This is a genomic window from Streptomyces sp. CB01201 (assembly GCF_002803085.1).
In the GTDB taxonomy this organism is placed as follows: domain Bacteria; phylum Actinomycetota; class Actinomycetes; order Streptomycetales; family Streptomycetaceae; genus Streptomyces; species Streptomyces hundungensis.
The window spans coordinates 1-113,678 of the sequence record NZ_NNBJ01000011.1; the positions used below are offsets into that span (position 1 = coordinate 1).

Here is a 113,678-nt window from a genome sequence, read left to right on the forward strand (position 1 = left end):
GGTACTAATAGGCCGAGGGCTTGTCCTCAGTTGCTCGCGTCCACTGTGTTTGTTCTGAAGCAACGAACAGTTGCTGGTTGAGCAGAACCCACTTAATTAAAAAGTGTGCTTGTTCGCTCGAAACCGATAGGGTTTCGGTGGTCATAGCGTTAGGGAAACGCCCGGTTACATTCCGAACCCGGAAGCTAAGCCTTTCAGCGCCGATGGTACTGCAGGGGGGACCCTGTGGGAGAGTAGGACGCCGCCGAACAATATTTCAGGACCCTTGGTCCCAGCGTTCACGCTGGGACCAAGGGTCCTTTTGTTTTTCCGCTTTGTTTTGCCGAAGCGCGTCGGGCAGCCGACTGCGCGAGAATGACTGTAGTACCCGAAGACTAGGAGTCACGATGCCCACCAACTCTCCCGACGACCGTCCGGAGCGCGAGCCGCGCCGTCAGGACGGTGGCGACCGGGGCGGCTACCGCGGTGGTCGAGACGACCGTGGTCCGCGCCGCGACAACGACCGGGGCGGTTACGGCGGGCGTCGTGACGACAGTCGTGGTGGCTCCACCGGTGGCGGCTACCCCCGCCGCGACGACCGCGGCGGCCGTCCCGCCGGCGGTTCCGGCGGCGGCAGCTCGTTCGGCCGCCGTGACGACCGTCCTGCCCCGCGTCGTGATGACGACCGTGGTGGTTTCCGCCGTGATGACAACCGCGGTGGCGGCGGCTTCCGTCGTGACGACAACCGTGGCGGCTCCTCTTCTGGTGGTGGCTACGGCCGTCGCGATGACAGCCGTCCGGCTCCGCGTCGTGATGACGACCGTGGTGGTTTCCGTCGCGATGACAACCGTGGTGGCGGTGGCTCCTACGGGCGTCGTGACGACAACCGTGGTGGGGGCAGTTCCTATGGCCGTCGTGACGACAGTCGCCCGGCCCCGCGTCGCGATGACGACCGTGGTGGTTTCCGTCGCGATGACAACCGTGGTGGCGGTGGCTCCTACGGGCGTCGTGACGACAACCGTGGTGGCGGTGGCTCGTACGGCCGTCGTGACGACAGTCGCCCGGCTCCGCGTCGTGATGACGACCGCGGCGGTTTCCGTCGTGACGACAGTCGTCCGGCTCCGCGTCGCGATGACGACCGTGGTGGGTTCCGTCGTGACGACAACCGCGGTGGCGGCAGTTCTTATGGCCGTCGTGACGACAGTCGCCCGGCTCCGCGTCGTGATGACGACCGTGGTGGTTTCCGCCGCGATGACAACCGTGGTGGCGGCGGTGGTTTCCGTCGTGACGACAACCGTGGCGGTGGCAGCTCTTACGGGCGTCGTGACGACAGCCGTCCGGCTCCGCGTCGTGATGACGACCGTGGTGGTTTCCGCCGTGACGACAACCGTGGTGGCGGTGGCTCCTACGGGCGTCGTGACGACAACCGTGGCGGCGGCTCTTATGGCCGTCGTGACGACAGCCGTCCGGCTCCGCGTCGTGATGACGACCGTGGTGGGTTCCGTCGTGACGACAGTCGCCCGGCTCCCCGTCGCGATGACGACCGTGGTGGCTCCTACGGGCGTCGTGACGACAACCGTGGCGGCGGTGGCTCGTACGGCCGTCGCGATGACAGCCGTCCGGCTCCGCGGCGTGATGACGACCGTGGTGGGTTCCGTCGTGACGACAGCCGTCCGGCTCCCCGTCGCGATGACGACCGCGGTGGGTACCGGGGTCGTGACGACCGGGGTGACCGCGGTGGCTACCGGGGTCGTGACGACCGGGGTGAGCGTGGACGGGACGATCGTGGCGGCTACGGGCGTCGGGACGACCGGGACCGGGATCGTGACCGCGAGCCCATCAAGCGGCTCCCGATCGACGAGGACATCACCGGCGACGAGATCGACGCCGATGTGCGCCAGGAACTGATGAGCCTGCCCAAGGGTCTCGCCGAGGACGTCGCGAGCAACCTGGTCATGGTGGCGCGACTCATCGACGAGGACCCCGAGCAGGCCTACGCCTACTCCCGCATCGCGCTGCGGCTCGCCTCGCGTGTGGCCGCCGTTCGTGAGGCCGCCGGCTTCGCCGCGTACGCCACGCAGAAGTACTCGGAGGCGCTCGCGGAGTTCCGTGCCGCGCGTCGCATGACCGGCACCGTCGAACTGTGGCCCGTCATGGCGGACTGCGAGCGTGGACTCGGCCGTCCCGAGCGGGCGCTGGCCATGGCCGGCGAGCCCGAGGTGCAGAAGCTCGACAAGCCCGGGCAGGTGGAGATGCGGTTGGTCGCGGCCGGTGCGCGCCGGGACATGGGGCAGCTGGACGCCGCCATCGTGACCCTCCAGAGCCCCGAGCTCGCGTCGAACTCCGTACAGCCGTGGACCGCGCGACTGCGCTACGCCTACGCCGACGCGCTGCTGGCCGCCACGCGGGAGGCCGAGGCCCGCGAGTGGTTCGCCAAGGCTCTTGAGGCGGACAAGGACGGTTTGACCGACGCCTCCGACCGGCTCGCCGAGCTGGACGGGGTCGACTTCGTCGACGCCATGGTCGAGGACGACGAGGACGGCGACGTCGACGCGCCGCGCGCCGACGTCGAGGACGAGCCCGACTTCGACGACGAGGGTGAGGAAGAGGACGACTTCGAGGGCGACGACGCCGATGTGGTCCGCGCCGCGGAGATCGTCGACGCCGACCTCGTCGAGCCCGCGCCGGGTGAGACCGGGGACGCTCCGGCGACCGAGGCCGTTGCTCCGACGGCCGAGTCGGCCGAGTCGGCTCCGTCGGTCGAGTCCGCTCCGGCGGGCGACGGCGAGAAGAAGGCCTGACAGCTGTCGGTGTTTGTCAGCTGACCGCTGACCGCTGACCGCTGATGGTTGGCGGTCGGCCGGTGGCCGGGTAAGAAGAAAAGAGGCGGTGCCCCACCCGGGGCGCCGCCTCTTTTTCGTTCCGCTCCCGTGTTCAGTTCACCGTCAGGCTGCGCAGGACCAGGCCCGTCGCCGGCTTCGGGCCGAAGGACGTCGACTTGCGGGGCATCGTCACGCCCTGGCGGGCCAGGTCCCGTACGACTTCCTCGCGTACCGGATGCATCAGGACCGCCGTCTTGTGGTGACGCTCCGCCTGCTCGACCGCGGCCGCCGTGTCGTGGATGTACGCGATGTCGTCGGGGGTGTCGGGCGTGTGCCAGATCTCGTCGAGCAGGGTCGAGTGCAGGACCGTCGCGTCGAGGGAGCGCCAGGCCTCGGGCCGGTCGGCGCGGATCGTGCGGGAGAGCAGGGCCTGGTCCGGGTGGTCCAGGAGGTGGAAGCGGCCGTCCCCCGCCAGGAGGAACGCGTTGCCGTGCGAGGCCGCCTCGGCGAGTGCCTCCAGGGCCTGGGCGAGCGGCACGTCGAGGGTGCGGACGCGGAACGCACCGGACTCGGTGACCGCCGCGAGAGCCTTGGCCACCGGAAGCCGGTGCAGGAGCCGGTGGATCGCGCGGACCCGCAGCGGATAGCGGGCCGTGTCCACCAGGAGGACGAGGCCGAAGTCCCAGGGGCCCGGCGAGGTCTGTTCGTCGCGCAGGCGCAGGTAGGTGGCCCAGCGGTGGTGGCCGTCGGCGATCACCGCCTGGTGGGCCGCGAGGTCGGCCTGCACCTCCGCGAGATCGGCCGGATCCGTGAGCGCCCACAGCCGGTGGCGGAAACCGTCCTCCGTGGTGGTGCGCAGCAGCGGCTCGCGCAGGACGGCACGGTCGATGACCGCGGTGGCGCCGACCGGAGTGCCGCTGCCGCGGTAGGTCAGCAGCAGCGGTTCGAGGTGGGCGGCGGTGGTTCGCATGAGGGCCGCGCGGTCCTCGACGACGTGGGGCATCACGTCCTCGTGCGGCAGGACGATGCCCTCGGCGGGTTCGGAGAGGGCGAGCGCGCCGATCAGCCCGCGCTGGAGGATGCCGTCGCCCTCCTGCTCGTACACATAGAGGGCGGGCACGGGGTCGGGCGCGAGGACGCCCTCGTCGAGCCAGTCGTCCAGGGTCAGGGCGGCCTTCTGGTTGCGGGCGGCCGGTGAGGACGCCTGCGGAAGGATCAGCCGGACGATGTTGTACGGGTCGGCCGACTCCAGGTGCAGCAGCCCGTCCGGGCGTACGACGACGTCGTACGGCGGCGAGGTCACCGCGGCGAGGCTGCCCACCCGCTCGGGAACGTAGCGCAGTCCGCGGAACGGGATCAGGCGCAGCCCGAGGTCCGCACGCCCAGTTGTGCTCATCTGCGCATCGTATGTGGGAGTCGGGTATGCGCGATGATCGGGGGCAGAGCACCGAAAGAGGAGTGGATGAGGATGAGCCAGACCGGCCGGATCATGACGAGCGGCAGCGAGCGGGCGCTGAGCGAGGCGTACGACACGGCGCTGCTGGATCTGGACGGGGTCGTCTACGCGGGTGGTGAGGCAATCGACCATGCCGTGGACGCGCTGGCCGAGGCCCGGGACGGCGGGATGCACCTCGCGTATGTGACGAACAACGCGCTGCGCACGCCGGACGCGGTGGCCGAGCACCTGACCGAGCTCGGGGTGCCTGCCGAGGCGGGCGATGTGATCACCTCGGCGCAGGCGGTGGCGCGGCTCATGTCGGAGCAACTGCCGCAGGGTGCACGGGTGTTGCTCATCGGTGGCGAGGGGCTGCGGGTCGCTCTCGTCGAGCGCGGGCTCGTTCCGGTGGAGTCGGCGGACGACGATCCGGCCGCCGTGGTGCAGGGGTACGGGGGTCCGGACCTCACGTGGTCGCGGTTCGCGGAGGCCTCCTACGCGGTGGCCCGCGGGGTGCCGTGGTTCGCGTCCAACACCGATCTGACCATTCCGAGCGGCCGGGGCATCGCGCCCGGCAACGGCGCGGCGGTCGAGGTCGTGCGCATCGCGACGGGCGCCGAGCCCCAGGTGGCGGGCAAGCCGCTGCCCCCGATGCACCGCGAGACGGTGCTGCGGACCGGCGCCAAGAAGCCGCTGGTGGTGGGGGACCGGCTCGACACGGACATCGAGGGTGCGTTCAACGGCAAGGTGGACTCGCTCCTCGTGCTGACCGGTGTGACGGACGGCGCACAGCTGCTGGCCGCGCGGCCCGAGCACCGGCCCACGTATGTCGACGCCGATCTGCGCGGGCTGCTGACGGGGCAGCCGGAGGTGAAGGGCGCGGACGGCCGGTTCGGGTGCGGTGGCTGGACCGCGTCCGTGCGGGACGGGGCGTTTGCGCTCGACGGGGACGGGGAGGCGCTGGACGGGCTGCGGGCGCTGTGCGCGGCCGCCTGGAGCCACGCCGGGGACGGGGCCTGCGAGCTGGACGCGGCGAAGGTGCTTGAGCGCCTGGGCCTTTGAGCCCGGGCCGGGGGCGCCGCAAGTGAAGTGCAGGGTAGGCTAACCTAACCTGCGTGTTGGTAGACAGCCCCCCTCAGCCGCGTGACGGGACCACGTCCGCGCCCCCGGCCCCGACCGCGAAGCGCCGCACCCTGCGCGCCGCGGGTCTGTTCGCGTCCGTGGGCGTGCTCGCGCTCGTCGCCGTCGCGAGCATCGCGGTCGGCGCGAAACCCATGCCGCTCGGTGACGTGTGGCACGGGCTCTTCCACTCCTCGGGCACCGCCAACGACGTCCTCATTCATGACGTACGGGTGCCGCGGACGCTGCTCGGACTGCTCGTCGGGGCCGCGCTCGGCCTGGCCGGCGCGGTCATGCAGGCCCTCACCCGCAACCCGCTCGCCGAACCCGGCATCCTCGGCGTCAACGCGGGAGCGGCCGCCGCGGTGGTGTCGGCCATCAGTTTCCTCGGGGTCAACTCCCTCACCGGATATGTGTGGTTCGCGTTCCTCGGTGCGGGCTTGGTGTCGGCGGCGGTGTACCTCCTCGGTGGCAGCCGGGCCGCCACGCCCGTGCGGCTCGCGCTCGCCGGAACGGCGGCCAGCGCCGCGCTGTACGGCTACATCAACGCCGTACAGCTCACCGACTCGGCGGCCCTCAACCAGCTCCGGTTCTGGCAGGTCGGCTCGCTGGCCGCGGCGGACATGGCCACCGTCGCCAAGGTCGCGCCGTTCATCCTGGTGGGAGTGGTCGTCGCGCTGCTGCTCGCGCGGCCGCTCAACGCGATGGCCATGGGCGACGACACCGCCCGCGCGCTCGGCGCCCGGCTGACCCGTACCCGCGTCCTGTCGATGGTCGTGATCACCCTGCTCTGCGGGGCCGCGACCGCCGCCTGCGGGCCCATCGTGTTCATCGGGCTCATGGTCCCGCACCTCGTGCGCGCCATCACCGGGCCCGACCTGCGGTGGATCCTGCCGTACGCGGCCGTGCTCTCGCCCGTGCTGCTGCTCGGCTCCGACGTGGTCGGCCGGGTCGTCACCCGGCCCGCCGAACTCCAGGTCGGCATCGTCACGGCGCTCATCGGCGGGCCCGTCTTCATCTGTCTCGTACGGCGCAGGAGGATGGCCCAGCTGTGAAGGCGATACGTATCCCCGGCGGGCTCTCCTTCCGGGCCGAGCCGCGCGCGATGGCCGTGGTCGGCGGGCTCGTGGTGCTGGCGCTCGCGGCCGCCGTGGTCCTGATCGGCACCGGCGACTTCACCATCGCGCCCGCCGACGTGATCAGCAGCCTGCTCGGCTCCGGCACGCCCGCGCAGGACTTCATCATCAATGAACTGCGGCTGCCGCGCGTCCTCGTGGCGCTCCTGGTGGGGGCCTCGCTCGGCATCTCGGGGGCGCTGTTCCAGTCCATCTCCCGCAATCCGCTGGGCAGTCCGGACGTGATCGGCTTCGGCCAGGGTTCCTCGGTCGGCGCGCTCACCGTCATCGTGTTCTTCCACGGCGGCACGGTCGCCGTCTCCTTCGGGGCGCTCGCCGGCGGCCTCGCCACCGGCGTCGCCGTGTACCTCCTCGCCTGGAAGAAGGGCGTGCACGGCTACCGGCTGGTGCTCGTCGGCATCGGCGCGGCCGCCATGCTCACCGCGTGCATCCACTACCTCCTCACCAAGTCCACCCTGGTGGACGCCACCCGCGCGATGGTCTGGCTCACCGGCTCGCTCGACGGGCGCGACTGGGCCCAGGTGTGGCCGCTGCTCGTGCTGTTCGTCGTGCTGCTCCCGGTGGTCCTCGGGTACGCGCGGCCGCTCAGGATGCTGGAGATGGGCGACGACGCGGCGTACGCGCTGGGCGTGCCGGTGCAGCGCACCCGTACCGTTCTGATGCTCTGCGCCGTACTGCTCAACGCCTCGGCGACCGCGGCCGCGGGGCCCATCTCCTTCGTGGCGCTGACCGCGCCGCAGCTGGCCCGCCGGCTCACCCGGGCCACCGGGCCGAACATCCTCGCCTCGGCGTGCATGGGCGCGGCCCTCCTGGTCGTCGCCGACTGGGGCGCGCAGCGGCTGTTCGGCGAGAGCACGCTGCCGGTGGGGGTGCTGACCGGCATGGTCGGCGGTGTCTATCTGCTGTGGCTCCTCGTCACCGAGCGCCGGGCGGGCCGGATATGAACCGGCGTCCCGGAACCGGACATCCCGAAACCCGCCGACCGGAACCCACCCGCACCCCCAACTCCCTTACGGACAGCGGTTCTTCTAGCAGGAGTACGAGCATGCAGCGCCTCAGCGCGGAATCGGTCACCCTCGGCTACGACCAGCGGGTGATCGCCAAGGACCTGTCCGTCGAGATCCCGGACCGCTCCTTCACGGTGATCGTCGGGCCCAACGCCTGCGGCAAGTCCACGCTCCTGCGGGCCCTGTCCCGGATGCTCAAGCCGAGCGAGGGACGGGTGCTGCTCGACGGGCAGGCCATTCACTCACTGCCCGCCAAGAAGGTGGCCCGGACCCTCGGTCTGCTTCCGCAGTCGTCCATCGCTCCGGACGGGATCACGGTGGGCGACCTCGTGGCGCGCGGGCGCTATCCGCACCAGGGGCTGCTGCGGCAGTGGTCGCCCGAGGACGAGCGGATCGTCCAGGAGTCCATGGAGGCGACGGGGGTCGGCGGTCTGGGGGAGCGGTACGTCGACGAGCTGTCCGGCGGACAGCGCCAGCGGGTCTGGATCGCGATGGCGCTGGCTCAGCAGACGCCGCTTCTGCTGCTCGACGAGCCGACGACGTTCCTGGACATCCAGCACCAGATCGAGGTCCTGGATCTGTGTGCGCAGCTCCACGAGGAGCAGGGGCGGACACTGGTGGCCGTGCTCCACGATCTCAACCAGGCGGCGCGGTACGCCTCGCATCTCGTCGCGATGCGGGACGGGGAGGTGGTGGCCGAGGGGGCGCCGGCCTCCGTGGTCACGGCGGAGCTGGTGGAGCGGGTGTTCGGGGTGCGGTGTCAGGTGATCCCGGATCCGGAGACGGGGACGCCGCTGGTGGTGCCGGCCGCGCCGCGGCGTTCGTTGGTGGGCTGATTTTTCCCCCACCCCGCCCCTTCCCGAGACCCTCCGGGGGTGTGGGTGTGCTGATGTCCGGACTCCTGGGGGCTCTGCCCCATTCGGGCTGGCCTCAATGCTTTTAGGGGCGCGGGGAACTGCGCGAGTGGGCCCGCGCTGGTGCAGGGGCGCGGTTCGGCCCCCCCCCGGGGGCCCGTCAGAGCAGGGTTCGGAGGTGGAGGAGGTCTCTCAGGCCTGCCTCCAGGCGGACCCGGCCCGAGGCCCACGCCTTCGCGAAGTTCAGGTCGCCGGCGACCAGGGCGACCAGGTCGTCGCCCTTCATCGCCAGGCGGATCTGGGCCTTCGAGCGGGGCGGCCCCGGCTCCGTACCGAGGACCTCGATGCGCCCGTTCCGCAAGCGGCCCGAGAACGTGCCGTCCAGGTCCGTGATGTGGCAGCTCAGCGAGCGGTCAAGGGTGGCCGCGGCCCGCACGTCGCCGCCCGCGCCGGCCAGATTGTCCGAAAGTTTGTCGAGTGCGCTGCGGCACTCCTCCATGGTCGCCATCGTGACCGACCGTACCCCAGGCCTTCGCGGTAGCGTCTTGGCATGAGCGACACGATGCCGGGCCCCGCGGCCGGATCCGCGGGGGAAGCCCGGACGGAACCCGCGGGGGACGTCCGGACGGAATCCGAGGGGGGCGGGCCCCTTCCGCTGGGTGTGGCCCGTACGCCCACCGGCGACGCCGACATCGACCGCCTCGTCGAGCGGCTCGGGGACGTGGATCACCTCGGTACCGACGGTCACCTGGAGGTGTACGAGGATGTACACCGGGGGTTGCGCGACGCGCTGACCGCGCTGGACGCCGGCCAGGGGGGAACCTCCGGGCCGGTCCGGCCGTTGGCCGGGCATGGCCCCTTGCGGTCCGCCGGACCGCCGCCGAACTACGACTACAGGAGCTGAACCGAACGTGGCAGGAGTGGCACGCCGCCGCCTCGACGCCGAGCTGGTGCGCCGGAAACTCGCGCGGTCGCGGGAGCACGCCGCCCAGCTGATCGCCGCGGGGCGGGTGAGCGTCGGCAAGACCGTCGCCACGAAGTCCGCGACCCAGGTCGAGACCGCTGCCGCCATCGTCGTCGTCGAGGACGACAGCGATCCGGACTACGTGTCGCGCGGCGGGCACAAGCTCGCCGGGGCGTTCGCGGCCTTCGTCCCGCAGGGCCTCAAGATCGAGGGCCGCCGGGCGCTCGACGCGGGCGCCTCCACGGGTGGCTTCACCGATGTGCTGCTGCGCGCCGGCGCCGGGCACGTGGTCGCCGTCGACGTCGGTTACGGACAGCTCGCCTGGTCCCTGCAGAGCGATGACCGGGTCACCGTGAAGGACCGTACGAACGTACGCGAGTTGACGCTGGACGACATCGACGGAGAGCCGGCCGACCTCGTCGTGGGCGACCTCTCCTTCATCGCGCTCGGCCTCGTGCTGCCCGCCCTGGTGCGCTGCTCGGCGCCCGACGCGGACCTGGTCCTCATGGTCAAGCCACAGTTCGAGATCGGCAAGGAGCGGCTCGGCAGCGGCGGCGTCGTGCGCAGCCCCGAGCTGCGGGCCGAGACCGTGCGGACCGTGGCGGCCCAGGCGGCCGGGCTCGGCCTCGGCGTGGTCGGGGTGACCGCGAGCCCGCTGCCCGGGCCCTCCGGCAATGTCGAGTACTTTCTGTGGCTGCGGGCCGGGGCGCCCGCACTGGATCCCGCGGACGTGGAACGCGCGGTGGCGGAGGGACCTCAGTGAGCCCGTTGGAGAACACCCCGGAGAGCGGTACGGCGACCCGTACCGTGTTCCTGCTCGCGCACACCGGAAGACCCGCCGCCATCCGCAGCGCGGAGCTGGTCGTACGGGGGCTGCTGCGCAGCGGCCTCGGCGTGCGGGTGCTGCGGGCGGAGGCGGCCGATCTGCCGCTGCCGGACGAGGCGGACATCGTCGAGGACGCCACCCCCGAGTGCCTGGACGCCTGCGAGCTGCTCATCGTCCTCGGCGGCGACGGCACCTTGCTGCGCGGCGCCGAGCTCGCGCGGGCGTCCGGCGTGCCGATGCTCGGGGTCAACCTGGGCCGGGTCGGCTTCCTCGCGGAGGCCGAGCGCGACGATCTGGACAAGGTGGTCGACCGGGTCGTGACCCGGGCCTACGAGGTCGAGGAGCGCATGACGCTCGACGTCGTCGTGCACAACAACGGCGATGTGGTGCACGAGGACTGGGCGCTGAACGAGGCCGCCGTCCAGAAGGTGTCGCCCGAGCGGATGCTGGAGGTCGTCCTGGAGATCGACGGCCGTCCCGTCACCGGGTTCGGCTGCGACGGCATCGTGTGCGCCACCCCGACCGGTTCGACCGCGTACGCCTTCTCGGCCGGCGGGCCCGTGGTGTGGCCCGAGGTCGAGGCGCTGCTCATGGTGCCGATCAGCGCGCACGCCCTGTTCGCCAAGCCCCTGGTCACCTCGCCGACCTCGGTCCTCGCGGTCGAGGTCCAGCCGGGCACCCCGCACGGCGTGCTGTGGTGCGACGGGCGCCGCACGGTCGAGCTCCCTTCGGGCGCGCGGGTGGAGGTGCGGCGGGGAGCCGTTCCGGTACGGCTCGCCCGGCTGCACCACGCCTCGTTCACCGACCGGCTTGTCGCCAAGTTCGCCCTGCCGGTGTCGGGTTGGCGCGGCGCCCCGCACTGAGCGGGCCGTGCGGGCGCCCCGCACCAGGCCGTGCGCGCACGGCGGGGATCAGGACGTGGCCAGCGTCCTGATCGCCCGCCGGCGCAGCGCCGCGCGCACCGGGATGCCGGTGGCGAGCAGGGTCAGGGCCAGCGTGCCGCCGGTGACGGCGAGCGCGGTCGGCCACGGCAGGAACGGGATCCACGAGCCGAACGCGGCCGCCAGCATCGGGGCCAGCGTCGCGAGCGCGACCACCGCGCCGAGCGCCAGGGCGGTGGCCGCGACGATGCCGGCCTCCCACGCGGCCATGGCGCGGACCTGGCGGGGCAGGGTGCCCACCACCCGGAGCAGGGCGATGTCCCGGCGCCGCTCGAAGGAGATCATCGCCAGGGTGTTGGCCGCCGCGATCGCGGCGAAGCCGGCGTACAGACCCGTACCGAAGTAGTCCAGCCAGACCTCGCCCGCGCTGCCCGCCGAGCCCGTGTAGTGGGCCGCCGTCGTATGCATGGCGACCTTGGTGAGGCCGAAGCCGGTGACCAGGACCAGCGGGACCACCGCGGCCGAGAAGCGGCGCGGCTGCGAGCGGACGTTGAGCATCGCCAGACGCGCGCTGCCGCCGAACCCGCGGGCCGGCGCCGACACGAGCCGGGCGGCCGGGCCCACCACCTTCGGGCCGAGCAGGCCCGTTCCGACGCAGAACAGCAGCAGGACGAGGAACGAGGCCTGGGCCGCGTCGTCGGACGACTGGCGGGCCAGCGCCAGCGACAGCACGCCGCCGCCCGCCACCGCCAGCACGCCCAGCGGGGCCCGCACCTTCCCGAGCCCGCGCCGGCCCGCCGACGCCTCCGCCAGGGCCCGGGCCGGGCGCAGGACCGAGAAGCGCAGCGAGGCCAGGAACGCGGCGAGCGCCGAGGTGACCACGGCCACGGCCAGACAGACCGGCAGCGCCCACCAGGTGAAGCGGTACGGCACCTCGGCCGGGACCAGGCCGTGGTCGACGAGACCGGTGAACCAGACCCGGCTCAACAGGCCGCCGCCGAGCAGGAACCCGGCCCCCGCGGCCGGCACGGCGGCGGCGACCGCCTGGACGACCACGGCCCGCCGCACCTGCCGGGGCCGGGCGCCGATGGCCCGTACCAGGGCGAACTCGCGTTGCTGCTGGGCCACCGCGGTGCCCATCGTCGAGGCGATCACGAAGATCGACATGTAGATGGAGCCGATCAGCATCACGACCGCCATGTCGCCTATGCCATGCATCGACATCTCGGTGCGCGCCCGGGCGGAGAGGCCGTGCGCCGACGTGCTGAGGAGAAGGGTCGTCGACGCGCTCACCACGGTCGCCGCGAACAGCGCGGCCACGAACGTGCCGACGAACGCCGGGCGGTGGCCGCGCAGGGCGGAACGGGCCAGTCCTGTGCTCATGCGCCCAGGTTCGCTTCGGGGGCGGTGCCGGGGCCATCCGGCGGGCCTCCCCGTCCGGCTGGGGTTTTCCCCCGCACGACCGGTCCGGGTACCACGAGCGGGCACCACGACGGGCTCCACGAGAGGGTGACGGTACGGGGGGCGTCGCACACAGGGCCCTGGACCTCGTAAGGTCGTGTCCGTGTTGGAGGAGATGCGGATACGGTCGCTCGGGGTCATCGACGACGCTGTCGTCGAGCTGTCACCCGGTTTCACCGCGGTGACCGGCGAGACGGGCGCCGGCAAGACCATGGTCGTCACCAGCCTGGGGCTGCTGCTCGGCGGGCGCGCCGACCCCGCCCTGGTGCGGATCGGCGCCAAGGCGGCGGTCGTGGAGGGCCGGATCGCGCTGCGCCCGGGCAGCTCTGCGGTGCTGCGGGCCGAGGAGGCCGGGGCCGAGCTGGACGAGGGCACGCTGCTCGTGAGCCGTACCGTTTCCGCGGAGGGCCGCTCACGGGCGTTCCTCGGCGGCCGGTCGGTGCCGGTCGGGGTGCTCGCCGAACTCGCCGACGAACTCGTCGCCGTGCACGGCCAGACCGACCAGCAGGGCCTGCTGCGCCCGGCCCGACAGCGCGAGGCGCTCGACCGGTACGCCGGTGACGCGGTCGCGGGCCCGCTCGCCAAGTACGCCGGGGCCTACCGGCGGCTGCGGGCCGTGGCCGTCGAACTGGAGGAGCTGGTCACGCGGGCGCGCGAGCGTGCCCAGGAGGCCGATCTGCTGCGGTTCGGGCTCGACGAGATCGCCGCCGTCGAACCGCTGCCCGGCGAGGACGTCGAACTGGCGGCCGAGGCCGAACGGCTCGGGCACGCCGAGGCGCTCGCATCGGCCGCCGCCCTCGCGCACTCGGCGCTCGCCGGGAACCCGGAGGACCCCGAGAGCGTGGACGGGGCGACCCTGGTGGCCGGTGCCCACCGGGCGCTGGAGAGCGTACGGTCGCACGACCCGGCGCTCGCGGCGCTCGCCGAACGCATCGGCGAGGTCGCGATCCTGCTCGGTGACGTGGCCGGCGAACTCGCCGGGTACGCCGCCGACCTGGATGCCGACCCGCTGCGGCTGGCCGCCGTGGAAGAGCGCCGGGCCGCGCTGACCGCCCTCACCCGCAAGTACGGCGAGGACATCACGGCCGTGCTCGCCTGGGCGCAGGAGAGCGCGGACCGGCTGACCGAACTCGACGGAGACGACGACCGGATCGAGCAGCTGACCGCCGAGCGGGACGGGCTGCGCGGTGAACTGTCCGTCCTGGCGCAGGAGTTGACGGACGCCCGCACCGAGGCCGCGGCCCGGTTCGCCGAGGCCGTCACCGCCGAACTCGCCTCCCTCGCGATGCCGCACGCGCGCGTCTCGTTCGCGGTCGGACAGAGCGAGGACCCCGAGGGCGTGGAGGTGGGCGGGCGGACCGTGGCGTACGGGCCGACCGGCGCCGACGAGGTCGAGCTGCTGCTCGCCCCGCACCCGGGCGCCCCGGCCCGGCCCATCGCCAAGGGTGCCTCCGGCGGTGAGCTGTCGCGGGTGATGCTCGCGGTCGAGGTCGTCTTCGCGGGCACGGACCCGGTGCCGACCTACCTCTTCGACGAGGTCGACGCGGGCGTCGGCGGCAAGGCGGCGGTCGAGATCGGCCGCCGGCTCGCCAAGCTCGCCAAGTCCGCGCAGGTCGTGGTGGTGACCCATCTGCCGCAGGTGGCCGCGTTCGCCGATCGTCAGCTCCTGGTCGAGAAGACCAACGACGGCAGCGTCACACGGTCCGGCGTCACCGTTCTGGAGGGCGAGGACCGGGTGCGCGAGCTGTCGCGGATGCTGGCCGGGCAGGAGGACTCGGAGACGGCCCGGGCCCACGCGGAGGAGCTCCTCGCCACCGCGCGCGCGGACGGGTAGCGCCGGGTCGGGGCCGCGCCTCGGCCCTCGTGGGGTGCGCCGGCGGCCGAACTGGCCGCCGGGGGCCGGGCGTCGGGGCGGCCGGCCCCCGTTCCGGTCCCGCCGTCGCGTCGCCCGGGACCTGCGAAGTTCACCCGTGGGGGTGTTTCCGGTGCGGTGATCTTCCCGGCGCGACACGGAAGGAACCCCCCGGACGGCGTCGGAACGTCCGTACGGACTGGCATCCTTGGCCGGGCAACACCGACCTCCACCCGTCGACTCGGCCGCCCCGGGAGCCTGTTCACGTGTCACAGCTGCGTACGGTGCAAGTGCTGGGCGGGGGCAGTGCGGGCAGCAGCGCACATGTCAGGTCGCTCGCGGCCGGTCTGGTCGCGCGGGGCGTACGCGTCACCGTCTGCGCCCCCGCGGAACTGGAGCGGCAGTACGACTTCCCCGCGGCGGGGGCCCGATTCGTGGCGGTCTCGCGGCGCGGCGACCCGGCGGCGGTCGGCGTGCTGCGGGCCGCCTGCACCGACGCGGACGTGGTGCACGCGCACGGGCTGCACGCGGCCGTCCGCGCCGCCCTGGCGCTGCGCGGCCGCAGGGGCGTGCCGCTGGTCGTCACCTGGCACACCCGCGCGCACGCCGAAGGCGCCCGCGGCCATGTCCTGCGCCTCCTGGAGCGCAGGGTCGCGCGGGCCGCCGCGGTGGTCCTCGCCACCTGTTCCGACCTCGTCGACCTGGCCCGCGGCCACGGCGCGCGCGACGCCCGGCTCGCCCCGGTCGCGGTCCCCGCGCCACGCCTCGCGCCGGGCCTCGCCGACGGCAAGGCCCGGGCCGAACTCGGCGCGGTGGAGCGGCCGTTGCTGATGGCGGTGGGCAGTCTGGTCGCCGATCGCGGCTACGAGTTGCTCCTGGACGCCGCCCGCACCTGGCGCGACCTCGACCCGGCGCCCCTGCTCGTCATCGCGGGGGAGGGGCCGGGCCGCGCCGGGCTCCAGCGGCGCATCGCGGCGGAGGCCCTGCCGGTGCGCCTGGTCGGGCGGCGCGACGACATCACCGAGCTGCTCCGCGCCGCCGATGTCGCGGTGCTGCCCAGCCGCTGGGAGGCGCGCTCGCTGCTCGCGCAGGAGGCGCTGCGCCTGGGCGTGCCGCTGGTCGCGACGGCGGTGGGCGGGGTGCCCGAGCTGGTGGGGGACGCGGCGCTGCTCGTGCCGTACGGGGACGCCGGGGCGCTCGCGGACGCGGTCACGGGCCTCCTCGACGACCCGGGGGCGCGCCGGGCGCTGGCCGAGGCGGGGCGGGCGCAGGCCGGGACCTGGCCCACCGAGGACGAGACGGTGGCCCAAGTCCTCGCCGTCTACGACGAGTTGGCCGGAACCTGAGCCGGGCGCGCGGGTGCCCGGGGCGATGGCCTTCGCGGCCGGGCGTCCCAGGACGCTGGCCCCGGGCTACTGACCGGCCGCGTGCCGGCGGGCCCGCAGCGCGAGGGAGAGGGCGAGGACCGTCTGCGGATCGTCCAGATCGGTGCCCAGGAGGTCCGCTATGCGGGCCAGGCGGTTGTACAGGGTCTGCCGGTTGAGGTGGAGCTCGCGGGCGGTCTCCGCCTTGCGGCCCGCGTGCGCCAGATACGTCTCCAGGGTGGGCAGCAGCGGCGGGCGCGAGGCGCGGTCGTGCGCCTGGAGCGGGCCGATCGCCCGCTCCACGAACGCCGCGAGGTCCGGGTGTTCGCGCAGCCGCCACAGCAGCAGGTCGATGTCCAGGCGCCGGGCGTCGTACCAGGGCCGCTCGGGCAGGCCCTGGGCCGCGGCCGCCGTCTCGGCCGCGTGCCGCAGCCCGGCCCCGGCCGCCGCCCAGCCGCCCGCCATCCCGACCACGACCACCGGCTGGGTGCCGGCCCGCGCGCCCATCAGCCCGGCCCGCTCGACGCCGGCCCGCAGCGCGGCCGCGACCCGGTCGGCGACCGCGGTACGCTCCGACTCCGAGCGGAGCCCGAGCAGCAGCGGCACCCGGCCCTCGACGGGGCGTACGCCGAGCAGGACCGGCACGCCCACCGAGGACAGCTCTTCGAGGACCGCACGGGCGAGGACGGCCCAGTTGCCGGTCGGGGCGAGTTCCGGGGCGAGGCGCATCACGACCGGCAGGAGCGGCCCCTCGCCGGGCCTGAAGCCGAGCACCTTGGCCTGTGCCGGGGCGTCCTCGGGGGTGATGCGGCCCTCGGCGAGGTCGGTGAGGAAGTCGCCGCGCCCGCGCGCGGCCAGCTCCTCCTCCTGGCGGGCCTGCATGAGGACGACCGCGAGGATGCCCGCCGCCCGCTCGGCCGCCATCCGGTGCACCGGGAGCAGCGGCGGGCCGACCGCGAGCAGCGCGAGCCGGGCCCGTACCGCGCCCACGCCGTGGCCGCCGCCCGGCACGTCCACCAGGACCGCGCCGGTGGGCGGCCCCGAGGCGCGGGCCTCGCGCTGGCCGCGCAGCCCCTCCCAGACCTGGAGCGGGTCGGCCGCCGCCTCGCCCGAGTCGCAGGCCGCGGCGTACAGGAGCTGGCCGTCGGGGGTCTCCAGGAAGACCGGGTTGGCGGTGAAGTCGGCCAGGATGCCGAGGACTTGGGGGATTCCGCCGCCGCCGAGCAGCGCCCCGGTGCAGCGCCGGTGCACTTCCTCGGCGCGCTGGAGCAGGGCGTAGTGGCCGTTGACGATCTCGGTGTGGATCTCCTCGGTCACCGTCACGAACGGCACCTCGCGGTGCAGCTGGACCAGCGGGAGCCCGGCCGCCCGCGCGGTCTCCACGAGGGTGGCCGGCAGGCGCGCGAAGCGCGGGCCGAGCTCCACGACGAGGGCGGCGATGCCCCGGTCCGCGAGCCGGCGCACGAAGGCGCGCTGCTCGGCGGGGCGGGTGCCGAGGCCGAGGCCGGTGGTCAGGAGCAGCTCGCCGCCCTTGAGCAGCGAGGCGATGTTGGGCACCTCGCCGGCGTGCACCCAGCGGACCGTGCGCTGGAGCCGCTCGGCGCCGGCGACGACCTCCGGGAGACCGCCGCGAAGGCCCGGCAGCTCAAGGGCCCGCTGCACGGTGATCCCGCCCTGCGTGTCCACTGCGCCCACCTCTCGTCCCGCGGCATCCGGGGCCGGACCCCGGGACGACACCGCATGCGGCGGACGCTACCTGCGGTTACGCCCCGAAATCCGCCCCTTGTGGCATACGTCACGCGGGGCGGACCGGGCCGGACCGTCAGCCGCCGTACGCGCCCGACGCCGTCAGCCGCAGGGCGGTGTCGATCAGCGGGACGTGGCTGAAGGCCTGCGGGAAGTTGCCGACCTGGCGCTGGAGGTGCGGGTCCCACTCCTCGGCGAGGAGCCCGAGGTCGTTGCGCAGGGCGAGCAGCTTCTCGAAGAGCTTGCGGGCCTCGTCGACCCGGCCGATCATCGCGAGGTCGTCCGCCATCCAGAACGAGCAGGCCAGGAAGGCCCCTTCCTCGCCGAGCAGGCCGTCCAGGTTGTCCGCGTCACCGCCCGTCGTCGGGTAGCGGAGGATGAACCCGTCCGGCGTGGACAGCTCGCGCTGGATGGCCTCGATGGTGCCGATCACGCGCTTGTCGTCCGGCGGCAGGAAGCCCATCTGCGGGATGAGCAGCAAGGACGCGTCCAGCTCCTGAGAGCCGTAGGACTGCGTGAAGGTGTTGCGTTCGGGGTCGTAGCCCTTCTCGCAGACGTCCCGGTGGATGTCGTCGCGCAGCTCGCGCCACTTGTCGAGCGGTCCGTCCGCGTCGCCGGACTCGATGAGCTTGATCGTGCGGTCCACGGCCACCCAGGCCATCACCTTGGAGTGCACGAAGTGGCGGCGCGGGCCGCGCACCTCCCAGATGCCCTCGTCCGGCTGGTCCCAGTGGCTCTCCAGGTAGCGGATCAGCTTCAGCTGGAGCAGCGACGCGTAGTCGTTGCGCGCCAGGCCCGTCATGTGTGCCAGGTGCAGCGCCTCGGTGACCTCGCCGTACACGTCGAGCTGGAGCTGGTGGGCGGCGCCGTTGCCGGCCCGCACCGGGGTGGAGTTCTCGTAGCCGGGCAGCCAGTCCAGTTCGGTCTCGCCGAGTTCCCGCTCGCCGGCGATCCCGTACATGATCTGGAGGTTCTCCGGGTCGCCCGCCACCGAGCGCAGCAGCCACTCGCGCCAGGCGCGGGCCTCCTCGCGGTAGCCGGTGCGCAGCAGCGAGGACAGCGTGATCGCGGCGTCCCGCAGCCAGGTGTAGCGGTAGTCCCAGTTCCGCTCGCCGCCGATGTGCTCGGGCAGCGACATGGTGGGGGCGGCGACGATGCCGCCGGTCGGCGCGTAGGTGAGTGCCTTGAGGGTGATCAGGGAGCGGACCACGGCCTCGCGGTAGGGCCCGTGGTAGGTGCAGTGGTCCACCCACTCGCGCCAGAACTCCTCGGTCGCCTCAAGGGACGCCTCGGGCTCGGGCAGCGCCGGCGGCTTCTGGTGCGAGGGCTGCCAGCTGATGGTGAACGCGACGCGCTCGCCCGGTGAGACGGTGAAGTCGGAGTACGTCGTCAGGTTCTTGCCGTACGTCTCGGCCTCGGTGTCCAGCCAGACCGAGTCGGGGCCCGCGACGGCCACCGTGCGCGAGTCGACCTTGTGCACCCAGGGGGTGATCCGCCCGTAACTGAACCGCATGCGCAGCATGGAGCGCATCGGAACCCGGCCGCTGACCCCCTCCACGATGCGGATCAGCTGCGGGGCGCCGTCGCGCGGCGGCATGAAGTCGGTCACCCGGACCGTGCCGCGGGGGGTGTCCCACTCCGATTCCAGGATGAGCGAGTCGCCCCGGTAGCGGCGGCGGTCGGCCGCCGGGGGCGGATCGTCGGTCCCGTGTGCGGGCCCGACCCGCCAGAAGCCGTGTTCCTCGGTGCCGAGCAGTCCGGCGAAGACGGCGTGCGAGTCGAAGCGGGGCAGGCAGAGCCAGTCCGCCGTGCCGTCCCGGCAGACCAGTGCGGCGGTCTGCATGTCTCCGATGAGTGCGTAATCCTCGATGCGCCCGGCCACGTGCAATCTCCAGTCGAACGGCCACGTCCGCCCCCTGGGGGCGCTTACAGCGACAGCGGTCAAGGGTTCGCCAACGAGCGCATGTTCCGGGTGACGGGCTGGGTGGTGCCGTGCTACCAGGTGGCTCGGCAAGCGAGTGTCCGAGCAGGATACGACGCACGATAGTGATCCGCTTAAGCCTTCCTCGAACGCCACTGAGCCGAACGAGTGAGGCTCGTACTCAGGGCTGACCAGCGGCATACAGAGCGTGGCCGGGCGCGGTCTCCCGCTGTCGCTGATACCCTGGTAGCCCGTGGCCGGGTGCTGAAAAAAGCCCCGAACCGCAGCGACGGCACCCTCTGAGATCTCGCGTGAACTCGCACAAGATCCACACAGGGTGACCGGTACGCACTCCAGACAGCGACCACGGGAGCCCCCTCTTGGCCATGCAGCCCACGGCTTTGCGAAACAGCGCAGCCACGACGACCAAGCACATCTTCGTCACCGGGGGTGTCGCCTCTTCCCTCGGCAAGGGTCTGACTGCCTCCAGCCTGGGTGCGCTCCTCAAGGCCCGCGGCCTGCGGGTCACGATGCAGAAGCTCGACCCGTACCTGAACGTCGACCCCGGCACGATGAACCCGTTCCAGCACGGTGAGGTGTTCGTCACCAACGACGGCGCCGAGACCGACCTGGACATCGGCCACTACGAGCGCTTCCTGGACGTGGACCTGGACGGGTCCGCCAACGTGACGACCGGCCAGGTCTACTCGCAGGTCATCGCCAAGGAGCGGCGCGGCGAGTACCTGGGCGACACCGTCCAGGTCATCCCGCACATCACCAACGAGATCAAGCACCGCATCCGCCGGATGGCGACCGACGACGTCGACGTCGTCATCACGGAGGTCGGCGGCACGGTCGGCGACATCGAGTCGCTGCCGTTCCTGGAGACCGTCCGCCAGGTCCGCCACGAGGTGGGCCGCGACAACGTCTTCGTCGTGCACATCTCGCTGCTGCCCTACATCGGCCCCTCGGGCGAGCTGAAGACCAAGCCGACCCAGCACTCGGTCGCCGCCCTGCGCAACATCGGTATCCAGCCCGACGCGATCGTGCTGCGCGCCGACCGCGAGGTGCCGCTGTCCATCAAGCGCAAGATCTCGCTGATGTGCGACGTCGACGAGGCGGCCGTGGTCGCCGCCATCGACGCCAAGTCGATCTACGACATCCCCAAGGTGCTGCACACCGAGGGCCTGGACGCCTACGTCGTCCGCAAGCTGGACCTGCCGTTCCGCGATGTGGACTGGACGCAGTGGGACGACCTGCTCGACCGGGTCCACAACCCGCTGCACGAGGTCACCGTCGCGCTGGTCGGCAAGTACATCGACCTGCCCGACGCCTACCTCTCGATCACCGAGGCCATGCGGGCCGGCGGTTTCGCCAACAAGGCCCGGGTCAAGGTCAAGTGGGTCACTTCCGACGAGTGCAAGACGCAGGCCGGCGCCAAGAAGCACCTCGGTGACGTGGACGCGATCCTGGTCCCCGGCGGCTTCGGCGACCGCGGTGTGAACGGCAAGATCGGCGCGATCCAGTACGCCCGCGAGAACAAGGTGCCGCTGCTCGGCATCTGCCTGGGACTCCAGTGCATCGTGATCGAGGCCGCCCGCAACCTGGCCGGGATCCCCGACGCGAACTCCACCGAGTTCGACGCGGCCACCGCCCACCCCGTCATCTCGACGATGGAGGAGCAGCTGGCCTACGTCGAGGGCGCGGGCGACCTGGGCGGCACGATGCGGCTCGGCCTGTACCCGGCGAAGCTCGCCGAGGGCTCGATCGTGCGTGAGGTCTACGACGACCAGCCCTACGTCGAGGAGCGCCACCGCCACCGCTACGAGGTGAACAACACCTACCGCGCGGAGCTGGAGAAGAAGGCGGGCCTCGTCTTCTCGGGCACGTCCCCCGACAACAAGCTCGTCGAGTACGTCGAGTACCCGCGCGAGGTGCACCCCTACCTGGTCGCCACGCAGGCGCACCCGGAGCTGCGCTCGCGCCCCACGCGCCCGCACCCGCTCTTCGCGGGCCTGGTCAAGGCCGCCGTCGAGCGCAAGACGGGCAAGCCCGTCAAGTAGTCGCGCATCGCCGCGCGCGCGTTAACGTTGCCGGGGTACGGGGTCCTCACCAGGGCCCGTACCCCGGTTTCTGTTGTTGCGCGCGCACTGTGGGAGGACGCCGACATGGCCATCGAGGACACCGCCGAACAGTGGCAGGTCGTGGCGAGTACCACTCCCTTCACCGGCCACAAGACGAGCGTCCGCACCGACGACGTCGTCATGCCCGACGGCGCGGTCCACCAGCGCGACTACCAGGTCCACCCCGGCTCGGTGGCGATCTGCGCCCTCGACGACGAGGGCCGGGTCCTGGTGCTGCGCCAGTACCGCCACCCGGTGCGCCACAAGCTCTGGGAGATCCCGGCCGGGCTCCTGGACGTGCCCGGCGAGAACCCGCTGCACGCCGCCCAGCGCGAGCTGTACGAGGAGGCGCACGTCAAGGCCGAGCAGTGGCACGTCCTCACCGACGTGTACACCTCGCCCGGCGGCAGCGACGAAGCCGTACGGATCTTCCTGGCCCGCGATCTGTCCGAGGCGGACGGCGAGCGCTTCGAGGTCTCCGAGGAGGAGGCCGACATGGAGCTGGCCCGCGTACCGCTCGACGACCTCGTGCGCGGGGCTCTGGCCGGGGAACTGCACAACACCTGCCTGGTGGTCGGAGCGCTCGCGCTGTCGGCCGTGCTGCGGGGCGACGGTGTGGACGCGCTGCGCCCGGCCGACGCGCCCTGGCCGGCCCGGCCGTTCGAGGCCTGAGCCGGACCTCTGCCTTCGCGCGGTGGGCCGGCCCTTCGAGGCCCTGCGGGGAGTGAGCCGGACCCCCGCCTTCGCGGACCGGCCGGGGCCTTCGACGAGTGAGCCGAGCCGTTCCCCCGGTCACATCCGATCGCACCCGATCCCATCCGATCTGAAAATCCGCTGATCCGATCGGGCGACATCCCCGCCGCGCTCCGCCCAAACGGTCACGAAGCGTGAACTACGCTCGGACTGCCCGTGCGGAGACCCGCACGGTCTCCAGGTGCTCAGGCGGACGGAGCGTGGCCCGTGACGGATCAGGCGGTGGACGTGGGTGGCGCTGCCGCCGGGCAGTGTGTGGACCAATTCCTGGGCAGACAGCGGGAGTTGAAGGAGCTGCGGGCCGACATCGAGCGGGCCGGACTTGACACCCTGTCAGGAAAGAAGTCGCCCCGGGCCAGGGTCCTGCTGATCGCGGGCCGCCCCGGATCGGGACGCAGCGCACTCGCCGGCGAGCTGGCCCGCACGGTGGCCGCCGACTACCCCGACGGGGTGCTGCGCGCCGGCCTCACCGAACCCGGCGGCGCCCGGGTCCCCGTCGACCGGGTCGCCCGCGATCTGCTGGACGCCCTTGACGTCCCGGCGCCGCCGGGGGCCGGCGAGGACGAGCTGGCCCAGCTGGTCCGCGGGGCGTTCGCGGGCCGCCGGGCGGTCGTGCTGCTCGACGACGCGGCCGACGCCGAACAGGTCGGCCCGCTGCTTCCCGACACCTCCCGGTGCCTGATCGTGGCGACCGCCCGGGGCCCGCTCACCGGCATCCCCGACGTCCGCCCGTGCACCCTCGGCGGCCTGGACGTGAAGTCGGCGGTCGAACTCCTGGAGGGCTACACCGGATCGGTGCGCGTCACGGTCGATCCGCGCGCCGCCGAGACCCTCGTCGAGGTCTGCGGGGGGCAGCCCGCCGCCCTCGTCCTGGTCGGCGGCTGGCTCGCGGCCCGCCCCAAGGCCGCCGTCGCCGACGTGGCCAAGCAGTTGCGCGCCATGTGCGACGACGAGGACGAAGTCCCGGACGCCACAAGGCCGTTGGCCCGGTCCTTCCGGCTCGTGTACGAGTCCCTCTCGCAGCCGGCCGCCCGGATACTGCGACTGCTCGCGCTCGCCCCCGCCGGGATCGCCGACGCGCACACCGCCTCCGCGCTGGCCGGCTGCTCGGTCTCGGGCGCCCAGACCGCGCTCGCCGACTTCGTACGGTACGGGCTGCTGCGCCGCGATCCCCAAGTCCCCGAGCAGTACCTGGTGCCGGGCGCGCTCGCGCCGCTGCTGCGCGCGCTCTGCGAGCGGGTCGACCGGCCCGGCGAGGTGCAGCTGGCCCGCGCCCGCATGCTGGAGCGGACGGTACGGCTGCTCCAGTCCTGCCGCGCGGTCACCGAGCCCGAGGGCTCGCCCGCCCGCCGAAAGCTCGCCGGGCTGCCGCGCGCCCTGCGCTTCCCCAGCGCGGCCGTCGCGGACGCCTGGCTCAGCACCCGCCGGCCCGCACTGCTCGCCTCGGCCCGGCTCGCCGTGGCGGACGGTGAGCTCGACACGCTGGCCCGCCGCCTGGTGGCCGCCCTGGTCCGGGCGCTCGCCGCCCACCGGGGTGCCGAGGCCGCCGCCCCCGAGCTGTACGGGCTGCACCAGCTGGTCCTGGACGTCGCCGAGCGCCGCGGGCTGCACCGCGAGAAGGCCGCGGCCCTGCTCAACCTGGGCGACCTGGACGCCGGGAACGGGCGCACGGCCGAGGCGCTGGCCCGCTACCGGCTCGCCCTGGACGCGGGCCGGGCCGCGAACGACCCGTACGCGACCGGCCGCGCGATGGAATCCGTAGGCGGCGCCCACCAGGAGCTGGGGGACTGGCAGCGGGCCTCCGACTGGTACGGGCGCGCGCTGTCCCAGCGGCTGGCGCGCGGCGAGCGCGCCGACGAGGCGCGGCTGTACGGCCGCCTCGCCACCGTGCACACCTACGCGGGCCGCTACGGCGAGGCGCTGCGCTGCTGGCGCGCGGCGGTGGCCGGATACCGGCGGCTCGGTGATCTCCCGAGCCAGGCAAGGGCGTTGAGCGAGGCGGCCCGGGTCCAGGAGTACGCCGGGCGGCCCGAGGAATCGCTGCGCACCTGCCGCGAGGCCGTGGAGCTGGCCCGCACGGCCGGTGATCTGCGTCTCCAGGCCGCGCTCCAGCTCAGGCTGGCCGACACCTTGGACCGGCTCGGTGACCCGGCGGCCGCGCGATTGCACCGCGCGACGGCCGACCGGCTTCTGGAAGATGAGGCCACAGCCCCGGGGGACCTGCGAAATCCGTAGCGCTTCAGCCAAAGATTGAAGCTTTGTAAGGGTAGACAGCGAGAAAACCTTCATTAGACTGGCTCTGCCGCAACGTCCTGCGGTACCTCCCGGTGTGCCGTCGTGCTTCCGGGTATGTATGGCATTGCCCCCCTTTTTCCCTGAGCCAAGGACCGTGATCGACGTGAAGGTCGGTATCCCCCGCGAGGTCAAGAACAACGAGTTCCGGGTGGCCATCACCCCCGCCGGCGTGCACGAGCTGGTGCGCCACGGCCACCAGGTCTTCGTCGAGCAGAACGCCGGCGTCGGCTCGTCGATCACGGACGCCGAGTACGTCTCCGCCGGCGCGGAGATCCTCGGCAGCGCCGACGAGGTCTGGGCCACCGCCGACCTGCTGCTGAAGGTCAAGGAGCCGATCGCGGAGGAGTACCACCGCCTCCGCAAGGACCAGACGCTCTTCACCTACCTGCACCTCGCCGCCTCCCGCGAGTGCACGGACGCCCTCCTGGAGTCCGGCACCACCGCGATCGCGTACGAGACGGTCGAGACGGCCAACCGGCAGCTGCCGCTGCTGGCCCCGATGTCCGAGGTCGCGGGCCGGCTGGCCCCGCAGGTCGGCGCCTACCACCTGATGCGCTCGGCCGGCGGCCGCGGCGTGCTGCCCGGCGGCGTCCCCGGCACCCACGCCGGCAAGGCGGTCGTCATCGGCGGCGGCGTCTCCGGCTGGAACGCGGCGCAGATCGCCGTCGGCATGGGCTTCCACGTGACCCTGCTCGACAAGGACATCAACAAGCTCCGCGAGGCCGACAAGGTCTTCGGCACCAAGGTGCAGACGATCGTCTCCAACGCCTTCGAGCTGGAGAAGGCCGTCATCGAGGCCGACCTCGTCATCGGCGCGGTGCTCATCCCCGGAGCCAAGGCCCCGAAGCTGGTCACCAACGAGCTCGTCGCCAAGATGAAGCCCGGAAGTGTTCTTGTCGACATTGCGATCGACCAGGGCGGCTGCTTCGAGGACTCGCGTCCGACCACCCACGCCGAGCCGACCTTCATGGTCCACAACTCGGTCTTCTACTGCGTCGCCAACATGCCGGGCGCGGTGCCGAACACCTCCACCTACGCCCTCACCAACGCCACGCTGCCCTACATCGTGTCGCTGGCGAACAACGGCTGGGCCGAGGCGCTGCGCCGCGACGCCGCCCTCGCCCTGGGCCTCAACACCCATGACGGCCAGGTCGTTTACGGCCCCGTCGCCGAGGCGCACGGCCTGGAGCAGGTCGACCTGCACACGCTCATCGGCTAGTCAAAAGCCGGTTCGTCAACCCGGACCGTCAACCTCGTACATCCGGCCGGACCTTGTCGACCAAGGTCCGGCCGGATGTGTGTCGCGACACTTCCGCCCCCTGTGCCGGGCTTGCTCAACTCGCCTCGAACGTAACCCTTTAACCGTTTCGCGCACTGGTGAAACGTGTGCCTGAGTGCCTGTACGCCCTTGACAGAGCGGTGTTCGGTTGCCGACACATCGGGCCGGGTCCGGCGGATTGTGTTGCTGCGGACCGGTGACACGCCATAGAGTCGCCAACCGTCGGCATGGTGCCACGCTGACCTATCGATAAAGTTTCCTGGTCACGTCCAAGGAGGTAAGACGACTTGTGAATGAGTCGACATTTACTCCCGGAGGTGGTCAGTCAGGATTCCCTGCGGGGACGTCCGTACGGGGCCAGAGCCCTTCGGGGCCCGAGGCTGTCGGCTCCGTCGCGGTCCGCACCTTCGAAACCACCCAGCACATGACGACAGCCCCACGGATGATGGACGGCCTACACGTGAACGCCACGGCCGGCAACGAGAGCGGCCGGGACACCGCCGCTCTCGCCGACTTTGACGAGGTGCCCCAGGGGCACTTCTACGACCCCGACGCCGAGTACGAGCCCGACCCCGAGTACGCGGCCACCCTCGCCCCCGACGCCGCCCGCCAGCGCCGCGAGCGGATCGGCCCGACCGGACGGCCGCTGCCGTACTTCCCGATCCCGGGTCCGCTGACCGACCACGGTCCCGCGAAGATCATCGCGATGTGCAACCAGAAGGGCGGCGTGGGCAAGACCACGTCGACCATCAACCTGGGTGCCGCGCTCGCGGAGTACGGACGGCGCGTGCTGCTCGTCGACTTCGACCCGCAGGGAGCCCTGTCGGTCGGCCTCGGCGTGAACCCGATGGAACTCGACCTCACCGTCTACAACCTGCTCATGGAGCGGGGCATGTCGGCCGACGAGGTGCTGCTCAAGACCGCGGTCCCCAACATGGACCTGCTGCCGAGCAACATCGACCTGTCCGCCGCCGAGGTGCAGTTGGTGAGCGAGGTCGCGCGCGAGTCCACGCTCCAGCGGGCGCTCAAGCCGCTGATGCAGGACTACGACTACATCGTGATCGACTGCCAGCCCTCGCTCGGCCTGCTCACCGTGAACGCCCTGACGGCGGCCCACAAGGTGATCGTGCCGCTGGAGTGCGAGTTCTTCGCGCTGCGCGGCGTCGCGCTGCTCACCGAGACGATCGAGAAGGTGCAGGAACGCCTCAACCCGGACCTGGAGTTGGACGGCATCCTCGCCACGATGTACGACTCCCGCACGGTGCACAGCCGTGAGGTCCTGGCCCGGGTGGTCGAGGCCTTCGACGACCACGTCTACCACACGGTCATCGGCCGGACGGTGCGCTTCCCGGAGACCACGGTCGCCGGCGAGCCGATCACGACGTACGCCTCCAACTCCGTCGGCGCGGCCGCCTACCGTCAGCTCGCCAGGGAGGTGCTCGCCCGGTGTCACGCCGAGTGAGTCTGCCCGGGGCCGACGAACTGTTCCGTACGACCGGGGGGATGGCGCTCTCGCCGTCCGCCCCGCGCCGGGGGGCCAACGGCGAGGCACGGGTGCCGGCCCCGGCGGGCGAGAGCGACTCCGTCGCCGCCGAGCCCGCCGAGGCGGAGCACACCGCCGCGGACGAGGACTCCGGCTCCGGGGAGCCGCGCAGCCGGGGTGCCGCCGAGGCGGAGGCCGCCAAGGCCCGTCGGGCGCAGGCCCAGGGCTCCGGCACGGCGTCCGGTTCCGGCACCGCGCAGCAGCGGCGCCGCCAGCGGGCCGCGAACCGGCGGCCCAGCGGCCGGGAGCGGCACGACGAGAAGATCACGGTGTACGTCTCCGCCGAGGAGCTGATGGACCTGGAGCACGCGCGCCTGGTCCTGCGCGGGGAGCACGGGCTCGCGGTCGACCGCGGGCGGATCGTCCGCGAGGCGGTGGCCGTCGTCCTCGCCGACCTGGAGTCGCGGGGCGACGCGAGCATTCTCGTGCGGCGTCTTCGGGGGCGGTAGCCGCTAGCCTGCGGCGGAGCCCCCTCGGACCGCCCGCCCGCCCTTTCCTCCCCTGGACCACCCTTGCCGACGCCGACTGCTGATGAACCCCCCGTTCCCGCTGCGCGTGGGGTGCGGCGTGCGCTGGGGCGGGGTCCGGGGGGTTCCTTCCCCACCCCCGCGGCGGAGCCGCCAATGAGCACAGCGCCCCCGGACCCCCGCTCCTCAAACTCCCCCGAGGACTTCGTCCAGGGGGGACCCCCAGGGGCTGAATTTTCGCCGGCCGGGGCTGAATCGGCTTCCGCCGACGACGAGTTGGTGCTCGCCGAAGCCGAAGCCGAAGCCGAAGCCCAACCGGATGCCGAAGCCGAACCGGATGGTTCCGAAGCCGGTACCGCACCCGAACCCGAAGCCGGTGACGGGCGGTTCACCGTTCGGTTGGCCAACTTCGAAGGGCCCTTCGACCTTCTCCTCCAGCTCATCTCCAAGCACAAGATGGACGTCACCGAGGTCGCCCTCTCCAAGGTGACCGACGAGTTCATGGCGCACATCCGGGCCATGGGGCCGGACTGGGACCTGGACCAGACCACCGAGTTCCTCGTCGTCGCGGCCACCCTGCTCGACCTCAAGGCGGCCCGGCTGCTGCCCGCCGCCGAGGTGGAGGACGAGGCCGACCTCGCCCTCCTGGAGGCCCGGGACCTGCTCTTCGCGCGGCTGCTCCAGTACCGGGCGTACAAGCGGATCGCGGACATCTTCAGCGAGCGGCTCGACACCGAGGCGCGCCGGTACCCGCGCACCGTCGGCCTGGAGGGGCACCTCGCCGAGCTGCTGCCCGACGTCGTCATCAGCATCGGCGCCGAGGGCTTCGCGAAGCTGGCCGTCAAGGCCATGCAGCCCAGGGCCAAGCCGCAGGTGTACGTAGATCACATCCACGCCCCGCTCGTCTCGGTGCGGGAGCAGGCCGAGATCGTGGTGGCCCGGCTGCGGGAGGCGGGCGCGACCAGCTTCCGGGTGCTCGCCGAGGACGCCCCGGACACCCTTACCGTGGTGGCCCGGTTCCTGGCCCTCCTGGAGCTGTACCGCGAGAAGGCCGTCGTCCTGGACCAGGACGAGGCGCTGGGGGAGCTGATGGTGCGCTGGAGCGGCGGCGAGGGCGACGGGGCGCCGACGGTGACCGACGAGTTCGACCGAGTGGTGACGGAGGAGAAGGCGTGAGTGAGGGCGTGCGCGAGGGCCTGCGGGAAGAGCTGGAGCTGAAGCCGGCCCTGGAAGCCGTCCTCATGGTCGTCGACGAGCCCGCCACCGAGGAACACCTCGCCAAGGTCCTGGAGCGGCCCAGACGGGCCGTGGCGGACGCCCTGCGGGAGCTGGCGGACGAGTACACCGTCCAGGGCCGCGGCTTCGAGCTGCGGCTCGTGGCGGGCGGCTGGCGGTTCTACAGCCGGGCCGCCTACGCGGACGCCGTCGAGGGCTTCGTCCTGGACGGCCAGCACGCCCGGCTCACCCAGGCGGCCCTGGAGACCCTGGCGGTGGTCGCCTACCGCCAGCCGGTGAGCCGCTCCAGGGTTTCCGCGGTGCGCGGAGTGAACTGCGACGGGGTCATGCGGACCCTGCTCCAGCGGGGTCTGGTCGACGAGGCGGGCACGGAACCCGAAACAGGTGCGATCCTGTACAGGACGACGAACTACTTTCTGGAGCGGATGGGCCTGCGCGGCCTGGACGAGCTCCCGGAGCTTGCGCCCTTCCTCCCCGAGGCGGACGCGATCGAGGCCGAGACGCTGGAGGGTGTTCCGTCGTTCGATCCGGACGCGCCTGACGCCCCGGATACCCCCGCAGACGACAAGACGGAAATGTGATGCGAAGCAGCAGCGGCAGGAACAGCAGCGGAAACAACGGCGGGAGCCGTGGTGGCAACAGCGGCGGCCGCGGCAGCAGCAGTGGTGGCGGCCGGGGCGGTTCCGGCGGTGGCCGGGACGGCCAGCGCCAGGGCGGCGGCCCGCGCCAGAGCGGCAGCGGCAAGCCGCGCCCTCTGCGCCCCGAGGAGCGCACCTACGACGTGGGCAACGACGCCCCCCGCAGCGGCCGCGGCGCCTCCGCGCGCGGCGGCGCCAAGGGCGGCCCCAAGTCCCCGCAGGGCGGCACCCCGGTGCGCCGCGGCCCGCACGGCCAGCGCCTGGGCCAGGCCCGCCCGCGCGAGCTCGACGCCAAGATCGAGCAGCGCAACCGCGACCGGTACGCGGACAAGCCGGACGTGAAGACGCCCAAGACCTTCCCGGGCGCCGAGCAGGAGGGCGAGCGGCTGCAGAAGGTCCTCGCCCGGGCCGGCATGGGTTCGCGCCGCGCCTGCGAGGAGCTGATCGAGCAGGCCCGCGTCGAGGTCAACGGCGAGATCGTGCTCGAACAGGGCAAGCGCGTCGACCCCGAGAAGGACGAGATCAAGGTGGACGGCCTGACCGTCGCCACCCAGTCGTACCTGTTCTTCGCGCTCAACAAGCCGGCCGGCGTCGTCTCCACCATGGAGGACCCGGACGGCCGCCAGTGCCTCGGTGACTACGTCACCAACCGCGAGACCCGGCTCTTCCACGTCGGGCGGCTCGACACCGAGACCGAGGGCATCATCCTGCTCACCAACCACGGCGAGCTGGCCCACCGCCTCACCCACCCCAAGTACGGCGTGAAGAAGACCTACCTGGCCGCCATCACGGGCCCGCTGCCGCGCGAGATCGGCAAGCGGCTCAAGGAGGGCATCCAGCTGGAGGACGGCTACGCGCGGGCCGACGCCTTCCGGGTCGTCCAGCAGACCGGCAAGAACTACCTCGTCGAGATCGAGCTGCACGAGGGCCGCAAGCACATCGTGCGCCGCATGATGGCCGAGGCCGGCTTCCCGGTCGAGAAGCTGGTCCGCGTCGCCTTCGGCCCGATCGGGCTCGGCGACCAGAAGTCCGGCTGGCTGCGCCGCCTCACCAACACCGAGGTCGGCATGCTGATGCGCGAGGTCGACCTCTAGGCGTCCCGCACACCCGGCGAAGAGCCCGGTTCCCCCGTTCCGCGGGGGAGCCGGGCTCTTCGCGTGTGTGCGCCCCCCGAGGCTTCGTGCGCCCCCGCAGGCCCTGTGCGCCCGCCCGAACGGCCTTGTGCGCTCGCCCCACCGCCTTTATAGTCATGTTGACCATTAAGGGAGGTACGGCGATGAGCCTCACCGGGACCGGGGCCCTCGGCTCCGCCGGGTACGGCCCGCGGACCTGGGCCCACGGGGGTGGACCAGGTCCCGGCGCCGGCCCGGCGCGGATCGGGGGGCGGCGATGACCGTGCGCGGCCCCCGGGCCCGGGAGGGGGGAGCCCGGGGCGCCGTCCCCGAGGGGTACGACCCGCACGCCTTCGAACCGTTCGCCGTCACGGTCGACCTCGCGGTCTTCACCGTGCGCGAGGGCGTCCTGCACGCCCTGCTCATCCGGCGCGGCCAGGAGCCGTACGCGGGGGCATGGGCGCTGCCCGGTGGATTCGTGCTGCCGCGCGAGTCCACCGACCTCGCGGCCCGGCGCGAACTGGCCGAGGAGACCGGCCTGCCCGACGACCTGGTGGCCGGGCTCCACCTGGAACAGCTGCGCACCTACAGCGACCCGGACCGCGACCCCAGGATGCGGGTCGTGTCGGTGGCGTACACCGCGCTCGTGCCCGACCTGCCCGAACCGCACGGCGGCGGCGACGCGGCACACGCCGAGTGGGTCGCCTTCGGCAGCTACGGCCACCTCGCCTTCGACCACGCCGAGATCCTCGCCGACGCCCGTGAACGCATCGGCGCCAAGCTCGAATACACCTGCCTGGCCACGTCGTTCTGCCCGCCCGAGTTCACTCTCGGCGAGCTCCAGCAGGTGTACGAGACGGTCTGGGGCACCGTCCTCGACCGCCCCAACTTCCGCCGCAAGGTGCTGGCCACGCCCGGCTTCGTCGAGCAGGTGGCAGGTGCCTCACGGCTGACCGGTGGCCGGGGCAAGCCGGCCGCGCTCCACCGGGCGGGTCCGGCCACCGCGCTGCACCCGCCCCTTCTGCGCCCGGAGGGACGACAGACATGAACCGTGCTGCCCAACAGACGGCGACCGGCGCCTTGATCGGTCTCGCACTGGGGGACGCCCTCGGCTTCCCCACCGAGTTCAACGACGTGCCCGCGATCCTCGCCAAGTGCGGGCCGTGGCGCGAGATGGCGCTGCCGACCCCGGCGATCGTCACCGACGACACCCAGATGACGCTCGCGCTCGGCCGCGGCATCCGCACCGCCATGGACCGCGGGCTGCTCGGCCCCGAGCGGCTCGAAGGGCCGCTCCGCGCCGAGTTCGTCGACTGGTACCACTCGCCCGACAACAACCGGGCGCCCGGCCGCACCTGCCTGGTGGCCTGCGCCAAACTGGACGGCGGGCTGCCCTGGCGGCAGGCCAGCCAGCACCACTCCAAGGGCTGCGGCGCCAACATGCGGGTCGCGCCGATCGGCCTGGTGCCCGGCCTGAGCGAGGAACAGCGGGCGGGCGCAGCCCAGTTGCAGTCCGCGCTCACCCACGGCCACCCCACCGCGCTCGCCGCGTCCGACCTCACCGCGCGCGCCGTGTTCCTGCTCGCCCAGGGCGCCGATCCGACGGGCCTGGTCGGCCAGCTGCGTTCGTACGCCTACGAGAACCGCACCCGGTACCACGACCGCTGGCTCGGCGACCTGTGGACGCACGCGCAGGACCCGACGCCCGGCCACTTCATCGCGCGCGGCTGGGACGAATGCCTGGACGTCCTGGACCGGGTGCTCAAGGCGCTGCGCGACCCCTCGCCCGAGACCGACCCCTGCCTGGAGACCGGCGACGGCTGGATCGCCGAAGAGGCCCTCGCCACCGCCCTGTTGTGCTTCCTGCTCTTCCCCGACGAGCCGCTGACCGCCCTGCGCCGGGCCGCCTGCACCCAGGGCGACTCGGACTCCATAGCCTGCCTGGCCGGCGCCTTCGCGGGGGCCCACCTGGGCGCGGCCGCCTGGCCCAAGGAGTGGGCCGAGCGCATCGAGTACCGCAGCGAACTCCTGACCCTGGGGGCCCTCTGGGATGCTTGAGCCATGATCGACCTCAGGACCGCCGACCTCGCGCCCGTGGCAGCCGAACAGCCCGACCCGCTGCTGTTCGCCACGGTCTCGGGCGCCCACCTCTACGGCTTCCCCTCCCGGGACTCCGACGTCGACCTGCGCGGCGTCCACGTCCTGCCCACCGAGGCCCTGGTGGGCCTTCGCGAGCCGGCGGAGACGCGGTCGCGGATGTGGGTGGAGGACGGGGTCGAGATGGATCTCGTCACGCACGACCTGCGCAAGTTCGTCCGCCTGATGCTGCGCCGCAACGGGTACGTCCTGGAGCAGCTGCTCTCGCCGCTGGTCGTGCACACGACGGACGCGCACGCCGAACTCGTCGCGCTCGCCCCGTCGGTGCTGACCTCGCACCACGCCCACCACTACCGGGGGTTCGCCACCACGCAGTGGCGCCTGTTCGAGAAGACCGGTGAACTCAAGCCGCTGCTCTACGCGTTCAGGGTGCTGCTCACCGGAATCCACCTCATGCGCAGCGGGCAGGTGCGGGCCGATCTGACGGCGCTCCTCGGCGAGGTGGCCGCGCCCGGCTATCTGCCCGAGCTGATCGCCGCCAAGGCGGAGGCCGAGCACGGCGCCGCGAGCGGGCCCGGCCGGGAGCGCCTCGCCGCCGACATCGAGGCGCTGCACGCGGTCCTCGACGAGGCGCAGGCCGCCTCGCTACTGCCCGAGGCCGCCGCCGGGCACGACGCGCTGCACGACTTCGTCGTACGCGTCCGCCTTCAGGGCTGACGCCCGGCGCACCCGGTACAGGAAGTCGGCGACCCGGGCCCGGTCGGGCTCGGCCGGCAGCGGGGAGGCGTCGGCTGCCGCGTCGGACTCGGCGGCAAGGCGGGCCATCCACGACTCCACCTCCGGCCAGGAGACCTCGCCGCGCTTGACCGCGAGGAGCCGTTCGCGTTCGGCGCCGACGTCGATGGTGAGCACGCCCGTGCGCAGCAGATCGCGGCAGCTCATCAGCAGCCGCAGCAGATGCATCGCGTGCTTCCAGCGGGGCGCGCCGTGCTGTCGTACATCGGCGTCGAGCTTCTTGCGCTGGCCGAGCGCATAGCGCGCGAAGGTCTCATGGGCCCGGCGGGACAGGAACGCCCCGCGCAGGGACAGGAGTTCACGCCCGGTGTCGTCGAGGTGCTCGACCAGCGGGGAGTGCAGGCACTCCAGGATGTTCGGATTGGCGCGCAGGGCCAGTTCGCAAAAGCGCTCCAGCTCCCAGCTGAACTGCTCGTCGGCCGGGCCCTCGATGTGGGTCGGGGGCTTCTCGAAGCGCCAGAACAGCTCGGTCGGCGCGAGGTAGATCCCGCGCACATCGGTGTCGCTGCCTTCGGTCGCGAGGCCGAAGGCGCGCGAGCCCATGACACAGGAGTAGACGGTGTGCTCGGCGATCAGCTCCTCGGGTGTCATGCCGGTCAGTGTGGCCGGTCAGGGCAGCAGAATCGAATCCTTGTCGACGGTGATCTGCCGTGCGGGCAGCGGGCGAGTGGCCGGCCCCTGCGCCACCGAGGCGTCCGCGATCCGGTACTTGCTGCCGTGGCAGGGGCAGTCGATGGTGCCGTCCGCGACGGCGGAGACCGTGCAGCCCTGGTGGGTGCAGATCGCCGAGAAGCCCTTGAAGGTGCCGGCCGTGGGCTGGGTCACGACGACCTTCTGCTCCGCGAAGATCCTGCCGCCGCCGACCGGGATGTCCGAGACCTTGGCGAGGACCTGGCCGGCCTGCGCGGGCGGGCTCGACTGACCGGAGGCAGCGGGCGGGCTCGACGCGCCCGCAGTGGCGGACGCGCTGCCGCTCGGGGCGCTGGGGGTCGGCGTCGGCGTCGAACTGCCGCCGCCACCGGAGTTGGAGCAACCGGCGAGGGCCGCTGCCCCCGCCGCCGCCACGAGTACCGTCCTGCGGCTGTTGACTGCGTCCACCCTGTGCTCCTCAGGTCGTCATCACGCCGGACGCGGAACCATCACGCCGTACGCGAAGTCGTCGGGCCGGACGTCCGGACGACGCGCGGCCAGGAGCATCCTGGCGCCGAAGGACCCCGGGACGAAGCACCGACGGGTCGCATGTCCTCCGTGCCGGAGCCCGCCCGGGGCGTGTCGGGTCCGAGGGGTGTCATGTGCGGGGCGTACCGGGTCCGAGGCGTGTCAGGTCCGGGGAGCGAGGCCCAGGGCGCGCCCCTCGGTGTCCCGGCGCACTTCGAGCACCGCCGTCACGGCCGTCCGCTCGACGGGCCCGTACACATGGGGGAACAGCACGTCTGCCGTGCCCTCCCGGCGGACCTCGGCCGCCAGCGCCGACTCCTCGACGCACAGCACCACGAGGGGGCCCGGCACATCCCGGTAGCGGGCGTCGGCGACGGCCAGCGCCGAGGCCTCGTCGGCCGAGCAGTGCACGAAGCCCTCCGCGGCGAGCGAGGGCGGACGGTAGGGCTGGTCGGGCCGAGCCGACCACTCGACCAGGGGAACCACATGCAGGATCATCTCTCGGTTCTACACCGGGCCCGCCCCCAGCGCGCCGGGCAGGGGAGGTTCCCCCAGGTGGCGGAGGTGTCCCCGCTGGGTGAGATTGGCCCTGTCCTCCTGCGTACCCCCCATCCGAAAGGCACGACAATGGCGGGAAATGACCTGGGCAGCCTTCTGGGCAGCCTCCTCGGCGGCGGCAACAGCGGCGGTGGCAACAGTGGCGGCGGAGCCTCCGCCGGCGGCGCCGGGAACATCCTCGGCGCGCTGCTCGGCGCCCTCGGCGGCAGTGCCGGCAGCCAGAGCAACGGCGGCAACCCGCTCGGCGGCCTCATGGACATGCTCACCAAGTCCGGGCTCGTCGACCAGGCCAAGTCCTGGGTCGGCGACGGCGACAACCAGCCGGTGAGCGGCGCCCAGATCGCCGAGGCGCTGCCGAACGACGCGCTCCAGCAGGCCGCACAGCAGGCCGGCGTCTCCCCCGAGGAGGCCGCCGACCAGATCGCCCAGCACCTGCCGCAGGCCGTCGACAAGCTGACCCCGGGCGGACAGCTGCCGCAGGCGGGCACCTCCCTGGAGGACCTGATCAAGCAGCAGAACCTGTAACGAGCACCGCACGCGGCGGCCGTCCTCGTCCGGAGGGCGGCCGCCGCGTACGTCCGCCGTCGGCGCTGACTACGCTGAACGGGAACGAAGACCAAGGCTAGGAGCACGTCGTGGCGGTACGAGCGGTCCGTGGGGCAGTCCAGCTGGAGCGGGACGAGGCCGGACACATGGACGAGCAGGTCGGCGCGCTGCTCACCGAGATCCTGGAGCGCAACGGCCTGACGCCGGACGACCTCATCAGCATCTGGTTCACCGCCACCCCCGATCTGCACAGCGACTTCCCGGCCGCCGCCGCGCGCGCCCTCGGCATCACCGACGTACCCCTGATCTGCGCGCAGGAGCTCGACATAGCCGGCGCCATGCCCCGCGTGGTGCGGATCCTCGCGCACGTCGAGACCTATCTCGACCGCTCCGAGATCGCCCACGTCTACCTCGGCTCCGCCGCCGCCCTGCGCAAGGACATCGCCCAGTGAGAACCGCCCTCGTCATCGGTACCGGACTCATCGGCACCTCTGCCGCCCTGGCCCTCAGCGGCCGGGGCGTCACCGTTCACCTCGTCGACCACGACCCGGGCCAGGCCCGCACCGCCGCGGCCCTCGGCGCCGGCACGGACGAGGCGCCCGAGGGCCGCGTCGACCTCGCCGTCGTCGCCGTGCCGCCCGCGCACGTGGCCGCGACCCTGGCCGAGGCGATCCGCGGCGGCGTGGCCCGCGCGTACATCGACGTGGCCAGCGTCAAGGGCGGGCCGCGCCGCGAGCTGCTCGCGCTCGGCTGCGACCTGAACTCCTACATCGGCACGCACCCCATGGCGGGCAAGGAGCGCTCGGGCCCGCTCGCGGCCACCGCCGACCTCTTCGAGGGCCGGCCCTGGGTGCTCACGCCGACCCGGGACACCGACACCGAGGTGCTCAACCTGGCGCTCGAACTGGTCGCGCTGTGCCGGGCGGTGCCGGTCGTCATGGACGCCGACGCCCACGACCGGGCCGTCGCGCTCGTCTCGCACACCCCGCAGCTGGTCTCCTCCATGGTCGCCGCCCGTCTCGAAGAGGCCGACGAGACGGCGGTACGGCTGTGCGGCCAGGGCATCCGGGACGTGACGCGCATCGCCGCCTCCGACCCCCGGATGTGGGTGGAGATCCTCTCCGCCAACCCGGGGCCGGTCGCCGACGTGCTGTCCGGGATCGCCGCCGACCTCGACGAGACCGTGCGCGCCCTGCGCTCGATGGAGTCCGCCGACGAGGACAAGCGGCGCGGCGGCGCGGCCGGCATCGAGGACGTGCTGCGGCGCGGCAACGCGGGCCGGGTCCGGGTGCCCGGCAAGCACGGGGCGGCGCCCGCCACGTACGAGGTCGTCGCCGTGCTGCTCAGCGACGAGCCGGGCGGCCTCGCGCGGCTGTTCGCCGACGCGGGCCGGGCCGGGGTCAACATCGAGGACGTCCGGATCGAGCACGCCACCGGCCAGCAGGCGGGCCTGGTCCAGCTGATGGTCGAGCCGGCCTCGGCCCCGGGGCTCACCGCGGCGCTGCGGGAGCGGGGCTGGTCGATCCGGCAGTGACGGCCGATCCGGGAGTGACGCGGTCGTCCCGACCGGGCGGGACGGGGGGCTCGCACGAGCCAGTAACCTTGTGGGGGGCGGATTTGCGCCCCGAGCATCCCCGCCCCGTACCAGGAAGGTGTCCGTCACCGTGGAAACCGCCGCCCGGACCGCTCCGGCAGCAGTGATTGTCGCCATCGACGGCCCCTCCGGCACCGGCAAGTCCAGCACCTCCAAGGCCGTCGCCGCCAAGCTCGGCCTGAGCTACCTGGACACCGGCGCCCAGTACCGGGCGATCACCTGGTGGATGATCAGCAACGGGATCGACATCGACGACCCGGCGGAGATCGCCGTCGCGGCCGCCAAGCCCGTGATCGTCTCCGGCACCGACCCGTCGGCGCCGACCATCACGGTCGACGGCGAGGACGCCTCGGGCCCGATCCGCACCCAGGACGTCACCTCGAAGGTCAGCGCGGTCAGCGCGGTCCCCGAGGTACGGGCCCTGATCACCCAGCTCCAGCGCGACATCGCGGCGGCCGCCGTCCTCGGCATCGTGGTCGAGGGCCGTGACATCGGCACCACCGTGCTGCCCGACGCCGACCTGAAGGTGTTCCTCACCGCGTCCCCCGAGGCGCGGGCGGCCCGCCGCAGCGGCGAGCTGAAGGGCTCCGACGTGGCGGCCACCAGGGAAGCCCTGATCAAGCGGGACGCGGCCGACTCCGGCCGCAAGACGTCCCCGCTGGCCAAGGCGGACGACGCGGTCGAGGTGGACACCACCGAGCTCACCCTGGACCAGGTCATCGAGTGCGTGGTCACCCTGGTCGAGGAGAAGCGGGCCGCCAAGTGACAGCAGTTCCTGTCTCCGAGCGGGGCGCGGAGATCGGGCGCCGCATCGGTGTCGGCCTGATGTACGGCCTGTGGCGGCCGCGCGTGCTGGGATCCTGGCGGGTTCCGGCGGCCGGCCCGGTGATCCTCGCCGTGAACCACTCGCACAACATCGACGGACCCATGGTCATGGGCACCGCCCCGCGCGGCACCCATTTCCTGATCAAGAAGGAAGCCTTCGTCGGGCCGCTCGGCCCGTTCCTCGAAGGCATCGGCCAGCTCAAGGTGGACCGGTCGGTCGCCGACCGCACCGCGATCACCGACGCGCTCGCCGTGCTCGACGGCGGCGGTGTCCTCGGCATCTTCCCGGAGGGCACCCGGGGCGACGGCGACTTCGCCTCGCTGCGGGCGGGCCTGGCCTACTTCGCCGTACGGTCGGGGGCGCCCATCGTGCCGGTGGCGGTCCTGGGAAGCACCGAGCGCCGCGGCCGGTTGATAAAGGGGCTGCCGCCGCTGCGCAGCCGGGTCGACGTGGTGTTCGGCGACCCCTTCGAAGCGGGCGACGGCAGCGGCAGACGCACCCGCAGAGCCCTGGACGAGGCCACCGTCCGCATCCAGGACCGGCTCACCGGCCACCTGGAGACCGCCAGGCGCCTGACCGGGCGCTAGGCCAGACTTTCAGTAGTGGACCGCTCGATCGCGGTCCACCGATCACCACGATGAACGAGGTACGGACTTCATGAACGACCAGCACGAACACGGAGCGCTCGGCGACGCCGAGTACGCGGAGTTCATGGAGCTCGCCGCCGAAGAGGGCTTCGACGTCGAGGACGTCGAGGAGGCCCTCGGCGAAGCCGGCCACGGCCCGCTGCCGGCCCTCGCCGTCGTCGGCCGCCCCAATGTCGGCAAGTCGACCCTGGTGAACCGCATCATCGGCCGTCGCGAGGCCGTGGTCCAGGACAAGCCGGGCGTCACCCGCGACCGCGTCACCTACGAGGCCGAGTGGGCCGGGCGCCGCTTCAAGGTCGTCGACACCGGCGGCTGGGAGCAGGACGTCCTCGGCCTCGACGCCTCCGTCGCCGCCCAGGCCGAGTACGCCATCGAGGCCGCCGACGCCGTGGTCTTCGTCGTCGACGCCACCGTGGGCGCCACCGACACCGACGAGGCCGTCGTCCGGCTGCTGCGCCGGGCCGGCAAGCCCGTCGTGCTCGCCGCCAACAAGGTCGACGGCATGTCCGGGGAGTCCGACGCCGCCGTCCTGTGGTCGCTCGGCCTCGGCGAGCCCTACCCGATCTCCGCGCTGCACGGCCGCGGCACCGGCGACCTGCTCGACGAGATCCTCAAGGCCCTGCCCGAGGCCCCGCCGCAGCGCTTCGGCACCTCGGTGGGCGGCCCCCGCCGCATCGCCCTCATCGGCCGTCCGAACGTGGGCAAGTCCTCGCTCCTGAACCAGGTCGCCAAGGAGGACCGGGTCGTCGTCAACGCCCAGTCCGGCACCACCCGCGACCCGGTCGACGAGCTGATCGAACTCGGCGGCATCACCTGGAAGTTCGTCGACACGGCCGGCATCCGCCGCCGCGTCCACCTCCAGGAGGGCGCCGACTACTACGCCTCGCTGCGTACCGCCGCCGCCGTCGAGAAGGCGGAGGTCGCGGTCGTCCTCATCGACACCAGCGAGTCGATCTCCGTGCAGGACCAGCGCATCATCACGATGGCGGTGGACGCCGGGCGCGCGCTCGTCATCGCCTACAACAAGTGGGACACCCTCGACGAGGAGCGGCGCTACTACCTGGAGCGCGAGATCGAGACCGAGATGCAGCAGGTCGCGTGGGCGCCCCGGGTCAACGTCTCCGCGCTGACCGGCCGCCACATGGAGAAGCTGGTTCCGGCGATCGAGACCGCGCTGGCGGGCTGGGAGACCCGGGTCCCCACCGGCCGCCTCAACGCCTTCCTCGGCGAGCTGGTGGCCGGCCACCCGCACCCGATCCGCGGCGGAAAGCAGCCGCGCATCCTGTTCGGCACCCAGGCGGGCACCAAGCCGCCGCGGTTCGTCCTGTTCGCCTCCGGCTTCATCGAGGCCGGCTACCGGCGCTTCATCGAGCGCCGGCTGCGCGAGGAGTTCGGCTTCGAGGGAACCCCGATCCACATCTCGGTGCGGGTGCGCGAGAAGCGCGGACGCAACCCCAAGAAGTAACTCCCTCACGGGAGCCGGGAGCCGGGAGCCGGTGGCCGGTGGCCGGTGGCCGGTGGCCGGTGGCCGGTGGCCGGGAGAGTCTGGAGCCGGGATTCCGTAAGGGAGCAACTCCCTTGCGGAATCCGGTTCAGAGCCCCCTGCGGGGGCCGGGCGGCAGGGCCGCCGGGAGCTGGTGCTGCCCGGCGTACTGCCGCCCGTTCGCGTTCATCGCGGGGTGCACATGCCAGTTGCCGGCGTAGGTGGCCGGGAAGTGCTGGGTCTGGTGGCCCGTCTGGTACCCGGTGCGGCTGCCGTGCGTCCCCGTCCCGAACCCGCCGATGGCGCCGAAGCCGGTGAAGCCGAGGTCCTCCTCGCCGGACCGGTCACCGGGCAGGGCGCGGAAGGACCGGAGGTACTCCGAGTACAGCGCGTCGTAGATCGGCGTGGGGGAGTGGGCTCCCGAGGCCTCGCCCGAGGGGCGCATGGCGGGGATCTGGGACTGGTACGGCTGGCGCGAAGGGTCGTATGTGTGCACGTATGTGCCAACGACCCCGTACGCCCGGGGATGCGGGGTGTTCCGGCTTATCGGTAGCGCGCCGCCCGGTGCCCCACGCCCCTATCCGCGCCCGCCCCGGGCCTGCCGGGACGGGCGCGCGGGAACCGTCAGGTGCCGGCCAGCGGCATCGCCGCGGCCACCAGCCGGCCATTGGCGGCGGCCTTCTCCAGCGCGTCCCTGAGCAGGTCCTCGCGCGGCTGCTGGCCGATCATGCCGACCGGGGCCGCGAAGACCAGGACGCGCTGGGACTTGTTGGCGGCGGCGCGCCAGCCCTCCGTCACCTGGAGCGGCTGATGGGCCTGCCACCACGACACCGAGCCGCTGCCGCCGCCGGTGCCGGGCTGAAGGACGGCGTGCAGCTGACCCATGGCGAGCAGCACGGACCAGCCCGGCAGCACGGCGGGCAGCCGGCCCATGTCGGTCACCGGGGCGAAGCCCTGCTCGATGAGGAGCGGCAGGAATTCATCGGTGCTGCCGCCCGAACCGGCCCGGGCGATCGGGCCGGTCGGCTCGACGACGAGCGCCGGATGCAGATCCCCCTCGATCAGGACCAGGCCGCTGGTGATGCCGAGCACGGCCTGCTCGGGCGAACCGCCGACCGCCGCCGGGTCCTCGCCGGTGATGGAGCGTACGGCGCCCTGGAGCTGCTCCTCGGCGACCTGGACGACCTGGGAGGGGATGCAGCTGGCGTGGGCGAAGGCGAGTACGGCCGTTTCCTCGCCGACGAACAGGACGGTGCTGGTGCGCTCCTGCTCGGAGTCGCCCGGCGTGCGGCAGGAGGTGCAGTCATAGCTGCCCGGGGCGTTCTCGCCGGCGAGCAGCCGCTCGGCTTCTTCGTCGCCGATCTCGGCGCGGACGTCCTCACTGACGTCGAGCATGCGCGGCACGGGTGGCTCCTAGGAACTGAGTGGATGCGCCGGGCGGTTCCCGGCTTCTCTCGTACAAACGACAACGGGTGATCTGTGGCCGGAGTCACGCGCGACGCCGGACGGAATCGAACCGCCGCCAGCGGAGGGTGAATCCGCCCCCGGAACCGCTCACTCCCCGTCAACGCATGTGGGGGACACGGAAGTTGGGGCGGTGAGCTGACTCACAGATCACTTCGCCGACAGGTCGACAAATCATGAAATCAAGCGATTCAGTGGGTGACCGGAAAGCGCCGCTACTTCCGGTAACGGGCAACTGGCCTTGCAGGACGGGCCGTTGGTTGATGCCGGAGCCCGCAGGTCCCTAGATTCCAGCGCCGTGTGCATCGAGCACCGCCCGGGAACGCCCGCCGGCCGCACAGCCAGCACGACCTTCCGGCGGGCGGGGCAGCGCGGAACGAGGCGCCGGACGCGCCGAGGGCCGCACCGCCCAGGGGGACCCCGGGTCCTTCGAGAGGGATTTCATGTCCGTTGGTACCAGTGGTTCCAGCTCCGCACGCAGGCGTGGCACGGCAGCGCTGATCGGAGCCGCGATCGCGGCTCCGGCCGCCCTGCTCGGCGTCACCGCCGGCCCGTCCGCCGCGGCGGACGCGGGTGTGTGGGACCGCATCGCGCAGTGCGAGAGCGGCGGAAACTGGCACATCAACACCGGGAACGGCTACTACGGCGGGCTCCAGTTCGACGCCGGGACCTGGCGGGCGCACGGCGGCGGGGCGTACGCCGCCACCGCCGACCGGGCCAGCCGGGCCGAGCAGATCGCCGTGGCCACCAAGGTCAAGGACGCGCAGGGCTGGGGGGCCTGGCCGGTCTGCTCGCGCCAGGCGGGCGCGTTCGGCAGCGCCCCCGGGGCGGGAGCGCCGGCCCGCCCGAAGAAGCAGGCCGAGCAGCCCGGCCGGGCGGCGCCGAAGGCGCACAAGGCGCCGGCGCCGCAGCCGGCGGAGGCCGGGCAGCGGCGTGCGGAGGCCGGGCAGCGGTCCGGCGCTCCGCTCCGCGCCGAGCGCGTGGCCGCCGGCTCCTACACGGTCCGGGGCGGGGACACGCTGTCCGCCATCGCCGCGGCCCACGGCTCGGGATGGGAGGCGCTGTACGCGGCCAACAAGGCCGTCATCGGCGATGACCCGGATCTGATCCTGCCCGGGCAGCAGCTGCGGATCTGATGGCCGGGGCCCCGTCCGGCCGCCCGGCCGGGGCCCGTAGCCCCCGCACCGCAGCGCCGCGCGCCCCCGTTCCTCCCCGGGTGGACCCCGGGTGGTCCGATCCGCTCGTGGAGTACAGGCGATCCGCTCCTGGAGTACAGATGAAGGACACGCCAAGTACAGTCCGTATCTGTCCGAAGGATTTCGGTCCTCATCCGTCCGGATGGTCAAACGATCAAGACCACGATCGGCTGACCGATCGCACGACCAAGGGATGCCTGGCCCATGCACATCTCGTTCCTGCTGCACAACGCGTACAGCCTGGGCGGCACCATACGGTCGACCTTCAACCTCGCGGGCGAGCTCGCCCGGCGGCACGACGTCGAGATCGTCTCCGTCTTCCGCCACCACGACGAGCCCACGCTGCCCGCCCCCGAGGGCGTCCGCCTCAGGCACCTCGTCGACCTCCGCAGGAACGGCCCCGGATACGAGGGCGACCACCCCGATCACCAGCGGCCGGCCAAGGTCTTCCCGCGCGGCGACGGCCGCCACAGCCAGTACAGCCGCCTCACCGACGCCCGGATCGGCGCCCACCTCGCGGCGATCGAGGCCGACGTCGTGGTCGGCACCCGGCCCGGCCTGAACGTCCACATCGCCCGCGAGACCCGCCCCGGTGTGGTCCGCGTCGGCCAGGAGCACCTGACCCTGGCCGGGCACAGCTACCGGCTGCGCAGCGAGATAGCCCACTCCTATCCGCAGCTCGACGCGATCACCACGGTCACCCGGGCCGACGCCGACGCCTACCGGGCCCTGCGCCTGCGCGGTGTCCGCCTCGACGCGGTGCCCAACTCGGTGCCCGCACCCCGCGTGGAGCCCGCCTCCGGCGAGAGCAGGCTGGTGGTGGCGGCCGGCCGGCTCACCCCGGTCAAGCGGTACGACCTGCTGGTGCGGGCCTTCGCGCAGGTGGTCGCCGTACGGCCGGACTGGCGGCTGCGGATCCACGGCGCCGGCGACGCCTTCGGCAACGAACGCGGCGCCCTGCGCAACCTCATCGACGATCTCGGCCTCTACAACCATGTGTTCCTCATGGGTGTGGCCGGTGATCTCGACGGCGAGTGGATCAAGGGATCCCTCGCGGCCGTGACCTCCAGCCACGAGTCCTTCGGCATGACCATCGTCGAGGCCATGCGCTGCGGCCTCCCGGTCGTCTCCACCGACTGCCCCCAGGGGCCGCGCGAGATCATCGACGACGGAGTGGACGGCCGGCTCGTCGAGACCGGCAGCGTCGACGCGGTGGCCGCGGGCCTGCTCGAACTGATCCAGGACGACGCGCTGCGCCTGCGCATGGCCAAGGCCGCCCTGGACAGCTCCCGGCGCTTCGACCCGGCCGCGATCGCCGAACGGCACGAGGCGATCTTCGGCGAACTGCACGCCCGCGGCGCCGGCAGCCGCTCCGCCGGGGCGCTGCGCGACGGTCTCCACCGGGCCCGCAGCACGGCCCTCGACGGGGCCTACGCCCTGCGCCACAAGGCCGCCTCCGTGCTCCGGAAAGGGCAGACCGCATGACCACCACAGCCAAGTCGCCGAACGCCGGCAGCGCTCCCGCCGCGCCGCGCGTCGACTGCATAGCCGACTCCGCGGGCGGGCTGACCTTCGACGTCATCGCGACCGCGGACACGGACGCAACGCTCGTCCTGCGCCGCCAGGGCGCCGGCCCCGGCGCCGATGTGCGGCTGCCGCTCACTCCGGCCGCCGAGGGACTCCTGCGGGCGGTGCTGCCCAGCACGGTCGACCTCGCGGAGGGCATCTGGGACGCCGGCCTCCGCTTCGGCGAGGGCGCCGAGCAGCGCCTGGAGCCGGGCGTACGGGACCTGCGCGCGCTGGTCGACCGGGCGCCGGGGCCGGACGCCGAGCGGATCGCGGTCCGCATCCCCTATCCGGCGGCCTCCGGCGCGCTCGTGGTCCGCAGCTGGCTGCGCAGGCCGCACGCCGAGACCGGCACCATCGGCTTCGACGGGGCCTCGGTCACCGTCCAGGGCCGCCTCTACGGAGCGCAGCTCGGCCCCGAGGCGGCCGTCGAGGCACGCCTGCGGGGCGCCGGCGGCCGCGCCCACCGGGTCGGGGCGCGCGCCGACGGCGACGGCGGGGGCTTCACCTTCACGCTGCCGTACGCGCCGCTCGCCGAGGGGCTCGACGCCAAGGAGTGGCTCTGGGACCTGTGGCTGCTGCCCGGCCCGGACGGCCCCGCCGTGCGGCTCGCCCGCATCCTCGACGACGTGCCCCTGAAACAGGCGATCTTCGTGTACCCGGGGAGGAAGGCCGGCTCCGCCGTGGTGCGCCCGTACTACACCGGGGCGAACGATCTGAGCGTGCGGGCCGACGCGGCCCGGACCTGACCGCGGCCACCACCCCGCGGCCCCCCCCGGCGGCCACCACCCCGCGAGCCCCGCACTACCGGCCCGGGGAGAGCGAGCCCGGCTAGGACCCCGGCTAGGACGCCGGCAGGACCCCGGGTCCCTCGGGTCCCTCCGGTCCCGGCACGGCCGCCGGCCCGGCCGCCGGCTCCAGGTCGTCGCGGAACGGCGCGAACTCGGGGTGGTGCAGGTCGAACGCCGGGGACTCGGTGCGGATGCGCGGGATGGTCACGAAGTTGTGCCGGGGCGGGGGGCAGGAGGTCGCCCACTCCAGCGAGCGGCCGAACCCCCAGGGGTCGTCGACCTCCACCTTCCTGCCGTACTTCGCCGTCCTCCAGACGTTGTAGAAGAACGGCAGCGTGGACAGGCCGAGCAGGAAGGCACCGATCGACGAGATGGTGTTGAGCGCGGTGAAGCCGTCCGCTGCCAGATAGTCCGCGTACCGCCGCGGCATGCCCTGCGCCCCCAGCCAGTGCTGGACCAGGAACGTGGTGTGGAAGCCGATGAAGAGCGTCCAGAAGTGCATCTTGCCGAGCCGCTCGTCCAGCATCCGGCCGGTCAGTTTCGGCCACCAGAAGTAGAAGCCGCCGAACGTCGCGAAGACCACCGTGCCGAACACCACGTAGTGGAAGTGGGCCACCACGAAGTACGAGTCCGTGACGTGGAAGTCCAGCGGCGGCGAGGCCAGGATGACGCCGGTGAGGCCGCCGAACAGGAAGCTCACCAGGAATCCGATCGCCCACAGCATCGGGGTCTCGAAGCTCAGGGAGCCCCGCAGCATCGTGCCGGTCCAGTTGAAGAACTTCACTCCGGTGGGCACCGCGATCAGGAACGACATGAACGAGAAGAACGGCAGCAGCACCGCCCCGGTCGCGAACATGTGGTGCGCCCACACCACGACGGAGAGCCCGGTGATGGCCGCCGTCGCCCCGATCAGGGTCGTGTAGCCGAAGACCGGCTTGCGGGAGAAGACCGGGATGATCTCCGTGATGATGCCGAAGAACGGCAGCGCGATGATGTAGACCTCGGGATGGCCGAAGAACCAGAAGAGGTGCTGCCACAGCAGCGCGCCTCCGTACTGCGCTTCGAAGACCACCGAGCCGAACCTGCGGTCCGCCTCCAGGACCAGCAGCGCCGCCGCCAGCACCGGGAACGCGATGAGCACCAGGACCGAGGTGAACAGGACGTTCCAGGTGAAGACCGGCATCCGGAACATCGTCATGCCGGGCGCGCGCATCCCGATGATGGTGGTCACGAAGTTGACCGCCCCGAGGATGGTGCCGAAGCCGGAGAGCGCCAGGCCCATGATCCAGAGGTCGGCGCCCGCGCCGGGGGAGCGGGTCAGCGAGTTGAGCGGCGCGTAGGCGAACCAGCCGAAGCTCGCGGGACCCGTCGGCAGCAGCACCGAGCCGAGCACGATCAGACCGCCGAACAGGAACAGCCAGTACGCCAGCATGTTCAGGCGCGGGAAGGCCACGTCGGGGGAGCCGATCTGCAACGGCATGATCGCGTTGGCGAACCCGGCGAACGTGGGCGTCGCGAAGAGCAGCAGCATGATCGTGCCGTGCATCGTGAAGAGCTGGTTGTACTCCTCGTTGCTCATCAGCTGGAGCCCGGGGCGGGCCAGTTCGGCTCGCATCAGGAGCGCCATCAGACCGGCGATCAGGAAGAAGACGAACGAGGTGATCAGGTAGAGGTGCCCGATCTTCTTGTGGTCGGTGGTGGTCAGCCAGTCGACGATCACCGCACCCGGCCGGCCCTCCCGTGCGGGTTTCGCCGCCGGGGTCACCGTCTCCGTTCCCATCGCACCCCCAGAGGTGTCTGGCGTCAGGCCAGGGCACATGATGCTCGCGCTCCGGGCCGCCGCGACAGAGGGCCGGTGTCATCCGGCCGAGACCCGTGCCGGTACGGACACCGAGTCGGAAGTAGGGATCGCGTAAGGGTGTGGTGAATTGCCAACGCCCTGTCAATTTCACTCGCAGTGCTGCCGCATGGGAATTGATCCAAGGGCCGTGGGGCGAATTGAATCAATTCACCAAATGCGTTCGAGTGGCCGGAACCGTGGTGTGCGATAACTGGGCAAGGGGCCAGGAACTGCCCGTACGAGTGACGGAGTTCGAGGGGAACTCGACCCGCGATCCTGTGACAGAAGTGTGACTGGTGGGGTACCCGGGGCGGACAACCGGCGGCTTCGTCCGGGCCTCGCGGGCCGCCCGGGCCCCCCGCTTCCGTCCGTGCCGCGGCCCGCCTACGGTGGGGTGCATGGCACCCATACCGTCCCACTCCGCCCATCCCGACGACGCACCCGAGTCCTATGTCGGCCTCGATGCCGGGGACGCCGAGCGCCTTGCCAGGTCGCGCGGCTGGTCCACCGTCAGGTCGCTGCCGCCGGGCTCGATCATCACCATGGAGTATCTGGCGGGCCGGCTGAACTTCGAGGTCGACAACGGCAGCGTGCGGCGCTGCTGGCACGGCTGAGGTCTCCCCGCCCCCGCGCTCCGGCCCCACGGAGACCACGAAGGCCCCCGGCGAGCTGCCGGGGGCCTTCGTGCCGCGTGCGTACCGTTGCGCGTCGCCGGGGTGCCGGTCAGCCGCCCAGGGGGCGGGCCGGGGCGGTGCGCGGCGAGCGCTCGGTGTGCGGGGGGCGCCGGGTGCCCGCGGGGACGACCGGGGGCCGCTCCGAACGGGCGGGCTGGTACGGCCGGGCCGGGAGCGGCCGGCCGGAACCGCGTCCGCTGGCCGCGCCGACGGGCTCGCGCACCGGGACGTCGTCCTCGTCGTGGCCGCGCTGGGGCACCATCGCGGGCGCCGCGGGGGCGGGCACCGGGGCCGGCGCGGTGGCGACGCTGCGGCGTCGGCGCTCGCGCACCTTCGCGCGCACGGCGAAGACGAAGGCCTCGGCGCGGGCGATGAGCGGCTCGAACCAGGGCAGGGCCAGCAGGATCAGCAGCCCGGCCGCCCAGCCGAGGAGCACATCGCTCACCCAGTGGGTGCCCAGGTACACGGTGGTCGCCCCGACTCCCAGGGCGACCATGGCCGAGATGACCGAGAGCCAGCGCCTGGCGCGTGGGGTGGTGGCGAGGTAGGCGAGGATGCCCCAGGTCACGACCGCGTTGGCGGTGTGCCCCGAGGGGAATATGTCGCCGCCGGCGAAGAGCTCGGCGGACCCTATCTGCGTGGCGTAGTGCGGCCCGAGACGCCCCAGGCCGAGCTTGACCGAACCGACCGTCATGTTGAGCAGCAGAAGGGCCGCTCCGAGGGTCAGGAGCGGCCGCAGTGTGTGCTGGCGCCAGGAGCGCCAGCCCAGCCAGGCCATCACCATCACCGCGGTGGGACCGCGCTGGCCGAGGACCACGAAGTAGTCCAGGAAGGCGTGCAGCTGCGGCCACTGCTCGTACGGCCGGTACAGCATGACCTTCCAGTCCAGCTCGACGAGCCAGGAGGAGCCCAGCACGGCGACGACGATGGCGAGGTAGAACGCCATCGTCGCCCCGAAGAGGACCACGCGGTGACGGCTCATCCGCGGGATCTCTATCTTCGGTGGCTCGGGCTCCCGGTCCAGGCGGGCGAAGATTCGGTCAGTACGCACTCAATCGACGTTACAGCGAGTGAGTGACGGCCCAGGCCGATCCCCGGTCTTTGTGATGTCGCCGTGATGTGGAGTATGTCTCACGACCCACTTTATTCCCGGGCCTTCGCGAATACCCCGGTCCTTGTCCTCTATTCATTCGACTCGCCTCCTGAAGGCGTGTTTCTATCCGGCGTAATTCCGTTGGCCGGGCGGGTGAGCGGAATTCATGCTTCGGTCACCGGACCGGCACGGAGCGTAAAGATCACCCCATCGGTCGGGCGGGGGTGGCGCACACCACACCCGGGCCGGCTGCGCGGTGAGAGGTGGACCACGCGCCGCGGGGGCGAACTCGCGTACGCTGACGAACCACTCGCCCGTCGATGCCGGACCTTCGGGGACCCCGATCAGGGCTGGTCACTGGTCCACCGGGCCCGCCGACCGCGCGAGTGCTGACGGCACGGTCCGTCCAGACCGCACCGTCCCGGACCCCCTGGGTCCGCAGTACTGGGAGGTACGTACATGACAGGGACGACCATGACCGGCGCGTCACCGCGCGCCCATGCCGGCGGCGCCAACCGCTGGGTCATCCTCGTCGTCCTGTGCGTGAGCCTGCTGTTCGTGGCACTCGACGCCACCGTGCTGCACGTCGCGATCCCCTCGGTCACCGAGGATCTGCGGCCGGGCCCGGTGGAACTCCTGTGGATCGTCGACGCCTACCCGCTGGTCTGCGCCGCCCTCCTCATCCTCTTCGGCACCCTCGGCGACCGGATCGGCCGCCGGCGCGTGCTGCTGCTCGGCTACGCGATCTTCGGCGCCGCCTCCGCGGTCGCCGCCCTCGCCGAGTCGGCGTCGGTGCTCATCGCGGCCCGCGCGCTGCTCGGCATCGGCGGCGCGATGATCATGCCCGCGACCCTCTCCATCCTGCGCGTCGTCTTCCCCGACCGCCGCGAGCGGGCCACCGCCATCGGCATCTGGACGGCGGTCGCCGCGATCGGCGCGGCCACCGGTCCCGTGCTCGGCGGCTTCCTGGTCCAGCACTTCTGGTGGGGCTCGGTCTTCCTCATCAACATCCCGCTGATGGCCCTGATACTGCCGCTGGGCCGCTGGATCCTGCCCGAGTCCAAGGGCAGCTCCGACGGACCCTGGGACGTGCTCGGCGCGCTGATGGCGGCCGGCGGCATACTCGCGGTGGTCTTCGGTGTGAAGCGGCTCGGCACCGGAGTCGGCCTCCTCGACGGCCGCGCCCTCGCCGCCCTCTGCATCGGCGCGGCCCTGCTCATCCTGTTCGTCCGCAGGCAGCGCCGCCGCGAACATCCCCTCATCGACATCGGGATGTTCTCGCGGCCCGCCTTCTCCACCTCGGTCGGCTGCATCATCGTCGCGATGCTGGCGCTCGTCGGCCTGGAGCTCATAGCGGTCCAGTACCTCCAGCTCGTCCTCGGCCTCTCCCCGCTCCAGACCGGTCTGCGGATGCTGCCGCTCACCTTCGCCGCGATGGCGGCCGGCGCCACGGGGTCGTACACGATTCGATGGCTCGGCCCGCGCCGCATGGTCTGTACCGGCTTCGTGCTGACCGCCGGCGCCGTGCTCCTCCTCGTCCTGATGGGCCAGACCGACTGGCCGGCCCTGATGCTCGTCTCCTTCGTCATGCTCGGCTTCGGCCTCCAGACGACCCTGTTCGCCGCGTACGAGTCGATGCTCAGCGAGGCCCCGCCCGAGCGGGCCGGCGGCGCGGCCGCCATCGGCGAGACCTCCTACCAACTCGGCGCCGGCATGGGCATCGCACTGCTCGGCAGCGTCATGAACGCCGCGTACGCGCCCGGTCTCGCCGCCGTGCGCGGCGTCCCCGCCGAGTCCTCCGCCGCCGCGTCCCATTCGCTCGGCGAGGCCTACGACGTCGCCGAACGCCTCGGCGGCCCGGCCGGTCAGGCGCTGCGCGCCGCGGCCCGCACCTCCTTCGTGCACGGCGTGCACGTCACCCTGTTCGTCAGCGCCGCGCTGCTGCTCCTCGGCGCGGTGGCCGGCCTCCGGCTGCCGCGGATCATGGACTGCTCGGCGGCGGGCCAGGACCGGGACGCCGAGCCGGAGCCGCTCCGCGAGGAACGGCCGTCCCAGGGCCGCCCGCACGCGGTGAAGGTGCCCGCCCCGGCCCGGCCGGGCGATGTGGCGACCGTGGAGTCTGGACGCACGGGACACTGACCCGTAACGTCAGCGCTCAGGTAATAACTAACACTGCTAGTTTTAGTTGAGCGAGAGCCGCGGAGGCGCCCCCATGTCCGCTCCTTCCTCCAAGCTGCCCCCCTTCGACCCGGCCGACCCGATCGGCATCGACGACCTGCTGAGCCCCGAGGACCTCGCGGTCCGCGACACCGTGCGCTCCTGGGCCGCCGACCGGGTGCTGCCGCACATCGCCGAGTGGTACGAGAACGGCGAACTGCCCGGCATCCGTGAACTGGCCCGGGAACTCGGCTCGATCGGTGCGCTCGGCATGTCCCTGACCGGGTACGGCTGCGCGGGCGCCAGCGCCGTCCAGTACGGGCTCGCCTGTCTGGAGCTGGAGGCCGCGGACTCCGGCATCCGCTCGCTCGTCTCCGTCCAGGGCTCGCTCGCCATGTACGCGATCTGGCGGTTCGGCTCCGAGGAGCAGAAGCAGCGCTGGCTGCCCGGCATGGCGGCGGGCGAGATCATCGGCTGCTTCGGCCTCACCGAGCCCGACCACGGCTCCGACCCGGCCGGCATGCGCACGTACGCCAAGAAGGACGGCACCGACTGGGTCCTCAACGGCCGCAAGATGTGGATCACCAACGGTTCGGTGGCCGGCGTCGCCGTGGTCTGGGCCCAGACCGACGACGGCATCCGCGGCTTCGCCGTGCCGACCGGCACCCCGGGCTTCTCGGCCCCCGAGATCAAGCACAAGTGGTCGCTGCGGGCCAGCGTCACCAGCGAACTGGTCCTGGACGAGGTGCGGCTGCCCGCCGACGCCGTGCTCCCGGAGGTCACCGGGCTCAAGGGCCCGCTCAGCTGCCTCTCGCACGCGCGGTACGGAATCGTGTGGGGCGCGATGGGCGCGGCCCGGGCCTCCTTCGAGGCGGCCGTCGACTACGCGAAGACCCGCGAGCAGTTCGGCAGGCCCATCGGCGGCTTCCAGCTGACCCAGGCCAAGCTCGCCGACATGGCGCTCGAACTGCACAAGGGAATTCTGCTCGCCCACCACCTGGGGCGCCGCATGGACGCGGGGCGGCTGCGCCCGGAGCAGGTCAGCTTCGGCAAGCTCAACAACGTGCGCGAGGCGATCGAGATCTGCCGCACCTCACGCACGATCCTCGGCGCGAACGGCATCTCGCTCGAATACCCGGTGATGCGGCACGCCACCAACCTCGAATCGGTGCTCACCTATGAGGGCACCGTGGAGATGCACCAGCTGGTGCTCGGCAAGGCGCTCACCGGACTCGACGCGTTCCGCTAGGAACACCCGGGCCCGGCGACACCTCCCGTCTCCCCGGGGGGCAACCCCCGGACCCCCGGCCGGAACGCACCGGAGGTTCAGCTCTGGTTCCTGTGTCCTCCGGGGGGGCAACCCCCGGACCCCCGGTCGGAACGCACCGGAAGTTCAGCTCTGGTTGAAGAAGCCGCCGGTCTGGCGGCCCGCGGCCTCGCCGCTGACGATCTGGGTGTCGGCGGGCGTCAGCAGGAAGACTCTCGTCGCCACGCGCTCGATGGAGCCGCGCAGACCGAAGGTGAGCCCGGCCGCGAAGTCGACCACGCGCTTGGCGTCGCCGGCGTCCATGGACGTGAGGTTCACGATCACCGGGACGCCCTCGCGGAACAGTTCGCCGATGCCCCGCGCGTCGCGGAAGCCGTCCGGAGTGACGGTGGCGATCCGGCGGCCCTGCTCCTCGGCCGTCTCGGAGGCCACCCGCACCCGCGGGTCGGTCACCCAGGCCTCGCCGGACTCGGCGGCACCCTCGGTGTACTCGTCGTCGTAGTAGCGGTCGTCGTTGTCCTCGACAAGCCCCAGCCAGGCACTGGCCTTGCGCACCGATCCCATGGACGCCTCCTCTCACTGCGGTCAGCTTCTTGCTGCTTGTTCAGTTCCCTATCCCTATGGTCGTCCATGATGCGGATACCGCGCCAAGTGGATAGTCGCCGCGCAGGTGATTCGTGACGGTACTGGCACAGATCATGTGGCGATTCGTCAGGAATCTTCTGGGATACGCCCGGTACGTGAAGCCCGGAGTAACAAAATTATGTATGTCACTCCACATGAGTGACACAGGGGTCGTACGGGTGAACGGATGGCTCGATACGGTGCCTGCCGTACTGAAGAACGAGGGGTCGGTCGGGCTCCCGGCGGGCCACCGGGCCCCCAGAGCGGCCTGTCCGCCACGGTCCTGACGGAGCCTCAGGCCCGCGGGGGCGGGTCCGGGAACGGCGTAGGGTGCCCCGGTCGGCCGCGCGAGCGGCCGAAAGGCACCCTCAATCCGTCCCCGCGAAACGCTACTTGTGCTCGGGCGGGGAGATCTGGGACTGCTCGATACCCGAGCCCGTGGTGCCCCACTTCGTCAGGATCCTGTCGTACGTGCCGTCCTTCTTGAGCCGGTTCACCGCGGCCTGGAAGGCCGGCGCCAGCGGGGTGCCCTTCTTGAAGGCGAAGCCCACGTCGAGACGGTGGTACTCGTTGAGGAACCTCAGCCCCTCCTGCTGCCCCACCGCGTACCGCAGCCCGTTGATCGTCGACATGACGACATCGCTGCGGCCCTGCTGGAGCGAGATCCACAGCGCGCCCGTGTCGCTGTAGCTCTGCACCGCGTACGGCTTCTTGCCCGCTTCCTTGCACTTGGCCTTGTTCTGCTCCAGGGTCGCCTCGAACGTGGTGCCCGCCGCGCTGGCCACGTTCAGTCCGCAGAGCTGTGTGAGGTCGGTGACCGAGGTCAGCCTGCTGTCCTTGCGGACGGCGAAGCCCTGGCCGTCGTTGATGTACGTCACGAAGTCGATGGTCTTGCGGCGGGCATCGGTGACGCCGAAGTTGCCGGTGCCCAGGTCGTACTTGCCGCTGTCGAGCGCGGGCAGGATCACCTCGAACGCGGCCACCTCGCGCTTCAGCTTCAGGCCGAGCACCTTGGCGACGGCGTCCGCGAAGTCGACGTCCTGGCCGACGACCGTCTTCCCGTCCGGCAGGTAGGTCGCCCCCGGCGGGGTGCCCACGCTGGTGGCGATGGTGAGGGTGCCCGAGGCGCGGACGTCCGCGGGCAGCAGGGCCGCCGCGGCCTCGTCCTTCCGTACGGCCGACACCACATCGGTGGTGGGGATCGTGCCCTTCTGCCCGGCGGCCGGCGCGGCGTTCGCCGCCTCCGTGCCGCCCGGGTCCCCGGACCCGCAGGCGGTCAGACCGAGGGCCGCGGCGGTGATCAGGGCGAACGCGGCGAGACTGCGCGATCTGCTCAGGCTTCGGGACCGGCTCATGACGGGGTGTGCTCCAGGGTTTTCGGGCAGGCCGAACGCGGCCGGGTGCGGGTGCGGGTGCGGACGTGGGTGCCGCGGGCGGGACGGACGGCAGCGCGACGGGCGCGTCGCGATGCCTGACAGGGCGAGGGGAGGGGAGGGGTGCGCGTGTGAGCGAAGATGTGAAGGCGTGCGGAGAACGGCGCGAAGGCGCACGGAAGACGCGGGGCGCGCTGAGCGCGCCGAACGCGGAAGAGACCGCGCAGGGAGTCAGCTCAACAGGAAGAGGACCACACTCGACCGAAGTCGATGTGGGAGCGCGTGACCAGCCACTGCTGCGGATGCATGGCCCAAGTGGAACAGGCATCCGTTTCTGCGTCAACTGCCCTGAGACGCAACGTTCACAGTATGGACAAGCTTGACAACCTCCAGCATGCACCGCATAGCCTCGGGGCCGGAAACCGTGCTGAGGGGCTCGGTTCCGCACCACCCGCGCCATGTGTCCGTGAAGGCACTTCCCGTGTTCGATCCCCGTATCCACGGAGCCTTCGCATGTCCCTCACCCTCCCCGAACGCCCGCCCACGGCGCCGGCCGGCGACGTCCCCGAAGCCCCGCGCATCGTCCCCGCACGCCGAACCGGCCAGCGGATCACGGCAGTTGTCGTCCTGGTGCTGCTCGGCCTGGCGATCAACTCCGTCGTGCGCAACGACGCCTTCCAGTGGGGCGTGGTCGCCGACTACTTCGCCACCACCGCCGTCCTGCGCGGGCTCTGGCTGACCGTGTGGCTCACCGCCGTCGTCATGGCCCTCGGCTTCGCGCTCGGCACGCTCCTCGCGGTCCTGCGGCTGTCCACCAACCCCGTTCTGCGAGCGGTGAGTTGGGGATACGTCTGGCTGTTCCGGTCGACGCCGATCCTGGTGCAGCTGCTCTTCTGGTTCAACATCGGGGCGCTGTATCCGCACATCCTCGGCGTGCGGACCGTCGATCTGATGGGCCCGGTCACCGTCGCCGTCGTCGGGCTCACCCTGCACGAGGCCGCCTACGCCGCCGAAGTCGTGCGCGGCGGCATCCTCTCGGTGCCGCGCGGCCAGCTGGAGGCCGCCCAGTCGCTCGGCCTGAGCCGGCTGCGCAGACTGCGCCGGATCGTGCTGCCGCAGGCCATGCGCTCCATCGTGCCGCCCGCCGGGAACATGCTGATCGGCACCCTCAAGGGCACCTCGATCGTCTCCATCATCGCCGTCAACGACCTGCTGTACTCGACCCAGTTGATCTACCACCGCACCTATCAGGTGGTCCCGCTGCTGCTCGTCGCCACGCTCTGGTACGTCGTGGTGACCTCGCTCCTCTCGGTGGTCCAGTACTACGTCGAGCGCCACTACGCACGCGGTTCGGCGGACGCCCGGTGAACGCCTCCCTCGTCGTGGTCGGAGCGGGGCCCCGCGGCACCGGATTCCTGGAGCGCCTCGCCGCCAACCTGCCCCTGCTGTACGGGGACGAGCCCCTGGACGTCCATCTGGTGGACCCGCATCCCGCGGGCGCCGGGCGGATCTGGCGGGCCGACCAGTCGCCGCTGCTGTGGATGAACTCCATGGCCGAGGACGTCACCATGTTCACCGACGACACCGTCCAGCAGGAGGGCCCGGTCCGGCCCGGCCCCACCCTCGCCGAATGGTCCGGCCTGGACGCCCGCAGCTTCCCCAGCCGGCGGGCCCAGGGCGAGTATCTGCGCTGGGTGTACGAGGGCGCCGTGGCCGCACTGCCGCCGAACGTCACCGTGCACGAGCACCGCACCCGCGCCACCCGGGTCGGCGGTCCGCGCGCGGGCCGCCAGCGGGTGTGGCTCGAAGGCCGCCCCGAGCCGCTCGTCGCCGACCTGGTCGTCCTCGCCCTCGGGCACCTGGACGCCGAACTCGACGCCGAACAGCTCCAGTTGGCGGACTTCGCCGAGCGGCACGGTCTGCTGCACCTGCCGCCGGCCTTCACCGCCGACAGCGACCTGTCGGCCGTGCGCCCCGGCGAGACGGTCATCGTGCGGGGCTTCGGGCTCGCCTTCGTCGACCTCATGGCGCTGCTCACCGAAGGGCGCGGCGGGCGCTACGACGCGGACGGCAGCTACCGCCCCTCGGGCCGCGAGCCCGTCCTCTACGTCGGGTCCCGGCGCGGCGTGCCCTACCACTCCAAGATCGGCTACACCTGGACCGGCGAACGGCCGCCGCTGCCGCGCTTCTTCGGCCCCGCCGAGGTCGACGCCCTGCTGAGCCGTCCGCACCGGCCCGACTTCCGGCGTGACATCTGGCCTCTGATCGACAAGGAGCTGGGCTTCGCCCACTACCACCGCCTCTTCCACGCCCACCCCGAGCGCACCGCCGGGCGCTGGGCCGACTTCGAGGAGAAGTACGCCGCGGCCGGCCCCGGCAGCCCCGAGCTCCCCACCCTGGTCGCCGCCTCCGTCCCCGACCCCGCCGACCGGCTCGACCTGGAAGCCCTCGACCACCCTCTCGACGGGCTGCGCTTCGAGTCGTACGCGAGCCTCCAGGACGGCCTGCGGGCATACGTCCAGGACGACCTGACGCGACGTCATGACAACGCCCACAGCGTCGACTTGGCCGTATTCCTCGGGCTGCTCTCGGTCTACGGGCAGCTCCAGCGGATCGGCGACGTCGGAGGCTGGTGGCACGGCTTCTTCAGCTTCCTCGCCTCCGGGCCGCCCGGACCCCGGCTGCGGCAACTGCTCGCCCTGTCCGAGGCGGGCGTGGTGCGGTTCCTCGGCGCGGGCGTCACCGTCGAGGCCGACGAGGCGGCCGGCGTCTTCCGGGCGGGCAGCGCCAGCGTGCCCGGCAAGTGGATCGAGGCGGCGACCCTGATCGAGGCCCGCCTTCCCGAGCCCTCGGCGGAGCGCCCCGGCAGCCCCCTGCTGCGGGCCCTGTACGAAGAGGGGGCGGCGGCCGCCGACACCGGCCTGCTTCAGGTGGACCCCGCCGACGGCCGGGTCGTCGGCCGCGACGGACAGGTCCACCCCCGCCGCTTCGCCCTCGGCCCCTTCACCGTCGCCCGGGCCTCAGGGGCCTTCACCCGGCCCCGTACCGGAGGCGCCGCGTTCCGGCAGAACGACGCCACGGCCCGCGCCGCGCTGAGCTTCCTGCGCGATCTCGCGTGTCGCCCCGTCAGCGCCTGACCGCCGTCCGCCCGCCGCCCCGCGTTCCGAAGGACCCGTATGTCTCTCACCAGCGATCCACCCCTCGCCCCGGCCGCACCGGCCGTGCGGCCCGACTACGCCTCGCTCACCGTGGTGCCCGTGCGCCGGCCCTGGCGCTGGGTCGCCGTCGCCGTCACCGCGGTGCTCGTCGCCCAGTTCGGGCACGGACTGCTCACCAACCCGGCCTGGGAGTGGGACGTCTTCGCCCGCTTCTTCACCACCGAGACCATCCTCAAGGCCGTCTGGATCACCCTTCAACTGACGTTCTACGGAACGGCACTGGGCTTCGCCCTCGGTGTCGTCCTCGCCTTCATGCGCCTGTCGGGCAGCCCGTTCCTGCGCGCGGTCGCCTTCGGCTACATCTGGGTGTTCCGCTCGATCCCGCTGATCGTGCAGCTCCTGTTCTGGTTCAACCTGGCCTATCTGTACAAGGAGTTGACGTTCGGCGTGCCCTTCGGGCCGGGCTTCTTCACCTTCGACACGGTGGGGCTCGTCGGCGCGATGAGCGCGGCCGTGCTCGGGCTCGCCCTGCACCAGGCGGCGTACGCGGCCGAGATCGTACGAGGCGGTGTACTCGCCGTAGACGGCGGACAGTTGGAGGCGGCGGCCGCCCTCGGCATCCCGCGCCTGCGCCAGATCCGCCGGATCGTGCTGCCACAGGCGATGCGCTCCATCCTGCCGAACGCCGCCAACGAGATCATCTCGCTCTTCAAGGGCACCTCGATCGTCTCCGTCATGGCGATCGGCGAACTCTTCTACCAGGTCCAGGTCATATACGGCCGCAACGGCAGGGTCGTACCGCTGCTGATGGTGGCCACCGTCTGGTACGTGCTGCTCACCACCGTGCTCTCCGTCCTCCAGCACTACGTCGAACGCCACTACGCGAAGGGGGCCACCCGATGAGCACCGCCATGGTCGAAGTCCGGTCCGTGCACAAGAGCTTCGGCTCCCTCGAAGTCCTGCGAGGCGTCGATCTCGACGTCCGGGCCGGTGAGGTCACCGTCGTCCTCGGGCCCTCCGGCTCCGGCAAGTCGACGCTGCTGCGCACCATCAACCACCTGGAGAAGGTGGACAGCGGCTGGATCACCGTCGACGGCACGCTCGTCGGCTACCGCCGCTCCGGCGACAAGCTGTACGAGCTGCGCGAGCGCGAGGTCCTGAAGCAGCGCACCCAGATCGGCTTCGTCTTCCAGAACTTCAACCTCTTCCCGCACCTCACCGTCCTGGACAACGTCGTCGAGGCGCCGGTGGCCGCCCTCAAGCGGCCGCGCAAGGCCGCGGTGGCCGCAGCCGAGAAGCTGCTGGCCCGGGTGGGCCTGTCCGACAAGGCGGACGCCTACCCCAAGCAGCTCTCCGGCGGTCAGCAGCAGCGCGTCGCCATCGCCCGCGCGCTCGCCCTCGAACCCAAGCTGCTGCTCTTCGACGAGCCGACCTCCGCGCTCGACCCCGAGCTGGTGGGCGAAGTCCTCGACGTCATCAAGGACTTGGCCGCCTCCGGCACCACGATGATCGTCGTCACCCACGAGATCGGCTTCGCCCGCGAGGTCGCCGACACCGTCGTCTTCATGGACGAAGGGGCGATCGTCGAGCAGGGCCCGCCCGCCGAGGTCCTCGACGCCCCGCGCCACGAGCGCACCCGCGCCTTCCTTTCCAAGGTGCTGTGATGTCCCCCTTCCTCAGGAGAACGTACGTGTCCACGCGCCGCACCCTCGCCGCCCTCGTCGCCACGATCGCCGCCGCCGGCCTCCTCGCCGGCTGCGGCAGCGGGGACGCCGCCACCGCCGACACGGTCGCCCCCAAGGGCGCCAAGGGCACGGGCATCAACCTGGGCCCGGACCAGCAGCGGATCAGGGAGCAGAAGGTCGACGCGATCGCCGCCAAGCTCCCGGCGGCCGTGCGCGGCCGGGGCACCCTCACCGTGGGCGTGGCGACCGGCTCGGTGCCGCCGCTCAGCTTCTACGCCACCGACGACAAGACGCCCATCGGCGTCGAACTCGACATCGCCACCCTGGTCGCGGACACCCTCGGCGTGCAGGCGAAGTTCCAGCCGGTGTCCTGGGAGAACCTCTTCGTCGGCCTGGACAGCGGCAAGTTCGACGCGGTGTTCTCCAACGTCACCGTGACCGAGGAGCGCAAGGAGAAGTACGACTTCGCCACCTACCGCAAGGATCAGCTCGCCTTCGAGACGAAGAAGGGCGCCGGCTGGAAGGTCAACGGGCCGCAGGACGTGGCGGGGAAGACGATCGCGGTGTCCTCGGGCACCAACCAGGAGAAGATCCTCCTCGACTGGAGCGCTCAGGACGTCAGGGCCGGACGCAAGCCGGTGAACGTGAAGTACTACCAGACGGCCACGGACTACTACCTGGCCCTCCAGTCAGGGCGCATCGACGCCTACCTCGGGCCCAACCCGTCGGCCGCCTACCACGCGGCGTCGGCGGGACAGACCGAGATCGCCGGGACGTACTCCGGGGGCGGTGCCGGGCTCCAGGGGGAGATCGCCGCGACGACGAAGAAGGGCAGCGGCCTGGTCGAGGCGTACGCCGCGGCCCTCGACCACGTGATCCAGGACGGCTCCTACGCGAAGGTGCTGGCGCGCTGGGGGCTCTCCGGCGAGGCGGTCGCGCACTCGGAGATCAACCCGCCCGGCCTGCCCAAGCCCACGTCCTGATCCGGGGCGCCGCCGCCGGGTGCGGCGGCGCCACCCGCAGCCCCCACGAAAGGTCCCTCATGCCCGCACCCCCCGTCCGCAGCCCCGTGCATCTGGCCGCCTCCCTCGACGGGGGCGGGCACTACGAGGCCGGGCACTTCACCGCCCTCGCGCGGCTCGCCGAACAGGGCACGCTCGACTTCGTCACGCTCGGGGACTCCTTCACCCGGCCCGGTCTCGACGCGCTCTCCGTACTGGCCCGGCTCGCCCCCGCCACCCAGCGCATCGGGCTCGTACCGGTCGTGAACACCACCCACACCGAGCCGTTCCACGTGTCCTCCGCCGTCGCCACCCTGGACTGGGTCAGCCGGGGCCGGGCCGGCTGGAGCCCCGAGGTGTCCACCACCGAGACCGAGGCCCGCCTCTTCGGCCGCCGGCCCGCCGCCCGCAGCAGCGAGGTGTGGCACGAGGCACGTGAAGTCGCCGATGTGGCGGCCAAGTTGTGGGACTCCTGGGAGGACGACGCCGAGATACGCGACGAAGCCACCGGGCGGTTCGTCGACCGGGACAAGCTGCACCACGTCGACTTCGCGGGCCGCGCCTTCTCGGTGCGCGGCCCCGCCATCGTGCCCCGGCCGCCCCAGGGCCACCCCGTCACCGTCATCGACGCGACCGCCGCCGACCCGAGGGCCGCCGCCGTACGGCACGCCGACGTCGCCCTGCTCCGCACCCAGGACCCGTTCGCCGCGCGCACCGCCCGCGAGGAACTGCTCGACCGGGCCCGCGCGCACGGCCGGGACCCCGAGCGGCTGCGGGTGCTCGGCTCGATCCCGGTGGCCCTGGAGACCACCGCGGACGCCGTGGAACTGGCCGGGCTCATCGGCGCCTGGCACGACGAACGGGCCGTCGACGGCTTCCATCTGCGCCTGGCCGACCCCGAACGCGACCTCGCGCTCATCGTGAAGGCCACCGTCCCCGTGCTCCAGCACCGCTGTCTGCTGCGGCGCTTCTATCCGGGCGCCACCCTGCGCGAACACCTGGGCCTGGCCCGGCCCGTCAACCAGTACGCCACCGCCGGGGGAGTCCGCCATGGCCACGGGTAAGCACCTGAGCGCGGGCAGCGACGCGAGCACGGGCAGGAGCGGCGGCGAGAACAGGAGCGGCGGCAAGAAGCAGATCCACCTCGCCGCCCACTTCCCCGGCGTCAACAACACCACCGTCTGGGCCGATCCGCGCTCGCGCTCACAGATCGACTTCTCCTCCTTCGAGCACCTCGCGCGCACCGCAGAACGCGGAAAGTTCGACTTCTTCTTCCTGGCCGAGGGCCTCAGGCTGCGCGAGCACAAGGGCCGCGTCCACGATCTGGACGTCGTCGGCCGCCCCGAGTCGCTCACCCTGCTCAACGCCCTGTCCGCCGTCACCGACTGGCTGGGGCTCGCCGCCACGGTGAACGCGACCTTCAACGAGCCGTACGAGATCGCCCGCCGCTTCGCCTCGCTCGACCACCTCAGCGGCGGCCGGGCCGCCTGGAACGTGGTCACCTCGCCCGACGCCTTCACCGGCGAGAACTTCCGCCGCGGCGGCTACCTCGACCGCGCGCAGAGATACACCCGAGCCGCCGAATTCCTGTCCACGACACGGGAGTTGTGGGACTCCTGGCCGGAGGGCGAGACGCCGAAGCCCGTCGTCCACCACGGGCGGCACTTCTCCGTCGAGGGCAGGTTCGGGGTGCCGCGCTCCCCGCAGGGGCACCCGGTCGTCATCCAGGCCGGGGACTCCGGCGAGGGCCGCGAGTTCGCGGCCTCGGCCGCCGACGTCGTCTTCACCCGGCACGGCACCCTGGAGGCAGGGCGCGCCTTCTACGCCGACGTCAAGGGCCGCCTGGCCCGCCACGGCCGGGAGCCCGACGACCTCAAGATCATGCCCGGCGTCACCGTCGTCCTCGGGGACACGGCGGCCGAGGCGCAGGAGAAGGCGGCCGGGATCCGCCAGCGGCAGGTCTCCCCGCAGAACGCGATCGTCGCCCTCGAACAGGTCTGGGGCCGCGATCTGTCCGCCTACGACCCCGACGGGCCGCTGCCCGACATCGACCCCGACCCGGAGTCGGCGCTCGTCCAGGGCCGGGTCGACATCGCCAACGCCCGGGAGATCGCGGCCAGGTGGCGTGCCCTGTCCGAGGCCAAGGGGCTCTCCATCCGGCAGACGGTGATCGAGAGCACCGGCCGGCAGTCCTTCGTCGGCACCCCGGACGCCGTCGCCGCCGAGCTCGACACGTTCGTGCAGAGCGATGCCGCCGACGGCTTCGTCCTCGTCCCCCACCTCACCCCCGGCGGCCTGGACGACTTCGTCGACCAGGTGGTGCCGCTGCTCCAGGAACGCGGCGTGTACCGCACGGAATACACCGGAACGACGCTGCGCTCGCACCTCGGGCTGCGTCAGCCGGTATGGAAAGGTTGATCGCATGAGCACGCAAGCACACAACGGCCCGGAGTCCGACCACGAGCTCGACTGGAAGCAGTGGCACGAACACCGCGTCGCGACGGTCTCCGCGCCGTACGGCCCGCTCGCCCTGACCGCCACCCACTGGCTCGCGGACGGGGTGCCCGAGGAGTTCGGGCAGTGGCGCGAGGACGGTGACGAGGTGGTCGTGACCGCCACCGCCGGACACCGACTGAGCCTTGACGGAAGCCCGTTGGCGGGCGAAGTCCGGCTCGGCGCCGACTCCGGTCCGGTGGACGGCTCCCGGCTCTCCCAGCGGGGCCGCCGGCTCGTGGTGCTGCGCCGCGAGGGCCTGTGGGCGGTCCGGGTGTGGGACCCCGAGTCCCCGGCCCGCCGGGCCTTCGCGGGCATCGAGGCGGCCGCGTACGAGGAGCGGTTCCGCCTGCCCGGCACCTTCCGCCCGTACGAACGCCGGCAGGTGAGGGTACCCAACGCGGACGGGGTCGAGCGCGGTCTCGACCTCGCGGGGGAGATCGCGTTCACGCTCGGCGGCCAGGAGCACACCCTCCAGGTCGCGGTGGAGGCCGACGGTTCGCTGTGGGCCGTGTTCGCCGACGGCACCAGCGGGAAGTCCACCTTCCGGTTCCGCTTCCTGCGGCCCGAGGCGCCCGCAGCCGACCACTCGGTGACCGTCGACTTCAACCGCGCCCAACTGCCGCCCTGCGCCTTCGCGGACCACTTCATCTGCCCCTTCCCGCCCCCGGGCAACACCCTCCCCATCGACATCCCGGCGGGGGAGCGCACCATCCGCACCAACTGACCCCGGCGCGCGCTCCCTCGCGGGCGTCCGGCCAAAAGGCCCCCTTGCGCGCCCCGGCCGGGCCCCCGAATACTCCTCCGCAGCGCTTGTCAGGAGCACGGCCGCACGACCCGTCGTGCGGCCGTGCTCCTCGGCTGCGCCTCACGGGGTCCCCCCACCCATGGGCCCCTCGATTCCCCTCGGGAGGAAAAGAAGTGAGGATCAAGCGCACCACCCCCACAGTCCGCACCGCCCCCACCGCACCCTCCGGTCTCGCGAGACGCACCAGGCTGGCGGCGGTCGCCGCCGGTCTGCTCGCCGCCGCGGCCGTCGCCGTTCCGCACGCCAGCGCCGCCCCCGCCCAGACCTTCGGCGCCGCCGCGCTGACCGCCGCGAGCGACGCCGTACGCGGCGCGGACGTGGCCGGAACCGCCTGGAGCGTGGACAGCGCGACCGGCAGGGTCGTCGTCACCGCCGACTCGACCGTGACGGCCGCCGACCTGGCGAAGATCCGGCACGAGGCCGGCGTCAACGCGGACGCGATACGCATCGAGCGCACCCCCGGCAAGTTCACCAAGCTGCTCTCCGGCGGCGACGCCATCTACACCACCAGCTGGCGCTGCTCCCTCGGCTTCAACGTCAAGAAGGGCTCCACGTACTACTTCCTGACGGCCGGTCACTGCACCGAGGGCAAGCCGAACTACTACACCAACTCCTCGCACTCGACGAGCATCGGCCCCACCGTCGGCACCAGTTTCCCGGGCAACGACTACGGTCTCGTGCAGTACACCAACACCTCGCTCGCGCACCCGAGCGCGGTGGGCAGCCAGCAGATCACCAGCGCGGCCAACCCCACGGTCGGCCAGACGGTCACCCGGCGCGGCTCGACCACCGGCGTCCACAGCGGCAAGGTCACCGCGCTCAACCAGACGGTCAACTACGGCAACGGCGACATCGTGTCCGGCCTCATCAAGACCACCGTGTGCGCCGAACCCGGCGACTCCGGCGGTCCGCTGTACGCCGGTTCCACCGCCCTCGGCCTCACCTCGGGCGGCAGCGGGAACTGCACCTCCGGCGGCACGACGTTCTTCCAGCCCGTCGTCGAGGCGATGAACGCCTATGGCGTGACCCTGTTCTGACGACACATCAGTCCTCTGTGGCCGCCCGCGGCCCCGAGCCCCCGCCCGGAAACAACCGGGCGGGGGCTTCCGGCTGAACGTGATGCGTGGTTTTGGGAGGATGTGCAAGGGCAGGACGGAATACGGGTCCACTGATGACCCGCGCCGGACACACGGGGTGAGACGCATTGAAGCGCATCGGAGTGACCGGTCACCGGGACATCCCGCCCGAAGCCTTCGAGGAGATCCGCGACCGCCTGCGGGCGCTGTTGTGCGGCCACGACGGCTCCCTCGAAGCCCTCTCCAGCCTGGCCACCGGCGCCGACCAGCTCTTCGCGGCCATCGCCCTGGAGTGCGGCGCCGCCCTCACCGTCGTCATCCCCAGCGGCGACTACGAGACGGGCTTCGCCGACGCCGCCGAACTGGCCCGCTACCGGGGCCTGAAGCGCCGCGCGAGCCAGGAGGTCGACCTCGGCTACCCGCACTCCACGGACGAGGCGTACTACGCGGCCGGCGCCTACATCGCGGACAACTGCGACCGGCTCGTCGCCGTCTGGGACGGCCTGCCGGCCCGGGGCCTCGGCGGCACCGGGGACATCGTGCAGTACGCCCGCGGCCTCGGCCGCCCCGTCACCGTCATCTGGCGGGACGGCGTCCGGCGGTCGTAGGCCGCCCCGTCAACTCCGCAGCCGGGCCAGCCAGTCGGTGTGCTGAGGCGAGACGATGCGCTCGGTCTCGTACACGGCCTGCGGCCACTGCCGCTCGGTCACCGTGTTCTCCATCGCCACATGCATCTCCATCAGGTCCTGCTCCACCAGCGAATGCGCCGATATCAGCGGCTGGTGGCGGCGGATCTCGCTCCAGGCCAGACAGGCCGCGGCCGAGGCCGACAGCAGGCCCGCGACGTCCGCCCGCTGGGCGACCGAGAAGGTCCCCAGGACGGCGAGGAAGAGCGCGAGGAGGGTGAGCACGGTGATCGCCGTCGACCACAGTCGGGTGGCCCGCCGCGAGGTCTCCTGGCGGCGCCGGTACCAGTTGCGCTGCTCGATCAGGCGGTCGCGTACGTAGGTCTCCTTGCGGACGCTGAACGCCCTGGCCCGTAACTCCCGCATGCCCGGTGTGACGAGCCCCCCGTCGGCGAGTTCCCCCTCCTCGCGCGGGTCGCGCCAGCCGACCTTCTTCAGCTCGCGCAGGCCCTCCTCGACCCGCGCGACGAAGAGGCCGTCCGGATCCGGGGCGCTCAGGTCGAAGGGGGCGCCGTGCACGGCATAGCGCCAGCACATCGACTTGATGAACTCGGCGGCCGAGCGGTTGAGTTGCCAGTGTGAAGCGGCATGGCGCCGGGCCGCCCCGAACGTGGCGAGCAGCACCCCGGCGTAGGCGAGCGCGCTCACCGCGCTGAGCAGCTGGAGGCCGGAGCCGACGCGCACCTGCGGCAGTGCCGCCGCGGCCGCCCCGACGACCAGGAGCGAGAGCTGGGTGCGGGTCAGCTTGACCGCCGACTGCTGGCGGCCGATCGCCAGCGCGTCCGCGTGGTGGAAGAGGCCCGGCAGATCCGCGTTCCGGAAGACCATGCTCTGCAGTGGGCCGGGAATCGCCGTCACATGCACCCCCGTCTGCGGTTATACCTGAATTCTGTGCCGGGTAAGGCAGTTGTGCGCCCCCTTTGCGCACTCCACCCCCCGATGGGGATGAGAGTAAAGTCGTCCTGCCGGTACTGCAACGGTGCATGTGCCGGTGCCACTGTCCACGCGCGGTTATCACTCACCCCAGGGACGAACGTGAAAACCTCCGTAAATACAGTCTCATTCAGCACCGCGAAGAAGACCCGGGTGCCGCTGGCCGACCTGGCAGCGAAAGGTACGGACCCGGCTGCCGAGAAGAAGATCGCCAGGGTGGTCCCCGCCTCGGGCCGCCCGCTCATGGAAGGCGCCTCGTTCAACTCCTCGCTCTGACGGGCGAGTTGACGGCCCACCCCGCCGGGCGTGCCCGGCGGGGAACGGGTGGCGGGGTGGGCCGCACGAGGTCGTCCGGGCGGGCAGTGCGAGAACTCCCGGACCGGACACCTCAATTCCCGTTCTCGCTAAACTGGCGCAATGACAGGACCCCTGGTCCCATTCCGCGAGATCGTTCTCAAGGTGCACAGCCGGTGCGATCTCGCCTGCGATCACTGTTATGTGTACGAAGCCGGAGACCAGACCTGGCGCGAACAGCCCAGGGCGGTCTCCGACCACGTCATTGCGCACACCGCCCGACGACTGGCCGAGCATGCCGAAAAGCACCGGCTGCCCTCCGTATCGGTGATTCTGCACGGTGGTGAGCCCTTGCTCGCCGGCCCCGGCCGACTGCGGCGCGTCTGCGAGGAACTGACCGCCGCCGTCACCCCCGTCGCGGAACTCGATCTGCGCATCCACACCAACGGGGTGCTCCTCGGCCCGGCCTACCTCGACCTGTTCGCGGAGTTCGGCGTGAAGGTCGGCATCTCCCTCGACGGCGACCGAGCCGCCAACGACCGCCACCGCCGCTTCGCCGACGGCCGCAGCAGCCACCCGCAGGTCCTGGCCGCCGTCGAACTGCTCCAACAGCCGCGCCACCGGCCGCTGTTCCTCGGCCTGCTCTGCACCATCGACCTCGCCAACGACCCCGTCGCCGTACACGACGCCCTGGTGGAACTCGACCCGCCGCGCATCGACTACCTCCTGCCGCACGCCACCTGGGAGACCCCGCCCCACCGGCCCGGCGGTGCGCCGGCGCCCTACGCGGACTGGCTGCTCGCGGTCTTCGACCGCTGGGACGAGGGCGGCCGGACGGTCCCGGTGCGGCTCTTCGACTCGGTGCTCTCCACCCTGCACGGCGGCCCCAGTCTCACCGAGTCCCTGGGGCTTGCCCCGGCCGACATCGTCGTCGTGGAGACCGACGGCTCGCTCGAACAGGTCGACTCGCTGAAGTCGGCCTACGAGGGCGCCGCCGCCACCGGGTTCTCCGTCTTCCGGGACGACTTCGACGCGGTCGCCGCCCACCCCGGCGTCCGGGCCCGCCAGCGCGGCCTCGCCGGAGTCGGCGCGCAATGCCGCCGCTGCCCGGTCGTCCGCTCCTGCGGAGGCGGCCACTACACGCACCGCTACAGCGCCGACCGGGGCTTCGACAACCCCTCGGTCTACTGCCCCGACCTGATGGCCCTCGTGCACGGCATCGAGGCCCGCACGCCGGTGCCGGAGGATCTCCTCGACCCGGCTCAACTGGCCGCATCGGCACTGGAGTTGAACCGGCTCCTGCTGGCCCGGCTGCACTCCGTGCTCGACGGGCGGGGCGGCCCCGACTGGGCGCGGATCTGGGAACTCGCCACCTCGCTCGACGGCCCGGGGCTCGATGCCGTCCTCGCCGCCCCGTACACCCGCGGCCGGCTGCTCGACGCCCTGGCGGCGCTGGACGAGGGGCGCCCCGGTGCCGAGACCGCGGCCCGGCGCCTCGCCGCGTACACGGTCGCCGCGGCCGTGCGCGCCGGCGTCCCGCTGAGCCTCGCCGTCCCCTGGTCCGACGGCCGGCTGTACCTGCCGACCTTGGGGGAGCTGAGCCTGGGGGACCCCGGCACCCGAGGTCTCGCCGAGGTCGCCGTCGCACGGCACGGCTTCTCGGTACGGCACGCCCACGCCGAGCACCACGTGCCCCGTCCCGACCAAACCGCCCCGAACTGGCGGCCGTTGACCAGGATCGACGGCCTGATCGTCGACGACCTCGACCCCTGCCGCGACTGCTTCGGCACCCCCGTGGCGCCCCGGCTCGATGCCCGCGAGGCGCGCGAGTGGGGGCGCCGGGTGGCCCGCGCCCGCGACCGCCTCGCCGGGGCCGCCCCGCCCTGGGCCCCGCCCGGCCCCCTCACCACCGTCACCCCGCTGGCCGGCGGAGCGGATCCCGTGGTGGGCCGGCACGGCTTCGGCGCGCTCGGTCTGCCCCTCGGCCTCACGGACCGGGCGCTCGACATCGCCCTGCTGCGCGGGGGACGCGCGGCGACCCTGCGCGCCCTGCTCGACGTGGCGGACCTGTACGACATGGACGGCGCGTGGCAGCATCCGTCACCCCGGGGGCCGCTCCCGGTCTCCCGGCTCCTTGCCGACACGTACGAAGGGGTCGCGGTCGCCGCCCACACGGGCGACACCCGGACCCTGGCGGGGCTCGGTCCGGCGCTCGACTCGCTGGAGCGGGCGGCCGAACTCACCGTCACCGGAAGGCGCCTGGTCCAGACCCTGCGCCAGGAGTGGGAAGAGGCATCGCGTGCCCGAGAACACCGCTGAGGACCACGGGGAGCGGAGCGCGGGGGACCTGGCAGGCCAACTGCGCGCCCTCGGGGTGCGCGAGGCCGGCATCCTCCTCGTGCACGCCTCGCTGCGCGACACCGGGCTGCGCAGCGCCGTGCTCCTGGACGCGCTGCGTACGGTGCTCGGCCCCGAAGGCACCCTGGTGGTCCCCGCGTTCACGCCCGAGAACTCCGACACCTCACCGGCCCATCTGGCCCTCCTGCGCGAGGCCCCCGACCCGGTGGCGTTCCGGGCCGCGATGCCGCCCTTCGACCCCGAGCACACCCCGTCCCCGGGCACCGGACGCCTCGCCGAACGGGTCAGGACCACCGAGGGTGCCGTCCGCAGCGACCATCCGCAGACCTCCTTCGCGGCGCTCGGCGCCCGCGCCGCCGAGCTCATGAAGGGCCACGCCCTCGACTGCCACTTCGGCCCGGAGTCCCCACTGGCCAAGCTCGTCGCGGCCGACGCCCAGGTGCTCCTCGTCAACGTGGGCTTCGCGGTGTGCTCCGCCTTCCACCACGCCGAATACCTGGTGCCCGCCGCCCCGACCCGCAACTACCGGGCGGTGATCAGGGACGAAGGGGGCGCGGCACGGTGGTTCGAGTACCGGGACGCCGCCCTCGACGACAGCGACTTCGCCCGCATCGGCGAGGACTTCCCCGCCGCCCGGCTGCGCCACGGCCCGCTGGGGCGCCGCACCGCCCGGCTCTTCCCGATCGGCGCGGCCGTCGAGCACGCGGTGGCCTGGATGGTCCACCACCGCCCCTGAGCGAGGACCGGGAAGGATGGTGAGAGCCCGTGAGCGACGGCCCGTACTTCTTCCTCAGCCACGCCCCGGCCGGCCGCGCCGCGGACGGCCCCGGCCCCGACCTGTGGGTGGGGCGGCTCTTCGACGACCTGTGCCGGGGCGTGGCCGAGCTGACCGCGCTGCCCGACGGCACACCCCCGGGCTTCATGGACCCCGGGCCGCGCGCCGGCGCCGACTGGTCCGAGGAGATCGGCCGCGGCCTCGCCTCCTGCCGGGTGTTCGTGCCGCTCCTGTCGCCCCGGTACTTCGCGAGCGAGCGGTGCGGCAAGCAGTGGTACGCCTTCGCGCAGCGGGCCATCCACCAGCGGGCCATCCACCAGCGGGCCGCCACCGGCCTTCCGGCCGACGCCATCGTCCCCGCCCTGTGGGTGCCCGTACCGGAACATCAACTGCCCTGGCCCGCAGTGCAGTTGGCCTTCGACCACCGCCGCCTGGGGGAGCGGTACGCCACCGACGGGCTCTACGGCCTCATCAAGCTCAGGCTGCTCGCCGAGGAGTACCACCGGGCCGTCCACCACCTCGCCCGGCACATCGTGGGCGCCGCCCGTGCCACCCGCGTCGGCCCCGGCCGCCCGCCGGACGCCCGCACCCTGCCCAGCGCCTTCGGCGCCGCCCCCGGTCCCCGGCCGCTGCGGGTGACCGTCGCCGCGCCCACCCGCGGCGAGCTGCCCGCGGGGCGCGACGGCGCCTACTACGGCGAGAGCGCGCTCGACTGGAACCCCTACCACCCGGACACCCGGCGGCCGTTGGCGCTGATCGCCGAGGACATCGTGGGCTCGCTCAACTACCGTCCCACCGTGGCCTCCTTCGACGACGAGCCCCCCGCCGGCGATCCGGCGGCGGCCCGCCCCGAGATCCTGCTCGTCGACCGCTGGGCGCTGCGCGACGAGCGCCGGCGCGCCCGCCTCGCCGCCCTCGACTCGGCCGGCCGGCCCTGGATCGGCGTGGTCGTGCCGTGGAACCGGGCCGACCCGCAGAGCCGGGCCGCCACCGGTGAACTCACCGCCCGCACGGAGGCCACCCTGCCGTTGCGGACGCGCCACGGCAGGGCCGCCTGCCGGACCGCCGCGCAGGGCGTGGAGTCCCTCGACGCGTTCGAGGAACTGCTGCCGCAGGTGGTCGAGGCGGCGGCCCAGCAGTACCTCAGACACGCCCCGGCCCATCCCCCCGGGGACCGCGCGCCCAGCGGACGGCCGCGTCTGACCGGCCCGATGGACACCGCCCCAGCACCCGGGCACCGCGGCCCGGCCCCGTACCGCGCGCTCGACCGGGCACCCGATGTGGAGGACACGGATGACAGCCAGCCGTGACGGACGTGTCGTCACCTTCTACTCCTACAAGGGCGGCACCGGGCGCACCATGGCCCTCGCCAACACCGCCCTGATCCTCGCCGCGAACGGCAAGCGGGTGCTCGCGGTGGACTGGGACCTGGAGGCGCCCGGCCTGCACCGCTTCTTCCACCCCTTCCTCGACCCGGCGACGCTGGGCGCGACCACCGGCGTCATCGATCTGATCACCGACTTCGCCTGGGCCGCCACCGACCCCGAGGAGCGGGCGCAGGACTGGCACCTGGCGTACGCCCGCCTCCAGCCGCACGCGGTCTCCCTGCGACCGGAGAACCTGGGCTGGAGCTTCCCCGACGGCGGCACCCTCGACTTCGTCTCCGCGGGCCTCCAGAACCGCGACTACTCCGCGACCGTCTCCGCCTTCGACTGGGACAACTTCTACGACCGGCTCGGCGGCGGCCTCTTCTTCGACGCCCTCCAGGCCGACATGAAGGCGCACTACGACTACGTACTGATCGACAGCCGCACCGGCCTCAGCGATGTCGCCGACATCTGCACCGTCCACCTGCCCGACATCCTCGTCGACTGCTTCACCCTCAGCGACCAGTCCATCGACGGCGCCGCCTCCGTCGCCCGCCAGATAGCCGAGCGCTACGGCACCCGCAACATCCGCGTCCTGCCCGTGCCCATGCGCATCGACGAGGGCGAGAAGGAGAAGGCGGACGCCGGACGGGCCCTGGCCCGGCTCAAGTTCGACGGCTTCCCCACCGGACTGGCCGGCGACCGGCTCGCCCAGTACTGGGGCTCGGTGGAGATCCCGTACCGCCCCTACTACGCCTACGAGGAGTCGCTCGCCGCCTTCGGCGACGAGGCCGGGCTCTCCAACTCCCTGCTCTCCGCCTTCGAACGGCTCACCTCCGTGATCACCGGCGGCGAGGTCACCTCGATGCCGGGCGTCGGCGACGAGGCCCGGCTGCGCATCAAGGACGCCTTCACGCGCCGCCGCCCCACCCTGCCCGTCGACGTCCACCTCTCGTACGCCGCCGAGAACCGCATGTGGGCCGACTGGATCGAGGCGGTCCTCGGCCGGGCCGGGTTCCGGGTGCTGCCGCGCGATGTCTCCGACCCGGCGCCGGCCCGCCCCGAGCCCGCCGCCGACACCAGCCGCAGTGTGGTGCTGCTCTCCGCCGCCTACCTCAAGTCGGCCCGGGCGACGGACATGTGGCGCCGCGCGGCCGCCGCGGACCCGACCGGGCTGCGCCGCACGATGCTGCCGGTGCGGGTCGACGACGTACGCCTGCCGGGCACCTATCTCGACCGCAACCCGGTCGACCTGTTCCGGCTCGACGAAGCCCACGCCACCGAGTCCCTGCTGCGCGCCCTGGACCGGCCGGGCCAGGGCGGCGGGCAGAGCGAGGGGCCGCGGTTCCCCGGTACCGTGCCGAGGATCTGGAACCTGCCACCCCGCAACCTCGCCTTCACCGGCCGCTCGCAGGTCCTGGAGCGGATGCGCGACCAGCGCGGCGGCGGACTCGCGGTCGTCCTGCCGCAGCCGCAGACGCTGTACGGACTCGGCGGCGTCGGCAAGACACAGATCGCCCTGGAGTACGCACACCGCTTCATGGCCGACTACGACCTGGTCTGGTGGATCCAGTGCGCCCGCACCAGCGACGTGGCGGCCGGCCTCGCCGAACTCGGCGGCCGTCTGGGCGGCCAGGGCGGCGACGACATCGGCGTGGCCTGCCGCGAGGCCATCGAGATGCTGCGGCGCGGAGTGCCCGTCGAGCGCTGGCTGCTGGTCTTCGACAACGCCGACGACCCCGAGCAGCTCCAGCGGTTCCTGCCGCGCGGCGGACCCGGCCACATCCTGGTCACCTCGCGCAACCAGGCCTGGTCGCAGCACGGCGACGCGCTGGCCGTGGACGTCTTCCGGCGGGAGGAATCCGTCGAGCACCTCCAGCGCCGGGCGCCGGGTCTGTCCGCCCACGAGGCCGACCAGGTCGCGGGCGCGCTCGGCGATCTGCCGCTCGCCGTGGAACAGGCGGCCGCCTGGATCGCCGAGACCGCGACCCCGGTCGCCGACTACCTCGACCAGCTGGCCCGGCAGAGCACCGGTGTGCTCTCCCTCAACCAGCCGGCCGGCTACCCCGAACCGGTCGGCGCCACCTGGAACGTCTCCATCGAACTCCTCGAACAGCGCTCACCGGCCGCGGTGCGCCTGCTCCAGCTGTGCGCCTTCTTCGCGCCCGAGCCCATCTGGGCGGGGCTGCTCTACGGGCGGGAGATGATCGAGGCGCTCACCCCGTACGACCCCTCGCTCCGCGAGAAGCTGGTGCTCGGCCGGGTCATCCGCGAGATCGGCCGGTTCGCGCTCGCCAAGGTCGACCCGGTCGAGGGCACCATCGAGGTGCACCGGCTCGTCCAGGCCGTGGTCCGCTCCCAGCTGACCGAACAGGAGCGCCACGAGGCACAGCACACCGTCCACCGGATCCTGGCCGGCGCCCGGCCCGACGGCGACGAGCCGATCGACAACCCCGAGACCTGGCCCCGGTTCGCCGGCATCTGGCCGCACCTCGGCCCCTCCGAGGTCCCGCTGTGCGGCGAACCCGAACCCCGCAGACTGCTCATCGACCGGCTGCGCTATCTGTGGAAGCGCGGCGAGTTCAGCGCCGCCTCGGCCCTCGGCGAAGAACTGCGCGAGCTGTGGCGCGAGCAGCTCGGCAGCGACGACATCCAGTACCTCTATCTACGCTTCCACATCTCCAACGTCCGCCGCTCACAGGGGCGTTACGCCGAAGCCCTGGAGCTGGACGAGGAGACCCTGGCCCGCCAGCGCGAGACCCTGGGCGCCACCCACCCGCACACCTACATGACCACCAGCGCCCTCGCCATGGACCTCGGCGCGCTCGGCCGCTACGACAGGGCGATCGAGCTGGCGACCGAGGCGTACGAGGGCTTCCGGGCCATCTTCGACGAGTCGCACCCCAGGACGCTGGCCGCGGGCAACAACCTGGCCCTCACCCGGCGCCTGGTCGGCTGGTACGCCGGGGCCCGCGAACTCGACCAGGACGTCTACGACCGGCGCACCGAGGTCCTCGGCCCCGAGCACCCCTACACCCTCTCTTCGGCGATGTGCCTGGCCCGCGATCTGCGCGAGATCGGCCGCTACGAGGACTCGGTGGCGCTGCTCTCGCGCACGTACGCCCTCTCCAAGGACCGGCTGGGGGCGTCCTTCCCCGGCACCCTCGCCGCCGCCAAGAGCCTGTCCGTGGCGCTGCGCCGAACCGGCCGCTACGAGGACGCGCGCCGCCTGACGCAGTCCGCCCGCGCCCGCTACCGGGCCAAGTACACCTCGGTGAACCCGGACTCGCTGGCCTGCGAACTCAACCTGGCCGCCGACCTGTTCGCGGCGGGCGAGTTCACCGCGGCCCGCGACACCGCCCTCGGTGTGGTCGCGCAGTACAGCGAGAACCCGGGCCCCGGCCACCCCTACACCCTGGCGGCGCTCAGCAACCTCGGCATCTACCAGTGGGGCTGCGGCGAGACGGCCGCCGCGGAGTCGGTCCTGACGGGCGCGATCGCGACGATGCGCGAGGTCCTGGGCCCCAGGCATCCGCACACCCTGTTCGCCACGGTCAACCTCGCCCAGGTGAAGGCGGACCTGGGCGAGCTGCACAACGCCCTGGAGCTGGAGCGGGACGCGGTGGCGGGCCTCACCGAAACCCTGGGGCGCCACCACCCCGAGCGGCTCGCCTGCTCGGCGAACCTGGCCCTGACCCTCGATGCCCTCGGACGCCGGGAGGAGGCCCAGCGGCTCCGCTCGGAGGCGCTGCTCGAACTGGCCCGGCTGCTCGGCGAGGACCACGTCCTGGTCCGTATGGTGCGCGAACTGCGCCGATTCCACCGGGACTTGGAGCCGCTCGCGGTCTGAGCGGCCGGAGCGGCCGGAGCGGCCGAAGAGGTGCGGGGGCGGCCGCCCGGCAGGCCTCACTCCTCGATGAGCCAGCGCAGCACCCGGGGCAGCGCGTGCAGCGCGTCGAAGTGCGCGGCGGCCGGCTCCAGGACGGCCGTCACGCCCGGGATGCGCTCGGCCAGCCAGTGGTAGTGGCCGACGGGCGAGAACACGTCCTGCTCGCCGTGCCACAGCAGGACCTCGCCCCGGATCGAGGACGGGTCGAAGCCCCACGGGTTGCAGAACGCCAGCGCGTCGTCGATCCAGCCGTACGCCGAAGTCCGCAGCGCCTCGCGGTAGTTGCGCAGCAGCATCGCGCGCACCCCGGCGTCCTTGACCACCATCCGGTCGGCGTGGGTGAGTTCGGCGCGCAGCTCGTCCAGGAGCCGCACCGGGTTCTCGCGGATGTGCGCCGCGCGCACGACGAACCGCGCGGCCAGTTCGTCCGGGTCGGCCGTTCCCGTCTCGTAGGCCGCGACGTTGGAGGCGGCCATGCCGTCGAACCAGTCCAGGCCCTCGGCGTCCGGCGGGGCGAGCGTGACCAGCGCGGCCGCCCGGGTGACCCGGTCCGGCAGCAGAGCGGCGCAGGCGAGGGCGTGCGGGGCGCCCCCGGAGCGGCCCACGACCGCGAAGCGCTCGAAGCCGTAACGGTCGGCTATCGCGGCCACGTCCCGCGCGGCGTCCGCGACCCGGCGCCCCTGGAGCCGGTCGGAGCCGCCGTAGCCGGGCCGGTCGTAGGCGATGACCTGTGTCCGGCGGTGGTAGAGCACCATGCTGCGGGGCGCCGGCCCGAGCCGGCTGCCGGGCGTGCCGTGCAGCAGGAACACCGGGCTGCCCTGCGGGTCGCCGAACAGCTCCACCGTGAGGATCCGGCCGTCGGCCGTGCACACCCTGTCCCGCACCGCTGCCCCCTTCACCCGGCCGGGCACCCGGTCGGGGCACCGGCCGACCCACCCGGTCAGGCGCCGACCGGCGCTCCGGCCCGTCCGGCCGCAGCCTACTCGCGGACGGGGGCCCGGCCGGGGGCTCCCCCTGGGGGTAATGCGGAGTTACCGTCGAGGTACACGTCCGATTCGGACCCTTGGGGGCCGTGATGGTCGAGGCACTGGTGGCGGCCGGCATCGCCGTCGGATCCGGCGGGGTCCTCTACGCGCTGGCCGCGGCCCGCGTCGTCAAGCAGTACGAGCGCGGGGTGGTGCTCCGGCTCGGCCGGCTGAAGGACTCGGTGCGCGGGCCCGGACTCACGATGATCGTCCCCTTCGTGGACCGGCTGCGGAAAGTGAACATGCAGATCGTGACGATGCCGGTGCCCGCCCAGGACGGCATCACCCGGGACAACGTCACGGTCCGGGTGGACGCGGTCATCTACTTCAAGGTGATCGATCCGGCGGATGCGGTGATCCAGGTCGAGGACTACCAGTTCGCGGTCTCGCAGATGGCGCAGACCTCACTGCGTTCGATCATCGGCAAGAGCGACCTGGACGACCTCCTGTCGAACCGGGAGAAGCTCAACCAGGGCCTGGAGCTGATGATCGACAGCCCGGCCATCGGCTGGGGCGTGCAGATCGACCGGGTCGAGATCAAGGACGTGTCGCTGCCGGAGACGATGAAACGCTCGATGGCCCGCCAGGCCGAGGCCGACCGTGAGCGCCGGGCCCGTGTGATCAACGCGGACGCCGAACTCCAGGCCTCGAAGAAGCTGGCCGAGGCGGCCGGGGTGATGTCCGAGCAGCCGGCCGCCCTCCAGCTGAGGCTGTTGCAGACGGTGGTGGCGGTGGCCGCCGAGAAGAACTCCACGCTGGTCCTGCCGTTCCCGGTGGAACTCCTGCGCTTCCTGGAGCGCGCCCAGCCGTCGGCGGCCGCGCCGGCCGAAACACCGCCCGCACCCGCCGAAACACCGCCCGCACCCGCCGAAACACCGGCCGGGCCGGCCGCCGTGCCTCCGGTGGAACCGGCCGCGGCCGAAATCCCTCCGGCGCAGGCGCATTCGGAGATCGTGGACGACGGCGAGGAAAATAACCCTCCGAAAAACTTGTGAAAGTTTTCACAAGCGCGCATGGGTCTTAAGTCCTGAGGTGAAAGCGCAGCTCAGCGCCATATTTCGGATGACGTCCGGTCAATTGAAAGGACCTTCTGCCCTCGGGAACAGGGCTTTGTCGGGCCCGCGAGCACCGCGAACAGGTGTCGAATTGAGACATCGGAAAAGCATCGCAACGCTCGCAATGCTCCTAGCGCTCGACAAGAAGGAGTTCCTGCCATGGAGGCCAAGAACGCCGAGGACGTCACGACCGCCGAGACCGTGGTCGACACATTGGTGCGCGGGGCCCAGGAGGCCCTCGGCCGGTTCGAGACGTTCACCCAGGAGCAGGTCGACCACATCGTCAAGAAGGCCTCGCTGGCCGCGCTGAGCGAGCACGGCGAACTGGCCCGGCTCGCCGTCGAGGAGACCGGCCGCGGCCTCTTCGAGGACAAGGCCGTCAAGAACCTCTTCGCCTGCGAGCACGTCGTCAACTCGATGCGCGGCCTGAAGACCGCCGGAGTGATCAGCCGCGACGAGCTGAACGGCATCACCGAGATCGCCGAACCCGTCGGCGTCATCTGCGCGATGACCCCGGTCACCAACCCCACGTCGACGACCCTCTTCAAGGCGCTGATCGCGCTGAAGACCCGTAACCCGATCGTCTTCGCCTTCCACCCCTCCGCGCAGAACTGCTCGGCCGCGGCCGCCCGGATCGTGCGGGACGCCGCGATCGCGGCCGGGGCGCCCGAGGGATGTGTGCAGTGGATCGAAACCCCGTCGATGGAGGCCACCGGCCTCCTGATGAACCACGAGGGCGTCTCCACCATCCTGGCCACCGGCGGCAACGCCATGGTCAAGGCCGCCTACTCCTGCGGCAAGCCCGCCCTCGGCGTCGGCGCGGGCAACGTCCCGGCATACGTCACCCGGAGCGGCAAGCTCGCCCGGGCCGTGCACGACATCGTGCTCTCCAAGTCCTTCGACCACGGCATGATCTGCGCCTCCGAGCAGGCCGTCATCCTCGACCAGGAGGTGTACGAGCGCGGTCTGGCCGAATTCCAGCGGCTCGGCGCGTACGTCCTGAGCGCGGCCGAGAAGACCAAGCTGGAGGAGTTCGTCTTCGGCACCACCGCCTTCGCGAGCAACTGCGCGGGCGCCAGGCTCAACGCCTCGGTCGTCGGCAAGTCGCCCCGCTGGATCGCCGAGCAGGCCGGCTTCGAGGTGCCGGAGACCACCTCGATCCTGGTCGCCGAGTGCGCGGAGGTCGGCGAGGGCGAACCCCTCACCCGCGAGAAGCTGTCCCCGGTCCTGGCCGCCCTCAAGGCCGACTCCACCGAGCACGGCCTCCAACTCTCCGCGCAGATGGTCGAGTTCCACGGCCTGGGCCACAGTGCCGCCATCCACACCGAGGACGACGAGCTGGCCGAGGAGTTCGGCAAGCGGGTCAAGGCGATCCGCGTGATCGTGAACGCGCCCTCCACCTTCGGCGGCATCGGCGACGTCTACAACGCCTTCCTGCCCTCCCTCACCCTCGGCTGCGGCTCCTACGGACACAACTCGGTGTCCAACAACGTCTCCGCGGTCAACCTCGTCAACGTCAAGCGGATCGGACGGCGCAACAACAACATGCAGTGGTTCAAGGTCCCGCCGAAGATCTACTTCGAGCGCAACTCCATCCGCTACCTCGGCGAGATGGACGGCCTGAAGCGGGTCACGATCGTCACCGACAAGACCATGGGCAGGCTCGGCTTCGTCCAGAAGGTCACCGACATCCTCCAGGCCCGCCCCGGCTCGGTCGTCCTCCAGGTCATCGACAACGTCGAGCCCAACCCGGAGCTGTCGACGGTACGGGCCGGCGCCGCGATGATGCGCGACTTCGAGCCGGACACGATCGTCGCGCTCGGCGGCGGCTCGGCCATGGACGCCGCCAAGATCATGTGGCTGATGTACGAGCACCCGGAGGTCGAGTTCGCGGACACGAAGGAGAAGTTCTTCGACATCCGCAAGCGCGCCTACAAGTTCCCCGCGCTCGGCGAGAAGGCCCAGCTGGTCGCCATCCCGACCACCTCGGGAACGGGCAGCGAGGTCACCCCCTTCGCGGTCATCTCCGACCCGGAGGCCGCGCAGAAGTACCCGCTCGCCGACTACGCGCTCACCCCGAACGTCGCGATCGTCGACCCGGTGCTCCCCATGGGCCTGCCCGCCACCGTGACCGCCGACTCCGGCTTCGACGCCCTGACCCACGCCACCGAGGCGTACGTCTCGGTCTACTCCAACGACTACACCGACGGCCTCTGCCTCCAGGCGATCAAGCTGATCTTCGAGAACCTGGAGCGCTGCGTCGTGGACGGGGCGGCCGACCCCGAGGCGCGCGAGAAGATGCACAACGCCTCGACGGTGGCGGGCATGGCCTTCGCCAACGCCTTCCTCGGCCTGGTGCACGCCATGGCGCACACCCTCGGCAACACCTTCCACGTCGCTCACGGCCGCACCAACGCGCTGCTCCTGCCGCACGTCATCCGGCACAACGGCCAGGTGTCCGGCAAGGCGACCCCGTGGCCGAAGGCCGAGGTCTACCGGGCCCCGGAGCGCTTCCAGGAGATCGCCAAGATGCTGGGCCTGCCGGCCGCGACCCCCGAGGAGAGCGTCGAGTCCTACGCCCGGGCCGTCGAGGAACTGCGCGCCAAGTGCGGCATCCCCGCCTCCTTCCAGGAGGAGGGCGTGGACGAGACCGCCTTCATCGAGGCCCTGCCGGTCCAGGCGATGAACGCCTACGCCGACCAGTGCGCCCCGGCCAACCCGCGGATGCCGATGATCGACGACATGAAGGCGCTCATGACGCGGGCGTACTACGGCAAGTAGGCCGCCCGCGTCCCCCAGGTCCGCCGCATGCGGGGCCGCCCTTCGCCGGGCGGCCCCGCCTCGTGTCTCCGGCCGGCCAGTCGTGTCTCCGGCCGGCCGGTCGGGTCTCCGGGTGGTCGGTCAGGTCTCCGGGTGGTCGGGCGGGGACAGGAAGCGGCCCATCGGCAGCACCGGGCGGCCCCAGGTCGAGGCGAGGATCTGACCCGCGAGGAGGTACGTCGCGCCCAGTGCCGCGCACAGACCGGCCCACCCGGCGATCCGGTTCCAGATCACCTCGCCCGTGAACCCGTTGCAGACCAGCCCGACGAAGACGACGAGCACGCAGGTGAAGGTGGAGAGCAGCGCCAGATGGATGCGGAAGCTGCCCAGCCAGAGCACGAACACCACGAACACCCAGGGCAGCGTGAAAAGACCCATCGCGTCGCCGCGCAGCGACGGGTCGAGCGTCGGCACCACCCACTGGAGCATCAGCGCCTTCGCCATCCAGAACACCCCGAAGCCGCCGAAGACCGTAGCGTGCCAGGTGTCGCCGCGCTGGGCCTGGAAGAGCCCGGCGAGCAGCTGGGCCAGGCCGCCGATGAAGAAGCCGACCAGCGGCACCACGGACGCCGCGAGCTTCTCGGGGAAGACCCCCGCGTCGATGCCGGTGGCGATGGTGGTCACCACGATGAACCCGGTCAGGCCGAGCGGACCGAGCTGCGCCTGCGCGCTCGGCTCCATCCGCCTTACGGAGAAGGCCTGTTCGGCCGGGCCGGAGCGGCGGGGGATGTTCACACGCCCACCGGCCTCTCGGCGCGGTCGCGGCGCAGACCGGCGAGCACCAGGGTGATGACGGCGCCGGCCACCGCCCAGATCGACAGCACCAGGAGCGGACCGGTGACCGCCTCGCCCCGGAAGTACGCGATCGAGCGGGCGGCCCAGGTGCCGGCGCCGGGCGGCAGACCCGGCCCGATCGTCCGCCAGAACGGCGGCAGCAGCGGATACGGGTAGGCGCCGCCCGCGCTCGGATTGCCGAGTACGACGATGACCAGGATCGCCAGGCCGATGCCGACGACTCCGGCGAGCCCCTGGAAGGCGAGGGTGGTGGCGCCCACCGCGAACACGACGAGCGCGCCGAGTCCGGCGAGGCCGAGGTAGCTGCCCGGCAGCGCGCCGAGCACCGGCCCGATGATGAGCGAGCCGAGGAGTCCGGCGGCGATCGAGTACACGGCGAGCACCGCGAGCCGGATCAGCGCGCGATGGGTGTTGGCGGGCCGGGCGCCCGCGCTGATCGCCAGGATCGCGGCGCACAGATAGCCGCCCACGCACCAGCCGACGACGAGGTAGAACGCGGACAGCGTGCGGGAGTCGCCCGCGGCGGCCGGGGCGACGTCGGTCACCTCGACCGTACGCTGCTGGGCCTTCTCGGCGGCCGTCGTGATGGCCTCCACGGCCTGCGCGAGGGAGGCCCCGCCGCCGCTCGCCACGAGCAGCCGGTCGGTGGTGCCCCGCGGGTCCACCAGCAGGGCCCCGTCGATGCTGCGGTCGCGCAGTTGGCGGGTGGCGTCCGCCGCGTCCTTCGCCGTGCGCACGTCCAGCGGTGTGCCGGGGAGCTTGCCCAGCTGCTGGGTGAGCTGCCCCTGGATCTGCGCGGGGGCGACCACGGCGAAGGGGATGTCCTTCGGCTTCGGGCTGTGGAAGGCGCCGGCGTAGGACGCGATGAAGGCGACCATCAGCCCCAGTACGCCGATCACCAGCAGGGCGGCCCGTACGGAGACGGCGCTCTTCACCTCGTCGACGAATGTCATGCCCCCACGCTCCGCCGAGCGGGCCGCCCCCGCAGTCGGACTGACCCAAACGACTGACCGGGGTCCGGGGGGTTTGCCCGCCCGCCCGCCCGTTACTCGGGGTTGGTAGGTTCCGGGTCCCCCTGGGGCTCCGCCCCAGACCCCGTTCGCGCCTTAAGGGCGCTCGTCCTCAAACGCCGGACGGGCTGAGGATGCCTGCGCCGACCAGCACCGAGGCATTCCGGGTCGCCTACAGGGGCGCGGGGCTGTGGCATTGCGCGGCTCCGCCGCGGTGGGCGCGACCGGGGGGTTCTGGGTCACCTACGGGGGCGCGGGGAACTGCGCGAGAAGGGGGCACGGTCCGCAGCCGAAAAGGGGGTTGGGGGCGCGGGGAACTGCGCGAACGGCTACGCGTGGCGTGTTCGGACGTGGGCCGGGGTGAGGGAGGCCGACCCCGGGGGACCCATCGCCACCCCACCCGGAGGGGCAGCACCAGGATTCGAACATACGTGTCGCACGCACGTTCGAACTGGTCTATGGTTGAAGCGAGGGGGTGAGAGACGGCTCGGTAATCGGTAGGAGGCGCGGATGCCAAGGTTCACGCATCTGCACACCGTCTCGGGGTTCTCCCTCCGCTACGGCGCCTCGCATCCGGAACGGCTGGCCGAGCGCGCTGTCGAGCGCGGCATGGACACCCTCGCCCTGACCGACCGGGACACCCTCGCCGGTACCGTCCGCTTCGCGAAGGCCTGCGCCGAGGCCGGGATCCGCCCGCTGTTCGGGGCCGAACTCGCCGTGCCGGAACACCTCGGGAACGCCGGGGCCGGCCCGGCCCGCGGCCCCGCCCGGCGCACCCCCGTGCGGGGCGGCGCCTTCGTGGACGAGTCCGCCCCCCGCGTCACCTTCCTCGCCCGGGACGGCGCGACCGGCTGGGCCGAGCTCTGCCGACTGGTCAGCGCGGCGCACACCGCCGTGGGCCGCCCGCTGCTGACCCACGCCGACCTGCCCGCCGAAGGGCTCACCGTGCTGCTCGGCCCCGCCTCCGAGATCGGCCGCGCACTGAGCGCCGGCCGCCCCGACCGGGCCGCGCGCCTGCTCGCCCCCTGGCGGGAGATCTACGGCGACGCCCTCCGTCTGGAGGCCGTCCACCATGGCCTCCGCGGCACCGGCCCCGGCTCCCTGCGGCTCGCCGCCCGCACCGTCGGCTTCGCCGCCGAACAGGGCGTACGCGCCGTCCTGACCAACGCCGCGCGCTACGCCGACCCCGGCCAGGGCCCGGTCGCCGACGTACTGGACGCCGCGCGGCGCCTCGTTCCGGTGCGGGCGCCGTTCGACAGCGGCGAGCGCTGGCTCAAGGGCCCGGACGCCATGTTCAAGATCGCCGAGCGGGTCGCCGAGGCGGCCGGCTGGCGGCGCGATGTCGCCCACCGGCTGCTCGCCATGACCGAGGAGACCGCCGCCGAGTGTCTCGTCGACCCCCAGGACGACCTCGGTATGGGCACCGCGAGCTATCCCGAGCCGTATCTCGTCGGCGCCGCCCACCGCGCCCCGCAACGGGTCCTCGCCTCCCGGGCCGCGGCCGGCATGGTGCTGCGCGGCTATGCGGGCCGGCGCGCGTACTGGGAGCGGATGCACCACGAGCTGGACATCATCGCGCACTGGGGGTACGCCTCGTACTTCCTTACCGTCGCCCAAGTCGTCGACGACGTAAGGGAGATGGGCATCCGCGTGGCCGCGCGCGGCTCCGGCGCGGGCTCGCTCGTCAACCATCTGCTCGGCATCGCCCACGCCGATCCGATCGAGAACGGGCTCCTGATGGAGCGCTTCCTGTCCAAGCGGCGCCCGGTGCTGCCCGACATCGACATCGATGTGGAGTCCGCCCGCCGGCTCGACGTCTACCGCGCGATCATCGACCGCTTCGGCACCGAGCGCGTCGCCGCTGTCGCCATGCCCGAGACCTACCGGGTGCGGCACGCCATCCGCGACGTGGGCGCCGCCCTGTCCATGGACCCGGCCGTCATCGACCGGATCGCCAAGTCCTTCCCCCACATCCGGGCCCGCGACGCCCGCACCGCCCTCCAGGAACTGCCCGAACTGCGTTCCCTGGCAGCCGAGATGGAGAAGTACGGCAAGCTCTGGGAGCTCGTCGAAGCCCTGGACGCCCTGCCGCGCGGCATCGCGATGCACCCGTGCGGCGTGCTTCTCTCGGACGCCTCGCTGCTGCGCCGCACCCCGGTGATGCCCACCAGCGGTGAGATCCCCCTAGGCCTTGAGGGCCAGGGAGGTGCCCCCATCCCCATGTCCCAGTTCGACAAGGAGGACGTGGAGGACCTGGGGCTGCTCAAACTGGACGTCCTGGGGGTGCGGATGCAGTCCGCGATGGCCCATGCGGTCGCCGAGATCGGCCGGGCCACCGGCGAGGAGCTCGACATCGACGACCCCGCCCAAGTCCCGCCGGGCGATGCCAGGACGTACCAACTCATCAGCTCCACCGAGACGTTGGGCTGTTTCCAGATCGAGTCGCCCGGCCAGCGCGACCTGGTCGGGCGGCTCCAGCCGTCGACCTTCCACGACCTCGTCGTGGACATCTCACTGTTCCGGCCGGGCCCGGTCGCGGCCGACATGGTGCGCCCGTTCATCGAGGCCCGGCACGGCCGCGCCCCGGTGCGCTTCCCGCACCCCGACCTGGCCGACGCGCTGCGCGACACCTATGGCGTGGTCGTCTTCCACGAGCAGATCATCGAGATGGTGAACATCATGACCGGCTGCGGCCGGGGCGAGGCCGACCGGGTGCGGCGCGGGCTCTCCAACCCGGAGTTGCAGGCGCACATCAAGGTCTGGTTCGCCCAACTCGCCCAGGAGCGCGGCTACTCGCCCGAGGTGATCGCCCGTACCTGGGAGATCATCGAGGCCTTCGGCTCGTACGGCTTCTGCAAGGCGCACGCGGTCGCCTTCGCGGTGCCGACCTACCAGTCGGCCTGGCTCAAGGCGCACCACCCGGCCGCCTTCTACGCCGGGCTGCTCACCCACGACCCCGGGATGTATCCGAAGCGGCTGCTGCTCGCGGACGCGCGGCGGCGCGGGGTGCCGATCCTGCCGGTGGATGTGAACCGGTCCTCGGTCGCACACAGAATCGAACTGGTGTCCGGTCAGTGGGGGGTGCGGCTCGCGCTCTGCGACGTCCACGGCATCAGCGAGGCCGAGAGTGCGCGCATCGAGGCCGGCCGGCCCTACGCCTCGCTGCGCGACTTCTGGCAGCGAGCCAGGCCCGGCCGGCCGGTCGCCGAGCGGCTTGCCCGGATCGGCGCGCTCGACGCGTTCGGCGCCAACCGCCGCGACCTGCTGCTCCACCTGTCCGAACTGCATGGCTCCCGTCGCGCTCCTGGCGGTCAACTGCCGCTGGACGGAGGCATGTTGACGGCCCGCGCCGGGCTGCCCGACCTGGACGACGCGGAACGGCTCAGCGCCGAACTCGGCGTCCTCGGCATGGACGCCTCCCGCCATCTGATGGAGGACCACACCGCGTTCCTGAACGAACTCGGCGTCGTGTCCGCCAAGCGGCTGCGCGACGCGAAGCACGGCGAGACGGTTCTGGTCGCGGGCGCCAAGGCGGCCACCCAGACCCCGCCGATCCGCTCCGGCAAGCGGGTCGTCTTCAGCACCCTGGACGACGGCACCGGCCTGGTCGACCTGGCCTTCTTCGACGACAGCCACGACGCCTGCGCCTACACGGTCTTCCACTCCTGGCTCCTCCTCGTACGGGGCGTGGTGCAGCGGCGCGGGCCGCGCAGCCTCAGCGTGGTGGGCGCCCGCGCCTGGAATCTCGCCGAACTCGTCGAACTGCGCCGCGCGGGCGGCCTGGACGCGGTCTCGGCCCGCCTCGCGACCCCGCCCGAGCCGATGTCCCGGCCCGGAGCCGCGGACGGGGCCGAGGGAGGGGCCGAAGGCGGGGCCGAGGGAGGCCCCGCGCCCGAGGGAGGCCCCGCGCCCGACGGGGCGACCGCGCCCACCGCCGACAACGGCCGCCGCATCCACCTGTCCACCGGCTATGAACTGAACCCCTGGGCCGACCTGCAACCCGCGGGTGAACGGGCTGCCACCGGGCGGAAGTTGTGGCATTCGAGCCCGGGGAGTGCGGGATGATCCTCTGTGCACATTTCGCTCTCGCGGAGGCGGGCACGGCGCTGCCCGCGCTGGTCGCCCTCGCCGAGGGCCTCACCCCGGTCGTCCAGGCACTCCCGCCCGACGGCCTCCTCGCCGACCTGGGTGGCGCCGAGAAGTACTTCGGGCAGGACGCCGGACAACTCGCCGCCGTCCTGCGGGTCCGCGCGCTCGCCCACTTCGGCCTGGACTGCGCCATCGGGCTCGCCCCCAACCCGATGCTGGCCAGGATGGCCGCGCGGGACGCCGGACCCGGCACGACCCGCACGGTCCGCCCCGACGAGGTGGACCGCTACCTCGCCGCGAAGCCGGTCCGGGCACTCGACGGCGTCGGTCGCTCGACCGCCGGCCGCCTCTGCGCCTACGGACTTGACACGGCGGGCCGCCTCGCCGCGGCGCCGCCGGGTACCGTCCAGCGGATCCTCGGCGCCCGGCAGGGCCGCGACCTCCAGGAGCGCGCCCGCGGCATCGACCGCACCCCCGTCGTGCCGAACGCCTCCGCCCGGTCACTGGCCGCCGAACGGACCTTTCCCCGCGACGAGTTGGACCCCGTACGCCATCAGCGAGCCCTGCTCTCCCTCGCCGAGGAACTGGGCGTCCGGCTGCGCGGCTCCGGTCAGGCGTGCCGCTCCCTCACCCTCACGGTGCGCTACGCCGACCGGTCCACCACCACCCGCACCCGTGGCCTGCGCGAGCCGACGGCCCACTCGCCCGCGCTGGCCGACCTCGCCCGCGCCCTCCACGCGGCGCTCGGCCTGCAACGGGCCAGGGTTCGCGGCATCGCACTGCGGGCCGAGGGCCTGATGGCGGCCGAACACGCCGCCCACCAGCTGACGTTCGCCCCCGAGGATGAGCGGGCCCGTCGTATCGAGGCGGTGGCCGACCTGGCCCGGGCCAAGTTCGGCCCCCGCGCCGTCATCCCGGGCTCACTGTCCGACGCGGCCTGAACGGACGAAGCTCGATCCGTCCCGGCCGGAACGGACCCGGCCTGCGCCGAACGGACGGCCTGTGCTGAGGGGCGCCCAGCGTGAAGTGACCGTACTGGGACGAACGGCGCCCGTTGTCGCGAACTCCCCACAACCGGGCCCTGGTTGAGAGAAAACCCGCTGTCCCGCTGTCCGGCTTTCCGGCTGCCCGGTTCCGCTGTCCGTCTACTTCCTTAGGCTCCCGAGGCCAGGCGGGCACCTCCGTCCACCGTCAGGACGATGCCGGTCGTGAAGCTGTTGCCCACCAGGAAGGAGATCGCGTCCGCGATGTCCTCGGGGCGGCCGCAGCGGCCGGCCGGGGTGGACTTGGCGTAGGCCGCGAAGGTCTCCGCCTTGGCGTCCTCGTCCATCCAGTCCCACCACGGGGTGTCCACCACCCCCGGTGACACCGCGTTGAAGCGGACCGGGGCCAGCTCCACGGCCAGGACCGGGACCATGGCGGCCACCGAGGCGTTGACCGCGGCCAGGCCGGCCGTGCCGGGCATCGCGGCGCCGGCCGACGCGGCGGTCACGAAGGTGATCGACCCGGTGGGGGAGAGGACGTCGAGCGCGGCCCGCGCGGTGAGGCTGTGCGCGATCAACTTGCCCTCGCTCGCTTCGCGCAGGGCGTCCGTGGTGACCGAGCGGAATGGCCCGGCGGCCGTCGAGCCCGTGGCGGCGACCACGACGTGGTCGACCCGGCCGAGGCCCGCGAAGAACTCCCGCGTGGCCGTCTCGTCCCGGGCGTCCACGACCGAGCCGCTCGCCGTGGCCGCCGTGCCATCGGTCGCGGCCGGTCCGGCCAGGTCGGCCAGCGCGCCCCGCAGACGCTCGGGGTCGCGGCCGGTGACGACGACGTCCCGGCCCGCGCCGAGCTGGCGGCGCGCCGTCTCCAGGCCGATGCCGGAGGTGCCGCCGACGATCACAACTCGCTCATTCATGGTGCGTGTCCTTCCAGGCCCTCTCGTACGGGCCTCCGTGCTTTTCGAGGCTCACTGTCTCGTAAAGAGTATTCCGAGACAGGGTGTCTTGTAAACTGTCCGCATGAAGGAAATCGAGAACGGGCCGGGCGAGCCGGCCGACGGCTCCCCACCCCGTGGCCGCCCCCGCAGCGAGACGGCCAGGCGCTCGGTGCTCGACGCGGCCCTGGAGCTCTGCCGGCGCGACGGGTACCAGGAGTTGACGATCAAGGGCATCGCGGACGAGGCCCAGGTCGGCCGCCAGACCGTCTACCGCTGGTGGCCCACCAAGCAGGACGTGCTGCTCGAAGTCCTGACCGAGCTTCCGCACCGCAGTCAGGCCGAGCTCTTCCCCGACACGGGAGATGTGTACCGCGACGTGGCGGAGCTGCTCGGCCACACCTTCCGCCTCACCCGCGGAGCCATAGGGCGGGCCGTCGTCGGGCTGATGGCCGACGCGCAGGCGGACGCCTCGCTCGCGCGCAGGCTCCAGGCGGAAGTGATCGCCCCGCGCCGGGCCGCGCTGCGCGAGATCCTCGAACGGGGCGTGGCGCGCGGTGAGTTGAGGCAGGACGGGCCCGCCTCCCTCGACCTGGCGGTCGACTTCGCGTTCGGGGTGATGTGGTATCGGCTGCTCAGCGGTCACGCCCCGGTCGATGGCCCGCTCGCCGAGGAGATCGCCGCCGCGCTCGGCCCCCTCCTCGGAAGCGAGGCGGCGCGACGAGGCTGAGGTGCGCGATCGGGCGGGGCGGCGCCTGGGCCGGGTCCCGCCACCCCGCCCGCCCCACCCGCCGGGGCCCCGCACCCCACCCGCCGGGGCCCCGCACCCCACCCGCCGGGGCCCCGCACCCCACCCGCAGGCAAGTGCCGCGCGAGCGGCGCGACAGTTTTTTACTGACGCGTAACTTCACTCCTGGGCTACCCGTGCGTAATTTGGCGTGAGCACGCCCCGTACATACCCAGTACGGCACTCACTTGTGGTCCGGGCCGCAGGGCGAATCCCCCATCGCAACTCCCTTGAGCCGCAAGGAGATCACCCGATGCTGCCCTGGAAACGTGTGCTCAGACCGCTGTCGGCGCTGTTGCTCGCCGCCGCGGCCTCGCTCGCCCCGGCCACCGCCGCGCACGCCCAGTCCGCGCCGAGCAGTGGCTGGAACAACTACGCGTGCAAGCCGTCCGCCGCCCACCCCCGGCCCGTCGTCCTGGTGCACGGCACCTTCGGCAACGGCACCGACAACTGGCTGGCCCTCGCGCCGTACCTGGTCGACCGCGGCTACTGCGTCTTCTCGCTCGACTACGGCCAGCTCCCCGGCGTTCCGCTCTTCGACGGCCTCGGGCCCATCGACAAGTCGGCCGCCCAGCTCGCCACCTTCGTCGACAAGGTGCTCGCCGCGACCGGCACGCCCAAGGTCGACCTGGTGGGCCACTCGCAGGGCGGCATGATGCCGCGCTGGTACCTGAAGTTCCTCGGCGGCGCCCCCAAGGTCAACGCGCTCGTCGGCATCGCCCCCGACAACCACGGAACCACTCTCGACGGCCTCACCCAGCTGCTGCCCTACTTCCCCGGCGCCCAGGACCTGTTGACGCTCGCCACCCCCGGGCTCGCCGACCAGATCGCCGGATCGCCCTTCGTCACCAAGCTGAACCAGGGCGGCGACACCGTCCCCGGCGTCCACTACACGGTCATCGCGACCAAGTACGACGAGGTGGTCACCCCGTACCGCACGCAGTTCCTCGACGGCCCCGACGTCCACAACGTCCTCATCCAGGACAAGTGTGCGCTCGACCTCTCCGAACACGTGGCGATCGGCCTCACCGACCGCGTCACCTACCACGAGGTGACCAACGCGCTGGATCCCGCCCACGCCACCCCCACCACCTGCGCCTCCGCCATCGGCTGACCCGCCGTCGAACCGTCCGCCGCTCACGCGACGACCCCACGAGACCGCCCCCTCCCGGGATCCGGGAGGGGGCGGCGCGGCGTGCGAGCCGGACGTCAGCGGCCGTGCCGGCCGGAGGCCACCGCCTTGCGGCGGAGCGTCCCGAAGAACGCCGCGGCACCCACCGCGATCGCGCCCGCGCCGCCGATGGCGAGGTACGGGGTGCTGCTGTCGCCCCCGGTCTCGGCGAGGTTCTGCGTACCGGTCGTGCCCGTCGTGCCCGTCGTGCCGGTTCCGCCCGTCGTGGTGACCGGGGTGCTCGCCGCCGCCCCGTCCGGCTGCGGCTGGTTGCCGGCGGCCTCCGGGGTCGCGGCCGCGGCGGTGCCCGGCTGCGTGCCCGGGGTGGCGGAGGCGTCGTGGTGGTGCTGGACCGTCGACTTGGCCTCGCCGTCCGCGATCTCCTGGTCGGTGGGCGCGGAGGGCGCCGGAGCGGGGGCGCCCGCCGTGCCGCTGTCCTTGCCGAACACCACGTCGGAGCAGGTGTAGAAGGCCTCCGGGCTGTCCGAGCGCTGCCAGATCGAGTAGATCAGATGGCGCCCGGAGCGGGCCGGGATCTTCCCGTCGAAGACGTAGTCGCCGCCCTGCATCGGCGGGTCGGTGACCTTGACGAACGGAGTCGCCTCCAGATCCGACCACTTGAGGGGCTTCGACGGGTCGTATCCGTCCTTGGTGATGTACAGCTCGAACGAGCCCTTGTGCGGGGCCGTTCCCTTGTAGTGGAAGGTGTGGTTGCCCGCCGACAGCTTGCTGGCCGGCCAGTCGGCGCGCGGCAGATCGAGCCCCTTGTACTTGTCGTTGCCGCCGCTGCACAGTCGGCCGTCCGGGATGATCTCCTTCGACTTGCCCGCGGCGTTGGCCATGTTCACCGCGGCCCAGTCGTAGAAGGCCTGCGCGCCGCTGGCCGCGACGGCCGCCTTGCACGCGGCCGACTTCGGGCTCTCCGGGCCCTCCGCGTAACAGGCCGAGACCCGGCTGACCGGGTCCGTCATGGAACCGTGGGCCGCGGCGGGGCCGGCCGCGAGCCCGGTCAGCGCGAGCGGCACGAAGCCGACGGCGGCGACGACGGCGGCCCTGCGCCGACGGGGACCCCGCTGCGCGGACGCGGTGGAGAGCTGGGGGAAGGTCATCGTGACGTACTCCTTCGATGGTGCACGGGCATGGGGTGCGTGGGGGTTCGCGACTGCCGGAAGTCCCGTCCGGCGCTCAGCACGCTAGCCCCAAGAAACCGTGAAATGCCCTGCTGGGAGCGGGTGATGACGATCCTTATGGTCGCTTTAAGGAGACGCTAAGCGGGGGCACAGAAACGACCTGTGCCCCCTGTCCGTGCTACGCGTTGGGGTCCCAGACCGCGAGCTGCTCCATCTGCTCGGTGTCGCCGGTGGTCTCCAGGCCGTCGAGCGGGGCGCGGTCGTAGAAGTAGAGGACCAGTTCGCTCGCTGCGCCCCGCATCGCCATGTCGCCCGGCTCCGCGTCGGCGGCGAGGCCGTCGGAGCGGACGCCGTCGGCGTTGAGTGTCAGACGCCAGGAGCGGCCCTCGGTCGTGTGCAGGTCGATGGTCGCCGGCTTGAACGGCCAGGGGACGCTGGTCGCCGCGACGGTCGTGAGGAACTGGTCGACGCCCTCGACCGCGATGTCCGTCGGCAGCGGCTGTGCGGCCCCCTGCGTCAGCTGGACGTCGTACGTGTGGACGGCGAGTTCCTGGATCTGGTGCCGGGCCACGGCTCCGCTGGTCTGCGGGGCCTGCGAGCGGCCCCACCAGGTCCAGCAGCCGCGGTCCGGGCCGGCCTCGCGCAGCGCGTCGAGCAGGAGACGGGTCGACTCGGCGAGCCAGGCGTCCAGGGCTTCGCGGTCGCGGGGAGCGGTCGGAGCGCCCTTCGGGTCCGTCCGCGCCGGGGGCTCGGCGCCCGGCCCCGCCCCGACGATGGCGGCCTGGCGGCGGCGCCCGTCGCCGAGGTGCTGCGCCAGTTCGCGCAGCGTCCAGTCCGGGCAGGTCGGGACCTGGACGTCGAGGTCGGGGGCGGATGCGAGCGCGGCGCGGAACGCGGCCGAGCGGTCTTCGATCAGCCGCAGGATCTCGGGGAACTCCACTGTGTTGTGCACGTCGGCTGTGTATCACGGCGCTCCCGCCGCCAGATAGCGAATTTTCGACACAACGCGGCGCCCGGAATGGTGAGTTGGTCTGCGCTGTCCTTGTACAGGCAGGCCTGGACACACGGTGGCTGCCCGGTCCCGACCGCGGGTCCCCGCAGCCGTGATGCAGGGGAACGGGCCCGCCCCCGCACCGTACGGTGACGCCATGGACGACGAGATCAGGCTTGCGAACGCCGCCGACGTGCCCCGGGTCAAGGAGGTCACCGACGCCGCCTACCATCCCTACATCGCACGCATCGGGGTCGTGCCCGCCCCCATGGAGGCCGACCACGCGGCGAACGTCGCGGCGGGGCGCGTCTTCGTCGCGGGGGACCCGGTAGCCGGGGTCCTGGTCCTCGTCGCGGAGCCCGACCACCTCTTCCTCGACTCGGTCTCCGTCCATCCGGACGTCCGGGGCACGGGACTCGGGCGCCGTCTGCTGCGCTTCGTGGACGACCACGCGCGGGCGCTCGGCCTGCCCGAGGTCCGGCTCTACACCAACGCGCTGATGTGGGAGAACCAGGAGATCTATCCGCGGTACGGATACGAACTCGTCGAGCGGCGCGTGGACGGGCCCTACGACCGCCTGCACTACCGCAAGGTGCTGGACCCGCGGGCCGGTGGCGCGGCGGTCCGGCCCTGAGCGCCGGCCTTGAGCGCTGGGCCTGAGCGCCGGGCCGATTGTCAGTGGCGGCTGGCACGATCGGGGCATGGACATCGACTGGGACGAAGCAGCGGCCACGTTCGACAAGGAGCCCGACCACGGGCTGCTCGACCCCCTGGTGCGGGCGGCGTGGGACGAGCGGCTCGGGGGCTGGCTTCCGGAGCGCGCGGGCGAGTTCCTCGACCTCGGGTGCGGCACCGGGAGCCTGTCACTGCTCGCCGCGGCCCGGGGCCATCGCGTCACGGCCGTCGACCGCTCGGCCCGGATGGCCGAGCGGGCCCGCGCCAAGCTGGCCGGCACGGGCGCCGAGGTCCTGACCGGGGACGCGGCCCGGCCGCCCGTCGAGGGGCGCACCTTCGACGTGATCCTGGCCCGCCATGTGGTGTGGGCCCTGCCCGACCCCGAGGCGGCGCTGCGGCACTGGTGGTCCCTGCTGCGCCCGGGCGGCCGGCTGATCCTGGTCGAGGGGGTGTGGGGCGAGGCGGGCATACCCGCCGAGCGCCTCACCGGGGCCCTCGCCCCGCTGAACGCGGAGGCGCGCTACGAACGGCTGTCGGGGGACGCGCGGTTGTGGGGGCGCGAGGTGGACGATGAGCGCTATGCGGTGGTCGCCACGGCGGGCACGGCCGCGGCCTGACGACCGGCGCCCGCCGAGGGGCCCGGGTCCGGTCGCAACCCCGCTTCGGATCGACGGGTCAGTCGATCAGGGCCGTGAACTGGCCGAGTTTCGCCAGGAGTTCGAGCTCGTCCAGGGCAGCGAGCGCGCGGGCCGCCGCCTCGGGGTCGCGCTCGGCAAGCCCGCTCTCGGCGAACTCGTCCTCGTCCAGGCGCAGTACGGTCGCGCCGTCGGCCGAGACCCAGAGGTCGAGGTCCAGGTCCTCCGCGATCAGCTCGCCGTCCCGGGCCACCGCGGGCCGTGTGATGTCGCAGTACCACCCCTTGAGCGCCGCGTCGCCGTCGCGGACCTCCTTCACGGCGTACCAGCGATCGCGCCAGTAGTGCTCGGTGAACACATCGCCCGGCTCGAACCGCACGAAGCCGAAGTCGCGGACGCCCTCGGCCGCCCAAGGGGCGACGGCGGTGAGCCGGACGCCGTCGTCGGACACCACCGACGCCGGATAACGCAGCTTCGTACGCCCGGCCTTGACCAGGACGATCTCGATACGGGTGCCGGCCTCGGCCGAACGTGCGGACGCGGACATGACGTACCTCCGTGGCACATATCTGCTGACAGGAGCGGGGGTGGTGCGGAGAGTTCGGGGCGGTCGTGGCACGGTACGCGGGGGCCGGACGGGGGCGCCTTCGATTTTCGGGACCCGCGCCCCGCGTGTTCCCGGTGGGCTCCGGGGCGGGGGAGAATCGGCCCGTGACCCTCAAGATCGTGATCGACCCGGGCGCGGCCACCGCGCCGTACGAGCAACTGCGCGCCCAGATCGCCGACCGGGCCCGCTCCGGGAAGCTGCCGGTGGGCTTCAAACTGCCCACGGTCCGGGGCCTCGCCGAGGACCTGGGGCTCGCCGCGAACACCGTGGCCAAGGCCTACCGGGCCCTGGAGGCGGACGGCGTCATCGAGACCCGGGGCCGCAACGGCACATTCGTCGCGGCGGCGGGAGACGCCTCGGAGCGGCTGGCCGCGGCCGCCGCGGCCACCTACGCGGGGGAGGCCCGCAGGCTCGGTCTGGATCGGGAGGCCGCCCGCGCCGCCGTGGAGGACGCGCTGCGGGCGGCGTACGGGAAGTAGGCCCGCGCCGCCTGAGCCGGCCCACACCGGCAGTCCGCGCCGGGCCGCACCGGCAGTCCGCGCCGGCCCGCACCGGCAGTCCGCGCCGGCCCGCACCGGCAGTCCGCGCCGGCCCGCACCGGCAGTCCGCGCCGGGCCGCACATGTACCCGGCCCGGCACTGCGGGTGCAGCCCGCACTGCCGATACAGCCTCGCTCCGGATACGGCTCCGTGCTCCGGATACAGCCCCGGCTACAGGTACAGCCCCTCGTCCGACCCCGGGCGCTGGTCCGGGACCGAGGCCGGGGACGTGCCGCGGCGCAGCGCGAACAGCTCGGCCAGGGTGGTGCCTTCGCGGCCGATGCCCTCCTCCGTGCCCAGCCAGCCCACCGCCTCCGACCGGGTCAGCGGGCCGACCTCGATCCGGGCGAGGCAGCGGCCGGGGCGGACCACCGCGGGGTGCAGGCGTTCCAGGTCCTCGTTGGTGGTGACGCCCACCAGTACGTTGCGGCCCTGGCCGAGCAGGCCGTCCGTCAGGTTGAGCAGCCGGGAGAGCGCCTGGCCCGCCGTGTGCTTGGCCTCGCCGCGGATCAGCTCGTCGCAGTCCTCCAGGAGGAGCAGCCGCCACCGGCCCTTCGCGCTGCCGTCGTCCTCGCCGATCGCGATGTCCATGAGATAGCCGACGTCGTTGAAGAGCCGCTCCGGGTCGAGCACGCAGTCGACCTGGCACCAGTCGCGCCAGGAGCGGGCGAGCGTGCGCAGCGCCGAGGTCTTGCCGGTGCCCGGCGGCCCGTGGAGCAGCAGCAGCCGGCCCGCGATGTCGTCCGGGGTCACCTTCATCAGACGGTCCATGGCGTCGGCCACCGGCGCCGTGTAGTTGTGCCGCACCTCGTCCCAGGTGCCGGCCGCGATCTGACGCGTCGTGCGGTGCGGGCCGCGCCGGGGCGAGACGTACCAGAAGCCCATGGTGACGTTCTCCGGTTGCGGCTCCGGCTCGTCCTCGGCCCCGTCGGTGGCCTGTTTCAGGACCTCCTCGGCCAGCTCCTCGCTGGTCGCCGTCACCGTGACGTCCGCGCCCCGGTTCCAGCGCGAGACGAGCAGCGTCCAGCCCGGGCCCTCGGCGAGGGTCGCGCTGCGGTCGTCGTCGCGGGCGGTGCGCAGCACCTTCGCGGCGGGCGGCAGCAGGGTGAGCCCCTTCTTGACCCGGTCGATGGAGGAGCTGTACGAGTACGGCTGCTCGCCCGTGGCGAAGCGGCCGAGGAAGAGCGCGTCGACGACGTCGGACGGCGAGTCGCTGTCGTCCATGGTCAGCCGGATCGGCAGCGTGGCCTCTGGGTTTGCGGACATGCCGCCCATGATCCGGCAACACGTCCGTACGCGCACGTGTTTTGTCCCGTTGAGCGGCGGGGCGCCGGCCGGGCCGGCGGCGGGGTCGCCGGGCGGGGGACGTTCCCTATGTGTTCCGGAGAAACTGGCCGGAACGACAACTACCGCCCGTACGCTGCCTCGTGATGGAACGTCATCGTGGGATCACCGTCCGGAGCGGGAGGCCGCCCGGCAGGGCGCCCCGGGCCAGGACCACCGCGACCCTGGGCGCCGTCCTGCTGACCACGCTCGCGCTCCTGCTGGCGGCGATCGGCTGTACGAGCCGGAACGGCGGCGAGGCCGGGCCGGGGCGGACCGGGGCGAGCAACACCGCCACCGCCCTCGGCTGGGGCTTCACGCACACCCAGTACAGCGCCGACACCGGCGACGACGCCGCGGTGGCGCGCGCCCGCGAGCTCCTCTCGGGCCAGGGCCTGCCGCAGGACCAGGCGATCATGGGCTGGGGCGCCGGCAACCCCGAGCCGTCACCCGGCAGTTACGACTTCTCGGACCTGGACCGGCGCGTCGAACTCATCCGGTCCACCGGTGCCACGCCCGTCATCACGCTGTGCTGCGCGCCCGACTGGATGAAGGGCGGCGAAGCGGGGGCGAGCGGCACGGACTGGAGCGTGCGGTCCCTGGAGACCGCGCCACTGCCCGCGCACTACCAGGACTTCGCGGACCTGGCGGCCAAGATCGCCCGGCGCTATCCGGACGTACGGCACTTCGTCGTCTGGAACGAGTTCAAGGGCTTCTTCGACGACGCCGCCCAGCGCTGGGACTACGAGGGCTACACCCGGCTCTACAACAAGGTCTTCGACGCCCTGAAGCAGGTGAACCACGCCAATCTGGTCGGCGGCCCCTATCTGGTCATGGACAGCTACGGCCCCCAGGACCGGTCGTTCGCTTCCTCGCTCAAGGGCCCCTGGGGCTCGGTCGACCAGCGGGTGCTCGACGCCTTCCGCTACTGGAACAAGCACAAGAAGGGCGCCGACTTCGTGGTCGTCGACGGCGCCAGCTTCACCCGGGCCAACCAGTTGCTCCCCGATGCCTTCGCCGCCACCGACAAGTTCACCGCCGTCAGCGAGTGGCTGCGCGAGCAGAGCGGTCTGCCGCTGTGGTGGGCCGAGTACTACGTCGAGCCCGCCACGTCGGGCTGGAGCGAGCAGCGCCGAGTGGCCACCCAGGCGGCGGGGCTGATGGCCCTGGCGCGCGGCGGCACCGCCACCGCCCTGTACTGGAGCCCGGAGCAGCGGAGCGGATCGTGCCCCGGCTGTCTATGGACGCCGACCCAACAGGGCGACGGTGGCCGGGAGTTGCCGATGTACGCCCTCATCGCCAAGTTCGCCGGGGCCTTCCCGCCGGGCACCCGGTTCACCACCGTCGACGTCGCCGCCGACGACGCACGCAGCGTCCGGGTGCTCGCGAGCGTCAAGAACGTGCTCGTGGTCAACACCCTCGACCGGGCCATCGACGCGAAGGTGGACGGCAGAGCGCTCCCGATGGCCGCCTACGAGGTGCGCTGGCTGACCCGTTGAGGCTCCGCCGGGCGCAGCACCCCGAACAGCCGCACCGCGGCGACCGCCGCGATCACCGAAAGGCTCGCGACCTCGGCGATGCCCACGCCGGTCAGCCCGAGCGGTCCCAGCAGCGCGAGGGTCGATCCGAGCACCAGCACACACAACGCGCCCTGGAGCACGGCGAGTCCGGCCGTACGGCTGCGGGCGCGCAGCACCGCGAAGTACAGCTCGATCACCACCCGCAGCACCGCCCCGACCACCAGCCAGCGCAGCAGCGCCGTGGCATGCTGCGCGTACCCCGGGCCGAACACGCCCAGGATGTACGGCGCGCACACGAAGAGGAAAGCGCAGATCGGCAGCACGATCTTGATCATGCGCAGGAGCGCTTCCCGGGCGTTGCGGCCGAGGCGCCCCGGGTCGTGCGCGCCCTCGACGGTCAGCGAGGCGCCCATGTTGATGGCGAGCAGTTCGACGGTGCCGCCGATGGTCGCGGTGATGTAGAAGTACGCGTTGTCCGCCGAGCTGATCTGCGAGGCCACGATCACCGGCACCAGATACACGACGGCGAGCGCGAACAGCGAGCCCGTGCAGTCGCCGGCCAGGAAGCGGCCCACCTCCCGGAGGGTCGGCGGTCGCGCGGTGTGCGCGGTGAGCTGCACATGGCGGGGGACCAGACGCCGGAACACCAGCCAGCCCAGCGGCAGTACGGACACGGCGATCGCCGCGACCCACGACACGAAGACGCCGCTGGTCGGCAGCGAGGCCGCGATCAGCACCAGGAGCAGCAGCTTGACCGCGGAGAACGCGGTGTTGCCGACCGGCACCCAGAACGCGCTGCGCAGCCCCGTGAGCACCCCGTCCTGCAAGGTGAGGACGGACCAGGCGACGACCGCCGCGATGAAGCCGAGCCCCTTGAAAGGGCCGTGCAGGAAGCGGTACGAGGGCCCCCAGAAGTCCAGCGTCTCCATGAAGACGAGTGCGGCCACCGCGACGACACAGGCGCTCAGGGCGTAGATGCGCAGCACGAGGCGGCCGGTGGCGGCGCCCGACACCGGGATGAAACGCGCCATCGCGCCGGTCAGCGTCAGCGCGGCGAGCCCGGCGAGGAACTTCATGGCGGCGATCGCCGCCGAACCCTGGCCCACCGCGTCATCGCTGTAGTACCGGGCGGCGATCAGCCAGAAGCCGAGCCCGAGGACCGCGCTGATCCCGGTGTTGAGCATCAGCGCGTAGGCGTTGCGCAAGAGCGGGGTGCCCCGGCGCCCGTCGGGGACCGGGGTCCTTGCGTCCTGGGCGGTGCTCACCTCGGTCACGGGTACCGCTCGCCTCCTCCTTGTCGGGTACCGCTCACTACGGCTCGTCCGCCGGTCACCGCCGGGCCTGCCGCCCGGCCCGGTCAGTCGCCACCGAGCCCGCGCCCGGCCCGGCGGGCGCCGCGGAGCACGGCGTAGCCCTTGGTCAGGACGCGGTCGCGGGCGAAGGTGCGGGCGATGTCACGGCCGGTGCCGATGAGCAGCCGCTCGAACTCGCCGAGGCCGGTGGAGCGCCGCACGGTCACCCGCTCCAGGGCGTACGGGCCCTGACGGCGCGCGGCGAGCGCGTTGCCCACGGCCAGCGCCTGCGCGAAGCCCGCCGAGCGGACCGTGCGCCGTACCCGGCGGCTGGAGTAGCCGTAGGGGTAGGCGAACGAGACCGGAGGCGCGCCGAGTTCGTCGGCGATGATCTCCTTGCAGCGCAGGGTCTCGAACCAGAGCCGTTCGTCGGCGAGTTGGTCCAGCTGCGGATGGCTGTGGCTGTGCCCGCCGATCTCGGTTCCGGCCGCCGCGAGTGCGCGCACCTGGTCCCAGTCGAGCATGGTGTCCAGGGCGCCGCCGCCGTCGTGCGGGCCGCGCAGCCAGCCCGTCGACACGAAGAGCGTGGCGGCGAAGCCGTACTTGGCGAGCACCGGCAGGGCATGGCGGTGCACCCCCTCGTAGCCGTCGTCGAAGGTGATCAGTACGGGGCGGCGCGGCAGCGCCCCGGCCGTGCGCCAGGCGTGCGCCAGCCGGGCCGTGGTGAGCGGAGTGCAGCCGAGATCGGCGATCACCCCCATCTGGTCCGCGAAGGCGTCCGGCGAGACGGACAGGCCGTACGCCTCCTTCGCGGGGCTGTGCGCCACCGAGTGGTACATCAGGATCGGCACCGGGCCCGGGTGAGCGGAGTTCATGCCGCCTCGCCCTCCTCGCCCGCCCGGGTGGACCCCACGCGCTCGATCGGGGCCACGCTGAAGGTGGCCCCGCCCCGCAACGCCCTTACGGTGCCCAGCAGATAGCCGCCCGCGGCCACCGCGACCCCGGCCACGATCGCACCCGCCCGGCCCGCGCCCCCGGGCCGCCCGAGTACCGCGTCCCGCAGCCCGCGCGCCACGCCGGCCGGCAGGACCCGGCTCGTATAGCGGCGCTCGGACTCAAGTCCCTTGCCGGAGCCGACACTTCGGGCCACCAAGGCCTTGGACAGGCCTTCCGCGTACGCCCTCGTACGGAAGTAGCCGAAGCGTTCGCGGGCTGCGGGCACCCGGTGGTGGATCACCGAGCGGTCGTCGATGAGCAGCACGGCGCCGGGCAGTGCCCCGCTGAGCCGGATGCACAGCTCCGTCTCCTCGCAGCCGAGCGGGCGCTTGTCGCCGTCGCGCCCGATGCCGGTGGCGAAGCCGCCCGCGGCGTCGAACGCGGAGGCGCGGAAGGAGGCGTTGCCGCCGAGGACGTTGCGCACCTCGACCCGGCCGGGCGGCAGCCCCCGGTAGGTGCAGCCGACGATCCAGTCGAACTCCTCGGGGAACCAGGCCGGCCTGCGCCCCGAGGCCCAGGCCGGCAGGGTGCGGCCGCCCACCGCCATCACGCGCGGGTCGTCGTAGCCCTCGGCGAAGTGCCGCAGCCAGTCCCGCTCGGCCACCGCGTCGTCGTCGAGGAAGGCCACGAACTCGCCCCGGGCCACCGCGATCGCGGTGTTGCGTCCCGCCGAGAGGCCGCGGGGGCCCGCGTTGGCGAGCACCCGCACCGCCCCGGATGCCGTGTGCTCCGCGTACTCCCGGGTGAGCCGTTCCCTGAGCCGCTCGTTGTGGTCCACCACGAGCAGCGTCTCCAGGGCGGGCAGCGACTGCGCGCGCACCGAGGAGACCGCCGCCAGGATGTCCTCCCAGCGCTCCTCGGTGTACGCACAGATCACCACCGAGAATTGACGCTTCGTCAACTCACCTCTCCTCGCCGTGCGTTGAGGAAGACCGCCTGGGTCCTCCGGTGGGCGCGAGGCACCGCCTTCTCTCTGAGGATCACCTTCAGGACACGGATGCCGTCGCGCACCGCGCTGAGGTTGGAGACGCCGTGGATCCGGTTGTACTCGTAGCTGGGGACCTCCTGGACGCGCAGGCCCGCCTTGACGATCCGGATGTTGATCAGCGTCTCGATCTCGAACCCCGAGCAGTCGAGCACGATCTTGTCCAGGCAGTGCTTCCAGAAGGCGTTGTAGCCGTAGCAGAGGTCGGTGTAGCGGGCCCCGAACTTGCGATTGACGATGCCGCACAGCACGGCGTTGCCCAGCTTGCGGATCGGGGTCATGTCGTCGGTGCCGCCGCCGTTGGCGAAGCGGGACCCCTTGGCGAAGTCGGCGCCGCCGACCAGGGCCGAGACATAGCTGACGATCTCCTCGCCGTCGGCCGAGCCGTCCGCGTCGACCATGACGACGATGTCTCCGGTGCAGGCGGCGAAGCCGCTGATCAGCGCGTCGCCCTTGCCTTTGCCGACCTGCTTGACGACCACCACGTCGGGCCACAGTTCGCGGGCCACCTGCACGGTGTCGTCGGTGGAATTCCCGTCGACCAGGACGACTTCATGGATCCAGTCCGGAAGTGTCCCGAAGACGTGGGGAAGGTTTTTCGCTTCATTCATCGCCGGGATGACGACGCTCACCGGCGGAGCAATGGCGAGATTCGCCGAGACCGGTCGATAGGCCCGGGATATTCGGTCGACGGCGACGGATTCCGAATGAATGTTCGGCGAATCCGCCATCAATTGATCTTCGCCCGGAGCGGCCGGGCGCACGGAAGGAATCATGATGAGTCTCTGTCCCTCTCGTCCGGTGGACCGCCCGCCCCCGGGCGATCCGGATGGTTTTCCGGTTACGAAAGGGGGGTTCTCAACCCGGTCGTGACGGCATGGCACGCCGCACTTGCCGGGTGAGCTGGCTTTGCTGGCCGCGCGGCCCGTGCTCCGGCCTCCACAAGGTGAAGGCCGACCACGGCACCCCCCTACCGCGCCCCGCACCGGTGGCCATCACGGCGCTTGAGCCCTCCCCCAGTGCCGTTTGACGATGGACCGTTGCGGGTGGATGCAAGACGGTATTGATGACGGGGACTTTAGGGCAAGACCCCACTCGGGGCCCTACCTTTCGCTGTTTTCGACCGTTCTTTCACGGCCGGTCCCCAAGGGATTCACCCCCGTTCCCGTGCCGAGCAGGAAGAGGAGAAGGCTGATCGCGCCCACCGCGGTAACGCCGTTGCGGGTCGACCAAAGGTGCAGACCTGCCATGGTTTCGGCGGCCAGCAGATCGATGAGTACCGCTCCCGACAACGACGCCACCCAGCGGGCGAGCGGTTCCAGTCGGCGCAGCAGGAACGCGGTCGCTTCCGTGGGTGCGGCCAGCAGATAGAAGAGCGCGAGCGGAGCGCGCAGCGGAGAGTCCAGATCGGCGTACGCCAGGGCGGCGCCGACGGCGGAGGCGGCGAAGACCGCTCCCGCGAGGACGGCGAGCAGATCGGCCCGGACGGGTGAGTCGACTGCCGATCTGTCACTGATGGTCTGCATTGGCGACGGTTCCCCCCGATGCGCCGGATGCGAGGCTTCAATGTGTCGCAGTTCGGACAGTCCCGTCAAGACACCGACTCGCTTGCTGTGAACGGAGATTGACGGACTGTCAGCGGAGTGTGGTGCTCCGGTGAAGGATTACTCGCGAGTTGCTGACGGATCGCCAGATAGCCGCAGATGTCCGTCGGTTGTTCTTGGCATGGACACTTCCGGAGGGCTGTGGGGGCTGGTACCACTGCCGTGGCGGAAAACCCGCTACAAGGAGGTTCCATGAAACTGTCCCGAATCGCGGCATATGCATGGGCGCTCGTGCTGACCACCGCGCTTTCCCTCACCGGGGCCGGCGTGGCATCAGCGGCAACCCAGGCGGCCGGATCCCACTACGTGGCCCTCGGCGACTCGTACTCCTCCGGCGTCGGCTCCGGGAGTTACGACAGTTCGAGCGGCAGCTGCAAGCGTTCCACCAAGGCCTACCCGGCGCTGTGGGCGGCGGCGCATTCACCCGCCTCGTTCAACTTCACCGCTTGCTCGGGCGCTCGTACGGGTGATGTGACGTCGAGCCAGCTCGGCCCGCTCGACTCGTCCACCGACCTGGTCTCGATCACCATCGGAGGCAATGACGCAGGGTTCTCGGACGTCATGACCAACTGCGTCCTGTACTCGGAGTCCACCTGCCTCAGCAAGGTGGCGGCGGCCCGCGCCTACGTCGACTCGACGCTGCCCGGACTGCTCGACTCGGTGTACTCGGCGATCAGATCCAAGGCACCCAACGCCCATGTCGTCGTCATCGGATACCCGCACTTCTACAAGATCGGCGGCAGCTGCATCGCGGGCCTCAGCGAGAACTCCCGCTCGGCCATCAACGGCGCCGCCGACGAGCTCAACTCGGTGACCGCCAAGCGCGCCGCCGACCACGGCTTCGGCTTCGCGGACGTGGTGGGGGGCTTCACGGGGCACGAGATCTGCTCCAGCAGCCCGTGGCTGAACAGCGTCGTATGGACCAACATCGGCGAGTCCTACCACCCCACCGCCGCCGGTCAGTCGGGCGCCTACCTGCCCGCCTTCACCCGCGCGGCCTGAAACCGCTCAGCCGGAGGGCGGGGAGGAGCCCGTCGGTGACTGGGGGGAGGAGGCCCCGCCCGTCGGTGTCTCCTCCTCGCACGTCACCTGGTACGCCACCGCGTCGGACGAGACCTGCACCGGCGCACGCACCTCGACACGCACCTCGTTGGAGCCGCTGTGCGAGGGCGACTCGGTGTGCACGACCTGCCGGGTCCTCGGGCTGCCCGAGGCGAACGAGAGCGTCTTCCAGCCCGGGTCGGACGACTGGCCGTCCCGGGTGACCCAGCGGTACTCCACCTGGGCCGGCGCCCGCCCCACGGTGAAGACGGCGACCATCGAGGGCGCCGAGCTGTTCGGAGCCGGACACGGGCCCCGGTAACTCCCGCGCAGGACCTGCACGTTGACCGCAACCGACTGCTCGGGGGTCGGCGAGGGCGACGGGCTGCCGCTCGCGGACGCGGACGTGGGGGGCGGGCTGCTCCTGGGAGTGGACCCGGTCGCGCCGGGCGGCTGAGCGGGGTGCGAGAGGGAGGGGGTGGGCGAGCCACCCCCTGAGGAAGTCCCCCGGCCCCCCTGCCCGTTGTCCCGTACCAGCAGGTACACGAGGAGTCCGAGGACGAGCAGCAGCACCACGACACCGACCGCGACCGCCGCCCCGGTGCGGGAGCGGGGCTCGCCGCGCGCCGGGGGGCCGGGGGCCTCGGCGGGCGCGGCGACGGGTCCGAGTACGGAGGTGGGCGGCAGGGCGGGCGGACCGACCGGGACCGTGATGGCCTCGTACCGGTCCATGGGGGAGCGCACGGTGCCGCCCGCCGCGACGAGCCGCAGCTGGTGCTCCGCCTCCTCGGCGGGCAGCCGCTCGCCGGGTTCCTTGCGCAGCAGTCCCTCGATGACCGGCGTCAACGGGCCCGCCCGGAGCGGCGGTTCGAGGGAATCGGCCACCACGGCCCGCAGCGTGGACAGCGGGGTGTCCTGGCGGAACGGCGAGTTGCCCTCTACGGCGGCGTACAGGAGGACGCCGAGCGACCACAGGTCGGAGGCCGGTCCGGGGGTGTGGCCCAACGCCCGTTCGGGGGCCAGGAATTCGGGTGAGCCGACGACCTCCCCGGTCAGGGTGAGCGTCTGGCTCCCGGCCACCGTGGCGATGCCGAAGTCGGTCAGGACCACCCGGCCGTCGTTGGCGAGCAGCACGTTCCCGGGCTTCACGTCACGGTGCAGCACCCCCGCGTCGTGCGCGGCCCGCAGAGCGGCGAGCACCTCGGCGCCGATCCGCGCGACGCGCTGCGGGGGCAGCGGCCCCTCCGCGTCCAGCACGTCGGACAGGGCCAGGCCGCGGATCAGCTCCATCACGATCCACGGCCGTCCGTCCTCGGTGGCCACGTCGTACACGGTCACCACATTGCGGTGCGAGATGCGGGCCGCGGCCCACGCCTCCCGCTCCAGGCGGGCGTACAGGCGGGCCGCCTCGGGGGAGTCGAGCGCGGCGGGGGCCAGGACCTCCTTGACGGCCACCTCGCGCCCGAGCACCTCGTCCCGGGCGCGCCACACGATGCCCATGCCGCCCCGGCCGAGCGGCGAGAGAAGCCGGTAGCGGCCCGCGATCGGACGTTGCTCACTGCCCGGCACTTCGCTCACTGGCGAGCCCCCCATCCGCGGCGGAGAAACCCTTCCAAGTTAGCTCAGGGCCGGGCCGCTGCCGCCCCCTTGAACGGCATTGCGCAGCACGTACGAACACGGGTCGCGACTCTGTGTGATGGGCAGTCACGAATGTGTCCAACTCGCCCTGGAATCAGATGTATTCGGAGCGTAATCGTCAACCCGGTGCCCCTGAAGGTGAATCCTGCCACCGGATTCACGAGTGTGACGCGGGGGCGATAGGGTTACCCTGCCCGGGGCCGGGTGCCCTCGTACGGGTGGGGAGTGACATGGAACAGATAACGATGCACAGCAGGGCGCGAGTGCCTGCCATCACCTGCGGGAGCAGCGCGACCAGTTCGCGGCTCGACCGCCATCTCTCGGTGCTCGGCGGCCCTGCCGTCCCGCAGCGCGAGGCGGCCGAGGCGACGTTGCTGATGCGCGAGCTGACCTCGCGTGACATCGCACACACCCGCAGGAGCAAGAGCGCTCGCGTCTCGCTCTTCGCGCCGCTGCGGCGGCTGCGCCGCTCGCTCTTCGGCAGCCGCGGCTGAACCCACTCCCGACACCGGGCGCCCCGCGTTCAGGCGATCACGCCGTCCCGGCGCAACTCTGCCAACTGCTCGTCCGTCATTCCCAGGGCCCGCAGCGTTGCGCAGGTGTGCTCGCCGAGCGCGGGCACCGCACCCATGCGCGCCTCCTGACTGCCGCCCAGATTGATGGGCGGCAGCAGTGCCCGCAGCGGCCCCACCGCTGATCCCACCTCTCGCCAACGGCCGCGTGCCGCGAGCTGTGGATGCGCGGCGACGTCCACGACCGTATTGATCCGCGCACACGCGATCCCCGCCGCTTCGAGCCGGGCGATCGCCTCGGCCGCCGTGAAGGTGGCCAGCGCCCGCGCCACCGCCTCGTCCGTCCTCGTCCGGTGCGCCACCCGCGCCGCGTTGGTGGCGAAATCCGGATCGTCCGCCAACTCGCGCCGCCCCAGGACCAGTTCGGCGAGCCGACGCCACTCGCGGTCGTTCTGCACCGACAGCAGCACCTGCCCGCCGTCCGCCGTGTCGTAGGCGTCGTACGGCGCGATCACGGCGTGCGCGACGCCGGTGCGCGCCGGTTCGGTGCCTCCGTGCATCACATGGTGCAGCGGATGCCCGAGCCACTCGGCGAGCGCCTCCAGCATGGAGATCTCCACCGGGCCGCCGCGCCCGGTCGTGCCGCGCCGTACGAGGGCCGCCAGGACGCCCGAGAAGGCGTACATGGCGGCCGCGATGTCGGCGGCCGGGATTCCCGCCTTGACGGCCCGCTCGGGCGTCCCGGTGACGGAGACCAGGCCCGCCTCGCACTGCACCAGCATGTCGTAGGCCCGCTTGTGCGCGTACGGGCCGCCGGCGCCGTACCCCGATATGTCGACGGCGACGAGCCGGGGGTGCGCCGCGCACAGCGTGGCCGCGTCCAGGCCGAGCCGGGCGGCGGCGCCCTGCGCGAGGTTCTGCACGAACACGTCGGCGTCCGCGACGAGCCGGCGCAGGACGTCGAGGCCGCGCGGGTCCTTCAGGTCCAGGGCGACCGACTCCTTGCCCCGGTTGCACCACACGAAGTGCGAGGCGAGGCCGCGCGCCGCGGTGTCGTAGCCGCGTGCGAAGTCGCCGCCGTCGAGGCGCTCCACCTTCACGACGCGGGCTCCCAGATCGGCGAGCTGCCGTGTGGCGAAGGGTGCGGAGACGGCTTGTTCGACGGCGACGACGGTGATGCCTTCGAGGGGCAGTGGCTGAGTGCTCATGGCCGTACTTATCGCGTACGGGTGGTTCCTGTCACCCGGCGGTGCCGCTCAGCGGCCGTTGTGCGCGTACCGGCGCACCGCGAGCGGCCCGAAGACGAGCAGCAGGAGGCCGCACCAGGCGAGCGAGCCCGCGATCGGATGGGCCACCGGCCAGGCGGCGTCCGCGGCGGGCGCGGCGTTGCCGCAGAGGTCGCGGACGGCCGAGGCGACCGCGCTGATGGGGTTCCACTCGGCGATCGTGCGGAGCCAGCCGGGGAGGCGGTCGGTGGGGATGTAGGCGTTGGAGAGCAGCGGCAGCATGAAGGTGGCCGAGCCCAGCTGCCCGGCCGCCTCCTCGCTGCGGGTCAGCAGGCCGAGGAACAGGCCCGCCCAGGTCGTCGCGAGGCGCAGCAGCATCAGGAGCCCGAAGGCGCCGAGCGCGCCGAGCGGCCCGGAGTCGATCCGCCAGCCCACCGCGAGCCCCACGAGCATCAGCGGGACCATGCCGAGCGCGGTGGTCAGCAGGTCCGCCGCGCTCTGGCCCACCGGGACCGCGGCCCGGCTCATCGGCAGGGTGCGCAGGCGGTCCATCACGCCGCGGTGCGAGTCCTGTGCGGCGTGGAACATTCCGGTCATCAGGCCGCCCGCGGCGGTGGCGACGAGGAGGCCGGGCACCAGATAGGCGCGGTACTCCTCGCCGGGCATGGCGAGCGCGCTGCCGAAGACGTAGCCGAAGAACAGCAGCATCGATATCGGCATGGTCTGGGTGAGGATGAGCACGCCGGGCGCGTGCTTGATGCGCTGGAGCTGACGGCCGAGCATGGCCGTGCTGTCGTACGCGAGCGAGGTCATGTCACAAGCTCCTTGCGGGAGTCGGCGGCGGTGGTGAGGCGCAGGAACACCTCGTCGAGGGTGGGCGGGCGCAGGCTGACGTCGAGGATCGGCACCGCGGCGCCGTCCAGTTCGCGCACCAGGCGGGGCAGGGTGAGTGTCGGGTCCATGGAGACGGCCCCCACCGTCCTTGTGGCGGTGTCGAGTTGGGGACGGGCCCCCGTCAACTGGTCCAGCACTGAGGCTGCTTGGGGCAGGTCGTCCTCGTCCGCGACCACGACCTGGGCGTAGGAGCCGATCCGGGCCTTGAGCTCGGCCGGGGTTCCGGTGACGGCGGCGCGGCCCTGGTCGACGAGGACGACGTGGTCGGCGAGCCGGTCGGCCTCCTCCAGATACTGGGTGGTCAGCAGCACCGTGGTGCCCTCGGCGGTCAGCTCGTGCACGGCGGACCAGATCCGGTTGCGGCTCGCCGGGTCGAGCCCGGTGGTGGGCTCGTCGAGGAACAGCACGCGGGGGCGGGTCAGCAGGCTCGCCGCGAGGTCGAGGCGCCGCCGCATGCCGCCGGAGTAGGTGCCGGCCGCCCGGTCGGCCGCGTCCGCCAGGTCGAACCGCTCCAGGAGTTCGGCGGCCCGCTCGCGGCCCGCCGCTCCGCGCATGCCGTGCAGCTTGGCGAACAGGCGGAGGTTCTGCCGTCCCGTGAGTTCGACATCGACGGAGGCGGACTGGCCGGTGACTCCGATGGCCCGGCGCACCGCGTCCTGCTCGCGCACCACGTCGTGACCGGCCACCCGCGCGGAGCCCGCGTCCGGCGCGAGCAGCGTCGTCAGCAGGCGTACGGCCGTCGTCTTGCCTGCGCCGTTGGGTCCGAGCAGCCCGCAGACCGTGCCCTCGGCCACGGCCAGATCGAGCCCGCGCAGCGCGTGGACCGCGCCGAAGCGCTTCACCAGACCTTCACTAAGTACAGCGTACGTAGTTGTCATGCGGCTCACCATAGCGCACTACGTACGGTGTACGTAACTACGATGGGGGGCGAGGTGATGATCCATGGCAGGGCGACCTGCTGAACCAGAAGTGATCTGGGCGCGCCCCGAGCGCGCCGGACGGGGCCCCAGGCCCGCATTCAGCCGTGCCGACATCGCGGCCGCCGCCGTACGCATCGCGGACACGGAGGGCATCGACGCGCTGTCCATGCGCCGGGTCGCGGCCGAACTCGGCTGCGGAACGATGTCCCTGTACAACTACGTGCCGCGCAAGGAGGACCTGTACGAGCTGATGGTGGACGCGGTCAGCGCCGAGTACGACCTGTGCGACCCGACCGGGGACTGGCGGGCCGACGTGCTCGCCCTCGCCCACCAGACCCGGGCGCTGATGCACCGCCACCCCTGGGTGCCGCGCCTGATGTCCCCGGTGTACGGCTTCAGCCCGAACGCCCTGCGGTACCTGGAGCACTGCATGACCTGCCTCGACCCGCTGGAGGCGAAGTACGGCACCAAGATGGAGCTGATCGCCTCGGTGACCGGCGTGGTCACCACCTACGTCGCCAACGAGATCGCCACCGCCGAGCGGACGCGCTCGCTGCCCTGGTCGCCCGAGCAGGAGCAGAGCGTGCGGATCGCCTACCTCTTCAGCCAGGTCGCCACCGGCCGCTATCCGCGCCTGGCGGCCGCCTTCGCCGAGGACTCGGGCCCCATCGACCTGGACGCGGTCTTCGAGCGGGCCCTGACGAGGACGCTCGACGCCTTCGGCTGACGGCGGGGGCGCGGGAGGCGGATTTCCGGCGGGGACCCTGGTCCGTGCAGGATGGCCCCATGACCGAGATCCGCACCCCCCGCCTCCTGCTGCGCCGCTGGACCGACGACGACCTCGTCCCGATGGCCGAGATCAACGCCGACCCGGAGGTCATGCGCTGGATCGGCGACGGCTCGGTCCGGGACCTGGAGAGGACCGCCGCGGACATCGAGAGGTGGGAGGAGGAGTGGGACGACGAGGGCTTCGGGCTTTTCGCCGTCGAGCTCCTCGGCTCCGGCGAGATGATCGGGTTCACCGGCCTGTCCGTGCCGCACTTCCTGCCCGAGGTCGAGCACGAGGTCGAGATCGGCTGGCGGCTCGGCCGGCCCTTCTGGGGCCAGGGATACGCCTCCGAGGCAGCGCACGCCGCGCTGGAGTTCGCGCTCCAGGACCGCGGGCTCGGCCGGGTCATCAGCGTCTCCCGGGTGGGCAACGACGCCTCCGAGAACGTGATGCGCAAGCTCGGGATGAAGCAGGAGCGCGAGACGGTCCACCCGGAGTTCGGGCACGCGCTGAACATCCACTCCATCGACCTGACCGAGTACGCCGCCTGAACCCCGGCCGCCCCGGCCGGGGTTCAGGCGGCGTCAGATGAGGGCGAACTGGCCTCCCGGTCCCTCCTCGTGGTGATCGAGCACGGAGGCGGGGTGGCGCGCGCCGGCCGGTACGGGCAGCACACCGGCGGCCCGCAGTGCGCCGCGCGTCACCGGTTCGGCGAGGGCCTGTGTCAACTCGGCCCGGTCTGAACAGAGTTCGCCGAGGAGGGCGAGCACGGTGATCAGCTCAAGGAGGTCGGACGTCCACTCCTGGGGCCAGTTCGCGGGGCCGACCGCGGCGAGCGTGCCCGCATCGGCGGGCCCGGTGCGCCGCTCGAACCACAGCTCCAGCATCCGCACCCCGCCCACCCGGAACTCCCAGGCCCCGGGCGGCACCGGCGAGATGCGGCCGCCGTCGCCGAGGTGCAGCACCTCCTCGGCCGCGTCGTAGCGCAGTTCGCGCGGGCGGGCCGGGACGGCCGCGCGCACATAGGGCCGCCGCCCGCCCGGCAGCCGCGGCTTCTCGCCGCCGCGCGCCCCGCGCACCATCAGGTCGCTCATGCGCTGCCCCAACTCCACGCCGGTGGACCAGAGTTGAGGGTCCCGAGGCAGCGCCACGAGGCATCCCGCCGGGCTCGGACGGGCCACGGCCAGGGACCAGGAGGCCACCTCCTGCGGGGCCACCGCATGCCCGTACATCCCGGCGAGGAACGCGGGCAGGCCGGGTACGAGGTTCGGCTCCAGGCCGCCCGGGCGCCGGTAGAGCGGGCGGATGCGGCCGGGCCGGCCGGCGGGGGAGCGGCCGTCGGGCAGCACGGCCGAGACGGTCAGGGCGGGCCCGTCGGCCTTCGGCACGTATCCCTGCTCGACCACGAAGAGCTGGTGTTCGTCGGCCACCCGCCACAGCTCGGGCCGGGCGGCGTCGAGCAACCGCTGGTCCGGTATCAGCCACTGCTCGTCGAAGGGCCCGTGCTGGACACGGACCGGATCGGGGCAGGGGCCCCGCTCCTGCGCGAACGGGCCGGTGCCCGTGGTCCTGCCCGGCAGCGCGGCCACCGCGGAGCGCGGCGTACGGGCCCGGCTCGGGCCGAACAGACGCTCCCGCTCGGCCCCTTCGGACCGTACGAGCAGGTCCCAGCGGGAGCGCAGGGTGCGCTCGTCGGGCGCCAGCACCCAGGGGCGCCCGAGCCGCAGCGGGGGCACCGACCAGGGCATCAGGTCGTCGAGGAGGGGCACGTCATCGCTCACAGCCAGCATGCTAGTGAGAACGCTCAGCGGGCTACGACCGTCACCGAGAAGCTCCGACCGTTTCCAGAGGCCTCGACCGTCACCGGGAAGCCCCGGCGTTCACCGGGAAGCCCCGGCGTTCACCGGGAAGCCCCGGCGTTCACCGGGAAGCCTCGGCGTTCGCCGGGAAGCCTCGGCGTTCGCCGGGAAGCCTCGGCGTTCGCCGGGAAGCCTCGGCGTTCGCCGGGAAGCCTCGGCGTTCGCCGGGAAGCCTCGGCGTTCACCGGGAAGCCTCGGCGTTCACCGGGAAGCCTCGGCCTTCGCCGGGAAGCCTCGGCCTTCGCCGGGAAGCCTCGGCCTTGGCCGGGAAGCCTCGGCCTTCGCCGAGAAGCCTCGGCCGTCACCGAGAGGCCTCGACCGTCACCGAGAACGAGAAGCGGTCGCCCCGGTAGTGGATGCGGGCCACGTCGACGACCCGGCCCTCCCCGTCGTAGGTGACGCCCGTGTAGTGCAGGATCGGGGAGAGCAGCGGGACCCGCAGCAGGTCCGCGGTGACCGGATCGGCGAGCCGGGCCTCCACGGTGTCCGTGATGCGCGCGATGTCCACCCCGACCGCGTCCCGCAGCACCTTCGTCATAGGCCAGCGCGTGAGGTCGTTGAGGTCGATCGCGGCGGCGACCTCCGAACGCACCGCGTTGTACGCCCAGTTGGTCGGCTCACCGCTCTCGTCGTCGCACCGCAGCCGCCGGTACGCCACCACCTCGGCGCTGCCCGGGAAGTACTCGGCGAGATCGCCGGGCACCGGCTCCGGGCCATGGCCCAGGATCGTGGTGCGCTCGCCCGACTGCTGCGCCACGATCGCGTCGATCGAGCCGAGCAGCCGGACCGGAGAGGCCCGCCGGGCGGCCGGCTCGATGAACGTGCCGCGCCGCCGGTGCCTGCTGATCAGGCCCTCCTCCTCCAGCTCCTTGAGTGCCTGACGCATCGTCAACACGCTCACCCCGTAATGCGCGGCGAGCTGCTCCTCGGTGGGCAGCCGCAGCGAGGCATCGGGGGAGCGGCCCAGTATCGAGGCGCGCAGCGACTGGGACACCTGGTACCAGAGCGGCAGCTTCCGGTTCAGGACCAGGGAGTCGGGAGCGAAGGAGGAGGTCACAGGGATTCCGTATCAGGTGGTGCTCAGGAGCGGAAGGGTCGCTTCAGGAGCGGAAGTGGCGCTGAAGACCCTGCCACACGTCGTCGTAACCCCGCTGGAGATGGTCGGCGTTCGCCGCCTGCTCGGTGGCGGTGACCGGCCAGCGCGTCTCGAACATGAAGGCCAGGCCGTCGTCGATCTTCTGCGGCTTCAGCTCGGCGGCGCTCGCCCGGTCGAAGGTCTCCCGGTCCGGCCCGTGCGCCGACATCATGTTGTGCAGCGAGCCGCCGCCGGGCACGAAGCCCCCTTCTCCGGCGGTCTTGGCGTCGTATGCGCCTTCGATCAGGCCCATGTACTCGCTCATCACATTGCGGTGGAAGTAGGGCGGGCGGAACGTGTCCTCGCCGACCAGCCAGCGCGGCGCGAACACCACGAAGTCGACCCCGGCCAGGCCCGGGGTGTCGGACGGCGAGGTGAGCACCGTGAAGATCGAGGGGTCGGGGTGGTCGTAGCTGATGCTGCCGATCACATTGAAGGTGCGCAGGTCGTAGACGTACGGCGTGTGGCTGCCGTGCCAGGCGACGACATCGAGCGGCGAGTGGTCGTAGGTCGCGGTCCAGAGGTTGCCGCAGAACTTGTTGACCACCTCGACCGGGCCCTCGACGTCCTCGTACGCGGCGAGCGGGGCCCGGAAGTCCCGTGCGTTGGCGAGGCCGTTGGCGCCGATCGGGCCGAGCTCGGGCAGCTCGAAGGGGCGGCCGTAGTTCTCGCAGACATAACCGCGGGCGCTCGCGTCGAGCAGTTCGACCCGGAAGCGCACGCCGCGCGGGATCAGGGCGACCTCGCCGGGGCGGGCGGCGAGCAGGCCCAGTTCGGTACGCAGGAGCAGTCCGCCGTGCTCGGGCACGATCAGGAGTTCGCCGTCGGCGTTGCTGAACACCCTCGATTCCATCGAGGAGTTGGCGTGGTAGAGGTGCACGGCCATGCCGGTGCGCTGCGTGGCGTCGCCGTTGCCGCCCAGCGTCCACAGGCCCGCCAGCCAGTCGGTGCCGGACGGGGGCTCGGGCAGCGGGTTCCAGCGCAGCCGGTTGGGGTCGGGGACGGACTCGGTGAAGGGGGCCGAGCGGAGGCGGCCGTTGTCGGTACGGGTGAACGGCGGGTGCGCGGCCGATGGCCGGATCCGGTACAGCCAGGAGCGGCGGTTGCTCGCGCGCGGCTCGGTGAAGGCGGAGCCGCTCAGCTGTTCCGCGTACAGGCCGAGGGGGGCGCGCTGGGGTGCGTTGCGGCCGTGCGGGAGAGCGCCGGGGACGGCCTCCGAGCTGTGCTCATTGCCGAAACCGCGGGAGTGGCCGAGGCCCTCCGCGATCTTTACCGCGCCGTCGCCGGTAGGTGTCGTCATCGTGCGCTCTCCTGCTCCCGTGCCGGAATCCTATGGTCAACCGTAGGATTACGATGCGGTCGCGTCAACGGGAAAACCGGCCGGGCGGGAGATGATGGACGGGTGTCTCCTGCTCCTGATCTCCACGCGAACCTCCGCCGGGCGCCCGTGCAGCAGCGCAGCGCCGAGCGGCTCTCCCGGATACTCGACGCCTGTGCCGAACTCCTCGACGAAACCGGCTACGAAGACCTCTCCACGCGGGCCGTCGCCCAGCGCGCCGGGGTGCCGATCGGCTCGGTCTACCGCTTCTTCGGCAACAAGCGGGCCATGGCCGAGGCGCTCGCGGCCCGCAA

Annotated in this window: 98 protein-coding genes, 1 tRNA gene, 1 rRNA gene and 3 pseudogenes (1 of these 103 running past the window's edge); 66 read left to right on the top strand and 37 right to left on the bottom strand. The window is 72.3% G+C overall.

The features are described from left to right. Window positions 1-4: 4 nt before the first annotated feature. Window positions 5-145 carry a hypothetical protein gene (locus CG740_RS39800; protein WP_159030377.1) on the bottom strand — a complete coding sequence of 47 codons (141 nt, stop codon included), beginning with the start codon at window positions 143-145 and terminating at the stop codon, window positions 5-7. Between CG740_RS39800 and rrf the strand changes: the two genes are divergently transcribed. The 3 genes and pseudogenes from rrf to CG740_RS21885 all read left to right on the top strand — a co-directional run bounded on the left by rrf (window position 134) and on the right by CG740_RS21885 (window position 2,780). Beyond that, window positions 134-250 (top strand): 5S ribosomal RNA (gene rrf, locus CG740_RS21875). The two genes, CG740_RS39800 and rrf, sit on opposite strands and share 12 nt — an antisense overlap. Before the next feature lie 196 nt (window positions 251-446). Then, window positions 447-1,793 (top strand): annotated as a pseudogene (locus tag CG740_RS41760) (hypothetical protein); the annotation flags it as partial. Window positions 1,794-1,871: 78 nt separating this feature from the next. Continuing rightward, the gene (locus tag CG740_RS21885) at window positions 1,872-2,780 is read left to right on the top strand and encodes a hypothetical protein (protein WP_234376453.1); all 909 of its coding nucleotides are present in this window, start codon (window positions 1,872-1,874) and stop codon (window positions 2,778-2,780) included. Between the two features lie 133 nt (window positions 2,781-2,913). Here the strand turns inward: CG740_RS21885 and CG740_RS21890 are convergent, their stop codons facing one another. Further along, window positions 2,914-4,197: a DUF1015 domain-containing protein gene (locus tag CG740_RS21890; protein WP_100576927.1), complete on the bottom strand. Its 1,284-nt coding sequence runs from the start codon at window positions 4,195-4,197 to the stop codon at window positions 2,914-2,916. 72 nt (window positions 4,198-4,269) lie between these two features. Here CG740_RS21890 and CG740_RS21895 point away from each other — a divergent pair, with 72 nt between their 5' ends. From CG740_RS21895 to CG740_RS21910, 4 genes are all read left to right on the top strand, one after another. Next, a complete protein-coding gene (locus CG740_RS21895) occupies window positions 4,270-5,298 on the top strand; it encodes an HAD-IIA family hydrolase (protein ID WP_100576928.1) in 1,029 nt (342 codons plus the stop codon). A gap of 56 nt (window positions 5,299-5,354) precedes the next feature. Beyond that, window positions 5,355-6,410: an iron chelate uptake ABC transporter family permease subunit gene (locus CG740_RS21900; RefSeq protein ID WP_100576929.1), complete on the top strand. Its 1,056-nt coding sequence runs from the start codon at window positions 5,355-5,357 to the stop codon at window positions 6,408-6,410. A gap of 50 nt (window positions 6,411-6,460) precedes the next feature. Continuing rightward, window positions 6,461-7,435: a FecCD family ABC transporter permease gene (locus CG740_RS21905; protein WP_100577388.1), complete on the top strand. Its 975-nt coding sequence runs from the start codon at window positions 6,461-6,463 to the stop codon at window positions 7,433-7,435. Window positions 7,436-7,536: 101 nt separating this feature from the next. Continuing rightward, window positions 7,537-8,334, top strand: coding sequence for an ABC transporter ATP-binding protein (locus tag CG740_RS21910; RefSeq protein WP_100576930.1), 798 nt, complete (start codon window positions 7,537-7,539; stop codon window positions 8,332-8,334). A gap of 178 nt (window positions 8,335-8,512) precedes the next feature. On the opposite strand, the gene CG740_RS21915 is transcribed toward CG740_RS21910, so the two are convergent. Further along, window positions 8,513-8,860, bottom strand: coding sequence for an alkyl sulfatase C-terminal domain-containing protein (locus tag CG740_RS21915; RefSeq protein ID WP_100576931.1), 348 nt, complete (start codon window positions 8,858-8,860; stop codon window positions 8,513-8,515). Window positions 8,861-8,902: 42 nt separating this feature from the next. On the opposite strand from CG740_RS21915, the gene CG740_RS21920 reads away from it, so the two are divergent. Genes CG740_RS21920 through CG740_RS21930 form a run of 3 tightly spaced genes read left to right on the top strand, consistent with a single transcriptional unit; the run spans window position 8,903 to window position 11,005 of the window. Further along, entirely contained in the window at window positions 8,903-9,256 is a 354-nt protein-coding gene (locus CG740_RS21920) for a hypothetical protein (RefSeq protein ID WP_159030379.1), read from the top strand. Window positions 9,257-9,263: 7 nt separating this feature from the next. Then, window positions 9,264-10,079 carry a TlyA family RNA methyltransferase gene (locus tag CG740_RS21925; protein WP_100576933.1) on the top strand — a complete coding sequence of 272 codons (816 nt, stop codon included), beginning with the start codon at window positions 9,264-9,266 and terminating at the stop codon, window positions 10,077-10,079. Continuing rightward, window positions 10,076-11,005: an NAD kinase gene (locus CG740_RS21930; RefSeq protein ID WP_100576934.1), complete on the top strand. Its 930-nt coding sequence runs from the start codon at window positions 10,076-10,078 to the stop codon at window positions 11,003-11,005. Before CG740_RS21925 ends, CG740_RS21930 begins: the two co-directional genes overlap by 4 nt. A 48-nt stretch (window positions 11,006-11,053) precedes the next feature. On the opposite strand, the gene CG740_RS21935 is transcribed toward CG740_RS21930, so the two are convergent. Next, complete coding sequence (locus CG740_RS21935) at window positions 11,054-12,406, bottom strand: FtsX-like permease family protein (RefSeq protein ID WP_100576935.1); 1,353 nt, start codon at window positions 12,404-12,406, stop codon at window positions 11,054-11,056. Window positions 12,407-12,599: 193 nt separating this feature from the next. Here CG740_RS21935 and recN point away from each other — a divergent pair, with 193 nt between their 5' ends. Next, window positions 12,600-14,318, top strand: a complete 1,719-nt coding sequence (recN, locus tag CG740_RS21940) for a DNA repair protein RecN (protein ID WP_199846552.1) — start codon at window positions 12,600-12,602, stop codon at window positions 14,316-14,318. A gap of 284 nt (window positions 14,319-14,602) precedes the next feature. Beyond that, a complete protein-coding gene (locus CG740_RS21945; protein ID WP_100576936.1) occupies window positions 14,603-15,682 on the top strand; it encodes a glycosyltransferase family 4 protein in 1,080 nt (359 codons plus the stop codon). Between the two features lie 66 nt (window positions 15,683-15,748). Here CG740_RS21945 and CG740_RS21950 read toward each other — a convergent pair whose 3' ends face one another. Together CG740_RS21950 and CG740_RS21955 are read right to left on the bottom strand one after the other, a co-directional pair. After that, window positions 15,749-17,386, bottom strand: a complete 1,638-nt coding sequence (locus tag CG740_RS21950) for a PucR family transcriptional regulator (protein WP_100576937.1) — start codon at window positions 17,384-17,386, stop codon at window positions 15,749-15,751. 136 nt (window positions 17,387-17,522) lie between these two features. Then, window positions 17,523-19,328 carry a glycoside hydrolase family 15 protein gene (locus CG740_RS21955; protein ID WP_199846539.1) on the bottom strand — a complete coding sequence of 602 codons (1,806 nt, stop codon included), beginning with the start codon at window positions 19,326-19,328 and terminating at the stop codon, window positions 17,523-17,525. Between the two features lie 425 nt (window positions 19,329-19,753). Between CG740_RS21955 and CG740_RS21960 the strand changes: the two genes are divergently transcribed. The 12 genes from CG740_RS21960 (at window position 19,754) to CG740_RS22015 (ending at window position 33,627) form a co-directional block, all read left to right on the top strand. Then, window positions 19,754-21,430 carry a CTP synthase gene (locus tag CG740_RS21960; protein WP_100576939.1) on the top strand — a complete coding sequence of 559 codons (1,677 nt, stop codon included), beginning with the start codon at window positions 19,754-19,756 and terminating at the stop codon, window positions 21,428-21,430. A 105-nt stretch (window positions 21,431-21,535) separates the two neighbouring features. Then, window positions 21,536-22,162 carry an NUDIX domain-containing protein gene (locus CG740_RS21965; RefSeq protein ID WP_100576940.1) on the top strand — a complete coding sequence of 209 codons (627 nt, stop codon included), beginning with the start codon at window positions 21,536-21,538 and terminating at the stop codon, window positions 22,160-22,162. Window positions 22,163-22,450: 288 nt separating this feature from the next. Then, window positions 22,451-24,478 (top strand): tetratricopeptide repeat protein, encoded by a 2,028-nt coding sequence (locus tag CG740_RS21970; protein ID WP_100576941.1) that lies wholly within the window; start codon window positions 22,451-22,453, stop codon window positions 24,476-24,478. A 163-nt stretch (window positions 24,479-24,641) separates the two neighbouring features. Then, window positions 24,642-25,757 (top strand): alanine dehydrogenase, encoded by a 1,116-nt coding sequence (gene ald / locus CG740_RS21975; RefSeq protein WP_100577390.1) that lies wholly within the window; start codon window positions 24,642-24,644, stop codon window positions 25,755-25,757. Window positions 25,758-26,241: 484 nt separating this feature from the next. Beyond that, window positions 26,242-27,279: a ParA family protein gene (locus tag CG740_RS21980; RefSeq protein WP_384903682.1), complete on the top strand. Its 1,038-nt coding sequence runs from the start codon at window positions 26,242-26,244 to the stop codon at window positions 27,277-27,279. Continuing rightward, window positions 27,264-27,809, top strand: a complete 546-nt coding sequence (locus CG740_RS21985; protein WP_100576943.1) for a hypothetical protein — start codon at window positions 27,264-27,266, stop codon at window positions 27,807-27,809. The genes CG740_RS21980 and CG740_RS21985 overlap by 16 nt, the downstream gene beginning before the upstream one ends. 63 nt (window positions 27,810-27,872) lie before the next feature. Further along, complete coding sequence (locus CG740_RS21990) at window positions 27,873-29,003, top strand: segregation and condensation protein A (RefSeq protein WP_100576944.1); 1,131 nt, start codon at window positions 27,873-27,875, stop codon at window positions 29,001-29,003. Next, the gene (gene scpB / locus CG740_RS21995; RefSeq protein WP_100576945.1) at window positions 29,000-29,644 is read left to right on the top strand and encodes an SMC-Scp complex subunit ScpB; all 645 of its coding nucleotides are present in this window, start codon (window positions 29,000-29,002) and stop codon (window positions 29,642-29,644) included. Before CG740_RS21990 ends, scpB begins: the two co-directional genes overlap by 4 nt. Beyond that, complete coding sequence (locus CG740_RS22000) at window positions 29,644-30,795, top strand: pseudouridine synthase (RefSeq protein ID WP_100576946.1); 1,152 nt, start codon at window positions 29,644-29,646, stop codon at window positions 30,793-30,795. Before scpB ends, CG740_RS22000 begins: the two co-directional genes overlap by 1 nt. A 295-nt stretch (window positions 30,796-31,090) precedes the next feature. Next, window positions 31,091-31,861, top strand: coding sequence for an NUDIX hydrolase (locus CG740_RS22005; RefSeq protein ID WP_100576947.1), 771 nt, complete (start codon window positions 31,091-31,093; stop codon window positions 31,859-31,861). Beyond that, window positions 31,858-32,871, top strand: coding sequence for an ADP-ribosylglycohydrolase family protein (locus tag CG740_RS22010; protein WP_100576948.1), 1,014 nt, complete (start codon window positions 31,858-31,860; stop codon window positions 32,869-32,871). The genes CG740_RS22005 and CG740_RS22010 overlap by 4 nt, the downstream gene beginning before the upstream one ends. Before the next feature lie 3 nt (window positions 32,872-32,874). Then, a complete protein-coding gene (locus tag CG740_RS22015; protein WP_100576949.1) occupies window positions 32,875-33,627 on the top strand; it encodes a nucleotidyltransferase domain-containing protein in 753 nt (250 codons plus the stop codon). Here the strand turns inward: CG740_RS22015 and CG740_RS22020 are convergent. The 3 genes from CG740_RS22020 to CG740_RS22030 all read right to left on the bottom strand — a co-directional run bounded on the left by CG740_RS22020 (window position 33,556) and on the right by CG740_RS22030 (window position 35,361). Next, window positions 33,556-34,296 carry a nucleotidyltransferase domain-containing protein gene (locus CG740_RS22020; protein ID WP_100576950.1) on the bottom strand — a complete coding sequence of 247 codons (741 nt, stop codon included), beginning with the start codon at window positions 34,294-34,296 and terminating at the stop codon, window positions 33,556-33,558. The genes CG740_RS22015 and CG740_RS22020 overlap by 72 nt on opposite strands. Before the next feature lie 18 nt (window positions 34,297-34,314). Continuing rightward, the gene (locus CG740_RS22025; RefSeq protein ID WP_100576951.1) at window positions 34,315-34,803 is read right to left on the bottom strand and encodes a Rieske (2Fe-2S) protein; all 489 of its coding nucleotides are present in this window, start codon (window positions 34,801-34,803) and stop codon (window positions 34,315-34,317) included. Between the two features lie 222 nt (window positions 34,804-35,025). After that, complete coding sequence (locus tag CG740_RS22030) at window positions 35,026-35,361, bottom strand: DUF952 domain-containing protein (RefSeq protein ID WP_100576952.1); 336 nt, start codon at window positions 35,359-35,361, stop codon at window positions 35,026-35,028. Between the two features lie 66 nt (window positions 35,362-35,427). Between CG740_RS22030 and CG740_RS22035 the strand changes: the two genes are divergently transcribed. From CG740_RS22035 to der, 6 genes are all read left to right on the top strand, one after another. After that, entirely contained in the window at window positions 35,428-35,946 is a 519-nt protein-coding gene (locus CG740_RS22035) for a YidB family protein (RefSeq protein WP_442802851.1), read from the top strand. Between the two features lie 110 nt (window positions 35,947-36,056). Beyond that, window positions 36,057-36,419, top strand: a complete 363-nt coding sequence (gene aroH, locus CG740_RS22040) for a chorismate mutase (protein ID WP_100576954.1) — start codon at window positions 36,057-36,059, stop codon at window positions 36,417-36,419. Further along, window positions 36,416-37,501, top strand: coding sequence for a prephenate dehydrogenase (locus CG740_RS22045; protein ID WP_100576955.1), 1,086 nt, complete (start codon window positions 36,416-36,418; stop codon window positions 37,499-37,501). Before aroH ends, CG740_RS22045 begins: the two co-directional genes overlap by 4 nt. A gap of 118 nt (window positions 37,502-37,619) precedes the next feature. Then, the gene (gene cmk / locus CG740_RS22050; RefSeq protein WP_100576956.1) at window positions 37,620-38,327 is read left to right on the top strand and encodes a (d)CMP kinase; all 708 of its coding nucleotides are present in this window, start codon (window positions 37,620-37,622) and stop codon (window positions 38,325-38,327) included. Further along, window positions 38,285-38,974 carry a lysophospholipid acyltransferase family protein gene (locus tag CG740_RS22055; RefSeq protein WP_100576957.1) on the top strand — a complete coding sequence of 230 codons (690 nt, stop codon included), beginning with the start codon at window positions 38,285-38,287 and terminating at the stop codon, window positions 38,972-38,974. The genes cmk and CG740_RS22055 overlap by 43 nt, the downstream gene beginning before the upstream one ends. 70 nt (window positions 38,975-39,044) lie before the next feature. Beyond that, entirely contained in the window at window positions 39,045-40,499 is a 1,455-nt protein-coding gene (gene der / locus CG740_RS22060) for a ribosome biogenesis GTPase Der (RefSeq protein WP_100576958.1), read from the top strand. A 127-nt stretch (window positions 40,500-40,626) separates the two neighbouring features. On the opposite strand, the gene CG740_RS22065 is transcribed toward der, so the two are convergent. From CG740_RS22065 to CG740_RS39805, 3 genes are all read right to left on the bottom strand, one after another. Further along, the gene (locus tag CG740_RS22065) at window positions 40,627-41,013 is read right to left on the bottom strand and encodes a hypothetical protein (protein WP_100576959.1); all 387 of its coding nucleotides are present in this window, start codon (window positions 41,011-41,013) and stop codon (window positions 40,627-40,629) included. A gap of 128 nt (window positions 41,014-41,141) precedes the next feature. Next, window positions 41,142-41,921: a hypothetical protein gene (locus CG740_RS22070; RefSeq protein ID WP_100576960.1), complete on the bottom strand. Its 780-nt coding sequence runs from the start codon at window positions 41,919-41,921 to the stop codon at window positions 41,142-41,144. Between the two features lie 92 nt (window positions 41,922-42,013). Next, window positions 42,014-42,083: transfer RNA gene (locus CG740_RS39805), tRNA-Ser, on the bottom strand. 341 nt (window positions 42,084-42,424) lie between these two features. Between CG740_RS39805 and CG740_RS22075 the strand changes: the two genes are divergently transcribed. The 3 genes from CG740_RS22075 (at window position 42,425) to CG740_RS22085 (ending at window position 45,492) form a co-directional block, all read left to right on the top strand. Then, window positions 42,425-43,117, top strand: coding sequence for a LysM peptidoglycan-binding domain-containing protein (locus CG740_RS22075; protein WP_100576961.1), 693 nt, complete (start codon window positions 42,425-42,427; stop codon window positions 43,115-43,117). A gap of 264 nt (window positions 43,118-43,381) precedes the next feature. Continuing rightward, a complete protein-coding gene (locus CG740_RS22080) occupies window positions 43,382-44,662 on the top strand; it encodes a glycosyltransferase family 4 protein (RefSeq protein ID WP_100576962.1) in 1,281 nt (426 codons plus the stop codon). Further along, the gene (locus CG740_RS22085) at window positions 44,659-45,492 is read left to right on the top strand and encodes a transferase (RefSeq protein WP_100576963.1); all 834 of its coding nucleotides are present in this window, start codon (window positions 44,659-44,661) and stop codon (window positions 45,490-45,492) included. The genes CG740_RS22080 and CG740_RS22085 overlap by 4 nt, the downstream gene beginning before the upstream one ends. Before the next feature lie 94 nt (window positions 45,493-45,586). Here CG740_RS22085 and ctaD read toward each other — a convergent pair whose 3' ends face one another. Then, the gene (gene ctaD, locus CG740_RS22090) at window positions 45,587-47,314 is read right to left on the bottom strand and encodes an aa3-type cytochrome oxidase subunit I (protein WP_100576964.1); all 1,728 of its coding nucleotides are present in this window, start codon (window positions 47,312-47,314) and stop codon (window positions 45,587-45,589) included. Window positions 47,315-47,772: 458 nt separating this feature from the next. Between ctaD and CG740_RS22095 the strand changes: the two genes are divergently transcribed. Then, window positions 47,773-47,988 carry an I78 family peptidase inhibitor gene (locus CG740_RS22095; protein ID WP_100576965.1) on the top strand — a complete coding sequence of 72 codons (216 nt, stop codon included), beginning with the start codon at window positions 47,773-47,775 and terminating at the stop codon, window positions 47,986-47,988. A 109-nt stretch (window positions 47,989-48,097) separates the two neighbouring features. Here the strand turns inward: CG740_RS22095 and CG740_RS22100 are convergent, their stop codons facing one another. Beyond that, on the bottom strand, window positions 48,098-49,099 hold the full coding sequence (locus tag CG740_RS22100) for a phosphatase PAP2 family protein (protein ID WP_100576966.1): 1,002 nt from the start codon (window positions 49,097-49,099) through the stop codon (window positions 48,098-48,100). Between the two features lie 501 nt (window positions 49,100-49,600). Between CG740_RS22100 and CG740_RS22105 the strand changes: the two genes are divergently transcribed. Next, window positions 49,601-51,280, top strand: a complete 1,680-nt coding sequence (locus CG740_RS22105) for an MFS transporter (RefSeq protein WP_100576967.1) — start codon at window positions 49,601-49,603, stop codon at window positions 51,278-51,280. Between the two features lie 73 nt (window positions 51,281-51,353). Then, on the top strand, window positions 51,354-52,547 hold the full coding sequence (locus CG740_RS22110; protein ID WP_100576968.1) for an acyl-CoA dehydrogenase family protein: 1,194 nt from the start codon (window positions 51,354-51,356) through the stop codon (window positions 52,545-52,547). A 144-nt stretch (window positions 52,548-52,691) separates the two neighbouring features. Here the strand turns inward: CG740_RS22110 and CG740_RS22115 are convergent, their stop codons facing one another. Further along, window positions 52,692-53,129 carry a cell division protein SepF gene (locus CG740_RS22115; protein ID WP_100576969.1) on the bottom strand — a complete coding sequence of 146 codons (438 nt, stop codon included), beginning with the start codon at window positions 53,127-53,129 and terminating at the stop codon, window positions 52,692-52,694. Between the two features lie 449 nt (window positions 53,130-53,578). Then, complete coding sequence (locus CG740_RS22120) at window positions 53,579-54,544, bottom strand: ABC transporter substrate-binding protein (RefSeq protein WP_234376426.1); 966 nt, start codon at window positions 54,542-54,544, stop codon at window positions 53,579-53,581. 531 nt (window positions 54,545-55,075) lie between these two features. On the opposite strand from CG740_RS22120, the gene CG740_RS22125 reads away from it, so the two are divergent. The 10 genes from CG740_RS22125 (at window position 55,076) to CG740_RS22170 (ending at window position 65,391) form a co-directional block, all read left to right on the top strand. Beyond that, on the top strand, window positions 55,076-55,930 hold the full coding sequence (locus tag CG740_RS22125; RefSeq protein WP_100576970.1) for an amino acid ABC transporter permease: 855 nt from the start codon (window positions 55,076-55,078) through the stop codon (window positions 55,928-55,930). Beyond that, complete coding sequence (locus CG740_RS22130) at window positions 55,927-57,699, top strand: FAD/NAD(P)-binding protein (RefSeq protein ID WP_100576971.1); 1,773 nt, start codon at window positions 55,927-55,929, stop codon at window positions 57,697-57,699. The genes CG740_RS22125 and CG740_RS22130 overlap by 4 nt, the downstream gene beginning before the upstream one ends. Window positions 57,700-57,738: 39 nt before the next feature. Further along, complete coding sequence (locus tag CG740_RS22135; RefSeq protein ID WP_100576972.1) at window positions 57,739-58,623, top strand: amino acid ABC transporter permease; 885 nt, start codon at window positions 57,739-57,741, stop codon at window positions 58,621-58,623. A gap of 8 nt (window positions 58,624-58,631) precedes the next feature. After that, complete coding sequence (locus CG740_RS22140) at window positions 58,632-59,384, top strand: amino acid ABC transporter ATP-binding protein (RefSeq protein WP_100576973.1); 753 nt, start codon at window positions 58,632-58,634, stop codon at window positions 59,382-59,384. A gap of 26 nt (window positions 59,385-59,410) precedes the next feature. After that, window positions 59,411-60,388, top strand: coding sequence for an ABC transporter substrate-binding protein (locus tag CG740_RS22145; RefSeq protein WP_100576974.1), 978 nt, complete (start codon window positions 59,411-59,413; stop codon window positions 60,386-60,388). Between the two features lie 59 nt (window positions 60,389-60,447). After that, window positions 60,448-61,470: an LLM class flavin-dependent oxidoreductase gene (locus CG740_RS22150; RefSeq protein WP_100576975.1), complete on the top strand. Its 1,023-nt coding sequence runs from the start codon at window positions 60,448-60,450 to the stop codon at window positions 61,468-61,470. After that, window positions 61,457-62,824 (top strand): NtaA/DmoA family FMN-dependent monooxygenase, encoded by a 1,368-nt coding sequence (locus CG740_RS22155; protein WP_100576976.1) that lies wholly within the window; start codon window positions 61,457-61,459, stop codon window positions 62,822-62,824. The genes CG740_RS22150 and CG740_RS22155 overlap by 14 nt, the downstream gene beginning before the upstream one ends. 4 nt (window positions 62,825-62,828) lie before the next feature. After that, window positions 62,829-63,626, top strand: coding sequence for a DUF1684 domain-containing protein (locus tag CG740_RS22160; RefSeq protein WP_100576977.1), 798 nt, complete (start codon window positions 62,829-62,831; stop codon window positions 63,624-63,626). Between the two features lie 194 nt (window positions 63,627-63,820). Beyond that, a complete protein-coding gene (locus CG740_RS22165) occupies window positions 63,821-64,744 on the top strand; it encodes a S1 family peptidase (protein ID WP_100576978.1) in 924 nt (307 codons plus the stop codon). A gap of 167 nt (window positions 64,745-64,911) precedes the next feature. Beyond that, entirely contained in the window at window positions 64,912-65,391 is a 480-nt protein-coding gene (locus tag CG740_RS22170; protein ID WP_100576979.1) for a hypothetical protein, read from the top strand. A gap of 9 nt (window positions 65,392-65,400) precedes the next feature. On the opposite strand, the gene CG740_RS22175 is transcribed toward CG740_RS22170, so the two are convergent. Then, complete coding sequence (locus CG740_RS22175) at window positions 65,401-66,297, bottom strand: DUF4231 domain-containing protein (protein ID WP_100576980.1); 897 nt, start codon at window positions 66,295-66,297, stop codon at window positions 65,401-65,403. A gap of 258 nt (window positions 66,298-66,555) precedes the next feature. Between CG740_RS22175 and CG740_RS41570 the strand changes: the two genes are divergently transcribed. The 5 genes from CG740_RS41570 (at window position 66,556) to fxsT (ending at window position 75,046) form a co-directional block, all read left to right on the top strand. Beyond that, window positions 66,556-66,678 carry a hypothetical protein gene (locus CG740_RS41570; protein ID WP_267895418.1) on the top strand — a complete coding sequence of 41 codons (123 nt, stop codon included), beginning with the start codon at window positions 66,556-66,558 and terminating at the stop codon, window positions 66,676-66,678. Window positions 66,679-66,819: 141 nt separating this feature from the next. Continuing rightward, a complete protein-coding gene (gene fxsBH, locus CG740_RS22180) occupies window positions 66,820-69,015 on the top strand; it encodes a radical SAM/SPASM protein FxsBH, inactivated beta-hydroxylase extension form (RefSeq protein ID WP_199846540.1) in 2,196 nt (731 codons plus the stop codon). Then, window positions 68,996-69,790, top strand: a complete 795-nt coding sequence (locus tag CG740_RS22185; RefSeq protein ID WP_100576981.1) for an aminoglycoside N(3)-acetyltransferase — start codon at window positions 68,996-68,998, stop codon at window positions 69,788-69,790. Before fxsBH ends, CG740_RS22185 begins: the two co-directional genes overlap by 20 nt. A gap of 29 nt (window positions 69,791-69,819) precedes the next feature. Further along, on the top strand, window positions 69,820-71,139 hold the full coding sequence (fsxC, locus tag CG740_RS22190) for an FxsC protein (protein ID WP_234376427.1): 1,320 nt from the start codon (window positions 69,820-69,822) through the stop codon (window positions 71,137-71,139). Beyond that, window positions 71,123-75,046: an FxSxx-COOH system tetratricopeptide repeat protein gene (fxsT, locus tag CG740_RS22195; RefSeq protein ID WP_100576982.1), complete on the top strand. Its 3,924-nt coding sequence runs from the start codon at window positions 71,123-71,125 to the stop codon at window positions 75,044-75,046. The genes fsxC and fxsT overlap by 17 nt, the downstream gene beginning before the upstream one ends. A gap of 56 nt (window positions 75,047-75,102) precedes the next feature. Here the strand turns inward: fxsT and CG740_RS22200 are convergent, their stop codons facing one another. Beyond that, window positions 75,103-75,969 (bottom strand): alpha/beta fold hydrolase, encoded by an 867-nt coding sequence (locus CG740_RS22200; protein WP_100576983.1) that lies wholly within the window; start codon window positions 75,967-75,969, stop codon window positions 75,103-75,105. A gap of 191 nt (window positions 75,970-76,160) precedes the next feature. On the opposite strand from CG740_RS22200, the gene CG740_RS22205 reads away from it, so the two are divergent. Together CG740_RS22205 and adhE are read left to right on the top strand one after the other, a co-directional pair. Next, on the top strand, window positions 76,161-77,105 hold the full coding sequence (locus CG740_RS22205; RefSeq protein WP_100576984.1) for a slipin family protein: 945 nt from the start codon (window positions 76,161-76,163) through the stop codon (window positions 77,103-77,105). Window positions 77,106-77,324: 219 nt separating this feature from the next. Next, window positions 77,325-79,946, top strand: coding sequence for a bifunctional acetaldehyde-CoA/alcohol dehydrogenase (gene adhE, locus CG740_RS22210; RefSeq protein ID WP_100576985.1), 2,622 nt, complete (start codon window positions 77,325-77,327; stop codon window positions 79,944-79,946). Between the two features lie 120 nt (window positions 79,947-80,066). Here adhE and CG740_RS22215 read toward each other — a convergent pair whose 3' ends face one another. Both CG740_RS22215 and CG740_RS22220 read right to left on the bottom strand, forming a co-directional pair. Beyond that, window positions 80,067-80,720, bottom strand: coding sequence for an acetate uptake transporter (locus CG740_RS22215; RefSeq protein ID WP_100576986.1), 654 nt, complete (start codon window positions 80,718-80,720; stop codon window positions 80,067-80,069). Then, the gene (locus CG740_RS22220) at window positions 80,717-81,733 is read right to left on the bottom strand and encodes a DUF3533 domain-containing protein (RefSeq protein ID WP_100576987.1); all 1,017 of its coding nucleotides are present in this window, start codon (window positions 81,731-81,733) and stop codon (window positions 80,717-80,719) included. Before CG740_RS22220 ends, CG740_RS22215 begins: the two co-directional genes overlap by 4 nt. 567 nt (window positions 81,734-82,300) lie before the next feature. Here CG740_RS22220 and CG740_RS22225 point away from each other — a divergent pair. Next, window positions 82,301-85,855, top strand: a complete 3,555-nt coding sequence (locus tag CG740_RS22225) for a DNA polymerase III subunit alpha (protein ID WP_100576988.1) — start codon at window positions 82,301-82,303, stop codon at window positions 85,853-85,855. Then, window positions 85,852-86,820: a DNA polymerase Y family protein gene (locus CG740_RS22230; protein WP_100576989.1), complete on the top strand. Its 969-nt coding sequence runs from the start codon at window positions 85,852-85,854 to the stop codon at window positions 86,818-86,820. The genes CG740_RS22225 and CG740_RS22230 overlap by 4 nt, the downstream gene beginning before the upstream one ends. Window positions 86,821-87,032: 212 nt before the next feature. Here CG740_RS22230 and CG740_RS22235 read toward each other — a convergent pair whose 3' ends face one another. Then, window positions 87,033-87,779 (bottom strand): SDR family oxidoreductase, encoded by a 747-nt coding sequence (locus CG740_RS22235; protein WP_100576990.1) that lies wholly within the window; start codon window positions 87,777-87,779, stop codon window positions 87,033-87,035. A gap of 103 nt (window positions 87,780-87,882) precedes the next feature. Between CG740_RS22235 and CG740_RS22240 the strand changes: the two genes are divergently transcribed. Both CG740_RS22240 and CG740_RS22245 read left to right on the top strand, forming a co-directional pair. Next, the gene (locus tag CG740_RS22240) at window positions 87,883-88,527 is read left to right on the top strand and encodes a TetR/AcrR family transcriptional regulator (protein ID WP_100576991.1); all 645 of its coding nucleotides are present in this window, start codon (window positions 87,883-87,885) and stop codon (window positions 88,525-88,527) included. A 310-nt stretch (window positions 88,528-88,837) separates the two neighbouring features. Beyond that, complete coding sequence (locus CG740_RS22245) at window positions 88,838-89,698, top strand: esterase/lipase family protein (RefSeq protein WP_100576992.1); 861 nt, start codon at window positions 88,838-88,840, stop codon at window positions 89,696-89,698. Window positions 89,699-89,793: 95 nt separating this feature from the next. Here the strand turns inward: CG740_RS22245 and CG740_RS22250 are convergent, their stop codons facing one another. Together CG740_RS22250 and CG740_RS22255 are read right to left on the bottom strand one after the other, a co-directional pair. Then, window positions 89,794-90,864: a lytic polysaccharide monooxygenase auxiliary activity family 9 protein gene (locus tag CG740_RS22250; protein ID WP_100576993.1), complete on the bottom strand. Its 1,071-nt coding sequence runs from the start codon at window positions 90,862-90,864 to the stop codon at window positions 89,794-89,796. A gap of 199 nt (window positions 90,865-91,063) precedes the next feature. Then, on the bottom strand, window positions 91,064-91,837 hold the full coding sequence (locus CG740_RS22255; RefSeq protein WP_100576994.1) for a maleylpyruvate isomerase N-terminal domain-containing protein: 774 nt from the start codon (window positions 91,835-91,837) through the stop codon (window positions 91,064-91,066). Window positions 91,838-92,033: 196 nt separating this feature from the next. Between CG740_RS22255 and CG740_RS22260 the strand changes: the two genes are divergently transcribed. Both CG740_RS22260 and CG740_RS22265 read left to right on the top strand, forming a co-directional pair. Continuing rightward, on the top strand, window positions 92,034-92,510 hold the full coding sequence (locus CG740_RS22260; protein WP_100576995.1) for a GNAT family N-acetyltransferase: 477 nt from the start codon (window positions 92,034-92,036) through the stop codon (window positions 92,508-92,510). Window positions 92,511-92,577: 67 nt separating this feature from the next. Then, window positions 92,578-93,150, top strand: a pseudogene (locus CG740_RS22265) (class I SAM-dependent methyltransferase); the annotation flags it as partial. Between the two features lie 76 nt (window positions 93,151-93,226). On the opposite strand, the gene CG740_RS22270 reads toward CG740_RS22265, so the two are convergent. Further along, entirely contained in the window at window positions 93,227-93,733 is a 507-nt protein-coding gene (locus CG740_RS22270) for a DUF402 domain-containing protein (protein WP_100576997.1), read from the bottom strand. Window positions 93,734-93,897: 164 nt separating this feature from the next. On the opposite strand from CG740_RS22270, the gene CG740_RS22275 reads away from it, so the two are divergent. Continuing rightward, the gene (locus CG740_RS22275) at window positions 93,898-94,272 is read left to right on the top strand and encodes a GntR family transcriptional regulator (protein WP_100576998.1); all 375 of its coding nucleotides are present in this window, start codon (window positions 93,898-93,900) and stop codon (window positions 94,270-94,272) included. Between the two features lie 231 nt (window positions 94,273-94,503). On the opposite strand, the gene CG740_RS22280 is transcribed toward CG740_RS22275, so the two are convergent. After that, entirely contained in the window at window positions 94,504-95,598 is a 1,095-nt protein-coding gene (locus tag CG740_RS22280) for a DUF5925 domain-containing protein (RefSeq protein ID WP_100577394.1), read from the bottom strand. A gap of 164 nt (window positions 95,599-95,762) precedes the next feature. On the opposite strand from CG740_RS22280, the gene CG740_RS22285 reads away from it, so the two are divergent. Continuing rightward, window positions 95,763-97,154: a GH39 family glycosyl hydrolase gene (locus CG740_RS22285; protein ID WP_100576999.1), complete on the top strand. Its 1,392-nt coding sequence runs from the start codon at window positions 95,763-95,765 to the stop codon at window positions 97,152-97,154. A 5-nt stretch (window positions 97,155-97,159) separates the two neighbouring features. Here the strand turns inward: CG740_RS22285 and CG740_RS22290 are convergent. From CG740_RS22290 to CG740_RS22310, 5 genes and pseudogenes are all read right to left on the bottom strand, one after another. Continuing rightward, window positions 97,160-98,440: pseudogene (locus tag CG740_RS22290) on the bottom strand (lipopolysaccharide biosynthesis protein); the annotation flags it as partial. Window positions 98,441-98,532: 92 nt separating this feature from the next. Continuing rightward, window positions 98,533-99,342 (bottom strand): polysaccharide deacetylase family protein, encoded by an 810-nt coding sequence (locus tag CG740_RS22295; protein ID WP_100577000.1) that lies wholly within the window; start codon window positions 99,340-99,342, stop codon window positions 98,533-98,535. After that, the gene (locus tag CG740_RS22300) at window positions 99,339-100,364 is read right to left on the bottom strand and encodes a glycosyltransferase family 2 protein (RefSeq protein ID WP_100577001.1); all 1,026 of its coding nucleotides are present in this window, start codon (window positions 100,362-100,364) and stop codon (window positions 99,339-99,341) included. The genes CG740_RS22295 and CG740_RS22300 overlap by 4 nt, the downstream gene beginning before the upstream one ends. After that, window positions 100,361-101,179 carry a glycosyltransferase family 2 protein gene (locus CG740_RS22305; protein WP_376211859.1) on the bottom strand — a complete coding sequence of 273 codons (819 nt, stop codon included), beginning with the start codon at window positions 101,177-101,179 and terminating at the stop codon, window positions 100,361-100,363. Before CG740_RS22305 ends, CG740_RS22300 begins: the two co-directional genes overlap by 4 nt. Before the next feature lie 372 nt (window positions 101,180-101,551). Then, on the bottom strand, window positions 101,552-101,974 hold the full coding sequence (locus tag CG740_RS22310) for a hypothetical protein (RefSeq protein WP_199846541.1): 423 nt from the start codon (window positions 101,972-101,974) through the stop codon (window positions 101,552-101,554). Between the two features lie 270 nt (window positions 101,975-102,244). Between CG740_RS22310 and CG740_RS22315 the strand changes: the two genes are divergently transcribed. Beyond that, window positions 102,245-103,054 (top strand): SGNH/GDSL hydrolase family protein, encoded by an 810-nt coding sequence (locus CG740_RS22315; RefSeq protein WP_100577003.1) that lies wholly within the window; start codon window positions 102,245-102,247, stop codon window positions 103,052-103,054. Window positions 103,055-103,060: 6 nt separating this feature from the next. Here the strand turns inward: CG740_RS22315 and CG740_RS22320 are convergent, their stop codons facing one another. Next, a complete protein-coding gene (locus tag CG740_RS22320) occupies window positions 103,061-104,686 on the bottom strand; it encodes a serine/threonine-protein kinase (RefSeq protein WP_100577004.1) in 1,626 nt (541 codons plus the stop codon). A gap of 275 nt (window positions 104,687-104,961) precedes the next feature. On the opposite strand from CG740_RS22320, the gene CG740_RS22325 reads away from it, so the two are divergent. Next, complete coding sequence (locus CG740_RS22325) at window positions 104,962-105,225, top strand: hypothetical protein (RefSeq protein ID WP_199846542.1); 264 nt, start codon at window positions 104,962-104,964, stop codon at window positions 105,223-105,225. A gap of 29 nt (window positions 105,226-105,254) precedes the next feature. On the opposite strand, the gene CG740_RS22330 is transcribed toward CG740_RS22325, so the two are convergent. Genes CG740_RS22330 through CG740_RS22340 form a run of 3 tightly spaced genes read right to left on the bottom strand, consistent with a single transcriptional unit; the run spans window position 105,255 to window position 108,241 of the window. Next, window positions 105,255-106,451 carry a CaiB/BaiF CoA transferase family protein gene (locus tag CG740_RS22330; protein WP_100577005.1) on the bottom strand — a complete coding sequence of 399 codons (1,197 nt, stop codon included), beginning with the start codon at window positions 106,449-106,451 and terminating at the stop codon, window positions 105,255-105,257. 48 nt (window positions 106,452-106,499) lie between these two features. Then, window positions 106,500-107,282, bottom strand: coding sequence for an ABC transporter permease (locus CG740_RS22335; RefSeq protein ID WP_100577006.1), 783 nt, complete (start codon window positions 107,280-107,282; stop codon window positions 106,500-106,502). Further along, entirely contained in the window at window positions 107,279-108,241 is a 963-nt protein-coding gene (locus tag CG740_RS22340) for an ATP-binding cassette domain-containing protein (RefSeq protein ID WP_100577007.1), read from the bottom strand. Before CG740_RS22340 ends, CG740_RS22335 begins: the two co-directional genes overlap by 4 nt. 64 nt (window positions 108,242-108,305) lie before the next feature. On the opposite strand from CG740_RS22340, the gene CG740_RS22345 reads away from it, so the two are divergent. Both CG740_RS22345 and CG740_RS22350 read left to right on the top strand, forming a co-directional pair. Next, window positions 108,306-109,010, top strand: a complete 705-nt coding sequence (locus CG740_RS22345) for a TetR/AcrR family transcriptional regulator (RefSeq protein WP_100577008.1) — start codon at window positions 108,306-108,308, stop codon at window positions 109,008-109,010. A 59-nt stretch (window positions 109,011-109,069) separates the two neighbouring features. Further along, entirely contained in the window at window positions 109,070-109,603 is a 534-nt protein-coding gene (locus CG740_RS22350) for a GNAT family N-acetyltransferase (protein ID WP_100577009.1), read from the top strand. A 33-nt stretch (window positions 109,604-109,636) separates the two neighbouring features. Here the strand turns inward: CG740_RS22350 and CG740_RS22355 are convergent, their stop codons facing one another. The 3 genes from CG740_RS22355 to hmgA all read right to left on the bottom strand — a co-directional run bounded on the left by CG740_RS22355 (window position 109,637) and on the right by hmgA (window position 113,346). Continuing rightward, window positions 109,637-110,842, bottom strand: coding sequence for a type ISP restriction/modification enzyme (locus tag CG740_RS22355; protein WP_100577010.1), 1,206 nt, complete (start codon window positions 110,840-110,842; stop codon window positions 109,637-109,639). A gap of 370 nt (window positions 110,843-111,212) precedes the next feature. Further along, window positions 111,213-111,968, bottom strand: a complete 756-nt coding sequence (locus tag CG740_RS22360) for a GntR family transcriptional regulator (RefSeq protein WP_100577011.1) — start codon at window positions 111,966-111,968, stop codon at window positions 111,213-111,215. A gap of 43 nt (window positions 111,969-112,011) precedes the next feature. Next, window positions 112,012-113,346 (bottom strand): homogentisate 1,2-dioxygenase, encoded by a 1,335-nt coding sequence (hmgA, locus tag CG740_RS22365; protein WP_100577012.1) that lies wholly within the window; start codon window positions 113,344-113,346, stop codon window positions 112,012-112,014. 102 nt (window positions 113,347-113,448) lie between these two features. Between hmgA and CG740_RS22370 the strand changes: the two genes are divergently transcribed. Beyond that, a protein-coding gene (locus CG740_RS22370) for a TetR/AcrR family transcriptional regulator (protein ID WP_100577013.1) crosses the window boundary here: on the top strand, window positions 113,449-113,678 show its 5' portion. The gene runs 391 nt beyond the window's last position; the window shows 230 of its 621 coding nt (coding positions 1-230); the start codon lies at window positions 113,449-113,451; the stop codon falls past the right edge of the window.

What these genes read in the sequence shown, in the direction of transcription:
- CG740_RS39800 (WP_159030377.1), bottom strand. Translation starts at nt 145, where the DNA reads ATGACCACCGAAACCCTATCGGTTTCGAGCGAACAAGCACACTTTTTA.
- CG740_RS21890 (WP_100576927.1), bottom strand. Translation starts at nt 4,197, where the DNA reads ATGAGCACAACTGGGCGTGCGGACCTCGGGCTGCGCCTGATCCCGTTC.
- CG740_RS21895 (WP_100576928.1), top strand. Translation starts at nt 4,270, where the DNA reads ATGAGCCAGACCGGCCGGATCATGACGAGCGGCAGCGAGCGGGCGCTG.
- CG740_RS21905 (WP_100577388.1), top strand. Translation starts at nt 6,461, where the DNA reads ATGGCCGTGGTCGGCGGGCTCGTGGTGCTGGCGCTCGCGGCCGCCGTG.
- CG740_RS21910 (WP_100576930.1), top strand. Translation starts at nt 7,537, where the DNA reads ATGCAGCGCCTCAGCGCGGAATCGGTCACCCTCGGCTACGACCAGCGG.
- CG740_RS21915 (WP_100576931.1), bottom strand. Translation starts at nt 8,860, where the DNA reads ATGGCGACCATGGAGGAGTGCCGCAGCGCACTCGACAAACTTTCGGAC.
- CG740_RS21920 (WP_159030379.1), top strand. Translation starts at nt 8,903, where the DNA reads ATGAGCGACACGATGCCGGGCCCCGCGGCCGGATCCGCGGGGGAAGCC.
- CG740_RS21935 (WP_100576935.1), bottom strand. Translation starts at nt 12,406, where the DNA reads ATGAGCACAGGACTGGCCCGTTCCGCCCTGCGCGGCCACCGCCCGGCG.
- recN (WP_199846552.1), top strand. Translation starts at nt 12,600, where the DNA reads ATGCGGATACGGTCGCTCGGGGTCATCGACGACGCTGTCGTCGAGCTG.
- CG740_RS21960 (WP_100576939.1), top strand. Translation starts at nt 19,754, where the DNA reads ATGCAGCCCACGGCTTTGCGAAACAGCGCAGCCACGACGACCAAGCAC.
- CG740_RS21965 (WP_100576940.1), top strand. Translation starts at nt 21,536, where the DNA reads ATGGCCATCGAGGACACCGCCGAACAGTGGCAGGTCGTGGCGAGTACC.
- CG740_RS21980 (WP_384903682.1), top strand. Translation starts at nt 26,242, where the DNA reads ATGACGACAGCCCCACGGATGATGGACGGCCTACACGTGAACGCCACG.
- CG740_RS22000 (WP_100576946.1), top strand. Translation starts at nt 29,644, where the DNA reads ATGCGAAGCAGCAGCGGCAGGAACAGCAGCGGAAACAACGGCGGGAGC.
- CG740_RS22005 (WP_100576947.1), top strand. Translation starts at nt 31,091, where the DNA reads ATGACCGTGCGCGGCCCCCGGGCCCGGGAGGGGGGAGCCCGGGGCGCC.
- CG740_RS22010 (WP_100576948.1), top strand. Translation starts at nt 31,858, where the DNA reads ATGAACCGTGCTGCCCAACAGACGGCGACCGGCGCCTTGATCGGTCTC.
- CG740_RS22015 (WP_100576949.1), top strand. Translation starts at nt 32,875, where the DNA reads ATGATCGACCTCAGGACCGCCGACCTCGCGCCCGTGGCAGCCGAACAG.
- CG740_RS22020 (WP_100576950.1), bottom strand. Translation starts at nt 34,296, where the DNA reads ATGACACCCGAGGAGCTGATCGCCGAGCACACCGTCTACTCCTGTGTC.
- CG740_RS22030 (WP_100576952.1), bottom strand. Translation starts at nt 35,361, where the DNA reads ATGATCCTGCATGTGGTTCCCCTGGTCGAGTGGTCGGCTCGGCCCGAC.
- der (WP_100576958.1), top strand. Translation starts at nt 39,045, where the DNA reads ATGAACGACCAGCACGAACACGGAGCGCTCGGCGACGCCGAGTACGCG.
- CG740_RS22075 (WP_100576961.1), top strand. Translation starts at nt 42,425, where the DNA reads ATGTCCGTTGGTACCAGTGGTTCCAGCTCCGCACGCAGGCGTGGCACG.
- CG740_RS22080 (WP_100576962.1), top strand. Translation starts at nt 43,382, where the DNA reads ATGCACATCTCGTTCCTGCTGCACAACGCGTACAGCCTGGGCGGCACC.
- CG740_RS22085 (WP_100576963.1), top strand. Translation starts at nt 44,659, where the DNA reads ATGACCACCACAGCCAAGTCGCCGAACGCCGGCAGCGCTCCCGCCGCG.
- ctaD (WP_100576964.1), bottom strand. Translation starts at nt 47,314, where the DNA reads ATGGGAACGGAGACGGTGACCCCGGCGGCGAAACCCGCACGGGAGGGC.
- CG740_RS22095 (WP_100576965.1), top strand. Translation starts at nt 47,773, where the DNA reads ATGGCACCCATACCGTCCCACTCCGCCCATCCCGACGACGCACCCGAG.
- CG740_RS22105 (WP_100576967.1), top strand. Translation starts at nt 49,601, where the DNA reads ATGACAGGGACGACCATGACCGGCGCGTCACCGCGCGCCCATGCCGGC.
- CG740_RS22110 (WP_100576968.1), top strand. Translation starts at nt 51,354, where the DNA reads ATGTCCGCTCCTTCCTCCAAGCTGCCCCCCTTCGACCCGGCCGACCCG.
- CG740_RS22115 (WP_100576969.1), bottom strand. Translation starts at nt 53,129, where the DNA reads ATGGGATCGGTGCGCAAGGCCAGTGCCTGGCTGGGGCTTGTCGAGGAC.
- CG740_RS22120 (WP_234376426.1), bottom strand. Translation starts at nt 54,544, where the DNA reads ATGAGCCGGTCCCGAAGCCTGAGCAGATCGCGCAGTCTCGCCGCGTTC.
- CG740_RS22125 (WP_100576970.1), top strand. Translation starts at nt 55,076, where the DNA reads ATGTCCCTCACCCTCCCCGAACGCCCGCCCACGGCGCCGGCCGGCGAC.
- CG740_RS22135 (WP_100576972.1), top strand. Translation starts at nt 57,739, where the DNA reads ATGTCTCTCACCAGCGATCCACCCCTCGCCCCGGCCGCACCGGCCGTG.
- CG740_RS22140 (WP_100576973.1), top strand. Translation starts at nt 58,632, where the DNA reads ATGGTCGAAGTCCGGTCCGTGCACAAGAGCTTCGGCTCCCTCGAAGTC.
- CG740_RS22150 (WP_100576975.1), top strand. Translation starts at nt 60,448, where the DNA reads ATGCCCGCACCCCCCGTCCGCAGCCCCGTGCATCTGGCCGCCTCCCTC.
- CG740_RS22155 (WP_100576976.1), top strand. Translation starts at nt 61,457, where the DNA reads ATGGCCACGGGTAAGCACCTGAGCGCGGGCAGCGACGCGAGCACGGGC.
- CG740_RS22160 (WP_100576977.1), top strand. Translation starts at nt 62,829, where the DNA reads ATGAGCACGCAAGCACACAACGGCCCGGAGTCCGACCACGAGCTCGAC.
- CG740_RS22175 (WP_100576980.1), bottom strand. Translation starts at nt 66,297, where the DNA reads ATGGTCTTCCGGAACGCGGATCTGCCGGGCCTCTTCCACCACGCGGAC.
- fxsBH (WP_199846540.1), top strand. Translation starts at nt 66,820, where the DNA reads ATGACAGGACCCCTGGTCCCATTCCGCGAGATCGTTCTCAAGGTGCAC.
- fxsT (WP_100576982.1), top strand. Translation starts at nt 71,123, where the DNA reads ATGACAGCCAGCCGTGACGGACGTGTCGTCACCTTCTACTCCTACAAG.
- CG740_RS22205 (WP_100576984.1), top strand. Translation starts at nt 76,161, where the DNA reads ATGGTCGAGGCACTGGTGGCGGCCGGCATCGCCGTCGGATCCGGCGGG.
- adhE (WP_100576985.1), top strand. Translation starts at nt 77,325, where the DNA reads ATGGAGGCCAAGAACGCCGAGGACGTCACGACCGCCGAGACCGTGGTC.
- CG740_RS22220 (WP_100576987.1), bottom strand. Translation starts at nt 81,733, where the DNA reads ATGACATTCGTCGACGAGGTGAAGAGCGCCGTCTCCGTACGGGCCGCC.
- CG740_RS22225 (WP_100576988.1), top strand. Translation starts at nt 82,301, where the DNA reads ATGCCAAGGTTCACGCATCTGCACACCGTCTCGGGGTTCTCCCTCCGC.
- CG740_RS22230 (WP_100576989.1), top strand. Translation starts at nt 85,852, where the DNA reads ATGATCCTCTGTGCACATTTCGCTCTCGCGGAGGCGGGCACGGCGCTG.
- CG740_RS22235 (WP_100576990.1), bottom strand. Translation starts at nt 87,779, where the DNA reads ATGAATGAGCGAGTTGTGATCGTCGGCGGCACCTCCGGCATCGGCCTG.
- CG740_RS22240 (WP_100576991.1), top strand. Translation starts at nt 87,883, where the DNA reads ATGAAGGAAATCGAGAACGGGCCGGGCGAGCCGGCCGACGGCTCCCCA.
- CG740_RS22245 (WP_100576992.1), top strand. Translation starts at nt 88,838, where the DNA reads ATGCTGCCCTGGAAACGTGTGCTCAGACCGCTGTCGGCGCTGTTGCTC.
- CG740_RS22250 (WP_100576993.1), bottom strand. Translation starts at nt 90,864, where the DNA reads ATGACCTTCCCCCAGCTCTCCACCGCGTCCGCGCAGCGGGGTCCCCGT.
- CG740_RS22260 (WP_100576995.1), top strand. Translation starts at nt 92,034, where the DNA reads ATGGACGACGAGATCAGGCTTGCGAACGCCGCCGACGTGCCCCGGGTC.
- CG740_RS22270 (WP_100576997.1), bottom strand. Translation starts at nt 93,733, where the DNA reads ATGTCCGCGTCCGCACGTTCGGCCGAGGCCGGCACCCGTATCGAGATC.
- CG740_RS22280 (WP_100577394.1), bottom strand. Translation starts at nt 95,598, where the DNA reads ATGTCCGCAAACCCAGAGGCCACGCTGCCGATCCGGCTGACCATGGAC.
- CG740_RS22285 (WP_100576999.1), top strand. Translation starts at nt 95,763, where the DNA reads ATGGAACGTCATCGTGGGATCACCGTCCGGAGCGGGAGGCCGCCCGGC.
- CG740_RS22295 (WP_100577000.1), bottom strand. Translation starts at nt 99,342, where the DNA reads ATGAACTCCGCTCACCCGGGCCCGGTGCCGATCCTGATGTACCACTCG.
- CG740_RS22305 (WP_376211859.1), bottom strand. Translation starts at nt 101,179, where the DNA reads ATGGCGGATTCGCCGAACATTCATTCGGAATCCGTCGCCGTCGACCGA.
- CG740_RS22310 (WP_199846541.1), bottom strand. Translation starts at nt 101,974, where the DNA reads ATGCAGACCATCAGTGACAGATCGGCAGTCGACTCACCCGTCCGGGCC.
- CG740_RS22315 (WP_100577003.1), top strand. Translation starts at nt 102,245, where the DNA reads ATGAAACTGTCCCGAATCGCGGCATATGCATGGGCGCTCGTGCTGACC.
- CG740_RS22320 (WP_100577004.1), bottom strand. Translation starts at nt 104,686, where the DNA reads ATGGGGGGCTCGCCAGTGAGCGAAGTGCCGGGCAGTGAGCAACGTCCG.
- CG740_RS22325 (WP_199846542.1), top strand. Translation starts at nt 104,962, where the DNA reads ATGGAACAGATAACGATGCACAGCAGGGCGCGAGTGCCTGCCATCACC.
- CG740_RS22330 (WP_100577005.1), bottom strand. Translation starts at nt 106,451, where the DNA reads ATGAGCACTCAGCCACTGCCCCTCGAAGGCATCACCGTCGTCGCCGTC.
- CG740_RS22335 (WP_100577006.1), bottom strand. Translation starts at nt 107,282, where the DNA reads ATGACCTCGCTCGCGTACGACAGCACGGCCATGCTCGGCCGTCAGCTC.
- CG740_RS22340 (WP_100577007.1), bottom strand. Translation starts at nt 108,241, where the DNA reads ATGACAACTACGTACGCTGTACTTAGTGAAGGTCTGGTGAAGCGCTTC.
- CG740_RS22345 (WP_100577008.1), top strand. Translation starts at nt 108,306, where the DNA reads ATGGCAGGGCGACCTGCTGAACCAGAAGTGATCTGGGCGCGCCCCGAG.
- CG740_RS22350 (WP_100577009.1), top strand. Translation starts at nt 109,070, where the DNA reads ATGACCGAGATCCGCACCCCCCGCCTCCTGCTGCGCCGCTGGACCGAC.
- CG740_RS22355 (WP_100577010.1), bottom strand. Translation starts at nt 110,842, where the DNA reads ATGCTGGCTGTGAGCGATGACGTGCCCCTCCTCGACGACCTGATGCCC.
- hmgA (WP_100577012.1), bottom strand. Translation starts at nt 113,346, where the DNA reads ATGACGACACCTACCGGCGACGGCGCGGTAAAGATCGCGGAGGGCCTC.